The 111,768-nt window shown below is 71.8% G+C and carries 104 protein-coding genes and 3 pseudogenes (2 of these 107 running past the window's edge); 58 read left to right on the top strand and 49 right to left on the bottom strand.

Annotation, left to right across the window (positions count from 1 at the left end):
• The 5 genes from clpB to ACFY0F_RS06095 all read left to right on the top strand — a co-directional run.
• Positions 1 to 1,667, top strand: partial view of an ATP-dependent chaperone ClpB gene (gene clpB, locus ACFY0F_RS06115; protein ID WP_388789654.1) — the 3' portion only. It extends 973 nt beyond the left edge of the window; only the last 1,667 of its 2,640 coding nucleotides appear in the window; its start codon lies beyond the left edge, outside the window; it ends in the stop codon at positions 1,665 to 1,667.
• Positions 1,664 to 2,110, top strand: coding sequence for a thioredoxin (trxA, locus tag ACFY0F_RS06110; protein ID WP_388789651.1), 447 nt, complete (start codon positions 1,664 to 1,666; stop codon positions 2,108 to 2,110). Before clpB ends, trxA begins: the two co-directional genes overlap by 4 nt.
• A gap of 5 nt (positions 2,111 to 2,115) precedes the next feature.
• Positions 2,116 to 2,379 (top strand): UBP-type zinc finger domain-containing protein, encoded by a 264-nt coding sequence (locus ACFY0F_RS06105; RefSeq protein WP_388789647.1) that lies wholly within the window; start codon positions 2,116 to 2,118, stop codon positions 2,377 to 2,379.
• Positions 2,379 to 4,193 carry an FAD-dependent oxidoreductase gene (locus ACFY0F_RS06100; RefSeq protein WP_388789644.1) on the top strand — a complete coding sequence of 605 codons (1,815 nt, stop codon included), beginning with the start codon at positions 2,379 to 2,381 and terminating at the stop codon, positions 4,191 to 4,193. Before ACFY0F_RS06105 ends, ACFY0F_RS06100 begins: the two co-directional genes overlap by 1 nt.
• A gap of 343 nt (positions 4,194 to 4,536) precedes the next feature.
• Complete coding sequence (locus tag ACFY0F_RS06095; protein ID WP_388789642.1) at positions 4,537 to 4,674, top strand: hypothetical protein; 138 nt, start codon at positions 4,537 to 4,539, stop codon at positions 4,672 to 4,674.
• 26 nt (positions 4,675 to 4,700) lie between these two features.
• On the opposite strand, the gene ACFY0F_RS06090 is transcribed toward ACFY0F_RS06095, so the two are convergent.
• Positions 4,701 to 5,627, bottom strand: a complete 927-nt coding sequence (locus ACFY0F_RS06090; protein WP_388789639.1) for an MBL fold metallo-hydrolase — start codon at positions 5,625 to 5,627, stop codon at positions 4,701 to 4,703.
• Positions 5,624 to 5,893: a hypothetical protein gene (locus tag ACFY0F_RS06085; RefSeq protein ID WP_388789637.1), complete on the bottom strand. Its 270-nt coding sequence runs from the start codon at positions 5,891 to 5,893 to the stop codon at positions 5,624 to 5,626. The genes ACFY0F_RS06090 and ACFY0F_RS06085 overlap by 4 nt, the downstream gene beginning before the upstream one ends.
• Before the next feature lie 379 nt (positions 5,894 to 6,272).
• On the opposite strand from ACFY0F_RS06085, the gene ACFY0F_RS06080 reads away from it, so the two are divergent.
• From ACFY0F_RS06080 to ACFY0F_RS06070, 3 genes are all read left to right on the top strand, one after another.
• Positions 6,273 to 6,482 carry a hypothetical protein gene (locus tag ACFY0F_RS06080; protein WP_388789634.1) on the top strand — a complete coding sequence of 70 codons (210 nt, stop codon included), beginning with the start codon at positions 6,273 to 6,275 and terminating at the stop codon, positions 6,480 to 6,482.
• Positions 6,469 to 7,860 (top strand): amidase, encoded by a 1,392-nt coding sequence (locus ACFY0F_RS06075; protein WP_388789631.1) that lies wholly within the window; start codon positions 6,469 to 6,471, stop codon positions 7,858 to 7,860. The genes ACFY0F_RS06080 and ACFY0F_RS06075 overlap by 14 nt, the downstream gene beginning before the upstream one ends.
• Positions 7,861 to 8,241: 381 nt before the next feature.
• Positions 8,242 to 8,805, top strand: coding sequence for a TetR/AcrR family transcriptional regulator (locus ACFY0F_RS06070; protein ID WP_388789628.1), 564 nt, complete (start codon positions 8,242 to 8,244; stop codon positions 8,803 to 8,805).
• A 113-nt stretch (positions 8,806 to 8,918) separates the two neighbouring features.
• On the opposite strand, the gene ACFY0F_RS06065 is transcribed toward ACFY0F_RS06070, so the two are convergent.
• Complete coding sequence (locus tag ACFY0F_RS06065) at positions 8,919 to 10,277, bottom strand: hypothetical protein (RefSeq protein WP_388789625.1); 1,359 nt, start codon at positions 10,275 to 10,277, stop codon at positions 8,919 to 8,921.
• Positions 10,278 to 10,473: 196 nt separating this feature from the next.
• Between ACFY0F_RS06065 and ACFY0F_RS06060 the strand changes: the two genes are divergently transcribed.
• The 4 genes from ACFY0F_RS06060 (at position 10,474) to ACFY0F_RS06045 (ending at position 13,830) form a co-directional block, all read left to right on the top strand.
• Positions 10,474 to 11,610: a molybdopterin-dependent oxidoreductase gene (locus ACFY0F_RS06060; RefSeq protein ID WP_388789623.1), complete on the top strand. Its 1,137-nt coding sequence runs from the start codon at positions 10,474 to 10,476 to the stop codon at positions 11,608 to 11,610.
• Between the two features lie 2 nt (positions 11,611 to 11,612).
• Complete coding sequence (locus ACFY0F_RS06055) at positions 11,613 to 12,023, top strand: hypothetical protein (RefSeq protein WP_388791293.1); 411 nt, start codon at positions 11,613 to 11,615, stop codon at positions 12,021 to 12,023.
• A gap of 80 nt (positions 12,024 to 12,103) precedes the next feature.
• Entirely contained in the window at positions 12,104 to 12,724 is a 621-nt protein-coding gene (locus ACFY0F_RS06050; protein ID WP_388789620.1) for a hypothetical protein, read from the top strand.
• Positions 12,725 to 12,777: 53 nt separating this feature from the next.
• Positions 12,778 to 13,830, top strand: a complete 1,053-nt coding sequence (locus ACFY0F_RS06045; protein WP_388789618.1) for an NAD-dependent epimerase/dehydratase family protein — start codon at positions 12,778 to 12,780, stop codon at positions 13,828 to 13,830.
• An 89-nt stretch (positions 13,831 to 13,919) separates the two neighbouring features.
• Here the strand turns inward: ACFY0F_RS06045 and ACFY0F_RS06040 are convergent, their stop codons facing one another.
• Together ACFY0F_RS06040 and ACFY0F_RS06035 are read right to left on the bottom strand one after the other, a co-directional pair.
• The gene (locus tag ACFY0F_RS06040; RefSeq protein ID WP_388789615.1) at positions 13,920 to 15,032 is read right to left on the bottom strand and encodes a sensor histidine kinase; all 1,113 of its coding nucleotides are present in this window, start codon (positions 15,030 to 15,032) and stop codon (positions 13,920 to 13,922) included.
• Positions 15,022 to 15,744 carry a response regulator transcription factor gene (locus tag ACFY0F_RS06035; protein WP_388789613.1) on the bottom strand — a complete coding sequence of 241 codons (723 nt, stop codon included), beginning with the start codon at positions 15,742 to 15,744 and terminating at the stop codon, positions 15,022 to 15,024. Before ACFY0F_RS06035 ends, ACFY0F_RS06040 begins: the two co-directional genes overlap by 11 nt.
• 139 nt (positions 15,745 to 15,883) lie before the next feature.
• Between ACFY0F_RS06035 and ACFY0F_RS06030 the strand changes: the two genes are divergently transcribed.
• From ACFY0F_RS06030 to ACFY0F_RS06015, 4 genes are read left to right on the top strand one after another with little or no spacing between them, the layout of a single operon-like run.
• Positions 15,884 to 16,609 (top strand): glycosyltransferase family 2 protein, encoded by a 726-nt coding sequence (locus ACFY0F_RS06030; protein WP_388789610.1) that lies wholly within the window; start codon positions 15,884 to 15,886, stop codon positions 16,607 to 16,609.
• Entirely contained in the window at positions 16,606 to 17,250 is a 645-nt protein-coding gene (locus ACFY0F_RS06025) for a DUF2064 domain-containing protein (RefSeq protein ID WP_388789607.1), read from the top strand. The genes ACFY0F_RS06030 and ACFY0F_RS06025 overlap by 4 nt, the downstream gene beginning before the upstream one ends.
• A complete protein-coding gene (locus tag ACFY0F_RS06020; protein WP_388789604.1) occupies positions 17,247 to 18,101 on the top strand; it encodes a methyltransferase domain-containing protein in 855 nt (284 codons plus the stop codon). Before ACFY0F_RS06025 ends, ACFY0F_RS06020 begins: the two co-directional genes overlap by 4 nt.
• Positions 18,102 to 18,104: 3 nt before the next feature.
• Positions 18,105 to 18,242, top strand: coding sequence for a hypothetical protein (locus tag ACFY0F_RS06015; protein ID WP_388789601.1), 138 nt, complete (start codon positions 18,105 to 18,107; stop codon positions 18,240 to 18,242).
• 761 nt (positions 18,243 to 19,003) lie between these two features.
• On the opposite strand, the gene ACFY0F_RS06010 is transcribed toward ACFY0F_RS06015, so the two are convergent.
• Complete coding sequence (locus ACFY0F_RS06010; protein WP_388789599.1) at positions 19,004 to 19,771, bottom strand: hypothetical protein; 768 nt, start codon at positions 19,769 to 19,771, stop codon at positions 19,004 to 19,006.
• Positions 19,772 to 19,945: 174 nt separating this feature from the next.
• On the bottom strand, positions 19,946 to 20,497 hold the full coding sequence (locus ACFY0F_RS06005; RefSeq protein ID WP_388789597.1) for a hypothetical protein: 552 nt from the start codon (positions 20,495 to 20,497) through the stop codon (positions 19,946 to 19,948).
• 152 nt (positions 20,498 to 20,649) lie between these two features.
• Between ACFY0F_RS06005 and ACFY0F_RS06000 the strand changes: the two genes are divergently transcribed.
• Positions 20,650 to 22,641, top strand: coding sequence for a WD40 repeat domain-containing protein (locus ACFY0F_RS06000; protein WP_388789594.1), 1,992 nt, complete (start codon positions 20,650 to 20,652; stop codon positions 22,639 to 22,641).
• 367 nt (positions 22,642 to 23,008) lie between these two features.
• Here the strand turns inward: ACFY0F_RS06000 and ACFY0F_RS05995 are convergent, their stop codons facing one another.
• Entirely contained in the window at positions 23,009 to 23,143 is a 135-nt protein-coding gene (locus ACFY0F_RS05995) for a hypothetical protein (protein WP_388789592.1), read from the bottom strand.
• Between the two features lie 206 nt (positions 23,144 to 23,349).
• The gene (locus ACFY0F_RS05990; protein ID WP_388789589.1) at positions 23,350 to 24,369 is read right to left on the bottom strand and encodes a DNA-directed RNA polymerase subunit alpha; all 1,020 of its coding nucleotides are present in this window, start codon (positions 24,367 to 24,369) and stop codon (positions 23,350 to 23,352) included.
• Between the two features lie 969 nt (positions 24,370 to 25,338).
• Here ACFY0F_RS05990 and panD point away from each other — a divergent pair.
• Positions 25,339 to 25,758, top strand: a complete 420-nt coding sequence (gene panD, locus ACFY0F_RS05985) for an aspartate 1-decarboxylase (protein ID WP_388789587.1) — start codon at positions 25,339 to 25,341, stop codon at positions 25,756 to 25,758.
• 23 nt (positions 25,759 to 25,781) lie between these two features.
• Positions 25,782 to 26,126, top strand: a complete 345-nt coding sequence (locus ACFY0F_RS05980) for a GNAT family N-acetyltransferase (protein ID WP_388789584.1) — start codon at positions 25,782 to 25,784, stop codon at positions 26,124 to 26,126.
• 493 nt (positions 26,127 to 26,619) lie between these two features.
• Here the strand turns inward: ACFY0F_RS05980 and gndA are convergent, their stop codons facing one another.
• Entirely contained in the window at positions 26,620 to 28,059 is a 1,440-nt protein-coding gene (gndA, locus tag ACFY0F_RS05975; protein WP_388789581.1) for an NADP-dependent phosphogluconate dehydrogenase, read from the bottom strand.
• A gap of 295 nt (positions 28,060 to 28,354) precedes the next feature.
• On the opposite strand from gndA, the gene ACFY0F_RS05970 reads away from it, so the two are divergent.
• Complete coding sequence (locus ACFY0F_RS05970; protein ID WP_388789579.1) at positions 28,355 to 29,545, top strand: transglycosylase family protein; 1,191 nt, start codon at positions 28,355 to 28,357, stop codon at positions 29,543 to 29,545.
• On the opposite strand, the gene ACFY0F_RS05965 is transcribed toward ACFY0F_RS05970, so the two are convergent.
• Positions 29,535 to 30,821: a DMT family transporter gene (locus ACFY0F_RS05965; protein ID WP_388789577.1), complete on the bottom strand. Its 1,287-nt coding sequence runs from the start codon at positions 30,819 to 30,821 to the stop codon at positions 29,535 to 29,537. The genes ACFY0F_RS05970 and ACFY0F_RS05965 overlap by 11 nt on opposite strands.
• Before the next feature lie 230 nt (positions 30,822 to 31,051).
• On the opposite strand from ACFY0F_RS05965, the gene ACFY0F_RS05960 reads away from it, so the two are divergent.
• Genes ACFY0F_RS05960 through glgC form a run of 3 tightly spaced genes read left to right on the top strand, consistent with a single transcriptional unit; the run spans position 31,052 to position 34,284 of the window.
• Positions 31,052 to 31,822: a (2Fe-2S)-binding protein gene (locus ACFY0F_RS05960; RefSeq protein ID WP_388791291.1), complete on the top strand. Its 771-nt coding sequence runs from the start codon at positions 31,052 to 31,054 to the stop codon at positions 31,820 to 31,822.
• A gap of 38 nt (positions 31,823 to 31,860) precedes the next feature.
• The gene (glgA, locus tag ACFY0F_RS05955; RefSeq protein WP_388789574.1) at positions 31,861 to 33,012 is read left to right on the top strand and encodes a glycogen synthase; all 1,152 of its coding nucleotides are present in this window, start codon (positions 31,861 to 31,863) and stop codon (positions 33,010 to 33,012) included.
• A 51-nt stretch (positions 33,013 to 33,063) separates the two neighbouring features.
• A complete protein-coding gene (gene glgC, locus ACFY0F_RS05950) occupies positions 33,064 to 34,284 on the top strand; it encodes a glucose-1-phosphate adenylyltransferase (protein ID WP_388789571.1) in 1,221 nt (406 codons plus the stop codon).
• Positions 34,285 to 34,319: 35 nt separating this feature from the next.
• Here glgC and ACFY0F_RS05945 read toward each other — a convergent pair whose 3' ends face one another.
• Positions 34,320 to 34,697, bottom strand: a complete 378-nt coding sequence (locus ACFY0F_RS05945) for a hypothetical protein (RefSeq protein WP_388789568.1) — start codon at positions 34,695 to 34,697, stop codon at positions 34,320 to 34,322.
• A 171-nt stretch (positions 34,698 to 34,868) separates the two neighbouring features.
• Between ACFY0F_RS05945 and ACFY0F_RS05940 the strand changes: the two genes are divergently transcribed.
• The 3 genes from ACFY0F_RS05940 (at position 34,869) to ACFY0F_RS05930 (ending at position 40,416) form a co-directional block, all read left to right on the top strand.
• Complete coding sequence (locus ACFY0F_RS05940; protein WP_388789565.1) at positions 34,869 to 37,190, top strand: GH92 family glycosyl hydrolase; 2,322 nt, start codon at positions 34,869 to 34,871, stop codon at positions 37,188 to 37,190.
• 148 nt (positions 37,191 to 37,338) lie between these two features.
• Positions 37,339 to 38,673: a wax ester/triacylglycerol synthase family O-acyltransferase gene (locus ACFY0F_RS05935; protein WP_388789562.1), complete on the top strand. Its 1,335-nt coding sequence runs from the start codon at positions 37,339 to 37,341 to the stop codon at positions 38,671 to 38,673.
• Positions 38,674 to 38,916: 243 nt separating this feature from the next.
• Complete coding sequence (locus ACFY0F_RS05930) at positions 38,917 to 40,416, top strand: SDR family NAD(P)-dependent oxidoreductase (protein WP_388789559.1); 1,500 nt, start codon at positions 38,917 to 38,919, stop codon at positions 40,414 to 40,416.
• A 239-nt stretch (positions 40,417 to 40,655) separates the two neighbouring features.
• On the opposite strand, the gene ACFY0F_RS05925 is transcribed toward ACFY0F_RS05930, so the two are convergent.
• Positions 40,656 to 41,063, bottom strand: coding sequence for a hypothetical protein (locus tag ACFY0F_RS05925; RefSeq protein ID WP_388789556.1), 408 nt, complete (start codon positions 41,061 to 41,063; stop codon positions 40,656 to 40,658).
• A 483-nt stretch (positions 41,064 to 41,546) separates the two neighbouring features.
• Between ACFY0F_RS05925 and ACFY0F_RS05920 the strand changes: the two genes are divergently transcribed.
• The gene (locus ACFY0F_RS05920; protein WP_388789553.1) at positions 41,547 to 41,720 is read left to right on the top strand and encodes a hypothetical protein; all 174 of its coding nucleotides are present in this window, start codon (positions 41,547 to 41,549) and stop codon (positions 41,718 to 41,720) included.
• 91 nt (positions 41,721 to 41,811) lie between these two features.
• Here the strand turns inward: ACFY0F_RS05920 and ACFY0F_RS05915 are convergent, their stop codons facing one another.
• Together ACFY0F_RS05915 and ACFY0F_RS05910 are read right to left on the bottom strand one after the other, a co-directional pair.
• Complete coding sequence (locus ACFY0F_RS05915; protein WP_388789550.1) at positions 41,812 to 43,182, bottom strand: amidase; 1,371 nt, start codon at positions 43,180 to 43,182, stop codon at positions 41,812 to 41,814.
• 106 nt (positions 43,183 to 43,288) lie between these two features.
• Entirely contained in the window at positions 43,289 to 44,668 is a 1,380-nt protein-coding gene (locus tag ACFY0F_RS05910) for a hypothetical protein (protein WP_388789548.1), read from the bottom strand.
• Positions 44,669 to 44,780: 112 nt separating this feature from the next.
• On the opposite strand from ACFY0F_RS05910, the gene ACFY0F_RS05905 reads away from it, so the two are divergent.
• Positions 44,781 to 46,004: a molybdopterin-dependent oxidoreductase gene (locus ACFY0F_RS05905; protein WP_388789545.1), complete on the top strand. Its 1,224-nt coding sequence runs from the start codon at positions 44,781 to 44,783 to the stop codon at positions 46,002 to 46,004.
• Positions 46,005 to 46,332: 328 nt separating this feature from the next.
• Here ACFY0F_RS05905 and ACFY0F_RS05900 read toward each other — a convergent pair whose 3' ends face one another.
• From ACFY0F_RS05900 to ACFY0F_RS05890, 3 genes are read right to left on the bottom strand one after another with little or no spacing between them, the layout of a single operon-like run.
• A complete protein-coding gene (locus ACFY0F_RS05900; protein ID WP_388789542.1) occupies positions 46,333 to 47,190 on the bottom strand; it encodes a class I SAM-dependent methyltransferase in 858 nt (285 codons plus the stop codon).
• Positions 47,187 to 47,804, bottom strand: a complete 618-nt coding sequence (locus tag ACFY0F_RS05895; protein WP_388789541.1) for a DUF2064 domain-containing protein — start codon at positions 47,802 to 47,804, stop codon at positions 47,187 to 47,189. The genes ACFY0F_RS05900 and ACFY0F_RS05895 overlap by 4 nt, the downstream gene beginning before the upstream one ends.
• Entirely contained in the window at positions 47,801 to 48,520 is a 720-nt protein-coding gene (locus ACFY0F_RS05890; protein WP_388789537.1) for a glycosyltransferase family 2 protein, read from the bottom strand. The genes ACFY0F_RS05895 and ACFY0F_RS05890 overlap by 4 nt, the downstream gene beginning before the upstream one ends.
• Before the next feature lie 115 nt (positions 48,521 to 48,635).
• Between ACFY0F_RS05890 and ACFY0F_RS05885 the strand changes: the two genes are divergently transcribed.
• Both ACFY0F_RS05885 and ACFY0F_RS05880 read left to right on the top strand, forming a co-directional pair.
• Positions 48,636 to 49,385 (top strand): response regulator transcription factor, encoded by a 750-nt coding sequence (locus ACFY0F_RS05885; RefSeq protein WP_388789534.1) that lies wholly within the window; start codon positions 48,636 to 48,638, stop codon positions 49,383 to 49,385.
• Positions 49,386 to 49,388: 3 nt separating this feature from the next.
• Positions 49,389 to 50,501 carry a sensor histidine kinase gene (locus tag ACFY0F_RS05880; RefSeq protein ID WP_388789532.1) on the top strand — a complete coding sequence of 371 codons (1,113 nt, stop codon included), beginning with the start codon at positions 49,389 to 49,391 and terminating at the stop codon, positions 50,499 to 50,501.
• A gap of 140 nt (positions 50,502 to 50,641) precedes the next feature.
• On the opposite strand, the gene ACFY0F_RS05875 is transcribed toward ACFY0F_RS05880, so the two are convergent.
• From ACFY0F_RS05875 to ACFY0F_RS05850, 6 genes and pseudogenes are all read right to left on the bottom strand, one after another.
• Entirely contained in the window at positions 50,642 to 52,990 is a 2,349-nt protein-coding gene (locus ACFY0F_RS05875; protein WP_388789529.1) for an ABC transporter permease, read from the bottom strand.
• Positions 52,987 to 53,679: an ABC transporter ATP-binding protein gene (locus ACFY0F_RS05870; RefSeq protein ID WP_388789526.1), complete on the bottom strand. Its 693-nt coding sequence runs from the start codon at positions 53,677 to 53,679 to the stop codon at positions 52,987 to 52,989. Before ACFY0F_RS05870 ends, ACFY0F_RS05875 begins: the two co-directional genes overlap by 4 nt.
• Complete coding sequence (locus tag ACFY0F_RS05865) at positions 53,676 to 54,200, bottom strand: PadR family transcriptional regulator (RefSeq protein WP_388789524.1); 525 nt, start codon at positions 54,198 to 54,200, stop codon at positions 53,676 to 53,678. Before ACFY0F_RS05865 ends, ACFY0F_RS05870 begins: the two co-directional genes overlap by 4 nt.
• A gap of 287 nt (positions 54,201 to 54,487) precedes the next feature.
• Positions 54,488 to 54,703: pseudogene (locus ACFY0F_RS05860) on the bottom strand (hypothetical protein); the annotation flags it as partial.
• Between the two features lie 120 nt (positions 54,704 to 54,823).
• Positions 54,824 to 55,402 carry a hypothetical protein gene (locus ACFY0F_RS05855; RefSeq protein ID WP_388789521.1) on the bottom strand — a complete coding sequence of 193 codons (579 nt, stop codon included), beginning with the start codon at positions 55,400 to 55,402 and terminating at the stop codon, positions 54,824 to 54,826.
• A gap of 89 nt (positions 55,403 to 55,491) precedes the next feature.
• Complete coding sequence (locus ACFY0F_RS05850; RefSeq protein WP_388789518.1) at positions 55,492 to 56,193, bottom strand: FadR/GntR family transcriptional regulator; 702 nt, start codon at positions 56,191 to 56,193, stop codon at positions 55,492 to 55,494.
• Between the two features lie 243 nt (positions 56,194 to 56,436).
• On the opposite strand from ACFY0F_RS05850, the gene ACFY0F_RS05845 reads away from it, so the two are divergent.
• From ACFY0F_RS05845 to ACFY0F_RS05805, 9 genes are all read left to right on the top strand, one after another.
• A complete protein-coding gene (locus ACFY0F_RS05845; protein WP_388789516.1) occupies positions 56,437 to 57,507 on the top strand; it encodes a sugar ABC transporter substrate-binding protein in 1,071 nt (356 codons plus the stop codon).
• Positions 57,504 to 58,994 carry a sugar ABC transporter ATP-binding protein gene (locus tag ACFY0F_RS05840; protein WP_388789513.1) on the top strand — a complete coding sequence of 497 codons (1,491 nt, stop codon included), beginning with the start codon at positions 57,504 to 57,506 and terminating at the stop codon, positions 58,992 to 58,994. Before ACFY0F_RS05845 ends, ACFY0F_RS05840 begins: the two co-directional genes overlap by 4 nt.
• Positions 58,987 to 60,015: an ABC transporter permease gene (locus ACFY0F_RS05835; RefSeq protein ID WP_388789510.1), complete on the top strand. Its 1,029-nt coding sequence runs from the start codon at positions 58,987 to 58,989 to the stop codon at positions 60,013 to 60,015. The genes ACFY0F_RS05840 and ACFY0F_RS05835 overlap by 8 nt, the downstream gene beginning before the upstream one ends.
• Before the next feature lie 38 nt (positions 60,016 to 60,053).
• The gene (locus tag ACFY0F_RS05830; RefSeq protein WP_388789508.1) at positions 60,054 to 61,394 is read left to right on the top strand and encodes an L-fuconate dehydratase; all 1,341 of its coding nucleotides are present in this window, start codon (positions 60,054 to 60,056) and stop codon (positions 61,392 to 61,394) included.
• Positions 61,391 to 62,155, top strand: coding sequence for an SDR family NAD(P)-dependent oxidoreductase (locus ACFY0F_RS05825; protein WP_388789505.1), 765 nt, complete (start codon positions 61,391 to 61,393; stop codon positions 62,153 to 62,155). The genes ACFY0F_RS05830 and ACFY0F_RS05825 overlap by 4 nt, the downstream gene beginning before the upstream one ends.
• Entirely contained in the window at positions 62,152 to 63,120 is a 969-nt protein-coding gene (locus ACFY0F_RS05820; RefSeq protein ID WP_388789503.1) for an aldo/keto reductase, read from the top strand. Before ACFY0F_RS05825 ends, ACFY0F_RS05820 begins: the two co-directional genes overlap by 4 nt.
• Positions 63,117 to 63,467, top strand: a complete 351-nt coding sequence (locus ACFY0F_RS05815; protein ID WP_388789500.1) for an L-rhamnose mutarotase — start codon at positions 63,117 to 63,119, stop codon at positions 63,465 to 63,467. Before ACFY0F_RS05820 ends, ACFY0F_RS05815 begins: the two co-directional genes overlap by 4 nt.
• Positions 63,464 to 64,303 (top strand): amidohydrolase family protein, encoded by an 840-nt coding sequence (locus ACFY0F_RS05810; RefSeq protein ID WP_388789497.1) that lies wholly within the window; start codon positions 63,464 to 63,466, stop codon positions 64,301 to 64,303. The genes ACFY0F_RS05815 and ACFY0F_RS05810 overlap by 4 nt, the downstream gene beginning before the upstream one ends.
• Before the next feature lie 181 nt (positions 64,304 to 64,484).
• Complete coding sequence (locus tag ACFY0F_RS05805; RefSeq protein ID WP_388789495.1) at positions 64,485 to 65,651, top strand: alpha/beta hydrolase; 1,167 nt, start codon at positions 64,485 to 64,487, stop codon at positions 65,649 to 65,651.
• 4 nt (positions 65,652 to 65,655) lie between these two features.
• Here ACFY0F_RS05805 and ACFY0F_RS05800 read toward each other — a convergent pair whose 3' ends face one another.
• A complete protein-coding gene (locus tag ACFY0F_RS05800) occupies positions 65,656 to 67,077 on the bottom strand; it encodes a lipase maturation factor family protein (protein ID WP_388789492.1) in 1,422 nt (473 codons plus the stop codon).
• A gap of 138 nt (positions 67,078 to 67,215) precedes the next feature.
• On the opposite strand from ACFY0F_RS05800, the gene ACFY0F_RS05795 reads away from it, so the two are divergent.
• Positions 67,216 to 69,291 carry a SpoIIE family protein phosphatase gene (locus ACFY0F_RS05795; protein ID WP_388789489.1) on the top strand — a complete coding sequence of 692 codons (2,076 nt, stop codon included), beginning with the start codon at positions 67,216 to 67,218 and terminating at the stop codon, positions 69,289 to 69,291.
• A gap of 31 nt (positions 69,292 to 69,322) precedes the next feature.
• A complete protein-coding gene (locus ACFY0F_RS05790) occupies positions 69,323 to 70,186 on the top strand; it encodes an Fpg/Nei family DNA glycosylase (protein ID WP_388789486.1) in 864 nt (287 codons plus the stop codon).
• A gap of 15 nt (positions 70,187 to 70,201) precedes the next feature.
• Here ACFY0F_RS05790 and ACFY0F_RS05785 read toward each other — a convergent pair whose 3' ends face one another.
• From ACFY0F_RS05785 to ACFY0F_RS05775, 3 genes are all read right to left on the bottom strand, one after another.
• On the bottom strand, positions 70,202 to 70,867 hold the full coding sequence (locus ACFY0F_RS05785; protein WP_388789483.1) for a zf-HC2 domain-containing protein: 666 nt from the start codon (positions 70,865 to 70,867) through the stop codon (positions 70,202 to 70,204).
• 152 nt (positions 70,868 to 71,019) lie between these two features.
• Positions 71,020 to 71,535: a hypothetical protein gene (locus ACFY0F_RS05780; protein WP_388789480.1), complete on the bottom strand. Its 516-nt coding sequence runs from the start codon at positions 71,533 to 71,535 to the stop codon at positions 71,020 to 71,022.
• Between the two features lie 140 nt (positions 71,536 to 71,675).
• The gene (locus tag ACFY0F_RS05775; protein ID WP_388789477.1) at positions 71,676 to 72,224 is read right to left on the bottom strand and encodes a sigma-70 family RNA polymerase sigma factor; all 549 of its coding nucleotides are present in this window, start codon (positions 72,222 to 72,224) and stop codon (positions 71,676 to 71,678) included.
• A 212-nt stretch (positions 72,225 to 72,436) separates the two neighbouring features.
• Between ACFY0F_RS05775 and ACFY0F_RS05770 the strand changes: the two genes are divergently transcribed.
• A complete protein-coding gene (locus ACFY0F_RS05770) occupies positions 72,437 to 73,591 on the top strand; it encodes a CapA family protein (protein WP_388789474.1) in 1,155 nt (384 codons plus the stop codon).
• A gap of 315 nt (positions 73,592 to 73,906) precedes the next feature.
• Here ACFY0F_RS05770 and ACFY0F_RS05765 read toward each other — a convergent pair whose 3' ends face one another.
• Positions 73,907 to 75,319: an amino acid permease gene (locus ACFY0F_RS05765; RefSeq protein ID WP_388789472.1), complete on the bottom strand. Its 1,413-nt coding sequence runs from the start codon at positions 75,317 to 75,319 to the stop codon at positions 73,907 to 73,909.
• A 130-nt stretch (positions 75,320 to 75,449) separates the two neighbouring features.
• The gene (locus ACFY0F_RS05760; protein WP_388789469.1) at positions 75,450 to 75,911 is read right to left on the bottom strand and encodes a universal stress protein; all 462 of its coding nucleotides are present in this window, start codon (positions 75,909 to 75,911) and stop codon (positions 75,450 to 75,452) included.
• 168 nt (positions 75,912 to 76,079) lie between these two features.
• Between ACFY0F_RS05760 and ACFY0F_RS05755 the strand changes: the two genes are divergently transcribed.
• Complete coding sequence (locus ACFY0F_RS05755; protein ID WP_388789466.1) at positions 76,080 to 76,922, top strand: polysaccharide deacetylase family protein; 843 nt, start codon at positions 76,080 to 76,082, stop codon at positions 76,920 to 76,922.
• 15 nt (positions 76,923 to 76,937) lie between these two features.
• Here the strand turns inward: ACFY0F_RS05755 and ACFY0F_RS05750 are convergent, their stop codons facing one another.
• Positions 76,938 to 77,609, bottom strand: a complete 672-nt coding sequence (locus ACFY0F_RS05750; protein WP_388789463.1) for a class F sortase — start codon at positions 77,607 to 77,609, stop codon at positions 76,938 to 76,940.
• An 889-nt stretch (positions 77,610 to 78,498) separates the two neighbouring features.
• On the opposite strand from ACFY0F_RS05750, the gene ACFY0F_RS05745 reads away from it, so the two are divergent.
• Positions 78,499 to 78,987 carry a hypothetical protein gene (locus tag ACFY0F_RS05745; protein ID WP_388791289.1) on the top strand — a complete coding sequence of 163 codons (489 nt, stop codon included), beginning with the start codon at positions 78,499 to 78,501 and terminating at the stop codon, positions 78,985 to 78,987.
• 93 nt (positions 78,988 to 79,080) lie between these two features.
• Here ACFY0F_RS05745 and ACFY0F_RS05740 read toward each other — a convergent pair whose 3' ends face one another.
• Positions 79,081 to 79,845, bottom strand: a complete 765-nt coding sequence (locus tag ACFY0F_RS05740) for a DUF4239 domain-containing protein (RefSeq protein ID WP_388789461.1) — start codon at positions 79,843 to 79,845, stop codon at positions 79,081 to 79,083.
• Positions 79,846 to 79,869: 24 nt separating this feature from the next.
• On the bottom strand, positions 79,870 to 79,998 hold the full coding sequence (locus tag ACFY0F_RS05735; RefSeq protein WP_388789458.1) for a hypothetical protein: 129 nt from the start codon (positions 79,996 to 79,998) through the stop codon (positions 79,870 to 79,872).
• 793 nt (positions 79,999 to 80,791) lie between these two features.
• Here ACFY0F_RS05735 and ACFY0F_RS05730 point away from each other — a divergent pair.
• The 4 genes and pseudogenes from ACFY0F_RS05730 (at position 80,792) to ACFY0F_RS05715 (ending at position 85,472) form a co-directional block, all read left to right on the top strand.
• Complete coding sequence (locus ACFY0F_RS05730; protein WP_388789455.1) at positions 80,792 to 81,787, top strand: SCO0930 family lipoprotein; 996 nt, start codon at positions 80,792 to 80,794, stop codon at positions 81,785 to 81,787.
• A 233-nt stretch (positions 81,788 to 82,020) separates the two neighbouring features.
• Positions 82,021 to 82,833, top strand: coding sequence for an SAM-dependent methyltransferase (locus ACFY0F_RS05725; protein WP_388789453.1), 813 nt, complete (start codon positions 82,021 to 82,023; stop codon positions 82,831 to 82,833).
• Positions 82,830 to 84,974 carry a putative bifunctional diguanylate cyclase/phosphodiesterase gene (locus ACFY0F_RS05720; RefSeq protein ID WP_388789449.1) on the top strand — a complete coding sequence of 715 codons (2,145 nt, stop codon included), beginning with the start codon at positions 82,830 to 82,832 and terminating at the stop codon, positions 84,972 to 84,974. The genes ACFY0F_RS05725 and ACFY0F_RS05720 overlap by 4 nt, the downstream gene beginning before the upstream one ends.
• Positions 84,975 to 85,058: 84 nt before the next feature.
• A pseudogene (locus ACFY0F_RS05715) lies at positions 85,059 to 85,472 on the top strand (DUF4440 domain-containing protein).
• A 53-nt stretch (positions 85,473 to 85,525) separates the two neighbouring features.
• On the opposite strand, the gene ACFY0F_RS05710 reads toward ACFY0F_RS05715, so the two are convergent.
• A complete protein-coding gene (locus ACFY0F_RS05710; RefSeq protein WP_388789447.1) occupies positions 85,526 to 86,032 on the bottom strand; it encodes a hypothetical protein in 507 nt (168 codons plus the stop codon).
• A 237-nt stretch (positions 86,033 to 86,269) separates the two neighbouring features.
• Here ACFY0F_RS05710 and ACFY0F_RS05705 point away from each other — a divergent pair.
• Positions 86,270 to 87,111: pseudogene (locus tag ACFY0F_RS05705) on the top strand (transposase).
• A gap of 491 nt (positions 87,112 to 87,602) precedes the next feature.
• Positions 87,603 to 88,223 (top strand): hypothetical protein, encoded by a 621-nt coding sequence (locus tag ACFY0F_RS05700; RefSeq protein WP_388789444.1) that lies wholly within the window; start codon positions 87,603 to 87,605, stop codon positions 88,221 to 88,223.
• Here ACFY0F_RS05700 and ACFY0F_RS05695 read toward each other — a convergent pair.
• The 3 genes from ACFY0F_RS05695 to ACFY0F_RS05685 form a co-directional block, all read right to left on the bottom strand.
• A complete protein-coding gene (locus ACFY0F_RS05695; RefSeq protein ID WP_388789442.1) occupies positions 88,213 to 89,880 on the bottom strand; it encodes a hypothetical protein in 1,668 nt (555 codons plus the stop codon). The two genes, ACFY0F_RS05700 and ACFY0F_RS05695, sit on opposite strands and share 11 nt — an antisense overlap.
• A gap of 101 nt (positions 89,881 to 89,981) precedes the next feature.
• Entirely contained in the window at positions 89,982 to 90,359 is a 378-nt protein-coding gene (locus ACFY0F_RS05690; RefSeq protein ID WP_388789439.1) for a hypothetical protein, read from the bottom strand.
• A 646-nt stretch (positions 90,360 to 91,005) separates the two neighbouring features.
• Entirely contained in the window at positions 91,006 to 91,890 is an 885-nt protein-coding gene (locus ACFY0F_RS05685; RefSeq protein ID WP_388789437.1) for a LysR family transcriptional regulator, read from the bottom strand.
• An 84-nt stretch (positions 91,891 to 91,974) separates the two neighbouring features.
• On the opposite strand from ACFY0F_RS05685, the gene ACFY0F_RS05680 reads away from it, so the two are divergent.
• The 5 genes from ACFY0F_RS05680 (at position 91,975) to ACFY0F_RS05660 (ending at position 97,123) form a co-directional block, all read left to right on the top strand.
• Complete coding sequence (locus ACFY0F_RS05680; protein WP_388789434.1) at positions 91,975 to 92,682, top strand: succinate dehydrogenase; 708 nt, start codon at positions 91,975 to 91,977, stop codon at positions 92,680 to 92,682.
• Position 92,683: 1 nt separating this feature from the next.
• Positions 92,684 to 94,624 (top strand): fumarate reductase/succinate dehydrogenase flavoprotein subunit, encoded by a 1,941-nt coding sequence (locus ACFY0F_RS05675; RefSeq protein WP_388789432.1) that lies wholly within the window; start codon positions 92,684 to 92,686, stop codon positions 94,622 to 94,624.
• A complete protein-coding gene (locus ACFY0F_RS05670) occupies positions 94,621 to 95,370 on the top strand; it encodes a succinate dehydrogenase/fumarate reductase iron-sulfur subunit (RefSeq protein ID WP_388789430.1) in 750 nt (249 codons plus the stop codon). The genes ACFY0F_RS05675 and ACFY0F_RS05670 overlap by 4 nt, the downstream gene beginning before the upstream one ends.
• 158 nt (positions 95,371 to 95,528) lie before the next feature.
• Positions 95,529 to 96,299: a GNAT family N-acetyltransferase gene (locus tag ACFY0F_RS05665; RefSeq protein ID WP_388789427.1), complete on the top strand. Its 771-nt coding sequence runs from the start codon at positions 95,529 to 95,531 to the stop codon at positions 96,297 to 96,299.
• Positions 96,299 to 97,123: a lysophospholipid acyltransferase family protein gene (locus ACFY0F_RS05660; protein WP_388789425.1), complete on the top strand. Its 825-nt coding sequence runs from the start codon at positions 96,299 to 96,301 to the stop codon at positions 97,121 to 97,123. Before ACFY0F_RS05665 ends, ACFY0F_RS05660 begins: the two co-directional genes overlap by 1 nt.
• Before the next feature lie 3 nt (positions 97,124 to 97,126).
• Here ACFY0F_RS05660 and ACFY0F_RS05655 read toward each other — a convergent pair whose 3' ends face one another.
• On the bottom strand, positions 97,127 to 99,466 hold the full coding sequence (locus tag ACFY0F_RS05655; RefSeq protein ID WP_388789422.1) for an ATP-binding cassette domain-containing protein: 2,340 nt from the start codon (positions 99,464 to 99,466) through the stop codon (positions 97,127 to 97,129).
• 5 nt (positions 99,467 to 99,471) lie between these two features.
• Positions 99,472 to 100,464, bottom strand: a complete 993-nt coding sequence (locus tag ACFY0F_RS05650) for an LLM class flavin-dependent oxidoreductase (RefSeq protein ID WP_388789420.1) — start codon at positions 100,462 to 100,464, stop codon at positions 99,472 to 99,474.
• Positions 100,465 to 100,805: 341 nt separating this feature from the next.
• Between ACFY0F_RS05650 and ACFY0F_RS05645 the strand changes: the two genes are divergently transcribed.
• Entirely contained in the window at positions 100,806 to 102,518 is a 1,713-nt protein-coding gene (locus ACFY0F_RS05645) for a hydrogenase maturation protein (RefSeq protein WP_388789417.1), read from the top strand.
• On the top strand, positions 102,515 to 103,039 hold the full coding sequence (locus ACFY0F_RS05640; protein WP_388789415.1) for a hydrogenase maturation protease: 525 nt from the start codon (positions 102,515 to 102,517) through the stop codon (positions 103,037 to 103,039). The genes ACFY0F_RS05645 and ACFY0F_RS05640 overlap by 4 nt, the downstream gene beginning before the upstream one ends.
• A gap of 41 nt (positions 103,040 to 103,080) precedes the next feature.
• Here ACFY0F_RS05640 and ACFY0F_RS05635 read toward each other — a convergent pair whose 3' ends face one another.
• The 8 genes from ACFY0F_RS05635 to ACFY0F_RS05600 form a co-directional block, all read right to left on the bottom strand.
• The gene (locus ACFY0F_RS05635; protein WP_388789412.1) at positions 103,081 to 103,239 is read right to left on the bottom strand and encodes a hypothetical protein; all 159 of its coding nucleotides are present in this window, start codon (positions 103,237 to 103,239) and stop codon (positions 103,081 to 103,083) included.
• 20 nt (positions 103,240 to 103,259) lie between these two features.
• Complete coding sequence (locus ACFY0F_RS05630) at positions 103,260 to 103,466, bottom strand: hypothetical protein (protein ID WP_388789409.1); 207 nt, start codon at positions 103,464 to 103,466, stop codon at positions 103,260 to 103,262.
• 12 nt (positions 103,467 to 103,478) lie between these two features.
• Complete coding sequence (locus ACFY0F_RS05625; RefSeq protein WP_388789407.1) at positions 103,479 to 104,093, bottom strand: DUF5947 family protein; 615 nt, start codon at positions 104,091 to 104,093, stop codon at positions 103,479 to 103,481.
• Entirely contained in the window at positions 104,090 to 104,635 is a 546-nt protein-coding gene (locus ACFY0F_RS05620; RefSeq protein ID WP_388789404.1) for a NifU family protein, read from the bottom strand. The genes ACFY0F_RS05625 and ACFY0F_RS05620 overlap by 4 nt, the downstream gene beginning before the upstream one ends.
• The gene (locus tag ACFY0F_RS05615; protein WP_388789402.1) at positions 104,628 to 106,424 is read right to left on the bottom strand and encodes a nickel-dependent hydrogenase large subunit; all 1,797 of its coding nucleotides are present in this window, start codon (positions 106,422 to 106,424) and stop codon (positions 104,628 to 104,630) included. Before ACFY0F_RS05615 ends, ACFY0F_RS05620 begins: the two co-directional genes overlap by 8 nt.
• Before the next feature lie 70 nt (positions 106,425 to 106,494).
• On the bottom strand, positions 106,495 to 107,586 hold the full coding sequence (locus ACFY0F_RS05610) for a hydrogenase expression protein HypE (RefSeq protein ID WP_388789399.1): 1,092 nt from the start codon (positions 107,584 to 107,586) through the stop codon (positions 106,495 to 106,497).
• Positions 107,583 to 108,128, bottom strand: coding sequence for a hemerythrin domain-containing protein (locus tag ACFY0F_RS05605; RefSeq protein ID WP_388789396.1), 546 nt, complete (start codon positions 108,126 to 108,128; stop codon positions 107,583 to 107,585). The genes ACFY0F_RS05610 and ACFY0F_RS05605 overlap by 4 nt, the downstream gene beginning before the upstream one ends.
• Entirely contained in the window at positions 108,115 to 109,629 is a 1,515-nt protein-coding gene (locus ACFY0F_RS05600; RefSeq protein ID WP_388789393.1) for a hypothetical protein, read from the bottom strand. The genes ACFY0F_RS05605 and ACFY0F_RS05600 overlap by 14 nt, the downstream gene beginning before the upstream one ends.
• Positions 109,630 to 110,241: 612 nt before the next feature.
• Between ACFY0F_RS05600 and ACFY0F_RS05595 the strand changes: the two genes are divergently transcribed.
• Positions 110,242 to 110,733: an HAD family acid phosphatase gene (locus ACFY0F_RS05595; protein WP_388789391.1), complete on the top strand. Its 492-nt coding sequence runs from the start codon at positions 110,242 to 110,244 to the stop codon at positions 110,731 to 110,733.
• A gap of 14 nt (positions 110,734 to 110,747) precedes the next feature.
• Here the strand turns inward: ACFY0F_RS05595 and ACFY0F_RS05590 are convergent, their stop codons facing one another.
• Both ACFY0F_RS05590 and egtD read right to left on the bottom strand, forming a co-directional pair.
• Positions 110,748 to 110,963: a dodecin gene (locus tag ACFY0F_RS05590; protein ID WP_388789388.1), complete on the bottom strand. Its 216-nt coding sequence runs from the start codon at positions 110,961 to 110,963 to the stop codon at positions 110,748 to 110,750.
• Positions 110,964 to 111,071: 108 nt separating this feature from the next.
• A protein-coding gene (gene egtD, locus ACFY0F_RS05585) for an L-histidine N(alpha)-methyltransferase (protein ID WP_388789385.1) crosses the window boundary here: on the bottom strand, positions 111,072 to 111,768 show its 3' portion. The gene runs 266 nt beyond the window's last position; the window shows 697 of its 963 coding nt (coding positions 267–963); the start codon falls outside the window, past its right edge; its stop codon occupies positions 111,072 to 111,074.

Genomic DNA, 111,768 nt, shown 5'->3' with positions numbered 1-111,768 from the left:
GCAAGCACATCGAGAAGGACGCCGCACTGGAACGCCGCTTCCAGCAGGTCCTGGTCGACGAGCCGAGCGTGGAGGACACCATCTCCATCCTGCGCGGACTGCGCGAACGCCTGGAGGTCTTCCACGGCGTGAAGATCCAGGACACCGCACTGGTCTCCGCGGCCACCCTCAGCCACCGCTACATCACCGACCGGTTCCTGCCCGACAAGGCCATCGACCTCGTCGACGAGGCGTGCGCCCGGCTGCGTACCGAGATCGACTCGATGCCCGCCGAACTCGACGAGATCACCCGCCGCGTCACCCGCCTGGAGATCGAGGAGGCGGCCCTGTCCAAGGAGACCGACGCCGCCAGCAAAACCCGCCTGGAGGAACTGCGCAGGGAACTGGCCGACCTGCGCGGCGAGGCCGACGCCAAACGCGCCCAGTGGGAGGCCGAACGGCAGGCGATTCGCCGTGTGCAGGAACTGCGCCAGGAACTGGAGCAGGTCCGCCACGAGGCGGAGGAGGCCGAACGCGCCTACGACCTCAACCGCGCCGCCGAGCTCCGCTACGGCCGCCTCCAGGACCTGGAGCGCCGGCTGAAGGCCGAGGAAGAGCAACTGGCCACCAAACAAGGGCAGAACCGGCTGCTGCGCGAGGTCGTCACCGAGGAGGAGATCGCCGAGATCGTCGCAGCCTGGACCGGCATCCCCGTCGCCCGTCTCCAGGAGGGCGAACGCGAGAAGCTGCTGCGCCTCGACGAGATCCTGCGCGAGCGCGTCATCGGCCAGGACGAGGCCGTCAAACTCGTCGCCGACGCCATCATCCGCGCCCGCTCCGGCATCCGCGACCCCCGCCGCCCCATCGGCTCGTTCATCTTCCTCGGCCCCACCGGCGTCGGGAAGACCGAGCTGGCCAAGACCCTCGCGGCGGCCCTGTTCGACTCCGAGGAGAACATGGTCCGCCTCGACATGAGTGAGTACCAGGAGCGGCACACCGTCAGCCGGCTCATGGGCGCACCGCCCGGATACGTCGGCTACGAGGAAGGCGGCCAGCTCACCGAGGCCGTACGCCGCAAGCCGTACTCGGTCGTGCTGTTCGACGAGATCGAGAAGGCGCACACCGATGTCTTCAACACCCTGCTTCAGATCCTCGACGACGGCCGCATCACCGATGCCCAGGGCCGCACCGTCGACTTCCGCAACACCGTGATCATCATGACGTCCAACATCGGCTCCGTGCACCTCCTCGACGGCGTCACCGCCGAGGGCGAGATCAAGCCGGACGCCCGCGCCCTGGTGATGGGCGAGCTGCGCGGGCACTTCCGCCCGGAGTTCCTCAACCGCGTCGACGACATCGTGCTGTTCAAGCCGCTCGGCGAGCGGCAGATCGAGCGGATCGTGGAGCTGCAGTTCGACGAGCTGCGCCGCCGGCTCGCCGAACGCCGCATCACCGTAGAACTCACCGAAGCGGCCCGGGAGTTGATCGCTCACCAGGGCTACGACCCGGTGTACGGGGCCCGGCCGCTGCGCCGCTACATCTCCCACGAGGTCGAGACGATGGTCGGGCGCGCCCTGCTGCGCGGTGACGTCCAGGACGGCGCGACGGTCCGTGTCGACGCCCAGGCCGGGGAACTGGTGGTCACCTACGACCACCCCGAGGACGTGAAAGGAGCGCGGGCGGCATGAGCACGATGCAGGCGACGACCGTCAGATGTCCGAACTGCGGGCGCACCAACCGGGTGCCCGTGGCCGCGGAGGGCCGCCCCAAGTGCGGCCACTGCAAGCAGCCCCTCCCGTGGATGGTGGACGCGGGCGACGACGACTTCACCGAGGTCGCCGAGCGGGCCGACGTCCCCGTCGTGGTCGACCTGTGGGCCACCTGGTGCGGCCCCTGCCGCATGGTCAGCCCCGCACTGGAGAAGGTCGCCACCGATCTCGCCGGCCGAATCAAACTCGTCAAGGTCGACGTCGACAAGAACCCGCGACTGTCGCAGCGTTTCGAGGTCCAGGCCGTACCGACACTGCTGATCCTCGACCAGGGCGAGACAGTCGCCCGGCAGGCGGGGGCGGCGCCCGCCCCCGCTCTGCGCCAATGGGTGGAACAGTCGATCACCGCCCGGAAAGGGTGATCCGGATGACTCTGCATGCAGACCCCCACCTCGCGCTTGTCCGGCCGGTCCAGCCGCTGACCCCAGAAGGGTGTCAGGAGTGTCTGCTGCTCGGCTCCCCGTGGGTCCACCTGAGGCTCTGCCTGACCTGCGGGCACGTCGGCTGCTGCGACTCCTCGCCGAACAAGCACGCGCGCAGGCACGCGGCTGCCGACGCCCATCCGGTCGTGCGGTCGTTCCAGCCCGGCGAGGACTGGCGCTGGTGCTACGTTCACGAGGCGTTCGTCTGATGTCCGGCGACCGGTCGCCATCGGGCGAAGAACCCGTGCCGGAGACAACGGACGAGGCCGCCTTCTGGGAGACCCCGGACATCTACGGCGCGTATCCGCGCCTCACGGAGGAGCAGATAGCACGTCTGGCGGAGCACGGCCAACGCCGGAACATGGCTGCGAACGACGTGCTGATCCGGGAGGGCGAGCGCTGCGAGACGTTCCTCGTCGTCCTCAGCGGTACCGTCGCCGTCGTCGAGGACTACGGCACCCCCGAGGAGCACGTGCTGCGCGTGCACGGCCCTGGTCGTTTCATCGGCGAACTCGGCCTGCTGCACGGACAAGTGGCCTTCTACACCGCGGTCGCCCGGGAGCCGGGCGAGGTCCTCGTCGTCTCCTTGGGCCAGTTGCGCCACCTCGTGTCCCAGGACCCCGCCATCGGGGACGTCGTGCTGCGCGCCTGTCTGTGCCGTCGCGCGCTGCTCGTCGGACAGGGCGCCGGCTTCCGCATCATCGGCTCGCGCTACTCGCCCGACACCAGACGGCTGCGCGAGTTCGCCGTCCGCAACCGGCTGCCGCACCGCTGGATCGACCTGGAGACCGACGAGGAGGCCGAGGAGCTGCTGCGCCGCTTCGGCGTCGGCCCGGCGGAGACACCACTCGTCATCTGGCGGGACACCACCCTGTTGCGCAACCCCAGCAACGCGGAACTGGCCCGGCTCATCGGCCTGCCGTCACTACCCGCGGCAAACCGTCACGGCGACGTCCTCATCGTAGGCTCCGGGCCCGCCGGCCTCGCTGCCGCGGTGTACGCCGCCTCCGAGGGCCTGAGCACCACGGTCGTGGAGGCGATGGCCACCGGCGGTCAGGCCGGCACGTCGTCCCGCATCGAGAATCTGCTCGGCTTCCCCTCCGGCATCTCCGGCGCCGAACTCACCGAACGCGCCGTGCTCCAGGCCGACAAATTCGGCGCAAGGGTCAGCCTTCCGCTGGAGGCGACCGGTCTCCATCCCAAGGACGACGACCACTACGTCGTGGCGTTCGCCGACGGCAGCGAGATCGCCGCCCGCGCCGTCGTCCTGGCCATGGGCGCCCGCTACCGCCGGCTCCAGGTGCCCGGCATCGAACGCCTGGAGGGCACGAGCGTGCACTACTCGGCGACCGTCTACGAGGCCCAGCAGTGCCGCACCGACCCGGTGGCCGTCGTCGGCGGAGGCAACTCGGCGGGCCAGGCGGTGCTGTTCCTCGCCGGGTACGCGCCGAAGGTGCACCTGCTGGTCCGAGGAGCCGGCCTTGAGGCCAACATGTCCCGCTACCTGGTCGACCAGGTAGAGCGCCATCCGCGGGTGGAGGTCATGCTGCACACCGAAGTCACCGAGGTCGTCGGCCAGGAAGTGCTGGAGGAGCTCGACGTGGTCGACAACCGCACGGGCGGGCACCGCCGGCTCGCGGTACGGAGCCTGTTCGTCTTCACCGGCGCCGAACCTCACACCGAGTGGCTCGCCGACGTCATCGCCCTCGACTCCCGCGGCTTCGTCCTCACCGGGCCGGAGGCCCAGGAAGCCTGCGCCCACCCCGAGATGTGGCACGGCCGCGGGCGTTCGAACATGACCCTGGAGACCAGCCTGCCCGGAATCTTCGCGGTAGGGGACGTCCGTAGCGGCTCGGTGAAGCGGGTGGCCTCCGCGGCCGGTGAGGGCGCGATGGCCATCCACTTCGTGCACCGGCACCTGGGGCACTCGGCCGTACCCGGCACCACGGGCACGTCCGCTGTCGCGGGCCACTCGGACGTCTCCCCACGCATACGTCACAAGGAGTCCGCATGGCTCGCATGACGAAGGGCGGACGATGAGATCACGAGGCGGTCTGCGGGAAAGGCCCGTCTGGGCACCCACCCCTCTCAGTCCCCTGGTCGAGTTCGACGGCCTGCTGCACGGCTACCCGACCAGCTCGTTCATCCTGCCCCATGACATGCCCCCATTCACGACCTGCTGCGCCGGCAGCTGCGGGAGAAGCGGAAACGATTAGCCGACCCGAGCCTGGTGGTCCTGGACACGCAGAGCATCGATGCCTCCGTCGGAGTCCCGGCCACGACAACGGGCCGGGATGCTGCGAAGAAGGTGCCGGGCAGGAAGAGATGCCTGGCCGTGGTTCTGTCACTCGTTGGTGGCTGTTGTATTGACATTCAGCGTGGCCTACCGCGTGGTGATGCGCGCGGGCGACGGTCGAGCCACCGGCGACCTGCTCGACGCCTGCCCGGCCGAGCCGAGGTACGGCGAAGACGCGCCACTCGACAAGCGGACAACGCTCCCCTGATGGACACCGCCCGGACCGTCGCCGGGTCAGTGCGAGCCGGCGGGGACGGGCGAGAGTCGGTAGCCGCCCTGATCGGAAACGACGCGGCCGGCTGTGGGCGGTGCGAAGTGGGTGCCCAGGACGAGGGTGTCCGTGTCGGCGAGTGAGGCGATCAGCTGTAGGCGCGAGATCTCGGACTGCTCTGGGTCGATGTCGACGCAGGCGCCGATGGCCGGGTGGGCGAGCTGGACGGGGTGGTGGACGCAGTCGCCGGTGATCAGTGCCGTCCGGCCGTGGCTGGTCAGCTCGACGGCGACATGGCCGGGGGTGTGGCCGGGGGTGGGGAGCAGGCGCAGGCCGGGGGCGACGTCGATGCCCTCGGCGGGGACGTCGACGAGGTCGAGCAGTCCCGCCTCCTCGACCGGGATCACGGAGTCGCGGAACATCTGCTCGCGTGCCTCGTCCATGTCGTACCCGGCCCAGAACTCCCGCTCGGTGCGGGAGGTCAGGTAACGGGCGTGGGGGAAGGTGGGCACCCAATCACCGTCCACCTCCCGTGTGTTCCAGCCGACGTGGTCGGCGTGCAGGTGGGTGAGGATCACCAGGTCGACCGAGTCCGGGGGGAATCCGGCGACGGTCAGGCGCTGCAGGTAGTCGGTATCCAGGCCATGCCAGGCGGGATTGGCCCGCTCCTTGCCGTTGCCGATGCCGGTGTCGACCAGGATGCGCAGCCCGCCGAGGGTGAACGCGAAGCTGTGGCTGTCGATGCGGAGGGTGCCCTCGTCGTCGGCGAAGTGGGGACGCAGCCAGTCCTGCGCGGCGACGAGGTCCGGGGTGGCGTCGGGCAGCAGCCACGGTCCGGTGGCGGGCGGCAGGAGAACCTCGTCGATGCGGTGGACGGTGACGTCGCCCACGGTCCAGGAGGGGGCGGCGGTCAGGTCGGTGGCCGGGTGGTTGTGGTGGGCAGTGCTCATGATCGTTCTGTCCTCCGGGTCTCGTTACGGAAGGTCGTTGTGCGCGTGGTGGACTGTCCTGACCCTTGGCACGGTGAGTGCGGCCAGGGCCGCGACGGCGAGCAGGTGGCGGCGATGGCATAGGCATGGGCGCCGGTGCGCAGCCCGTAGTGCTGGGTGGCGGCACCCGCGGCGATGGCGGGCAGGCTCATGGAGAGGTAGCTGAGGACGTGGTAGGCGGCCAGGGTCACGGCACGGTCCTGCGCGTCGAGGGAGGCGAGTGTCATGCGCAGCGTTCCGCAGGGCGTCGGCGGCCATGCCCGCCACCGGGGCGATGCTGTTGGTCAGGGCGGACCGGCCCGGACGCCGGGGGTTTTCCAGGTCGAGGAGGGCCGGGCCCGCGGCGCTGGCGGCCGCGCCGGTGGTCGCCCCCTGCAGGACGCGGGCGGCGGTGGCCGCCACCGCCAACCACGGTGATGGCGAGCGCGGACAGGCGCCAGGCGTCCTGGTAATGGGGGTACAGCGGGGTGGACATGGGACTCCTCATGCACTAAAAGCAATGGGTTTGCTTTAAGGGACCGTAGACCCTACGGTGAGCTAACGCAAATGCTTAGCTTTTGTAGCTGAAGTGGGCGCTTCGCCGCTTCGGCCCGAGAAGAGGGATCCATGTCCGCCGTAAAACTCACCCCGCCGGAAGCGGCCCGCTGGGCCGCCCGCGCCGGGCTCCCGCTGCCTGCCGACCGCCATGCCGCGGTCGCGGCCACCGCCCACCACATCCACTCCGTCGTCGCGGTTCTGCGGGAGCTGGACTTCGGGGACACCCCGCCCGCCCCCGCCTACCGCGCGGAACAGGAGAAGCCCGATGCAACCGTATGAACTGTCCCTGACCGCAGCCGCCGACGCGATCGAGGCTCGGGAGTTGTCCCCCGTCGAGCTGGCGGACTCCGTGCTTCAGCGCATCGCGCATATGGAGCCACGCCTTCGGGCCTACGTCACCGTCACCGCCGAGCGCACCCGCACTGCCGCGCGTGCAGCCGAACACGACATCGCGGCCGGCCGCTACCTCGGTCCGCTGCACGGCATCCCCATGGGCGTCAAAGATCTGATCGACGTCGCGGGCGCGGCGACAACGGCCAGCTCCCGGGTCCGCGGCGATCACCGCGCGCAGACCGACAGCACGGTCGCCGCGCGCCTGGCGGAGGCCGGTGCGGTCCTGCTGGGCAAGACGCACACGCACGAGTTCGCCTATGGTCTGACCACCCCACAGACCCACAACGCCTGGGACACAGGCCGGGTTGCCGGCGGATCCAGCGGCGGGTCCGCCGTTGCCGTCGCCGCGGGCATGGCCACCTTCGCCCTGGGCACCGACACCGGCGGATCCATCAGGGTGCCCGCCGCGCTCAACGGGGTCGTCGGCCTCAAGCCGACCTACGGGCTCGTCCCCCGGCACGGTGTCACGTCTCTGTCCTGGTCACTGGACCACGTCGGCCCGATCACCCGCACGGTCGAGGACGCGGCCCTGGTCCTGGCCGCCCTGGCCGGGCACGACCCCCGCGACCCCGCCTCCCTGACCACACCCGCCACGGACTACCGGCCGGATGCGGGCACGGACCTGACGGGGCTGCGGGTCGGCGTGCCGCGCACCTACTACTTCGACCAGGTCGCCCCCGAGGTCGAAGCCGCCGTCCGGCGTGCCATCGACCAACTTCAGGCGCTCGGCGCACGCCTCGTCGAGGTGGAGATCCCCATGACGCGCTACATCCAGGCCACGCAGTGGGGTCTGATGGTGCCCGAGGCCACCGCCTACCACGAGGCGACCCTGCGCACGGTCCCCGAGCTCTACCAGGACGACGTCCGCGTCCTCCTCGAGGCCGGCGAACTGATGCCCGCCGGAGACTACCTGCGCGCCCAACGCTCCCGCACCCTCATGCGGCAGGAATGGGCCCGCATGCTCACGGAGGTCGATGTGATCGCCGCCCCCACCGTCCCGGCGACCGCCGTCAGGGCCGGCCAGGAGACGATCACCTGGGCCGACGGCACCGTCGAGGGCGTCTCCGACGCCTACGTGCGCCTGTCGTCCCCCGCCAACATCACCGGAGTACCGTCCCTGTCCATGCCGGTCGGCCACGACACGGCGGGGTTGCCGATCGGCATGCAGCTGCTCGGGCGACCGCTCCAGGAGAGTGTGCTCCTACGGGTCGGCCACGCCTACGAGCAGACCCAGCCCGCCCACGACCTCGCACACGCGGCGTGAACGAAGGATGGGACCCGGCAGCATCGCAGGGGCAGGGCGAGTGCCCGACGGCTGTGCCGCAGCCGTCGGGCACTCACCCGCCCTCGACGACACAGCCTGCGCGGGCGTTCCCCGAAAGTGCCCGAGCGGTGACGGCGCCGAGGCTGATGGAGCGGACAGACCGCACCGCGCATCCCGCAGCGCGGAAGGACGACCAGCCCAGCGCCTGGACGACGTCTTTTGTGAGCACGAGGGGACGGATCACGCCCGCGCCATGAAGGTCTCCTCCCTGCGGGCGTGCACCGAGGCGGCGCTGAACCACACGACTGGCAGCGAGAGAGGCCGTCGAACGGTGGCCCAGCGGGTCACTAGACGCAATCATTTCGCTTTAAGGTGGGTTCCATGAGCAGGCAGATGGTACGCCCCGGTGGGCGCAGCGCCCGGGTCCAGGCATCGGTGCACGCCGCCGTGCGCGAACTCGCCTCGGAGGTGGGCCGCGACGCCCTGACGGTACCGATGATCGCCCAGCGCGCGGGCGTGACACCGTCGACGATCTACCGCCGCTGGGGGGATCTGCAGGAGCTGTTGTCGGACGTGGCGGTCGAGCGCCTGCGGCCCGAGACCGCGCCCGGGGACCACGGTGCCCTGCGGGCCGACCTGACGGCCTGGGCCGAGCAGTTCCTCGACGAGATGTCCTCTCCCACTGGCCGCGCCTACATCCGTGACGCCCTGCTCGGCGACCCGGACGGCAGCAACGCCGGCCAGTGCTCGGCCTACGCCGCCGAACAGATCGACGTCATCCTCACCCGTGCGACAGAACGCGGGGAGAAGACGCCGGACGTCGAGACGGTCATCGACGGCGTCGTCGCCCCGCTGATGTACCGCATCCTCTTCCGCCCGGACGGACTCGACGCCGCGTACCCGCGTCGGCTCGTGACAGCGGTCCTCGGCCCGACCGGCCGATAACCCGGCGCTCTCCTCGGGTGGTGTGGCCGGTCTGGAAGCCGGATCGCGTCAGCGCGGCGTCCGTACCGCCGAACCCGGACGTCTGCCGCAGATGACAGGGGTGGGACCACGGGTTACCAACCGGTGCGCAGCAGGTGGTTGATCACGAGGGCCAGTACGGCCTGGGCGGCGAGCCAGGCGCGGGGGCGGGGAAGGAGCGCGCAGGCGGGCAGCAGCCACATCGCGAACGGCAGCCAGATGCGTTCGGTCTCCGCCTTGCTCATACCCGACAGGTCGGCGATCAGCAGCGACAGCAGGGCGGAGGCCACCACGAGGGCGAGGCGTGCTTCGGCGACGGCGGGGAAGGTACCCGGTCGGGTGAGGGCCTCGCCGCGTTGCCGGGTCAGTACGCTGCCCGCGCGCGCCAGGCCCGCGGCCACGGAGAGACCGGTGATGAGAACGGCGCAGGCGAGGTTCGCCCACACCCAGTAGCCGTACGGCCGGACGCCGCCCGCCCCCTGGTAGTAGCGGGTGACCAGCAGGTGGTAGGCCTCCCACCAGTTGAAACCGGCGGCGGTGAACACAGCGGGGAAGACGGCCAGTCCGGCGCAGAGCGGCATCAGCAGGAGGGGCCGCTCCCGTATCCGGTGACGGCCGATCAGCAGCACCGTCGCGGCCGTGAGAGCGAAGAGCGTCAGACCGTAGGAGAGGTAGCAGGTGAGGCCGAACAGCAGCCCGGAAGCCGCCGCCCACCAGGCCGACCCGCGGGTGACCGCCAAGGACAGCAGGGCGACGGCCCACGCGACGACAGCTGCGAAGTACGCGTCGGCCGAGGTGCCCATCCACACTGCGGCCGGCGCCAGTACCAGGAACGGGGCCGCCCGCCTCGCCAGTTCCTCGGTGGCCAGTGCCCGGACCGCGATCAGGACCGCCACGCCCGCCGTGGCGCCGGTGGTGATGCACCAGGCCCCGGCCCAGCCACCGCCGTGCAGCCCGATCCGGTCCAGGAGGACGAAGGTCAGCGTCGCGGCGGGCGGATGTCCCGCGACGTGCGCGGGCCAGTTGTCGGGGGAGTGGAGCAGGATGTGGTGCGTGAAGTCCCGCAGTGTCGCCGGGATGTCGTGGAAGCGGTCGATGACCCGCAGGTACTCGTAGCGGGTGGTGAGGCGTACGGCGACGCCCGTGTGCCAGCCGTCGATCAGCGCCAGTGACCAGATCCAGGCCATGGAGGCGGCCCAGGCGGTCCAGGGCAAGGCACGCCAGGGCAGACGGGCTGCCACAGAGGGCCCGGACGCCACTGTGGCCGCCGCCACCAGTAGGGCCGCCGGGGTTCCCGGTCCCGTGTGTGGTGCCCAGGAGCCGAGCAGTGGCGGCCAGTTGACACGCAGTGTGTGGTGGGTGTGCTCGATGTGGCGGCCGACGAGTACCGCCGTCAGGACGAGCAGGGCGGCGGCCGTGGCGGCGTACAGGTCACGGGAGAGGATGCGTCTCACACGGGAACGCTAGATCGCCGGAAAGGACGACGCCGTGGTCGGCGGTGTGGGCGTCAGCGGATCGTAAGCAATTCGACGAGTGTGTCTGCCTGCGCCGCTGTGCGCGGGTTGGCGCGGGCACCGTCGACAAGACGTCCGTGTTCCGTAAGGGGCTGAGGCGTTCCATGGAGGACCGCCCTTCGGTGGGATGGGCGCCATGAGATCGCGCTTCTTCCCGCCCGTGTTCAAGGGCAGGCTGCACGACGCCCGCACGGCGACCTCGATCGGGCGGTGGCTGGGGCTCGCCTTCGCGGTGTGCTTCGTCACCGGACTGATCAGCCACTGCATGCAGCATCCCCCGGGGTGGCTGACCGGCGGCCTGCCGAGCCGACCGGTTTGGGGTTACCGCTTCACCCAGGGACTGCACGTGGCATCCGGTATCGCGGCCGTTCCGCTGCTGCTGGCCAAGTTGTGGACGGTCTATCCGAGGTTGTTCGAGTGGCCGCCTGTTCGCTCGGTGCGCCACGGCCTGGAGCGGCTGTCGGTGGCCCTGCTGGTGGCGGCGGCCGTCTTCGAGGTGGCCACCGGTCTGCTCAACACCGCCCAGTGGTATCCGTGGCCCTTCTCTTTCGTCCCGGTGCACTATGCGGTCGCCTGGCTGGTCGCCGGATCACTGGCGCTGCACATCGCGGTCAAGGCACCGGAGATCCGCGACCACTGGAGCAGGCGGTCGCCGGGCACGCTCGCGCTGCCGGTCGAGGAAGGGGCCGACCGGCGCTCACTGCTCGCCGCGGTGGCGGCCGCGGTCGGTGCCGTCACCCTGACCACGGTCGGGCAGTCCTTCACCCCGCTGAAGGACCTCATCCTGCTCGCACCGCGCCACCCGGACCACGGCTCGCAGGGCCTGCCGGTCAACCGGACGGCCGCCGCGGCCGGAGTGGGCGTGATTCACGACGAGCGCTACCGCCTGACAGTCGACGGACCGCGTCCCTACACACTGACCCTCGATGAGCTGCGCGCCCTGCCGCAGCACGAGGCCGAGCTGCCCATCGCCTGCGTGGAGGGCTGGAGCAAGTCGGCTCACTGGACGGGCGTACGGATCATGGATCTGCTGGAACGGGCGGGCGCCCCCGCACACGCCCGCGTACGGGTGGTGTCGCTGCAGACCCGCGGGGGCTACCGGGTCTCCGAGATGGGCCATGAGCACGCCCGTGACCCGCTGACGCTGCTCGCACTCCGCCTGAACGGTGAGGAACTCACACCCGACCACGGATACCCGGTACGTCTGATCGCCCCGAACCGGCCGGGCGCGCTGCAGACCAAGTGGGTCGGCCGACTGGAGGCGTTGTCATGAGGATGAGCGTGCTGCGGGTCATGACGGGCGCCGCCGGTCTCGCCCTGCTCGGCGTCGGGCTGTCCCTGCTGCTGGATGTCCGGGACCTGACGGATGTGCTGGTGTGGCTGGGCGGGGCCGTGGTGCTGCACGACGTACTGATCGCGCCACTGGTGCTGCTCGTAGGGCTGGGGCTGGGGCCGGTGTGCGGTGGCGTACGCGGGCCGGTGCGCGGGGCCCTGCTGGTCGCGGGGGCGCTGACCGCGGTCGCCCTGCCGCCGCTGCTGCGCCCGGGGCCGCGTGGCAACGCCTCGGTGCTGCCGCTGGACTATCCGCGCAACTGGCTGCTCGCGTTGGTGGCCGTCGCGACGGTCACAGCTCTGCTGGTGACCGCACAGAGGGTGCGGCGAAGCCGACGACGTCCGCCTGCCTGAGCGACCGGCCTTGATTACGGGTGTCTTACGCGCCGGTGGGAGAGCCGGTGCCCGGCCCGGTGGGTTCGTACGGTGGCGCGATGCGAACCCTTCGTACGACACTCCTCGTGACCGCGCCGCCGTTGCTCCTCGCTGTGGCGGGCCTGGTCCACCCGCGCCATCTGACGGGGGCGACGGCCGGCCACTGGGCGGGCCTGCACATTGTCCTGTTGCCTGCCTTTCCCCTCCTGTCCCTCGGTCTGCTGGTGCCGCTGTGGGGCAGGCCCGGGCGTGATGCCGACGGTGTGCTCACGGTGCTGGCGTGGACCGGGTGCCTGGGCTACGCCGCCTACTACTCGGGGCTGGACGCGGTGGCCGGCATCTCCGCCGGGACCGTGGCCGGTCTCGGCGTGCACGGGGTGGTCGGGCACCTGTTCGCGACCGGCGACGAACTGGGCAGGGCCGGGGTGTACGCGTTGACGGTCGCCGCCGTCGCCACCTGCGTGGTGCTCGTGCGGCGCAACGGAGCCCGGGTGCTGCCCGGGGCCGTGGTGGTGCTGGGGGCCTGCTGGTCCTTCCTCGACAGTCACATCTTCTGGCCCCGCGGTGTGTTCACCATGCTCGGATTCGCCGCCGGCTTCGCACTGCTGACCGTGGCGGCGTCCCGCGGCGATCACGTACCGCCGGTACGGCCGACCGGCCGAAGGCTTACGAAGTCCTGACGTCGGCTCACCAAAAGGCCCTCCGGCGCCTGAGCGGCCGTACGGTCGGAGACATGTTGATCCTGGTCACCGGAGGCGCGGGCTTCATCGGCTCGCACATCGTCTCCGCTCTTACCGCCGCCGGGCACGAGGTACGCGTGCTCGACGCGCTGCTGCCCGCGGCCCATCGCACCACCCCGCCGATCCCGGCGGGCGTCGACTGGCGGCACGCCGACGTCCGTGACGCGGAAGCGGTCGCGGACGCACTCAGGGGTGTGGACGCCGTGTGCCACCAGGCCGCGATGGTCGGGCTCGGAAAGGACTTCGCCGACGCCCCCGACTACGTCGGCTGCAACGACCTGGGCACGGCCGTGCTGCTGGCCGGCATGGCGGAAACCGGCGTCCGCAGCCTGGTGTTGGCGAGTTCGATGGTGGTCTACGGCGAGGGCAGGTACGAGTGCTCACGCCACGGCGTCGTCAGGCCGGCGCCGCGCCGGGTGAGCGAGCTGGAGTCGGGGCGCTTCGAACCTCCCTGCCCGAGATGCGGTGAGCCGCTCGCCGCGGGGCTGGTGGACGAGGACGCACCGGCCGACCCCCGCAACGTCTACGCGGCGACCAAACTCGCCCAGGAGCACCTCGCCGCGGCGTGGGCGCGGGCGACCGGTGGGCGGGCGGCGGCACTGCGGTACCACAACGTGTACGGGCCCGGCATGCCGCGCGACACCCCGTACGCGGGCGTCGCCTCGTTGTTCCGGTCCGCACTCGAGCGGGGGGAGGCGCCGCGCGTGTTCGAGGACGGCGGTCAGCGACGGGACTTCGTCCACGTCCGTGACGTCGCCGGGGCCAACCTCGTGGCGCTGGACGGCCTGCCCCGTCTGCCGGAGGGCGGCCTGCGGGCGTACAACGTCGGCAGCGGAGAGCCGCACACGGTGGGGGAGATGGCCGCCGTCCTGGCCGCCGCCCACGGCGGACCGTCCCCGGTCGTCACGGGCGACTACCGGCTCGGCGACGTCCGCCACATCACCGCCTCCTCGCGCAGGCTGCGCGAGGAACACGGCTGGGTGCCGGAGGTCGCCTTCACGGAAGGGGTGACCGAATTCGCCGGGGCACCACTGCGGGCCGGCTGAACCCGTTCCTACGCTGCTCGAGCCCCCCGCGTGGAGCGAGGAGCCGGTGGTCACCTCGCTCTCGCCCACCCGCTCGCATGGGCCGGGACTCAGGCGGCCGCCGGCAGGCGGACCTCGAAGCGGCAGCCGCCGGGGACGTTGCGGACCGCGGCGTGACCGCGATGCGCCTCGACGATGCCGCGCACGATGGCGAGACCGAGGCCCGCTCCGGCGGGCGGGGTTCGGGCGTCCGTGCCCCGCCAGCCGGTGTCGAAGACGCGGGGCAGGTCCTCGGCAGGGATGCCACCGCAGCCGTCGGTCACCGAAAGGACGACGCTGTCGGCCTCCCGGCGTGCGGAGACGGCGACCGTGCCGTCGGTGGGCGTGCGGCGGATGGCATTGACCAGCAGGTTGGCCAGAACGCGGGACATCTCGCGGCCGTCGACCTCCACGGGCACGGGCTCGACCCCGTCCCCGACGAGGCGTACGCCCTGTTCCCTGGCCAGCGCGTACGCTCCGGCGATGGCGTCGCCGACGAGGTCGTACACCGACATCCGGGCGACGTTCAGGGCGAGGACGCCGGCCTGGATGCGGGAGAGCTCGAAGAGGTCGCTGACCATCTCGCCGAGCCGTCTCACCTCGGTCCGGATCCTGGCGTGGTAGACACCGGGATCGGCGACCATGCCGTCTTCCAGGGCCTCCGCCATGGCCTGCAGCCCGGCCAGCGGCGTGCGCAGGTCGTGAGAGATCCACGCGACCAGTTCCCGCCGAGAGTCCTCCAGGGCCCGCTCCCGCTCCCGCGACTGAGCGAGCTTTGCGCTCGTGGCGGCCAACTCGCGGCTGAGTTGGGCGAGTTCGGCCGTGGGGGCGGCGGAGGGCGGGGTGAACGTTCCGTCGTCGCCGAGGGCGCGGGTGGCTTCCGCCAGGGCTCGGCTGCCTTTGACGACGCTACGGCCCAGGACGAGTGCCACCACCAGCGAGACGACGGCCGCGATGGAGCAGACCATCGTCACGACCCACAGGTCGTGGTGGGAGAGCAGCATCGCCCAGGACACGAGCATGGTTCCGGCGAGCATCGCGGCGACCGTGACGGCGGCGACCACGGCCAGCGACAGGGCGACGGACCGGTTGCGCAGCAGTCTGAGCGCTGCGGTGCCGAGCAGTCCGGCGGCGGCGGCGCCGATCGCCGCATACAGCACGATCAGGAAGGTGTCACGCAGCATCGTCGGCTCCCTCCGCAGCAGGTGCGTCGAAGCGGTAGCCCACGCCCCACACGGTGCTGATCAGCCGCGGCCGAGCCGGGTCGTCCTCGATCTTCTCGCGCAGCCGCCGCACATGGACGGTGACGGTGGACAGGTCACCGAACTCCCACCCCCACACGCGGTGCATCAGTTCCTCGCGGCTGGTGGCCCGCCCAGGGTTGCGCAGGAAGAACTCGAGCAAGTCGAACTCCCGGATCGTCAGAGCGAGTTCGACCCCGCGGCGGGTGACGCGGCGGCCCCTGGGGTCCAGGGCGAGCGGTCCCGTCCGCAAGTCCGCCGCGGCCGGCGCGGTCCGTACGGCGGCCGCCACCGCTCCCGCACGGCGCAGCACCGACTCCACCCTCAGGACCAGTTCCCGAGGGCTGAAGGGCTTGGTGACATAGTCGTCCGCCCCGACCTCCAGGCCGAGGATGCGGTCCTCCTCGTCTCCGCGAGCGGTCAGCATGATCACGGGCAGGGGGCCGGTCTCGCGGATGCGGCGGCAGACCTCCAGCCCGTCCATGCCGGGCAGCATCAGGTCCAGCACCACCAGGTCGGGAGGTTGCGCGGTGGCCACGGCCACGGCGGCGGGGCCGTCGGCCGCCACATCGACGGCGAAGCCCGCCCGGCCCAGGTATCCGGCGACGACCTCGGAGACGGTCGGGTCGTCGTCCACGACGAGTACGCGTTTCACATCGACGAGTCTCGCACCGGGGATCGGGTGTCACCGGCATGGGCGGTGGACGTCAGTGATCCGTAAGGACTGCCGACGTCAGCGATTCGTAAGGTCGCCAAGTCCCTTATGTGCCTTTTGGGTTCGTAAGGTGAGTCGGGTGATCGAGACACCCCTCCCTTCTCCCGTCCGGGTCGACGTGGTGCTGCCGTGCCTGGACGAGGCCCAGGCCCTGCCCTGGGTACTGGACCGTATTCCGCAGGGCTGGCGCGCGATCGTGGTCGACAACGGCTCCACCGACGGCTCGGCGGACATCGCCCGTGAGCTGGGCGCCCAAGTGGTGCACGAGCCGCGCCGCGGGTTCGGCGCGGCCTGCCATGCGGGCCTGACCGCCGCCACGGCCGACGTCGTCTGCTTCTGCGACTGCGACGCCTCCCTGGACCCCGCCCTGCTGCCCGGCCTTGCAGCGCCCGTACTCGACGGCTCCGCCGACCTCGTGCTGGGCCGGAGGCGGCCCACCACGCCCACAGCCTGGCCGGCGCACGCCAGGCTGGCCAACCTGGAACTGAGCCGCCTGATCCGCCGGCGAACCGGCCTGCGCCTGCGTGACCTCGGCCCGATGCGCGCCGCCCGCCGTGAGGGACTGCTCGCCCTCGCCCTGACCGACCGGCGTTCCGGCTACCCGCTGCAGATGGTGGTCCGCGCGGCCGACGCCGGCTGGCGCGTGCAGGAAACGGACGTGCCCTACCACCCGCGCACCGGACGCTCGAAGGTCACCGGCACCTGGCGGGGCACCTGGCATGCGGTACGCGACATGCGCGCCGTACTCGATGAGCGGCCCATCCGTACGACCGCGGTCGCGAGCGCCCAGGGAGGCGGACGATGAACGCCCCGGCGTGGACGACGCTGCTGGTGATCGCCAAGGAACCCGTGCCCGGGCGGGTCAAGACCCGGCTCACCCCGCCGTACACGCCCCAGGAGGCGGCCACCCTGGCGGAGGCAGCTCTCACCGACACCCTGCACACCGTGCTGAAGACGCCCGCGCGCCGCCGAGTGCTCGTCCTCGACGGCGCCCACGGCCCCTGGCTGCCGTCCGGCTTCGACGTCGTACCCCAGGCCCACGGCGGCCTGGACGAGCGGATCGCGGCCGCCTTCACCCACTGCGACGACGGTCCGGCGCTCCTGGTGGGTATGGATACCCCGCAGTTGACCCCGGACCTCCTCGCCCAGCCGGCCCGGGACGATGCCGACGCCTGGTTCGGCCCGGCGGCCGACGGCGGCTTCTGGGCGCTGGGCCTCACCGACCCGGCACGGGCCGGGGACCTGGTCCGCGGCGTGCCGATGTCGACGGACCGCACGGGCCTGATCCAGCGGCGCCGCCTCGCCGACGCAGGACTGCTCGTGCACGACCTCCCGGAACTGCGCGACGTGGACACCGAGACCGACGCCGCCACGGTGGCCGCCTGCTGTCCGCCCGGTTCCCGCTTCGCCGCCACCGTGGCCTCGTACACGGAGGCCGCGCGATGAGCGGAACGGCAACCGGTACCGACTCCGCCGTGACCGAGCTCGCGACGCCGGACGCGGCAGTACCTCGGCCGCAATCCCGGGCGGCGCGCACTGCCTGGGTTCCCGCGCCTACGCATCCTTCTGACCGGATCCGTCCCGCGGAGCCGGGCGAGGCGTGGACCGACGACCCCTACGCCGCCGCGGTACGCACCGGCCGTGGCCCGCTGTACCTGCGCCGTCTGCCGGACACCGCGCAGGAGCCGCAGAGGCTGCCACTGGACATCGAGCGCTGGTGTTCCCCTCCGGACGCCGGTGACAAGAGCGTGCTGCGCCGCTGCACGGGCCCGGTCCTGGATGTCGGCTGCGGACCGGGACGCCTGGTGTCCGCTCTTTCCGTGCTCGGGGTACCGGCGTTGGGCGTGGACATCAGTCCGGCTGCCGTCGCCCGTACCCGCCGCCAGGGCGGTGCCGCCGTACGCAGGTCCGCGTACGACCGCTTGCCGGGCGAGGGCCGTTGGAGCACCGCCTTGCTGATGGACGGCAACGTGGGCATCGGCGGTGACCCGGTCGCCCTGCTCGGCCGCATGACCGAGCTGGTCGCCCCCGGCGGCTGCCTGCTGGCCGAAGCGGCGCCGCAGGACGTGGACGACCGGTTCACCGCACGCGTCGAGGACGCCCGGGGCAGATACGGCCGGCCCTTTCCCTGGGCGCGCTTGGGCCCAACGGCGTTGCTGTACGCGGCGGACGCGACCGGCTGGATCCTGACGGGGCGATGGACGGTCGGCGGACGCCCCTTCGTGGAGCTCCGCCGCCCGAAGCCGGAGCGCGACGACACGGGCCACATGGCCGCACGAAGGGGCGGCGACGGATGAGCGATGCCCGAGAGGGAGTACTCGATGCCGGGAGACGGCCGGACCGGCGAGCACGATGGAGAACTCCCCGCGGGCGAGCAGCGTGCCGCCGACCGCCGGCGGCCTTTGCTGGAGATCCTGGTGCGCCGGGCGGCCCAGTAGCCGGTGGCGATCTTCATGGTGTGACGGCGGCGAGGGCGAGCGCCGGGAGCGGGACCGGGGGATGCCGTGAGAGAAGCGCCGACGGCCGCGATGGAGCAGACCATCGTTCTGGACCAGACGACGGGGCGTCTGGAGTCGCTCTGTCGCCGTGCCGGCGAGGCCGAGCTGCTCACACGGATGACCGGGGCCGACGAAGCCACCGGGCTCCCATGATCCTGCGGGCGACGGGGCAGCTGTGGACACGGCCACGGCGGGAGACCGACAGGCTGCTCGAACTCGCCGGGGAAGGACTTTCCCTCCCTTGCGCAAGCGCGGCTGGCGGGCAGCCGTCGCGGTCGGCCTGCGCGCCCACGCCCAGCTCCTCGGCGGGGACCCGGCAGGCTGTCTGGGCACCCTCGTCGAGGAGGGCGGCCCGCGGCTGCAGCGGCTGCTGACGGCCTGGCAGCCCTCTCTTCATCTACCGCAAGCTCGACATCCCCTCCCGGTCGGCACTGCCGCGCGCACTCGGCCGAGTGGTCCACCGGCCGACGGTCCGACCGGTCGCTCTGGTCCCACTCCGTCGTCGGCGGCCCCGCGGTCTCGTTCCGCAGCCGCGAACACCGGTGGTCGGTCCGCCGCGAGACCGCGCGGGCCCTACGCGCCGCGGCCTTGTGGCACAGGTGATCACCATGACACGTGCTGACGAGCCTCCTCGTGCCCGCTCTGGCCCACGGCCCGCTCGCCGCCCGGTCCGACAGCCAGGCCGTTCGCTTCGCTGTCGGTCAGGAACGCAGCTCGGGCAGCAGCGCCTGGGCTGTCTCGGCCATGGCCGGCCAAGCCGCAGTGACCTGTTGACTCGCCAGGGGTTTCAGGCTCTGGACCTGGATCTCGCACTCCAGGTTGCTGTCCCGGACCAGTAGCCGAAGGTCGCTGAGGAACGGTGCGGCCTCCTTGACGTTCTCGTAGCGGAAAGCCGCCTGCCCAAGACCTCGCTCCTGCACCACCGGACCTCGGGCCTCCTGCGGCGCCGAGGACAGCCGGTACTTGTACTGCTTGATCGCTGCGGCGACGTCCTTCCACGCGGTGCAGTAGACGGTCGAACGGCCATCCACCTTCGTGCCGGCCGTTCTGAAGCCCTGCAGGCAGGCGGCGCCGCTGCCGATCGCCGGATCGGAGCCGGTCCGCTCACCCTTCGTCGGACCGGCCGTCGGCGCGACGGCGGCAGTCAGCGGGCCGAAGTCGACCTTCGGGCAGAGGTCCGTCGGCGGACGGTAGTCGCCCGGCCCGTTCGTCGGTCCGGCATCCGCCGCCGGCGTTGCTCCGGCATGGCCCGATGTCTTCCCGTCCCCGCTGCTGCACCCGACCAGTGAGCCAAGGACGAGCAGCGCGCTGGTGCCCCATCTCGCCGCACGCATGCCGCTGCCCGTAAGCCTCACGATGTCCTGGGCCGCTCGCCGCCCTTGGGACAACCCCATGTTCTCTCCCCTCGGCGCTGGCCCGTCTGCGGCCAACGGAATCACCACCATCGCAAAGCGCAGTCCCGGATCCATCGGGGGAACACGGAATGCTCTACGTAGAGAACGGGACAGGACTCGCCGGCTGGTCCCGGCCGACGACGGTCAGCGCCTCCAGCAAGGCGCTGCCGGGGCACGTGCGCGTAGCTGGGCGGACAGGCTGGTGGTCTCGTTGTGCCGGCGCAGGCAGGCGTGCGGGGTCCGGATGGTTCAATACCACCTTGCTTTCCGCGTCGCCCGGTGGCCTTCCGCGTCCGCTGCGCTGACCGCCGGCGCATCCCCGATCGTGCGCCGTACTCCCGCCGCCAGGCCGTTGACGGAGTGAGCGTCAGGCGGCGGACTGCTCACGCAGGTTAGTCTCTGCGCGCGCATCACCGCGTCCTGCATCCGGGGACCCCAGACGTCGGGATCCTCGTAGAACTCCGTGATCCGCACCGCCCCCTGGCCGGGGGCGCTTGCCGAGCAGACGTATTTGGCCGGGGCGCCGCCGGACGGCGGGTGCACGACCAGGCCTTCTTCGAACAGGTGCAGCCGCTGGGCGGCCCGCTTCCGGCTGAAGTCGGGGAAGCGGCGTATGGAGAACCAGTAGTACAGCAGTCCGGGGACCAGGAAGAACGCCATGCGCATGAGGCAGTTGAAGACATGAGCGGCGAACACCACCCGACGCAGCCGCTGCGGCGCGAACACGCCCTGGAGAGGCCCCAGCCGATGACGGGCGGCCAGGTCGGCGACCTCGGGCGACGCGGGGGTGAGTGGAGTCATGAGGACGAGCCTCCGAGCCGCGGCCACACGTGACAACCGTGGGTCTACGTACATTGGTCACGCATCTTCCGCGCCGGTCGCCGGCCGTGGTGGTCGCCGGGATGGGACGTGGGGCCGGGGCGGTGTCGGTGGGGCCGGTTACCGTACCGCTCATGTCTGATGCTCTTCAGGATCACGGCGCACGAGAACTCACCCTGGTGTGGGAAAGGCCGGCGGCTCGGGTGCGGCCTTCGGCGACGTTGCGTGCGTTCAAGGATGGTCTGGGTGTGGCGGTCGCCGTGCCCGTCGGGGACGACTGTGTCCTGCTGGCCGCGTCAGGCGCTGACGAAGAAGACGACGTGGTGCGGCTGTGGGACCCGGTGACTGGTGAGCAGGTGGGCGACCCTCTGCAGGAGAACTCGAAACAGGGTGGGCTTGTCGTGGCGATGGTGGCCCTGCCGTTCGTCGGCGGGCACACCCGGCTCGCCACGGCGCACTACGACGAGGACGACGACCGGCATGTGGTGCACCTGTGGGACACGGTCACGGGCGAGCAGGTCGGTGGGCCGCTGCCCGGCCCGGGAAGCGCAGCGGATCTGGCCGCCGTACCCACGCCGGACGGGGGGAACCTGCTGGCCATCACCCCCTACGACGAGGAAGAGGTGTGGCTGTGGGACGCGGCCACGGCCGAGCGGGCCGTCGGTCCGCTGAGCGCCCCCGCGGATGCGGACGGCCCCGGCGCGATGACGGCGGTGACGCTCGCCGACGGTCGCACGCTGCTGGCCACCGCGCATGGTCACGGGGAAGGCGCCGTGCTGTGCCTGTGGGACCCGGTGTCGGGCGAGTTGGTTCGGACACTGGTGTGCCCGCACGAGGGTGAGGGCCGGCCGAGCGGACTGGCGGCGGTGCGGCTGCCCGACGGAGGCAACGTGCTGGCCCTGTCCGTCAATGACGACGACCACGAGACGGTGCGGCTGTGGGACGTCGCGACCGGTGCTCCGGCGGGCGGGCCGTTCACCGGTCGCGGGCTGCGTCCCGTCCCCATGGCCGACGGGACGACGCTGCTGTCGATCGGGTCGGGACTGTGGGATCCGGCATCCGGGCGCCGCATCGGTGACCTGGGGAGGAACCGTGTCCCCGCCGCAGCGGCAGCGGTCCCGTTGCCGGGTGGACCCACCTTGCTCGCAGGCGAAGTGCCCGGTGGCGCGGTCTGGTTGTGGGATCCCACCGCAGTGGAGACACCGACCGAGCAGGCGGAAGTCGGCTGGGACGGCGTGGTGGCACTTACGACGGTCCCCGACGGGCGAACGCTGCTCGCCACCCGCAGCGACACCACTGTCTGGCTGTGGGACCTGCGCACCGGCGAAGCCGCCGGGCAGCTTCACACCGGCGATTCGGACGCCCTCACGGCGATGGCGGCCGCTCCCCTGCCGGACGGGCGCACCGTTCTCGTCACCAGCCACAGGAGCGGCGCCCTGCGGTCATGGGATGTGGCGACGGGCGGGCCGGTCGGTTCGCTGCCACCAGGCCGCACCAGCGCGATCCGCACCATGGTGCCGATCGCGTCGCCCGACGGGCGGATACTCATGGCCACCGGTAGTCACTCGGGCATCATCCGTCTCCGCGACCCCGAGACCTGCGAAACCGCTAGTGACGTTTTCAACCGGCCCGACCGACCACCGCTGATACTGGCCTGCGTTCCGATGCCGGACGGACGCGTTCTTTTGGCAAGCAGCGAAGCCACCCCGGCCCGGGGCGGCAGCAGGGCGGTCCGGCTGTGGGACCCGGCCACGGGGCTACCGGTCGGCGCCCCCTTCGAACACCACAGGTACGTGACGCACCTCGCGGCGATGACCTTGGCGGACGACCGGACTCTCCTGGCAGTTCGGGACTTCGACGACTCGATCCGCATCTGGGACGCCGTCAGCCGCCGGCTCGTGGGCGAACTCACCGGCGGGCCGATGGCAGTGATCGCCCCGTCCGGCGGCGGGCACGGCCTACTGGCCGTCGCCAGGCGGGGCGCGATCGACCTCTGGGATCCCCTGACCTGCCGGTGGGTGGGCTCCCGTGTTGTGGAGCGACCGATCACGGCCCTGGCCGGTGTCGCGTCGCACCTGGTCGTCGGATGTGCCGACGGTCTTGGCGTCCTCGCCCTCCTCGGCTGAGACGTGCGAAGGCCCGCTGCAGCTGAACAGCTCTGTGTCCCAGGGACCATGCAGCGGGGCTGGCGGTGTGCGGGGAACGGCGAGTGCAGCTACAGCGCCGCGGTACGGGCGAGACTCTTGGACTCCGGGGCCTGCCAGGCTCCCTGCTCGCCTCCCACGCGCATCATGAAGTCCCGGAGGTGGACCATGGGTTCGTCCGTGCCGTGCGGGGTGGGTTCCTTCAGGCTGGAGTACGCCGCCAGGATCTCCAGCAGATCACACTTGGTGGCTTCGGAACGCTGGTACTCGGTGCCGTAGGCCAGGCTGACGCGGGCCGGTCAGCCAGAGCCCAGGGCGTGTACTTCATCGACGGGCTCTTCAGCCAGGGCTATGGCCGCTCCGGGGTGCCGTAGCGTGCCGCCGCTGCGGCGATCAGCGGCAGCAATGAGCCGGGGCGATGCCGCGGGATGCGCTGGCGGTATTCGTCCTCCGTCACCAGCCGGTCGTAGAGGTATACAGCCATCCCGCCATGATCCTCGCCGCGAAGGGATCCTTCGAGGAATTTGTCCTCAGTTGGTGCAGAACGGGGTTGTCCCACGACCCGGGTCACTTTGGCATGGATGATCGCGGGTCAGCCCGCGCGGGCGCGGACCCGGTCGAGGCCGCCCAGCGGGCGGCGTGGAGGCTCTCCTGTCCCCGCGCGCAGTGTCGCTCTGTCCGGCGCAGCGTTCAGTACTGCTCGGTCTCCACAAAACCCGTGTCCACGTCGTCGGAGCCGAAGGCGTCCGCAGCGGAGGTCGGGTTGAATCCGGGCGGGCTGTCCTTGAGACCGAGGCCCATGCCGGCGAGCTTTTCCTTGACCTCGTCGATGGACTTCGCACCGAAGTTGCGGATGTCGAGGAGGTCGGCCTCGGAGCGGGCCACGAGCTCACCCACGGAGTGGACGCCCTCGCGCTTGAGGCAGTTGTACGAACGGACGGTGAGGTCGAGCTCCTCGATCGGCAGCGCCAGATCGGCGGCGAGGGCGGCGTCCACCGGGGACGGGCCCATGTCGATGCCCTCGGCTTCGACATTGAGTTCGCGGGCGAGACCGAACAGCTCGACCAGGGTCTTACCGGCGGAGGCCATGGCGTCACGCGGACGCATGGCCTGCTTGGTCTCGACGTCGACGATCAGCTTGTCGAAGTCGGTGCGCTGCTCGACACGCGTGGCCTCGACCTTGTACGTGACCTTGAGCACCGGCGAGTAGATCGAGTCGACCGGGATACGGCCGATCTCCTGACCCACCTGCTTGTTCTGCACGGTGGAGACGTAGCCGCGGCCACGCTCGACCGTGAGTTCCATCTCCAGCTTGCCCTTGCCGTTGAGCGTGGCGAGGACGAGGTCGGGGTTGTGCACCTCGACACCGGCCGGGGGCGCGATGTCGGCGGCGGTGACCAGACCCGGGCCCTGCTTGCGCAGGTACATCACGACCGGCTCGTCGTGCTCCGAGGAGACGACCAGCTGCTTGATGTTGAGGATCAGGTCGGTGATGTCCTCCTTGACGCCCGGCACGGTGGTGAACTCGTGCAGAACGCCGTCGATGCGGATGCTGGTGACAGCCGCACCGGGGATGGAGGAGAGAAGGGTGCGGCGGAGGGAGTTGCCGAGGGTGTAGCCGAAGCCCGGCTCCAGCGGCTCGATCACGAACCGGGAGCGGAACTCGTCGACGACCTCTTCGGTCAGGGAAGGACGCTGAGCAATGAGCACGGGGTGTTGCCTCCAGTGGTTTGGCGCCCGCTATATGACGCCGTAGACACCACGAAGGGTACGGGGCGATACGGGCTGATCGGCCTACGAAGAGGCCCGACCGTCCGACTCCAACCCAGCGAGGAGATCTCGAGACCCCCTTCCGCCAGCCGGTGCTGGTGACGAGGGGGACGTCGGAGTCGGTGGTGAGGTGGTCCGGGGTCGCGTCGGCCATGGGGAGCAGTTCGGGGGTCCGGCCGGATGCTGTGAGGCTGGTGGCGGCGGCGGTGGCGAACTCCTCGGCGTTGCCGGTTGCCGTCCGGCAGCGGGTGGATCACCCCATTCCGGACGACACCCGCGCGCTCGGCGCCTTCGTGCTCGTATGTCGAGTCTGGCCGCGCTCGTGCTCGGTCGGGCTCGGCGTGACTGCTGCCCCTTGGCAACCGCCATGCGCGTACCGCCCTGGCCGGTGTTCGGCCGGCGTGCTTCCTCAGGAGCGGACGCCGCCCCGGTCCGTAGGCGGTGTGCCGTGGGTTCGCCAGGGACGGCCCAGGAATACCAGCGCGAGTGCGGCGCAGAGCATGGCGCTCAGCATGATGACCGCCATCGGCACGGGGGCTGTCGGTGCCGAACACGCCGACGAGCGGGGAGGCAAGGGCTCCGAGCAGGAACTCCACCCCGCCGAGCAGTGCCTAGGCGGCTCCGGACGGCACCCCGCAACGGGGTGCCGCCCTCCCGCGTGTCCTGAAGGTCCGCGCCGACCTCAGTACGCGCTTGCCCACGCTGATCCACCGTCTGCGCGGGGCAGCATGGAGAGTGATGCGGCTCCCGAACACCCCTGAGCAAGCGTCAGGAAAGTCAGCAAACGGTCAGCGTGAGTCCTCGAACACCCGGCGACAGCTGACCACACCTGGGAAACGTTGTAGCCTCCGAACATCGCCCTTGACCTGCGGAAGCAGGCAGGGAGCAGGACGAATCGGGAGTTTCCTCATGCTTCGTACAATGTTCAAGTCCAAGATCCACCGCGCCACCGTCACCCAGGCCGACCTGCACTACGTGGGATCGGTGACCATCGACGCCGACCTGCTGGACGCCGCCGATCTGCTGCCCGGTGAGCTCGTGCACATCGTCGACATCACCAACGGTGCCCGTCTGGAGACGTACGTCATCGAGGGGGAGCGCGGGTCCGGGGTCGTCGGCATCAACGGGGCCGCCGCGCATCTCGTCCAGCCCGGTGATCTGGTGATCATCATCAGCTACGCTCAGGTGACCGACGCCGAGGCGCGGGCGCTGGAGCCGCGGATCGTGCACGTCGACCGCGACAACCGGATCGTGGCCCTCGGCGCCGATCCGTCCGAGCCGGTGCCGGGGTCGGACCAGCAGCGCAGCCCGCAGGCCGTGCCGGCCTGACCGACGCCATCAGGAGCGTGGCCATGAGCGACATCGAGATCCGCGACGACCGGGCGGCGGGGCGCCTCGAGGCGGTGGCCGGTGGGGAAGTCGTCGGGCACGTCGAGTACTTCGTCCTCGACAGCCCCGCGCGGGCGCTCGTGCCTGTCCATACGATCGTGGAACCGGCCCATGAGGGGAAGGGCATCGCCGGCTCCCTCGCCCGGGAGCTGTACGCGAGCGCCGAGCGCGAGGGTGTCACGGTGGCGCCGCTCTGCCCGTACGTCGTCAAGTGGGCCGAGCGGCACCCCGATGTCGCTCCGACGCCCGACCCGCGACTGCTGGACGCGGCGAAGGCCTGGCTGGTGGCACATCCGGGCCGGTTCTGAGGAGGAGGGGGCCGCGGGAGATCCGCCCGGCCCTGCGCCGTCCCCCCGGCGGGTGAGTGCGGGAGCGGCCGTCGGGTAGGCGGGGGAGTAGTCCAGAGCCCACGTCGAGTGACTGGCCGGAGGACACGATGACGAACCCGTATCCCGACCCGGTCCCGCCCGGACCGACGCCCGGCCCGGACCCGCAGCACCCGGAGCCGACCCCGAACCCGGTACCGCCCCCGGAGCCGCCGCCCGCACCCGGGCCGCCCCCGGCCCCCGGGCCGGACCCGGTTCCGCAGCCGCCGCCCGAGCCGGGCGGTCCGCCGGAGCCGTCGCCGTCGCCGTCGCCGATCCCGCCGGGCCCGGAGCCGGTCCCGAACCCCGAGCCCGGACCGCCGCTGACCTGATCCGGCGCAGCGCGAACGCCGGTGGGCGGCCACCCGGGCCGCCCACCGCTCCGTACGTCCTCCTGCCGGTGGACCTACGCAGACCTATACAGACCTGCACAGACCTACGCGGACACCTCCGAGCGGTCCCCGCCCCACAGCGTGTGGAACGCGCCGTCCTGGTCGACCCGCCGGTAGGTGTGCGCACCGAAGAAGTCGCGCTGCCCCTGGGTGAGCGCGGCCGGCAGACGCTCGGCCCGCAGCGCGTCGTAGTAGGCGAGGGCCGCGGCGAAGCCCGGCGTCGGCACGCCCTGCCGGGTCGCGGCGACGAGCACCTCGCGCCAGTCGTCCTGGGCCGCCGCGATCTCCTGCGCGAACGTCTCGTCCGACAGCAGGCTCGGCAGGTCCGGCCGGGCGTCGTACGCGGCGCGGATGCGGTCCAGGAACGCCGCGCGGATGATGCAGCCGCCCCGCCAGATCGCGGAGACCGCGCCCAGGTCGATGTTCCAGTCGTACTCCCCGCGCGCCGCGTCGATCTCGTGGAAGCCCTGCGTGTACGACACGATCTTCGACGCGTACAGCGCCTGCTCCACGCGGTCCGCGAAGGCCGCCGCCTCGGACTCGGACAGCGGGGTCGCCGTCGGGCCGGCCAGACCCCGCGAGGCCTCCCGGAGGGCGGCGTGACCGGAGAGGGAGCGGGCGAAGACCGCCTCCGCGATGCCGGAGACCGGGACACCGAGGTCGAGCGCGATCTGCACGGTCCAGCGGCCGGTGCCCTTCTGCTCGGCCTGGTCGACCACGACGTCCACGAACGGCTTGCCGGTGGCCGCGTCCACGTGGGACAGCACCTCGGCCGTGATCTCGATCAGGTACGAGTCCAGGCGTCCCGTGTTCCAGGTACGGAAGATCTCCGCGATCTGCGCGGGGGAGTAGCCGGCGACATCGCGCAGCAGCTGGTACGCCTCGCCGATCAGCTGCATGTCGGCGTACTCGATGCCGTTGTGCACCATCTTCACGAAGTGGCCGGCGCCGTCCGGGCCGACGTGCGTGACGCAGGGCGCGCCGTCCGCCGCCTTCGCCGAGATCTTCTCCAGCATCGGGCCCAGCGAGTCGTACGACTCCTTCGGGCCGCCCGGCATGATGCTCGGCCCGTTCAGCGCGCCCTCCTCTCCGCCGGAGACGCCCATGCCGACGAAGTGGATGCCCTGCTCGCGCAGCGCCTTCTCCCGGCGGCGGGTGTCCGCGAAGTGCGCGTTGCCACCGTCGATGATCATGTCACCGGGCTCCAGGAGCGGGGCGAACTCCTCGATCACGGCGTCCGTGGGGCCGCCGGCCTTGACCATGATGACCAGTCGGCGCGGTCGTTCCAGTGCCGCCACGAACTCCTTGGCGGTCTCGGCCGCGATGAAGTCGCCCTCGTGTCCGAACTCCTCCACCAGGGCGTGCGTGCGTGACGCCGTCCGGTTGTGCAGTGCGACCGTGTAGCCGTTGCGCGCGAAGTTCCGGGCGAGGTTGCGGCCCATGACCGCCAGTCCCGTCACGCCGATCTGGGCTGAAGTGCTCATACCGCCTGCTCCCTAACTGCGTCGTGAGTACGGCCCCGCCAGTATTGCCCGGCAGCGCTGCTGCGCCCATCCTGACGTGCCGCTTCGGCGAGCGCACATCCGACCCGCCAGGCTTGATTACGCGCGGAAGGCGCCTTTCGCCTCAGTAAAGATCCGGCCGATCGTACGGAGGCGGCGCAACGAAGGTTTATTCCCGGCCACTTGGGTACGGCAGGCGGCCGATTGCTGTCTTGTCATGGCCTGTTCGCAGCGCTTACTTTTGCCGCTCCTGACGCATGGCTAGGGGGCTTGAGACATGGCCGTACGCGGCCGGCACCGCCGGTATCAGCCGAACAGGATCAACCGCGCATCGCTCACCGTCACGGCGGGCGGCGCAGGCCTCGCGCTCCCCCTCGTCGCCGCCGGCAGCGCCGACGCGGCCGACGCGGCCACCTGGAACAAGGTCGCCGCCTGCGAGTCCAGCGGCAACTGGAGCATCAACACGGGCAACGGCTACTACGGCGGACTGCAGTTCACCCAGTCCACCTGGGAGGCCTACGGAGGCACCGCGTACGCGGCCCGCGCCGACCTCGCCACCCCGCACCAGCAGATGGCCGTCGCCGAGAAGGTGCTCGACGGTCAGGGGCCGGGGGCCTGGCCGGTGTGCTCGGCGCACGCGGGGCTCACCCGGGGTGGCGCCGGTCCGGAGGTCCACACGGCGAGCACGGCCACCCGGCCCGCCAAGAACTCCGCCAAGAGCTCGGCCGAGACGGCGGCCAGGACCTCCGCCCGGGACGTCCAGCCGCACACCACGCCCCAGTCCCGGGCGGGCCGGGCCGAGATGTACACGGTGGTGCACGGCGACACGCTCTCCGGGATCGCCGAGGAACGGCACGTCCAGGGCGGCTGGCACCGGCTCTACGCGGGCAACCGCGCGACGATCGGGGCCGATCCCGACCTGATCGTCCCGGGACAGCGGCTGAACCTGCACGCCACGGTGTCCCCGGCCGCCGACACCCGTACTCCGGCCAAGCCCGCGCAGAAGAAGGCGCCCGCGAAGAAGGCGCCCACGCACCACAGCCACCCCACCTCCACCAGCGGCCACTCGCTCGTCGCTCCCGTCAACGCCGCCACGGGCGAGCCCTATCACGCCACGGGCTCGCACTGGTCGAAGGGCTACCACACCGGCGTCGACTTCCCCGTGCCCACCGGCACCTCCGTCAAGGCGGTCGCGGCCGGTCACGTGGTCGCCGCCGGCTGGGGCGGCTCGTTCGGCTACCAGGTGGTGATCCGGCACGCCGACGGCCGCTACACCCAGTACGCCCACCTGTCGGCGATCTCCGTGAGGGCCGGACAGACGGTCGGCGAAGGGCAGCGCATAGGGCGCTCCGGCGCCACCGGAAACGTCACGGGCCCGCATCTGCACTTCGAGGTGCGGACGGGGCCCGGCTTCGGCTCGGACATCGACCCGGTCGCCTATCTCCGGGCCGGCGGCGTCAGGATCTGACCCGCGAGGGGTGCCCGCCTGCCCGGGCCGGGAGCATGACCAGGCCCGTGCAGGCGTCCCTGACCAGGATTTCGATGTCGTCCGGCACGGTGCCGGCCAGGTCCGCCTCCGTCAGGACGGTGTCCGCGCGGGCCGCTTCCTCCAGGACGGACTCGGCGAGGGCCACGTCCGCACGCACGGCGTCCGCCTCGGCCTGCCGGGCCACGGCCGCCCCGTGCAGGGCCGCCGTGTCCACGACCGCCCCGCCCAGGGCCGCCCCGTGCAGGATCTCCCCGACGAGGGTCTCCTCGCGCAGGGTCGACGCGGCGCGCTGCCGGGGCAACGCGACGGTCCGCTCCCCGACGGACGGCACCTGCTCGGCCGCCCCGAGCGTCGCCCCGACCGGTGTCCCGGTCGACGACTCCCGTCCGGCAGCGGCCTGCGGTGCCGTCTCCGCGGTGGCCGGCGCGTGCTCCAACCGCTCCGTCGTCAGCAGGATCAGACCGCCGGCCGCGACCACGCCGCAGCTCAGCGCGAGGACGGTGCCCGTGATGCCGTACCGGAAGGTCTCGCCGAACATCGTGATGCCGACCACGGCGGCGAGCACCGGGTTGACCACCGTCAGCGTGGCGAGCGGCGCCGCCAGACCGGCGCCCCGGTAGGAGGCCTGCGAGAGCAGCACCCCGGCGACGGCGAAGACGGCGATCGCCCCGAGGGAGGGCAGGTCCGCCGCCGAGACCCCGCCGTCCCAGTCGACCGCGACGGTCTTGGTGAACACGGACGACATGCCGAAGGCTATGCCGGACCCGGTGGCCAGCAGCACCCCGCGCACCGCGGGGCGCCGGTGCGCGGCCCGGCCCGCGATCATCAGCGCGACGACCGCCCCACCGGTGACCAGCGCGACACCGACCCGTTGGGCCGGGTCGAGCGGCCGGCCGTCGGAGGTGCCGACGAGAGAGAGCAGACCGGCCAGGCCCGCCGTGGCCATGACGGCGCCGCGCCAAGCGGTCGCCCCGGCCCTGCGTCCGACGAACAGGGCGGCCATGGGCAGTGCGAACACGATGGTCAGCGCGCCCAGCGGCTGCACCAGGCTGAGCGGGCCGTAGGCCAGCGCCACCACGTGCAGCACCCCGCCGAGACCGTTCAGCGCGAGCGACGCCCACCAGCTCGGCCGGCGCAGCGGCGCGTAATGCCCGTCGGGGGAGGACAGCGCGACCTGCTCCTGCACGATCGCCCCGCCCGCGTACGCGACGGCGGAGACGAACGACAGCAGCACGGACAACGCTAGGGCGTTCATCAGCGGCTCTTCTGCGTGGGGCGGGGGCCCGTGGCCCGGCGCGGCGAACGGTCGGCTTCCATGCACAACACTCTGCCCCTGCCCGGGTGTTCCCGTCGTCGTCCCTGAGCACCTAATGAGTCCTACTGCCGATGGAGTACAAGGGGGCCGCCATCCTCCCCAAGGTGGGCGACGAAGGGCCTAGGACCCCCTCCACCGGGGCCGAACCGGGCCTGGTACCACTCTCCTTCATGGACCTCGACACCGGCCTCGCCGCGCTCCGCCCGCTCGGCGGCTTCTTCGTCCTGCGCACGGCGGTGACCGCGGCGAACGCGGCGAACGCGGTCAACACGGCCCCGCCCGGCCCGCTGCCGACGCTCGCGCAGGCCTACGCGGGCACGCCGGCGGACGCCAGGCGAAACGCCCTCACCGCCCGGGTCGAGACCGTCGCCCGCCGTCTTCGCAGCCACGAGCCGCGGGTCTCCGCGTCGATCGCACACCAGGGGCTCGCGGCACGCCTGTGGTCCGCGGCCCTCGGCTGCGCCGCCCTGTACGGCCGCCTGCCCGACCTGGATCCCGCCCTGCTGCTCTGGGACCGCGACGCCCCCGCCCCCGACGACCTGTGGCTGACCGAGGTACGCCCGTTGCCCGCGGACCCCGGCACGGTCGCGGACACGGTACTGCACGGTCACCTCGTCCCCCTAGGGGCCACCCTGAGGGCCCGCTACGGGGTCGCGACGGGCCTGCTGTGGGGCAACGCGGGCTCCGCGCTGGCCGGTGCGGCCCGTGAACTCGACCGGTGGGCACGGGCGAACGGCCGTGACGACGTGGCCGGCCGGTGCCGTGCCCTCACCTCGGCGCTCTTCGCCCACCCCCTGCTGAGCGCCACCGGCACCCGCACCGGGACCGCCTTCCGGCGCCGCAGCTGCTGCCTCTACTACCGCGTCCCGGGCGGCGGTGTCTGCGGGGACTGTTGTTTCCCACGACCGCCGCGCCCTTCCCCAAGAGCCACATCTTTGTGACCATGGGGGTCCGGCCAGGTGAGACCAGGGAGTTGCCGGTGCGAGTGGGACTGCTGACCCGGGAGTACCCCCCGGACGTGTACGGCGGAGCGGGGGTCCACGTCGAGTTCCTCGCCCGGGAGCTGCGCCCCCTGGTGGACCTCGAGGTGCACTGCTGGGGCGAGGGCCGCGGGGACGGGGTCGTACGCCACCGGCCGTGGTCCGCGCTCGACGGGGCCAACGACGCGCTGCGCACCTTCTCCGTGGACCTCGCCATCGCCGCCGGTCTCGAGGGCCGCGAACTCGTCCACTCCCACACCTGGTACGCCAACCTAGCGGGCCATGTCGCCAAGCTCCTCCACGGCGTCCCGCACGTGGTGACCGCCCACTCGCTGGAGCCGCTGCGCCCCTGGAAGGCCGAGCAACTCGGCGGCGGATACGCCCTTTCCGGGTGGGCGGAGCGCACCGCGCTGGAGGCCGCGGACGCGGTGATCGCCGTGTCGGGCGCCATGCGCGAGGACATCCTCGGCTGCTACCCGGCCCTGGACCCGGACCGGGTGCACGTCGTGCACAACGGCATCGACACCGGCCTCTACCGGCCGGATCCCGGCACCGACGTGCTGCGCCGCGTCGGCCTCGACCCCGACCGGCCCTACGTGCTGTTCGTCGGCCGCATCACCCGCCAGAAGGGCGTGCCCCACCTGCTGCGCGCGGTACGCGACATCGACCCGGCCGCACAGGTCGTGCTGTGCGCCGGCGCCCCGGACACGCCGGAGATCGACCGCGAGTTCCGCGACCTGTTCGAGGAGCTGAGCCGGGTCCGCGCGGGCGTGCACTGGATACCGCAGATGCTGCCGCGCACGGAAGTGATCCAACTCCTCACGCACGCCGCCGTCTTCGTCTGCCCGTCGGTGTACGAACCCCTCGGCATCGTCAACCTGGAGGCCATGGCCTGCGGCACCCCCGTCGTGGCCTCCCGGGTCGGCGGCATCCCCGAGGTGGTGGAGGACGGGGTGACCGGCCTCCTCGTGACGGCCGACGACGACTTCGAGGCGGGCCTCGCCCACGCCCTGGACACCGTCCTCGGCGACCCGGAGGCGGCCCGGCGGATGGGAGCGGCCGGACGGGAGCGCGCGGTCGGTGAGTTCGGCTGGGACGCGGTGGCCCGCCGGACGGCCCGGCTCTACGAGGAGATCGTCAAGCAGGCTTAGCCGTCCCGCCCCGGGGCAGGCATGGTGTCAACCACGGTGAGGAGAGCGACCATGCGTCGTGGCGGACCTTCGGTGCTGGGAATCGTACTGGCGGGCGGAGAGGGCAAACGCCTGATGCCGCTGACCGCCGACCGCGCGAAACCCGCGGTCACCTTCGGCGGCGCCTACCGGCTCGTCGACTTCGTACTGTCCAACCTCGTCAACGGCGACATCCTGCGCATCTGTGTCCTGACCCAGTACAAGTCGCACTCGCTGGACCGGCACATCACCACGACCTGGCGGATGTCCAGCCTGCTCGGCAACTACGTCACCCCGGTCCCGGCGCAGCAGCGGCTCGGCCCGCGCTGGTATCTGGGCAGCGCGGACGCCATCCTGCAGTCGCTCAACCTCGTGCACGACGAACAGCCCGACTACGTGGCGGTCTTCGGCGCCGACCACGTCTACCGCATGGACCCCCGCCAGATGCTCCGGCAGCACATCGAGGGCGGCGCGGGCGTCACGGTGGCCGGGATCCGCGTCCCGCGCTCGGAATCCTCCTCCTTCGGCGTGATCACTCCGGGTTCCGACGGCCGGATCGTGGAACGTTTCCTGGAGAAACCCGCCGACCCTCCGGGCCTCGCGGACGACCCGGAGTGCGTCTTCGCCTCGATGGGCAACTACATCTTCACCACCAAGGCGCTGATCGAGGCCCTCCAGCGGGACGCCGAGGACCCGAACTCGGTGCACGACATGGGCGGCTCGATCCTGCCCCAGCTCACCGAACGGGGCGAGGCCCAGCTGTACGACTTCAGCGAGAACCACGTACCCGGCGAGACCATCCGGGACCAGGGCTACTGGCGGGACGTCGGCACCCTCGACGCGTACTACGACGCCCACATGGACCTGATCGCCGAGCGCCCCGCCTTCAACCTCTACAACCGCGACTGGCCCCTCTACACCCACTCGTACCAGCTCTCGCCCGCCCGCTTCAACGCCGGCGGCATCGCGAGCGAGTCCATCATCAGCGCGGGCTGCCTGATCCGCGGCCAGGTGAGCCGATCCGTGCTGTCACCGGGCGTCCGGGTCGACCCCGGTGCGGTCGTCCAGGGATCCGTACTGCACGACAACGTCCACATAGGCCGGGGCGCGATCGTGCGCGGGGCCGTACTCGACAAGAACGTGGAGGTGCCGCCCGGCGCGACGATCGGCGTCAACCCGGAGCGGGACGCGGAGTTGTACACCGTGTCCAAGGGCGGGGTGATCGCGCTCGGCAAGGGGCAGATCGTGTCCTAGGAACTGCTGCGGCACCGGAACCCGGCCACCGGTCCTCAGCCGGTCAGCGGCGGAAAGTGGGCCATGGTCACCTCGCTGGTGCGGCGCAGGTCGTCGGCCGGGCTGAACTGGAGGTACTCGCTGCCCGGCTCGGTGTGCACGGGCACGTGCCCGGGCGGGGCGTAGAAGGCCTCGCCGCCGCGGTAGACCTCGTCGTGGTCCGCATAGCGGAAGACGAGTTCGCCCTTGAAGACGTAACCCCAGTGCGGGCACTGGCAGCGGTCGTCGGGGAGCCCTTTGAGCAGGGGTGTGTGGTCGACGTCCGCGCGGAACGTCAGGAAGTCCACCGTGTAGGGCTCGAGGTCCTCGGAGTGGTCGACCACGGAGCCGTAGTCGCCGCCCTGGGTGGCCGTGTGCCGGGAAACCTTCGGCATAGTCCCCGCCCCCTTTCGTCGCTAAGGCGGCCGTGCCCCCTCCGCCGAGGGCGCCGCCTCCATTGTTCGCGCGCGACGCGTTTCGCGCGATCCGCGCGGCCTCCCCGGCTTCGCGGCCTTCGACCAGCAGGATGCGGACAACGATGTCCGACTTGCGAAAGGTCGTCCCACATGAGAGGGACCCGGCGCCCGCGGCTGTGCCTGGCCGGGGTCATGGCGGCGTCCGCGCTGCTCACCGCACCCGCCGCACGGGCCGCAGAGCCGTCCGACGGCCACCTCACCGACCTGGTCAACCCCTTCATCGGGACCCAGAACGAGGGCAACACCTTCCCCGGCGCGGCCGTGCCCTTCGGCATGGTGCAGCTCTCGCCCGACACCGGGCACAGCACCGGTTACGACTACTCCCAGGACCGCATCCGCGGCTTCTCGCTGGTCCACCTCTCGGGTGTCGGCTGCCGGATCGGCGGCGACCTGCCCGTACTGCCGACCACGGGTGAGGTCACCCGGACCGACTACGCCCGGTACGCGGCCCGTTTCCGCCACCAGGACGAGTCGGCGAGCCCCGGGTACTACCGGGTCGGCCTCGACTCCGGGATCGAGGCCGAGCTCACGGCCACCGCGCGCACCGGGGTGCAGCGCTACACGTTTCCCGCCACCGACCACGCCAACGTCCTGCTCAACGCGGCGCAGGCGCTGCACAAGCCGGTCACCAGCACGGTGGAGGTCCTCGACGACCGGACCGTGCGCACCGCGATCACCGGCCACGGCTTCTGCCGGGACACCGGCCCGTACACCGTGTACACCGTCACCCGCTTCTCCCGGCCCTTCACCGCGTACGGCACCTGGGACGGTGCCGAGGTCACCGCGGGCTCCCGGACCGGGCGCGGCGGCGCCTACGTACGCTTCGACACCACCCGGGACCGCACCGTCGAGGCGACCACCGCCCTGTCGTACGTCGACGCGCGCGGCGCCGAGGTCAACCTGCGCGCCGAGGGCGGACGTTCCTTCGACACCGTCCGCGAGCGGGCCCGGCGGGCCTGGGAGCGCCGTCTGGACGCCGTCCGGGTCCGGGGCGGTGACGCGACCCCGCGCCGCACCTTCTACTCGTCGCTGTACCGCTCGTTCCTCGCACCCAACGTCGGCAGCGACGCCGACGGCCGCTACACCGGCTGGGACCGGCGGATCCACCGGGCCAGGGGCTTCACGTACTACCAGAACTGGTCGCTGTGGGACACCTACCGCACCCAGTGCCAGCTCCTCGCCCTGCTCGCGCCCCGCGAGGCCCGGGACATGGCGCTCTCGGTGATCAGGGTCGACGAGGACGGCGGCTGGCTGCCCAAATGGGGCTACGGCCCGGTCGAGACCAACATCATGACCGGTGACCCGGTGACCCCGTTCCTGACCACCGCCTACCAGCTGGGCCTGCTCAGGGGGTACGAGGAACGCGCCTACCGGGCGCTGCGCAAGAACGCCGACGGCGTGCCGCCCGCCGACTACCCGGGCGTCGGCCGGGAGGCGAACGCGGAGTACGTCCGGAACGGGTTCGCGCCGTACATCAAGGACCGCCCGCGCACCAAGGCGGGCGACTCCGACTACCACCAGGGCGCCTCCGTCACCCTGGAGTACGCCCTGTCCGACGCGATGCTCGCCCAGATGGCCCGTGGGCTCGGCCACAACGAGGACGCGGCCCGCTACGCCGCCCGGTCCCGCAACTACCGCAACGTCCTCGACCCCTCGACCGGCTTCTTCCGGGCCCGCGACGCCTCCGGTGCCTTCACCGGTCCGGCCGACCCGGCCCGCAGCGTGGGCTTCCACGAGGGCACCGCCTGGCAGTACCAGTGGCTGGTGCCACAGGACCTGCCCGGCATGATCGGCCTGATCGGCGGCGAGCGCGTGGCGAACGAGCGGCTCGACCTGTTCTTCGCCTACGACAGGCTGCTGGGCGATCCGGCCGGCACCGCCCGCCAGGTGTGGGTGCATGGCGATCCGTACGCCTACTACAACGCGGCCGTCTACAACCCGCAGAACGAACCCGATCTCATCGCCCCGTACACGTACCTGTCGACCGGGCAGCCCTGGAAGACCACCGACGTGGTGCACGCCGCGCTGACCCTGTTCACGGACGCGCCGACCGGTATGACCGGCAACGACGACCTCGGCACGATGTCGGCCTGGCACGTGCTGTCCTCGATCGGGATCTTCCCGGTGCAGCCCGGTTACGGCACGTGGGGCCTGTCGACGCCCGTCTTCGACCGGGTCGACCTCCACCTGGACCGCCGGTACTGGCCCGGCGGCACCCTGACGGTCACCGCGCCGGGCACCTCGGCCACCGACCGCTACGTACAGGCGGTCCGCAGGGACGCGGTGACCCACGACCGGACCTACCTGACGACCCGTGAGCTGCGGTCCCTGCGCTCGCTCTCGTTCACGGTCGGCCCGCGCCCGTCGGAGTGGGGCACGTCACCCAAGGCGGCGCCTCCCGCCCTGAAGTGACCTCGCCTGTCACACGTGTCCCGCCCCTTTCGGAGGGGCGGGACTTAATCTGCTGTTAACTGAGCGTAGCCTGATCGTACTTGACCGTAATCGCCGGTCAGGGATTGACTCAGACTCACCCCGTCCGTCGTCGATGAGAGGCAAGCCATTGACTTCCGACCCGCTCGCTCCTCTCGATCTGGCGTTCTGGAACATCGAGTCCGCCCGGCACCCGATGCACCTGGGCGCACTCGGCGTCTTCTCGGCGCACTCGCCCACCGCGGGCGCCCACGCGGCGGATCTGCTCGCCGCGCGCGCCGCCGCCGTGCCCGGCCTCAGGATGCGGATCCGGGACGTGTGGCAGCCGCTCGGCTCGTTCGGCGGGGCGGCCCGGGAGGCGGACCCCGGCTTCGACCCGCTCAACCACGTCCGGCTGCACGCCCCGACCGGCGACTTCCACGCCGTCGCCGGCCGGCTCATGGAGCGCCCGCTGGAGCGCTCCCGGGCGCCGTGGGAGGCCCATGTGCTGCCCGGGGAGGACGGGGTCTCCTTCGCGGTGCTGTTCAAGTTCCACCACGCGCTGGCCGACGGCCTCAAAGCGCTGACGCTGGCCGCCGCCGTGCTGGACCCGATGGACATGCCGGAACGCCGCCCCCGCCCCGTGGAGCCGCCGCGCGGGCTGCTGGCAGACCTGCGCCGGCTGCCCGTCCGGCTGCCCGGGGTGCTGCGCGGTGTGCTGTCCGACGCGGGCCGGGCCCTGGACATCGGCGCCTCCGTCGCCCTGTCCGCCCTGGGGGTGAGCTCCTCGGCGGCGCTGGCCTCCGGCTCCAGCGGCACCCGGCGCACCGCGGGGGTCGTCCTGGACATCGACGACGTGCACCGGGTGCGCAAGGCCGTCGGCGGCACCGTCAACGACGTCCTCATCGCCGTCGTCGCGGGCGCCCTGCGCCGCTGGCTCGACGAGCGCGGCGACGGCAGCGAGGGGGTGGCGCCGCGTGCGCTGATCCCGGTGTCCCGGCGCCGCCCGCGCGCCGCGCACCCACAGGGCAACCGGCTCTCCGGTTACCTGATACGGCTTCCGGTCGGCGACCCCGACCCGCTCGCCCGCCTCGCCCGGGTACGTACGGCGATGGACCGCAACAAGGACGCCGGCCCCAACCGGGGTGCGGGCGCCGTCGCACTGCTCGCCGACCACGTGCCCGCGCTCGGCCACCGGCTCGGCGGGCCGCTGGTCGGGCAGGCCGCCCGGCTGTGGTTCGACATCCTGGTCACCAGCGTGCCGCTGCCCGGCCTCGGCCTCCGGCTCGGCGGTCATCCGCTGGCCGCGGTCTACCCCTTCGCCCCGCTCGCCCCCGGCCAGTCCCTCGCGGTGGCGGTGTCGACCTACCGGGGCCGGGTCCACTACGGGCTCGTGGCTGACGCCGAAGCCGTACCGGACCTGGACCGGCTCGCCCGGGCGGTGACGGACGAGGTGGAGACGCTGATCTCGGTCTGCGACCCCTGACGCGGCGGGCGGCCGGGGCCGCCCGCCGCCCTGAGCGCCCATGCCCGTCGCGGCGGCGGGGAGGGGGCTGGGGGCTGCGCCCTCAGCCCCCCTTCGGCCTGAACGGCCTCGTCCTCGAACGCCGGACGGGCTGAGCGATGCGGAGCGGTTTGGCGGTGGGGGGTCGCGCTGCCGTAAAATCCCCCGTTCGAAAGCGGGCGCGAGTCGGAGCGCTGCGCGGGTGACCAGGGAAACGGCAGCGCGATGACGGTGACTGAGGACGGCTCGGCGTCCATGGGCATGGACGAGGTGGTCTACGGACCCGGGATCGACCCCGAGCGGCTCGCCGTGTGCCTCAGCGTGCTCGAGGAGCTCGACAAGCTGGAGGTCGACCACCCCGACGCCATCGCGGTGCGCCGGGCCACGGCCGGCATCTACCGCACGGTCAAGCAGCGCCGCCGCCAGGAGCGCCGGGCCGCCAAGACCGCGCACGACAAGGCGGTCACCGAGGCCACCGCGACCGGCTCCGCCCAGCGCATCGACGACGAGACCGAGGGCATCCTGCCGTCCTCGGTCACCGAGGAGGGCAAGATCGCGGGGATACTCCAGCGCCCCCGCTCCTGCTACACCTGCAAGACCCGCTACGTCGAGGTCGACTACTTCTACCACCAGCTCTGCCCGGACTGCGCCCGGACGAACCGGGTCAAGCGTGACGTCCGGGCCGACCTCACCGGCAAGCGCGCGCTGCTCACCGGCGGCCGCGCCAAGATCGGCATGTACATCGCGCTGCGGCTGCTGCGCGACGGCGCCCACACCACGATCACGACCCGCTTCCCCAAGGACGCCATCCGCCGCTTCAAGGCCATGGACGACTCGGCGGACTGGCTGCACCGGCTGGAGGTCGTCGGGATCGACCTGCGCGACCCGGCGCAGGCCGTGGCCCTCGCCGAGCAGGTCGCCGGGGCGGGTCCGCTCGACATCCTGATCAACAACGCGACACAGACCGTGCGCCGCCTGCCCTCCGCGTACGCGGCCCTGGTCGAGGGCGAGAGCGCCCCGCTGCCCGCCGGGGAACTCCCCGCCCACCACGTCATCGGCGCCTTCGGCTCCGGCGCCGTCGACGGCATCGCCGCACTGCCCCTCGGCACCAGCGGCCTGGACGCGCAGAAGGTCGCCGACCTCGCGCTCGTCGCGGGCAACGCCAGCGTCGCCCGGCACCTCGACGGCACCGCCATCGACGCGGGCGGCCTCGTCCCCGACGTCGTCGAGACCAACACCTGGGTGCAGACCATCGACCAGATCTCACCGGTCGAGCTGCTGGAGACCCAGCTGTGCAACTACACCTCGCCGTTCATCCTGATCAGCGCCCTGCGCCCGGCGATGGCGGACGCCGCGAAGAAGGCCGCCAGCGGTCGTGCGTACGTCGTCAACGTCTCGGCGATGGAAGGCGTCTTCGGCCGCGGTTACAAGGGTGCCGGGCATCCGAACACCAACGCCGCCAAGGCGGCCATGAACATGGTCACGCGGACCAGCGCCCAGGAGATGTTCCAGACCGACGGCATCCTCATGACCTCCGTCGACACCGGCTGGATCACCGACGAGCGTCCGCACTACGACAAGCTCCGCCTCGCCGAGGCCGGCTTCCACGCGCCCCTCGACCTCGTCGACGGCGCGGCCCGCGTCTACGACCCGATCGTGCGCGGCGAGGCCGGCGAGGACCTGTACGGCGTCTTCCTGAAGGACTACGAGCCCGGCAAGTGGTGAGACGCCCCCGAAGGCGACCCCGAACAGGCCCCAACGGGCGTTAACCGCTGGCCTGTTCGGCCGGCGGCTCCTACCGTGGACCGTGAAGCACCGAAGTGCCCGGTGCGCAGGTGACGCGTTCTTCGTGGTTCGACTCCACACAGGTCCACCACCCGGGCCTGTGGCCCCTCCGGGGGGTAATCGACGCGCCACCGACCCGACCTCGGGCACCCGGTGCCTTCCAACGGGCCCGCGGGCCGTCAGTCGACCGCCCCCAGGCGGGAGTTGCGCGCCGCCACCAGTTCCAGGACCGTGCGCCAGTCCTCCAGGACGCCGGCGTCGAAAGCGAGGAGCGCCCCCTCTTCGGCGGCCTGGCGCAGGCGCAGCAGATCGTCGTCGGCGGCGGAACCGTCGTCGCCCGGCTGTCCGCGCACGAGCCGGTGGACGCGTTCGCCCAGCAGCGGCCGCACCGCACGTGCCGCGGCCCGCGCCTGCCCGGCCCGGTCGGCGGGGCCGAGCAGGCGTCCGATGCCCGAGACCAGTCCGGCCACCTGGAGTTCCTTGTCGGCCGGCCGGGCGCGGCGCAACAGGGCGGCGGTGCGCAGCGCGGGGTCGTAGGGGCAGGCGTACAGCAGATCCATCAGCTCCTCGACGCTGCGCAGCTCCATGCGTCAGTCCTCCCGCGAGACAGCCGTTGCCGTCCGTCAGCGAATCATGGCCGGCTTTCGACTCGGCCAACGGCACTTGAACTGCGAAGCTTCCCGGTCGGGACGGAAACGAGGACTCGAAACTGCGTTCGTCGACGTGGGTCGATCGGGTGTATCCCGCAGTGCGCTTATAGGGCATTGAGGGATATAAAGGCCGGTGGGTCGCAGAATGACGCGCGAAAGTTACAGCTTGTTTGCACTCCCTATCGAGCGGGCCTCTGCTCATTTGGTTAACCTGAGGTGGACGGGCAGCAGCACGGGTACCAACCCACACCCACGGTCCGTCCCGGGGCGAGCCGGTGCACATCGGCCCGCCCACGTACGAGTTACCGGCGCCACCGCGTCCGAGCTGGCCTTCCCATCCATCCCGAGCGGGCGTCAGGCGGCGGATCGCAGACCGACCGGAACGCCCCCGAGGGTGACCCGACACATAAGGAGTGCGCGGTGACACCGGAGAAGACGAATCGCGATCAGCGCCCCAAGGAACGCATGGAGCGTGCGGGCCGTGGGCCCACGCAGCTCGGCAGCCTCGACGTGTGGGCCCGGTCCGCCCCGATCCGCCTCGCGGGTTACGAGGACGACCTCGCCGAGGACCACATCCTGCCGAGCGTGGACTGACCCTCACGGGTCGGACCGTCGCGATCGCCGAAGGCATGGGCGTGTCGGACTCACGCCCATGCCGATCGAACAAGCCGCGGCCGACGTGGCTTCACACTCCTCCGCCGCTCCTCGGGATCTGGTCGAGCGGCGCAGTCCGCCGCCACGGGCGCAGTTCCTCCAGTTGCCCCGCGACCTCCAGCAGCACCGCCTCCGACCCCGGACGGGCGACCAGTTGCACGGCGCGCGGGGTCCCGGAGGGCAGCGTGCCGAAGGGGACGGACATCGCGGGCCAGCCCGTGAGGTTCCACGTCGGAGTCATCGGCGAGTAGTTCGTGTTGAGCAGGAGATTGCGCAGCCAGCCCCGTTCGTGCCAGGGCCCGGCCTCGGGCGAGCGGCGGGCGAGGGCGGGCATGAGCAGTACGTCGTGCTCGGCGAAGAACGGCTCCAGGCGGCGGCGCAGCCGCTCCCGGGCTTCGCCGGTGCGGACCGCGCCGACGAAGCGGCGGCCCACCGCCGCGTGCACCCGGGTCCGCCGGGCCAGCCGCGCCGGGTCCAGGCCCTCGGCGTCCACCGCGGTGCCCGCCGTCCAGTGCCGCAGCGCGGTGACGCCCAGCGACGCCGGATACGGCGGCTCGGCACGCCGGAGCCGGTGCCCCGCCCCGGCCAGCAGCCCCGCCGCCTCCCGGACCGCGCTCGTGTACGGCTTGCCGACGCGCACGCCGAGCAGCGGGCTGCGCAGGGAGACGGCGACAGTGAGCGGGGCGGGGTCCACCCGGCGGCCGAACTCCGCGTCCGCGAGGACCGACAGCACCAGCCGCAGGTCCTCGACCGTGGTCGCCAGCGGCCCGTTTTCCGACATGCCGAACCAGTCGCCGTTGCCGATGCCCGCCGGCACCACCCCGTGCCCGGGCTTCAACGTCACCAGGCCGCAGTTCGCCGCAGGGATGCGCAGACTTCCCATGCCGTCGTTGCCGAGGGCGACCGGTACCAGGCCGGCGGCCACCGCGGCCGCGCTGCCGCCCGAGGAACCCCCGGCGGTGCGCGAGAGGTCCCACGGGTTGCGCGCGGTGCCGTGCACGCCCTCCGTCGTACCGAAGACACACAGCTCCGGCACGTTCGTCAGCCCCACGACCACCGCGCCCGCCGCCCGCAGCCGCGCCACGGTGACATGGTCGTCGGCCGCGGGCGCCGAAGAGGTCGCGGCCGAGCCGTTCCGGTTCGCCTCGCCGCGTACGGACAGGTTGTCCTTGACCGCCACCGGAACACCGGCGAGCGGCAGATCCGCCAGACCGGCCCGGCTCGCCACTTCGTCCGCCTCGGCGAGTGCCGCCTCGGCCCGCACCGTCCGGAACGCGCCGGTACGGGCGTCGAGCCGCTCGATCCGGGCGAGGTACTCGGCCACCACCTCGCGGGGTGTGGCCCGCTTCTCGCGTACGGCGGCGGCGATCTCGGCGGCGGTCCGGCCGACCCAGCTGGTCACGGGCTCTCCTGGGGAAGACACACGGGCGCGTACCGGTCGGTACGTACGGTACGTAGGCAGAACTGTGCCCGCTCGCCCGCCCCGCGTCGAGAGGTCCGGGCCGGGGTCACCAGCCGGTCAGCAGCAGATGGTTGACCAGCAGGGCCAGGACCGCCTGGGCGGCGAGCCACGCCCGGGGCCGGTTGAGGAGCGCGCAGGCCGGCAGCAGCCACATCGCGAACGGCAGCCAGATACGTTCCGTCTCCGCCTTGCTCATGCCGGACAGATCGGCGACGAGGAGGGCCAGCAGGGCGGCGAAGACGAGCAGGGCCAGGCGCGCCTCGGCGGCGGTCACCGGGGGAGTACCGGCCGGCGGGACCTTCCCGGGAGGCCCGAACAGAGCGCGGGGCGTGCGGGCGAGCCGGCCGCCGGCCCGGCCCAGGCCGGCCACCGTGGCCAGGCCGGTGATCACCACCGTGCAGGCGAGGTTCGCCCAGACCCAGTAGCCGTAGGGCCGGGTGCCGCCCACCCCCTGGTAGTAGCGCGTGACCAGCAGGCGGTAGGCCTCCCACCAGTCGAACCCGGCGAGGGTGAAGGCGGCGGGCACCACCACCAGGCCGGCGAGCAGCGCCACGGGCAGCACAGGACGCTCGCGCACCCGGTGCCGGCCGAGGAACAGCACCGCCGCCGCGATCACCGCGAAGAGGGTGAGCCCGTAGGACAGGTAGCAGGTGAGCCCGAACAGGAGCCCGGAGCCCGCCGCCCACCACACCGACCGCCCGGTCACCGCCAGGGCGAGCAGGGCCACGGCCCAGGAGGCGACGGCCGCGAAGTACGCGTCGGCCGAGGCACCCATCCACACCGCGGCCGGGGCCAGTACCAGGAACGGCGCCGCCCGCCGTGCCACGCCGTCCCCGGCGAGGGAACGCACCGCGACCAGGACCGCCACGCAGGCCGTGGCACCGACGGTGATGCACCAGGCCCCCGCCCAGCCGCCGCCGCCCAGCCCGATCCGGTCGAGCAGGACGAACGTGAGCGTCGCGGCCGGCGGATGCCCGGCCACGTGGGCGGGCCAGGGGTCGGGAGTGCCCCAGACGATGTGGCGGGTGAAGTCACGCAGGGCAGCCGGGGCGTCCTGGAAGCGGCCGACGGCCCGGAGGTACTCGGTGCGGGTGGCCAGCCGGCCCGCGACACCCCGCTGCCAGCCGTCGACCAGCGCGAGGGACCAGATCCAGGCCATGGCCGCCCCCCAGGCCGCGGCCAGCAGCGCTCCCGGGCGCAGCCGTGCCGCCAGCCGCGGCCCGTACACCACCACGGCGACCGCCACCAGGACGGCGGCCGGGGTGCCCGGTCCGGTGTGCGGGTCCCAGGAGGCGTACAGCGGGGGCCAGTGGACGAACAGCGTGTGGCGGCTGTCCTGGATTCGGCGGCCGACCAGGACGGCGGTCAGCACGAGCAGGACGGCGGCCGCGACGGCGTACCGGTCGCGCGGGTGAGTGCGGGTCACACCGGAACGCTAGGGCGCCCGGCGGGCGGCGGGCAGGTGCGCGCGGCGGACGTCAGCGTTTCGTCACCGGTCACGGGCCCCGCACGGGGGCCCACCGGCCTACGGTCGGAACATGAGCGATCCACGGCTCCCCACCTCACCCGGCTTCTGGCGCAGCCCGCTGCGCGGCCCCTGGTTCACCTCGGTGCTCGGCCTGGTCCTGCTCGTCGGCATCACCGTGCTGTTCGTGACGGGCCTGATGTCGTACGCCGCCTACAACCCCGGGCTCTCACCGGTCAACGACAAGACCCCGGACAAGGGGATCCTCGGCTTCTACCTCTTCGCCTGGCCGACGAACCCGTACTGGCTGTACCGGCTCACCCAGGGCGTCCACGTCACCCTGGGCATCACCCTGATCCCGGTGCTGCTGGCCAAGCTGTGGTCGGTCGTGCCGCGCCTCTTCGCCCTCCCGCCGGCCCGTTCGCTCACCCACGCGCTGGAGCGGATCTCCCTGCTGCTGCTGGTCGGGGGCGGCCTGTTCGAGTTCACCACCGGTGTGCTCAACGTCCAGCTCGACTACGTCTTCCCCGGCAGCTTCTACCCGCTGCACTTCTACGGCGCCTGGGTCTTCTTCGCCGCGTTCGTCGCGCACGCCGTGCTGAAGCTGCCCACGGCGGTGCGGCACGTGCGCCGCGCGCGGGAGGAAGGGGACCTGGTCGCGCCCCGGCCCGACGCCCCCACCGTCTCCAGGCGCGGCGCGCTGTGGCTGGTCGGCGGCGGCTCGCTGCTGCTGTTCCTGACGACCGCCGGACGCAGCTTCGACGGACCGCTGCGCCGGACCGCACTGCTCACCCCGCACGGCGGCGCCGAACCCGGCAGCGGCCCCGGCGGGTTCCAGATCAACAAGACGGCCCGCTATGCGGGCATCGACACGGCGGAGACCGGTGAGGAGGCGTGGCGGCTGGTGGTCACCGGCCGCACCGGCACCGTCCGGCTCACCCGCGCCGACCTGCTGCGCCTGCCGCTGCACAGCTCCGCGCTGCCGATCGCCTGCGTCGAGGGCTGGTCCACCTCCGACCAGTGGTGGCGGGGCGTGCGCCTGCGCGACCTCGCCGCGCTGGCCGGGTACGACGACCCGCCCGACGTCCTCGTCGAGTCCCTCCAGCGGCACGGCGCCTTCCGCCGGGCCGCCCTGCGCGCCAACCAGGTCGCCGACCCGCGCTCCCTGCTCGCCCTGTACGTCAACGGCGAGGACCTCACCCCCGACCACGGCTACCCCGCGCGGATCATCGTGCCCGCGGCACCCGGTGTGCTCAACACCAAATGGGTGGCCCGGATGACCTTCGGAGACCTGTGATGCGCAGACCCGTGACGCCCCGCCGGATCCCGCTCGGCAGCCCCCTGCAACTGGCGCTGCTCGTCTGCTCCTTCGCCCTCGCCGGATACGCGGGCCTGCGGCTCCTCGCGGGTGACTGGTTCGGCGTGGCGCTGTGGTTCGTGGGGGCGGCGCTGCTGCACGACCTGGTGCTGCTGCCGCTGTACGCGGCGGCCGACCGCGTCCTCGTACGCGCGCTCGGCGCGGCCGGCCGGCGCGACTGGGCACTGTACGTCCGGGTGCCCGCCGCGCTGTCCGGGCTGCTGCTCCTGGTGTGGTTCCCGCTGGTCAGCGGCCAGGTGAACGAGCGCTACCGGTCGGCGGCGGGGCTCTCGGCGAGCGGCTTCGCGGCCCGCTGGCTGCTGATCACCGCCGTGCTGTTCGGCGGCTCGGCGCTGCTGCTGGCCCTGCGGCCGGCGCGGTTGCGCAGGGCGACGAAGCGGCGGGGACCCGCGGCCCACTGATCCTCGGCACGCCAGCCCGCGCGGGCCGCGTGCCGCAGCAGGGCGGGCGTGCCGAGCCGCGCCCAGGGGAACGGGCGGGCGGCCGGACCGGGCACGGCGGTCGCGTCCACGACCTGGACCCGGGCGCGTTCGTCCACGTCGACCGGCGCGGTCTCGGCGACCAGCAGTCCGCCGGGCACGAGGAGCCGGGCCAGCCGGTCCAGCAGCGCGGCCGGATCCCCGCCGATGCCGATGTTGCCGTCCAGCAGCAGCACGGTGCCCCAGCCGCCCTCACCCGGCAGCGGCTCGAACACCGAGCGGCACAGCGCCGCCCCGCCCCGCCGGACCGTGCCGGCCACGGCCGCCTCACTGACGTCGATACCGAGGGCGTGCCGCCCCTGTGCCGCGAGGGCCGCGACCAGCCGTCCCGGACCGCAGCCCACGTCGAGCACGGCGCCCTCGCACCGGGCCAGCACCTCCAGATCCGCGGCGTCGGCCCGGGCGCACCAGCGCTCCACCTCCAGTGGCAGCAGCCAGCCGTCCGTGCGCCGCAGGAACAGGGGGCCGCGGCCGGAGCGCAGGGCGGCGGCGTAGGAGTCGTCGGTGGACCAGGCCTGGGCGGGGACGCGGGGACCGCCGTCCGGCCCGGCGGGGCCCGGGACCGCCGCGTGCGGACGGTCGCCCGGCAGAGGGGCCGGGCGGGTGAGCTCGTGGGCTGTGCTCATCGGCCCGCCGCCTGGGTGAGACCGGCGAGCTTGGCCGCGAAACGGCCGTGCGGTGCGCGGGCCGCGACCGCGTGCGCGTCGGCGGCGGTGTCGACGTCCCGCAGCCGGGGCAGATCGCGCACCCTGAGGCCCGCGGCGACCAGCCGGTCCCGCTGCACGGCGCCCGTCACCGGCGTCGACATGGGCACGCCCCGCAGCAGCCGGGGATCGGGTGCCGCCAGACCGAGGGCCCAGAAGCCGCCGTCCTCGGCCGGCCCGAACCACGCGTCGCAGTCGTCGAAGCCGACGTCGAGCAGCTCCGGCGTCACCTGGGGGGTGTCCATGCCGATGAGCAGCGCGGGCCCGTCGCATCCGGCGAAAGCCGCGGCCAGGCGTTCGTCCAGCCCGCCCGGGCACTGCGGTACGACGTCGAAGCCGGGCGGCAGCCAGGGGCCGGGCTTTCCGTCGAGGACGAGCACCCGGCGCCCGGCCGGTGCCGCGGCCACGCTGTGCAGGGTGTCCGCGAGGGCCGCCTCGGCCAGCTCGGCAGCCTGCCGCGGGGTGAACGGCGGGGTCAGGCGGGTCTTCACCCGGCCCGGCCGCGGTTCCTTGGCGATGACGAGCAGGGTGATCAACGGGCGCTGCCTCCTCGGACGGGTGCCTGGGCGGGTGCCTCGGCCAGGACGCGGCTCATGTCGCGTACCGCCTGCCAGGTGCCGCGCCAGGTGCCGGTCACCTTCGAGGCGCCGGTGCGCGGCCGGTAGGGGACGTCGTGCTCGGTGATGCGCCAGCCCGCGTCGGCGGCGCGCACCACCATCTGCAGCGGGTAGCCGCTGCGCCGGTCGGTGAGGTCCAGGGCCAGCAGGTCCTCGCGGCGGGCGGCGCGCAGCGGACCGAGGTCCTTCAGGCGCAGCCCCGTGCGACGGCGCAGCATCCGGGCGAGCGCGAGGTTCCCGGCCCGGGCGTGCGCGGGCCAGGCACCCCGGCCCTGGGGGCGCCGCCGGCCCAGCACCAGATCGGCCCGGCCGTCACGCACCTCCCGTACGAACGGAACCAGCAGTGCCGGGTCGAGCGAGGCGTCGCAGTCGCAGAAGCACACGATGCCGGCGTCGGCGGCGGCGAGCCCCGCATGGCAGGCGGCGCCGAACCCGCGGCGCGGCTCGTGCACGACGGTCGCGCCGAGCGCGCGGGCGATGTCGGCGGAGCCGTCGGTGGAGCCGTTGTCCACGACGAGCGCGCGCCAGCCGGGCGGGATGCGGGCCAGGACCCAGGGCAGTGCTTCGGCCTCGTTGAGACAGGGGAGCACCACGTCGACCCCGGTGGGTGTGGGAGTGGTCGTCACGGCTCTCACCCTACGAACGCGAAACGGGCATATCGGGCTTCGGCTCCTTACGAAACGCGGACGTCACCGCCCCCGCGGCGCCCGCCGGCGGCGCGGGTGGGGGAGGCGGTGCGAGGCTGGACGCATGCAGCAGCCGTACGAGTTCACGCAGGCCGGAACCCCTGCCGACCCCGCGCCGCCCGACTGCGCCCGGGTCCTGGTCGTCGACGACGACCCCACCGTCGCCGAGGTGGTCGCCGGCTACCTGGGTCGCGCCGGGTACACCGTGGACCGGGCCGACGACGGCCCCACCGCGCTCATCCGGGCCACCGCGCACCGCCCGGACCTCGTGGTGCTGGACCTGATGCTGCCCGGCATGGACGGCCTGGAGGTGTGCCGCCGGCTGCGCGCCCGCGGGCCGGTGCCGGTCATCATGCTCACCGCCCGCGGTGACGAGGACGACCGCATCCTCGGCCTCGAGGTGGGTGCCGACGACTACGTCACCAAGCCGTTCAGCCCCCGCGAACTCGTACTGCGGGTGGAGTCGGTGCTGCGCCGCACCCGGCCCGCCGTCCAGCCGCACACGCTGACCTCGGCCGGTCTGACCATCGACCCCGCCGCCCGCCGGGCCACCAAGGACGGAGCCGAACTCGCCCTGACCCTGCGCGAGTTCGACCTCCTGGCGTTCCTCCTGCGGAATCCGGGCCGGGCCTTCGCACGGGAGGACCTGATGCGTGAGGTGTGGGGCTGGGACTTCGGCGACCTGTCGACGGTCACCGTCCATGTCCGCCGGCTGCGCGGCAAGGTCGAGGACGACCCGGCGCGGCCCCGTCTGATCCAGACCGTGTGGGGTGTGGGCTACCGCTTCGACCCCCGTGGCCGGGAGGCGGGCTGACCCATGCGCGACACCCTCCTCATCGCCCTGTACGCCTTCCTCGCCGCGGCCGCCACCGGACTGCTCGGCGCGGCCGTGCTCCGGCTGATCCGGCGCCGGTCGCTGACCGCCTCGCTCGGCGTGGTGGCGGCGGTCGGCGTGTTCGCGATGCTCGCGGGCACCATGGCCGTGGCACAGGCGATGTTCCTGTCCGCGCACGACCTGAGCGTGGTGACGACCGTCGTCGCGATGGCCGCCGTGGTGTCCCTGGCCACGGCCGTGCTGCTGGGCCGCTGGGTGGTCGCGCGTAGCCGTGAACTCGCCCTCGCCGCCCGCTCCTTCGGCGACCGCGGCGACTTCGCGGCGCCCGTCCACCCGGCCACCGCCGAACTGGACGCGCTCAGCCGTGAACTGGCCGCCACCAGCGCCCGGCTCGCCGAGTCCCGGGAGCGGGAGCGGGCCCTGGAGTCGTCCCGGCGTGAGCTCGTCGCCTGGATCTCGCACGACCTGCGCACCCCGCTCGCCGGGCTGCGGGCCATGTCGGAGGCGCTGGAGGACGGGGTGGCCGCCGACCCGGCCCGTTACCTCACCCAGATCCGCACCGAGGTCGAGCGGCTCAACGACATGGTGGGCGACCTCTTCGAACTGTCCCGCATCCACGCGGGGGCGCTCGCGCTGAGCCCCAGCCGGATCTCCGTGTACGACCTCGTCGGCGACGCCCTGGCCGGCGCCGATCCGCTCGCGCGCGAGCACGGCGTACGCCTCGTCGGCGACCGGGTCGAGGCCGTACCGGTCGAGGTGGACGGCAAGGAGATGAGCCGGGTCCTCGGCAACCTGCTGGTGAACGCGATCCGCCGGACCCCGGCCGACGGCACCGTGGCCGTCGCCGCCGAACGTTCGCCCCAGGGCGTGGTGCTCTCCGTCACCGACGGCTGCGGGGGCATCCCCGAGGAGGACCTGTCCCGGGTCTTCGACACCGGCTGGCGCGGCACCCACGCCCGCACACCCCCCGCCGGCGCGGGCCTCGGCCTCGCCATCGTGCGCGGCATCGTCGAGGCCCACCAGGGCCGGGCCACCGTCCACAACATCCCGGGCGGCTGCCGCTTCGAGGTGACGCTTCCGGCCGCCGGGGCATGAGCCGCGCCCTAAGCCGGGCCGGGGGCCGCTTCCGCCAACTCCGCCGGGACGGTGATCGTGCTGATGCGACCGGGCTTGCCTGCGTGCAGGAGTGGGCTCCTCCTGTCAGGAGGAGCCCACTTCGGGAGACGGGTGAGGGGTTATTCCGTGCGCAGGCCTTCCGGGCGCATCAGCCGCAGCAGCGGCGGCAGGCTGAGCAGCGTGACCACGCCGACCACGGCCGCGCCCACGCCGGTCATGGTCAGGACGCTCGCCCAGTCCATGGCCACCGGTGTACGGGTCATCTTCAGCAGCACCGAGCCCAGGGTGACCCCCACCGTTGTGGCCAGTACGAGGCCGAGCCCGACCGGGAGGGCCGTCTGCCACAGCACCGACAGGGTCAGCGTGCGGCGCCGGGTACCGAAGGCGACCAGCGCGGAGAGCAGCTTCCTGCGCTCGCGCAGCTGCTCCAGCTGGGAGACCAGCAGACTCGCGCCGATCAGTGCCAGCACGAAGGCGGAGCCGACGAACAGGCCGGTGCGGATGGAGGCGTACTTGGCGTCCTCCTGGGTCGCCGACCAGGCGTAGGTGTGCGCCAGGGGGTCGATCCCGGCGACGGCGTTGCGTACGTACTCCCGTGAGTCCGGCACCGACGGGTCCAGGCGCAGGTAGACCCCGTCCGAGAACAACGCGGGTGCGGCCTCGGCGGGCAGGGCGGCGGGGGTGACCAGCAGGCTGTTGGCGTCCTGCAGTGAGTCCTTGCGCGCGTCCACCACCCGCACGTTCGCCGGAACGGTCCAGGGCGCCTCGATGCCGCGTTCGCCGGCGTCGCCGTACGACGGGTCGATGTAGAGCCGCCGGCCGGGCTTCACCAGGGCGATTTCGTCGGCGTTGCTGGGGGAGGTGTAGTGGCTCCTCGTTCGCGTTACGAACACGTCGCCGTCCTTGCAGGAGGGCAGTGTGGCGAGCTCGCGCAGGGCGGTGCAGTTGCCCACGGTCAGGCCGCTGCTGTCCTTCGGGTCGCGACGCGCGTCCCCGTACTGCGCGCCGGCCAGGGCCACTGCTGCCCTTACCCCCTTGAGGCCGGTGAATTGGTGCTCGACACCGGACAGCGGCTTGCGGTCGCTGAATTCGACCTGTATCTGGACCCGGCTGGGGTCCTCGCCGGTGGCCTTGGTGTACTGGCTCTGCGTTCCCGTGAACAGCATCTGCAGGGCGATGGCTCCGGCCACGGCGACGGCGATGCCGTTGACCATGCGTGCGGCGGTTCCGCTGCTCAACTGCAACCGCCGCACCGCGAGCTGCCAGGACAGCGCGCCCTTGCCGAGGCGGACGACGACCGCCTCCACGACCCAGGGGAGCAGGGCGGTGATGCCGATCAGGAGCAGCAGGACGCCGCCGATGACGAGGTACTGGTTGAAGTCGCCGTTCTCGTGGCCCTTACCGATCATCGGATAGAGCATCGCGAGGCCGGCCGGCGGCGGCAGCAGCCGCCACCACAGCCGGCGGCGGCGCTGCGTGGCCGCGCGCACCACGCCGAGCGGTTCCACCACCACCCCGCGCATCGCGAGCAGCGTGGCGAGTACGGCGGCGACCGGGATCGCCACCGCGACCAGCGCGGCGAGCACCGGGGAGGGATCGAGGTAACTGGGCCAGACGCTCACGCCCAGCACCTCGGTAGAGCCCAGCGTCTGACGGCCGAGGAGGAAGAAACCGGTGCCGACGACCAGGCCGAGCAGGGCTCCGGCGAGTGCTTCGCCCGCCGCTATCCGCCGGGTCATGTGGCTGTCCGAGCCGACCAGGCGCAGCGCAGCCAGCCGGCGGTCGCGGCGCTCGCCGCCGAAGCGGACGGCGGCGGCGATGAACACGGCGACCGGGGTCAGCAGCACCACGAACACGACCAGGACCATGAGCAGCAGCACCGGGTCGGTCTTGCCGGGTGTCACGTCCGGCTTGCCGTACCCGGTCAGCCGGTGCACCGGGGAGAAGGCCGCGAGTTTCAGCCCCGAGGCGCCCGCGTAGTAGGCCAGTTCGTGGGAGCCGATGAGTCCGCTCTCGCCGATCGTGCCGGTGATCCTGTAGGGCAGCCGCTCCCGCAGCAGCTTGGCGCCGTCCGAGGCGAGCAGGTCCTTGAGCGCGGGGGAGACCACCATCTCGCCCTTGCCCGGGAAGCTCTCGACCCCCGGCGGCAGCGGCGCCCGCTTGCCCTCGGGCTCGACGAGCCGGCCGCGGATGTCGTCGTCGTGCCAGGTGGTGTCGGTGTCGGCGATCAGGAAGGTGTTGTCGGCCTTCGGCGGGGCCTTGTCGGAGTACGTGTAGTCGAAGCGGGCGTCCTCCACCTTCTGGCGGGCGGCGAACACGTTGGGCAGGGCGGTGCACAGCAGGAGCAGCGCCACGCCGAGCCCGACGCCGACGCCGGTGAGCGTCATCCGTACCCAGCCCTCGCGTCCGCCGGTGACGGCGAAGCGTGCCCCCATGGCCATGTCTCTGGCCCACTGACGAGGACTCATGCGGCGCGCTCCATGTCCCGGGACTTGCCGTCGCGGACGACGATCTCGCGGTCGGAGTAGGCGGCCACGCGTGCCTCGTGGGTGACGAGGACGACGGCGGCGTTGGTCGAGCGGGCCGCTTCGGTCAGCAGTTCCATGACGCGTTCGCCGTTGAAGGAGTCGAGCGCACCGGTGGGTTCGTCGGCGAACAGCAGGCGCGGTCCGGTGACCAGCGCGCGGGCCACGGCGACGCGCTGGCCCTGGCCGCCGGAGACCTCGCCGGGCCGCTTGGCCACGAGGTCGTCGACCTCCAGGCGCTCCATCCAGGTGAGCGCGGTGCGCTCGGCCTGCTTGCGGGGCGTGCCGTTCAGCCGCAGTGGCAGCGCCACGTTCTCCACGCAGGTCAGCTCGGGCACCAGTTGACCGAACTGGAAGACGAACCCGAACTCGCTGCGCCTGAGCGCACTGCGCTGGGCGTCGCTCATCGTGGCGAGTTCCCGCCCGTCGTAGAGGATCGAGCCGGAGTCGGGCGGCACGATCCCCGCGAGGCAGTGCAGCAGCGTGGACTTGCCGGACCCTGAGGGGCCCATGACGGCGACGACCTCGCCGGGGTGTATGGAGAACTCGGCGCCGTCCAGCGCGTGGGTCGGGCCGTACGCCTTGCGCAGGTCGTGCGCGACGAGCAGGGCACCGGGGAGAGAAGTCGTCATCGGGTCACGGCCTCACGGAGTTTGTCGAGTCGGGCGGCGGTCAGCTCCAGCCAGCGCAGGTCGGCCTCGAGGTGGAAGAGGGCGTGGTCGCAGATCAGCTGGTCCGCGAGGTCGCCCCTGCGCTTGCGGTCGGTCAGGATCCGCATGCCGCGTAGGTGCTCGGAACGCTGGGTGTCGAGGATGTCGGCGGCGTTGCGGTGGGTGAGCAGCGCGAGCACGACCTTGGTGTACAGGGTCGACTGGAGGTACGGCTCGGGCTGCTCCGGCGTCGCCAGCCACCGCTCCACGTCGGTGATGCCGGCGTCGGTGATCGCGTACCGCTTGCGCTCGGGCCCGTCGCCCGCCTCGATCCCGTCGACCTCGACCAGGCCGTTCTTCAGCAGCCGGGACATCGTCGAATAGACCTGGCCGTAGTGCAGCGGCCGGTCGTGACCGAACTTCTCGTCGAAGGCCCGCTTCAGGTCGTAGCCGTGGCGCGGGCCGGACTCCAGGAGTCCCAGAAGGGTGTGACCGATGGACATGACCAGAACTCTACACGCCGTGTATACGCACCATGTATACACGGCATGTATAGCCGAGGACGCAGGTCGTGACGGGATACGACAGCGCAGGTGAGGAAGCCGGGAATGCCGATCATCACGGTTCGGAAACAGCTTCCCGCATGCCTTCCTCGAAGGGGTTGTCCGGCTTCCAGCCGAGTTCCGCCCGCAGCCGGGTGGAGTCTGCCGTGAGCACCACCCGGGGGGTCCGCCTCCAGCGCGGCCACGTTGGCCGTGGCCACGTCCCGCACGTGTACGAAGTCCTGCCGCTGGTCGCCGCCCTCGTGCACCCGCGGGGCATCGCCCCGTCGGCACCGAACAGAAGAAGCAGGCCACGCCCGCGTACGGGGTGTCCCTGAGCACCCCGGGCCCGTACATGTCGTGGTAGCGGCAACGACACCGCCGACCAGGCCGGGGAGAGAGGTCCGCGCCGCAGAGCGGGCAGGCGGACTCGGAGCGGCCGGCGTCCAGGTCGGCGACGGCACGCGGGCCCGGCCGCACCACCCCGTGCCGGGGGGCGCTTGCGACCAGGTCAGGTCCCGGGCGGCACCCGGCAGCAGGAACGGGGCTGCCGCGTCACCACTGCGTATCGGCCGGACGCCGGGTCAGGAGGTCAGGCCTCCCCGGCGGGTGTCCACGCGCGCCCACTCCTCGTCCCACTGCCGCAGTCGGCGCCGTTCCAGGCCCGCACGGGCCAGTCGGCCGCCGCCGAACACGGCGGCGGCCGTGCCGGTCGCGACGAGGGTGCCCGTCCACGCCGACCGGAACCCCGCCTCGCCGGGCGACAGGGGCTTCGCGGTGACCCGCCCCCGCTGGTCCGTCCACACCGTGACCCGGGTGTCCGACGCCGTGCCGGGACGTACCTTGGTCCGGCCCGAGTGGACCGCGCCGTCCGGGGTCGTCCAGCGGACGCCGGCCCAGACCCGGCCGTCGTCGCTCCGCGCCGACGTGGCCGAGGGCACCTGCCCCACGAGCACGGCCTCGACCGGACGCCGCTCGGTCCACTGCCGGTCGAGTCCCCGCGCCACGGCGTCCGCGGTGACCAGCCCGGTGAGCACACTGCCCACCACGGCGAGCAGCCATGTGACCAGTACGATCCAGGCCTCGACGACGTCGCTGGCGCGCTTCAGCGGGTTGCGGCGCCACCGCCACGTCCACGGGCTGTCGCTTCGGTTCCTGGCCATGGCCACACCCCCTCGTGCGTGCCGGGCCCGTCCCTCCCAGTGTCCGCCCGCCCGCGCCGCCGGGCACCCCGGAACATGGGCACCGGCGCTCACCGGCCCAGTTGTGCCCGCAGCCACTCCTCCACCTCGCCCACGTGCGCGGCCGCCGCCGCCCTCGCGGCCTCCGGGTCGCGGGCGGCCAGGGCGCGGTGGATGGCGGCGTGCTCGCGGCGGGTGCGGGCGAAGGCGCCCTCCTCCTGGTAGCCGCGCCAGACGCGGGCCCGGAAGGTGCGGGAGGACAGCCCGTCCAGGATGGCGGCCATGGTCTCGTTGCCCGCGGCCGTCGCGATCTCGCGGTGGAAGGCCAGATCGTGGGCGAGGATCTCCTCCGGGTCGTCGGTGGCGTTCATCGCCTTCAGGTGCTTCTCGACCTCCGCCAGCTGGTCCGGCGTGATGCGGGCCGCCGCCAGGGCGGTCGCCGTGGACTCCAGGACCCGGCGCACCTCCAGCAGTTCCACCAGCCGCGGGCCCCGGGACAGGTCGGCGACCACCCCGAAGGTCTCCAGCAGGTCACCGGCCTGGAGCTGCGTGACGTAGATACCGGAACCGTGCCGGGCCTCCAGCACCCCGAGCACCGTCAGCGCGCGGATCGCCTCGCGCATCGAGCTGCGGGAGATGCCCAGTTGGACCGCGAGGTCGCGTTCGGTGGGCAGCCGCTGGCCCGGCTCCAGGCGGCCCTCGCCGATCATCATCTTGATCTGCTCGATGGCGCGCTGCGTCACCGTGCCCTTCTGCGGGGCCGTCTCCTCCACGCCGTTCCTCCAGTCACCGGATGCGCCGCAGTCTAGCCACCCGGTTGGTCGGACCACTACAGCGCGGAAACGGGAAAATCTGCCGTCGCAGGGTGTTCTTCCGGGGAAGTGGTCTGATAAGTATGCGGACGTCTGCTCGAAGTCGTTCAACCTCGCAGTCGCTTGAAGGTCGCGCGGAAGTCACGCGAAGCCGCTTGGAAGTCGCTCGGAGTCGTACGAAGTCGCTCAACGAGGAGCCGCAGGATGCCCGGCAGAACAGTGTGGAAACGAAGCAGGTCCCGGATCGCCGGCGTGGTGGCCACAGCCGTCGGCGCCTCACTCGCGCTCGCCGCGTGCGGCAGCACCAAGGACACCGGCGCGGCCAGTACCGGGGGCGGCGGCACCGGCAAGGTCGGGGTGGTCCTGCCCCTGCTGACCTCGCCGTTCTGGCAGTCGTACAACGACTACGTGCCGAAGATGGCCACGTCCGAAGGCGTCGACGCGCTCAAGACGGTCAACTCCAACAGCGACCCCTCGCAGCAGATCACCGACATCAACAACGAGCTCAACCAGGGCGTCAAGGGCCTCGTGGTCGCCCCGCTCGACAGCGCCGCCATCCAGGCCGGCCTCGACCAGGCCGAGCGCAAGGGCGTACCGGTGGTCGCCGTGGACGTCGCGCCCGACAAGGGCAAGGTCGCCATGGTCGTGCGCGCCGACAACGTCGCCTACGGCGAGAAGGCCTGCGAATACCTCGGCGCGCACGTCACCAGCGGCAAGGTCGTGCAGATCATGGGCGACCTCGCCTCGGTCAACGGCCGGGACCGCTCCGAGGCGTTCCGCTCCTGCGTGAAGAAGAAGTATCCGAAGCTGAGGGTCCTGGAGATCCCGGCCAAGTGGGAGTCGGACACCGCCGCGTCGAAGCTCGACACCCTCCTCAACGCCAACCCCGACATCAAGGGCATCTACCTGCAGGCCGGCGGCGTCTACCTCGCGCCCACCCTGCAGACCCTGAAGTCCAAGAGCATGCTGCAGACGGCCGGCCAGAAGGGCCACATCGTCATCGTCTCCAACGACGGCATCCCGCAGGAGTTCGACGCCATCCGCAAGGGTCAGATAGACGCCACCGTCTCCCAGCCGGCCGACACCTACGCCAAGTACGGCATGTACTACATCAAGGCCGCGATGGAGGGGAAGACCTTCAAGCCCGGCCCGACCGACCACGACTCCACCATCGTCAAGCTGCCGAGCGGCATCCTCGAGGACCAGCTCCCCGCGCCGCTGGTCACCAAGGACAACGTCGACGACCCCAAGCTGTGGGGCAACACGGTCAAATGAGTACGCCACTTGTTGAGGCACGGGACGTCGTCAAGCGGTACGGTCCCACCACCGCCCTCGCCGACGGCCGGCTCACGGTGCTGCCCGGCGAGTCCCACGCCCTCGTCGGCCGCAACGGCGCCGGCAAGTCCACCCTGGTCGGCGTCCTCACCGGCCTGCAGGCCCCGGACGAGGGCACGGTCCGCTTCGACGGCGAGCCGGCGCCCCCGCTCGCCGACCGGGACGCCTGGCGCCGCAAGGTCGCCTGCGTCTACCAGAAGCCGACGGTCGTACCGGAGCTGACGGTCGCCGAGAACCTCTACATCAACCGGCAGCCGCTCACCCGCCGTTTCATCAGCTGGCGCCGACTCAGGGCCGAGGCCGCGCAGCTCCTCGACACCTGGGACGTGCGCGTCGACCCCGAGGCCCGCACCGCCGACCTCAAGGTCGAGGACCGCCAGATGGTCGAGATCGCCCGCGCGTTGAGCTTCGGCGCCCGGTTCATCGTCCTCGACGAACCCACCGCCCAGCTCGACAACCGCGAGATCGAGCGGCTGTTCGCCCGCATGCGCGCCCTGCAGGACTCCGGCGTCACCTTCCTGTTCATCTCCCACCACCTGCAGGAGGTGTACGAGGTCTGCCAGACCGTCACGGTGCTGCGCGACGCCCGCTGGATCGTCACCGCGCCCGTCGCCGAACTGCCCAGGCCGGCGCTGGTGGAGGCGATGGCGGGGGAGACGGTCGAGGGGCACCGCTCGGCGCGCGTCACGGTGGCCGACGAGTCCCCGGTCGTGCTCGACGTGCGCGGGCTGACCGCCGAGACGTACGACGCCGTCGACCTCACCGTCCGCCGCGGCGAGGTCGTCGGACTGGCCGGCTCCAGCGGCAGCGGCAAGACCGAACTCGCCGAAACCCTCGCCGGACTGCGCACGCCGACGGCCGGGACCGCACGGCTGGAGGACCGGGAGCTGCCCTTCGGCGACGTACGGGCCACGCTGAAGGCCGGCGTCGGCTGCGTGCCCCGCGACCGGCACGACCAGGGACTGGTGGCCGGCATGACCATCGGCGACAACACCACCCTCGGCGTACTGGACCGGCTCGGCCGCTACGGCTTCGTCGCCCCCGACCGCAAACGCGGTTTCGCCACCGACCTCATCGAACGCCTCGACATCCACGCCGAGGGCCCCGACCAGCCGGTCTCCGACCTGTCCGGCGGCAACGCCCAGAAGGTCGTCATGGCCCGCGCCCTCGCCCGCGACCCCCGTCTGCTCGTCCTGATCAACCCCACCGCGGGCGTCGACGTGAAGTCCAAGGAGTCCCTGCTGGCCCGGGTGGACGGCGCCCGGGACGACGGCACCGCCGTCCTCGTCGTCTCCGACGAACTCGACGACCTGCGCCGCTGTGACCGCGTCCTCGTCCTCTTCCACGGCCGCGTCGTCGCCGAGCACCCGGCCGGCTGGCACGACCACGAGCTGATCGCCTCCATCGAAGGAGTGGACCATGGCTGAAACCAAGGCAGCTCCGCCGCTCGCCCCCCTGAAGGCCCCCGACCCGCGGGCCACCAAGGCCGTCCTGCTCCGCCGGGCCCGTGAACTCGCCCTCGTTCCAGCCCTGTTGCTGCTCATGGTGCTCGGCGCGATGGTCAACGACTCGTTCCTCACCGAGCGCAACCTGATCTCGATCCTCGGCGCCTGTGCCGCACTCGCCATGGTGGTGCTCGCCGAGTCCCTGGTACTGATCACCGGCAAGTTCGACCTGTCCCTGGAGTCGGTCGTCGGTATCGCGCCGGCCGTGGGCGCCCTCCTCGTGCTGCCGTCCGCGCAGTCCGGCTGGGGCACCGAACTCCCGGCCCCCCTCGCCCTGTTGGCGGTGCTGGTCGTCGGCGCGGCGGTCGGCGCCTTCAACGGCGTCCTCGTCGTCAAGTTCAAACTCAACGCGTTCATCGTGACGCTGGCCATGCTGATCGTGCTGCGCGGCCTGCTGGTCGGCGCGACCAAGGGCAAGACGCTCTTCGGTATGCCGGACAGCTTCTACTCCCTGGCCACCACCACCTTCCTCACCGTCCCGCTGTCGGTGTGGGTGGCCGCCGCGGCCTTCGCGGTCACCGGGTTCCTGCTGAAGTACCACCGCGTCGGCCGCGCCCTGTACGCCATCGGCGGCAACGCGGAGGCGGCCCGCGCGGCAGGCATCCGGGTGGAGCGCGTGATGCTGGGCGTCTTCGTCGTCGCCGGGGTCCTCGCCTCGGTCGGCGGGATCATGCAGACCGGCTACGTCGGCGCGATCAGCGCCAACCAGGGCAACAACATGATCTTCACCGTGTTCGCCGCCGCGGTGATCGGCGGGATCAGTCTGGACGGCGGCAAGGGCACCATGTTCGGCGCGCTGACCGGTGTGCTGTTGCTGGGCGTCGTACAGAACCTGCTCACCCTCGCCCAGGTGCCGTCCTTCTGGATCCAGGCCATCTACGGCGGGATCATCCTCGTCGCCCTCATGATCGCCCGCGTGACGACGGGCCGGGCGCAGGACTGACGCACGCGTCCGCATCACCCCTGACGGAAAGGTCTGCTGTGTCCCCGAGCCCCGCCCGCGTCATCGCGGTCGACACCTACGACATCCGCTTCCCCACCTCGCGCGAGCTGGACGGCTCCGACGCGATGAACCCCGACCCGGACTACTCGGCGGCCTATGTGGCGCTGCGCACCGACGCGGCCGACGGGCACGAGGGACACGGGTTCACCTTCACCATCGGGCGGGGCAACGATGTCCAGGTCGCCGCGATCGACGCGCTGCGGGACCATGTCCTCGGCCGCCCGGTCCAGGAGATGTGCGACGACCCCGGATCCCTCTTCAGGGACCTGATCGGCGACAGCCAGCTGCGCTGGCTCGGGCCGGAGAAGGGAGTGATGCACATGGCCATCGGGGCGGTGGTCAACGCCGTCTGGGACCTCGCCGCCAAACGTGCCGGCCGGCCGCTGTGGCAACTGCTCGCCGACGCCGAACCGGAGTGGCTCGTCGGGCAGATCGACTTCCGTTACATCACCGACGCCCTCACCCCCGAGGAGGCCCTGGACCTGCTGCGCCGGGGCCGCGAGGGCGGCGCCGAGCGCCGGGCCCGACTCCTGGAACGCGGCTACCCTGCGTACACCACCTCCGCCGGCTGGCTCGGCTACGACGACGCCAAGCTCACCCGGCTCGCCGCCCAGGCGGTCGCGGACGGCTTCACCCAGATCAAGCTCAAGGTGGGCGCGGATCTGGAGGACGACGTACGCCGCTGCCGGGTCGCCCGCTCGGTCGTCGGACCGGACGTCCGCCTCGCGGTCGACGCCAACCAGCGCTGGGACGTGGCGGAGGCGATCCGCTGGACCAAGGCCCTCGCCGACTTCGACCCGTACTGGATCGAGGAGCCCACCAGCCCGGACGACGTCCTCGGCCACGCGGCGATCCGTGCCGCCGTGGCCCCGGTCAAGGTCGCCACCGGCGAGCACGTGCAGAACCGGATCGTCTTCAAGCAACTGCTCCAGGCCGGCTCCCTCGACATCCTGCAGATCGACGCGGCCCGGGTCGGCGGCGTCAACGAGAACCTCGCCATCCTGCTGCTCGCGGCCAAGTTCGGCGTCCCCGTCTGCCCGCACGCGGGCGGCGTCGGCCTGTGCGAACTCGTCCAGCACCTGTCGATGTTCGACTACCTGGCTCTCTCCGGCACCACCGAGGACCGGGTCATCGAGTACGTCGACCACCTGCACGAACACTTCCTCGCCCCGGTGGTGATCCGCGACGGTCACTACACGGCACCCACCGCGCCGGGCTTCTCCGCGACCATGCGGCCCGAGTCCATCGCGCGGTTCACGTTCCCCGGCGGCGGCTTCTGGGCCGCCGACCCCGAGACGCGGAAAGGCAAGGCTGCATGAGCGACTTCGAGGGCCTGACGGCCCTGGTGACCGGCGGTGCTTCCGGAATCGGACGGGCCACCGCCGAACTCCTCGCCGAGCGCGGCGCCCGGGTGGCGGTGCTCGACCTGGACCCCTCGTCCGTCGACAAGCCGCTGCTCGCCTTCCGCGCCGACGTCACCGACGACGCCTCCGTACGCGCGGCCGTCGCGGCGGCGGCCGAGGACCTCGGCGGACACGGCGTCATCGACGTCCTGGTCAACAACGCGGGCATCGGCGCGCAGGGCACCGTCGAGGACAACGACGACGAGGAGTGGCGCCGCGTCTTCGACGTCAACGTCCTCGGCATGGTCCGCGCCGCCCGCGCCGCCCTGCCGCACCTCAGGCGCTCCCGGCACGCGGCGATCGTCAACACCTGCTCCATCGCGGCCACCGCCGGCCTGCCGCAACGCGCCCTGTACAGCGCGACCAAGGGCGCCGTGTACTCCCTCACCCTGGCGATGGCCGCCGACCACGTCCGTGAGGGCATCCGCGTCAACTGCGTCAACCCCGGCACCGCGGACACCCCGTGGGTCGGCCGGCTGCTCGACGCCGCCCCCGACCCGGCCGCCGAACGCGCCGCCCTGGAGGCCCGCCAGCCCTCCGGCCGCCTGGTGTCGGCCGCCGAGGTCGCGGGCGCCATCGCCTACCTGGCGAGCCCCCTGTCCGGCGCCACCACCGGCACCTCCCTCGCCGTCGACGGCGGCATGCAGGGCCTGCGCCTGAGGCCGGTGGGCCAGTGAGGACGCTCGGCCGCAGCGACGTACGGGTCAGCCCGCTCGCCTTCGGCGCCGCCGGGATCGGCAACCTGTACACCGGGATCGACGACGAGCAGGCGCACGAAACGGTGCGCACGGCCTGGCAGCACGGCGTCCGCTACTTCGACACCGCCCCGCACTACGGTCTCGGCCTGTCCGAACGCCGCCTCGGCACGGTCCTGCGGGACTATCCGCGCGCCGAGTACGCGGTCTCCACGAAGGTGGGCCGCCGCCTCGAGCCCACGGACGCGGGCGGCGACGACCTCGCGCACGGCTTCGCCGTCCCCGCCACCCACCGCCGCGTCTGGGACTTCAGCGCGGACGGGGTACGGCGCACCCTGGAGGCCAGCCTGGAGCGGCTCGGCCTGGACCGCGTCGACGTCGTCTACCTCCACGACCCCGACGACCACGCCGAGCAGGCCTTCCGCGAGGGCTACCCCGCCCTGGAGAAGCTCCGCTCCGAAGGCGTGGTCGGCGCGATCGGTGCCGGCATGAACCAGGCGGAGATGCTCACCCGGTTCATCCGCGACACGGACGTCGACGCCGTGCTCTGCGCGGGCCGGTACACGCTCCTCGACCAGAGCGCGGCCACCGAACTGCTGCCCGCCGCCGTCGAACGGGGCGTGTCGGTGGTCGTCGGCGGAGCCTTCAACTCCGGTCTGCTGGCGGATCCGCGACCGGACGCGACGTACAACTACACCCGGGCCCCGGGCGAGTTGCTGGAGCGCGCCCGCCGCCTGCAGTCCGTCGCGGACCGGCACGGCACCACCCTGCGGGCCGCCGCGCTCGCCTTCTGCGCCGCGCACCCGGCGGTCGGATGCGTTCTGGTCGGCGCGCGCTCGGCGCACGAGGTCCGTGACTGCGCCGAGCAGTTCGACGCGCAGATCCCGGCCGCCTTCTGGCGGGAACTGCGGGACACCGGTCTGCTGCCCCCCGGGGAGCCCTCATGAGAGTCGCCCTGCACACCAAGGTCCGCGCCGACCGCGTCACCGAGTACGAGGCCGCCCACCGGGAGGTCCCGGCCGAACTCACCGACGCCATCCGCGCCGCCGGCGCCACCTCCTGGACGAACTGGCGGTGGGGGTCCCCCCGCGTGAGCGAAGTCGAGCGTGGGGGAGGCACCGACCTCTTCCACGTCCTGGAGTGCGAGGACTACGCGCGCCTGCTCGCCGAACTGGAGGCACTGCCGGTCAACGTCGCCTGGCAGGCCCGGATGGCCGAACTGCTGGACGTCGTCCACGACTACTCGGGGGACGGCGCGGACGCCGGCCTGCCCGTCGTGTGGGAGCTGCCATGACGGTGGACGCCCACCACCATGTGTGGGACCTCTCGGTGCGCGACCAGGAATGGATCACCGGCCCCGCACTCCGCCCGCTGCGCCGCGACTTCTCCACGGCGGACCTGGAACCGCAGGCCCGGGCGGCGGGCGTCGACCGCACCGTCCTGGTCCAGACGATCACCGTCGCGCAGGAGACCCCGGAGTTCCTCGCCCTGGCCGAGACGCACGAGCTGATCGCGGGGGTCGTCGGCTGGACCGACCTGACCCGTCCCGACGTGGCCGAGGAACTGGCCCGTCTGCGGGAACTGCCCGGCGGCCGCTACCTGAAGGGCATCCGCCACCAGGTCCAGTCGGAACCCGACCCGGAGTGGCTGCTGCGTCCGGACGTGCGCCGCGGTCTGCTGGCCGTCGCCGACGCCGGTCTGGTGTACGACCTGATCGTCCAGGCCCACCAGCTCCCGGCCTGCGTCAAGGCGGCCGAGTCCCTCCCCGGGCTCACCTTCGTACTGGACCACCTGGGCAAGCCGCCCATCGCCTCCGGTGACCACGTGCCCTGGGCGACGGCGCTCAGGGCGCTCGCCGCGCTCCCCAACACCGTCGCCAAACTCTCCGGCCTGGTCACCGAGGCCGACTTCGCCTCCTGGACCACCGCGGACCTTCGCCCGTACACGGACGTGGCGCTGTCCGCGTTCGGCCCCGACCGTCTGATGTTCGGCTCGGACTGGCCGGTGTGCACCCTCGCCGCCTCGTACGCGCGGGTGGCCGAGACCGCGGAGCTGCTGCTGGACGAGCTGGGCGACGAGGAGCGGGGCGCGGTGTTCGAGCGGACCGCGGCACGCGTGTACCGCCTCTGAGGAGTGCCCGTCCACCCGGGACGTCGCGTCGCGCAGCGTGGCGGCCCGGACGCACCCCGTACCTCGGTTCACCCGAATGGAGCAACCCCGGTGGGCGGCGCACCGAGGTCGGCAAACGCTGAGGTCAGAGGGCCCCTGGGCGCTCCGGCCCGGGGCCGAGCCGATGGATCGGAGAGTGACCATGGCTTCCACCCCCGCGCAAGACCTCCGGGTACCGCACGTCTCGACGATCCCCGCCAACGCCGGCCAGCATGTCCAGCTCTTCGTGCGCGAGTACGACGGAACCAAGCCGTCCCACGACCCCGAACCCGTGCTGATGCTGCACGGCCGAAGCGCGCCGGCCCTCGCCGGGTTCGACCTCCAGTACCGCCACTACAGCTGGGCCCAGGACCTCGCCGCCGCGGGCTACGACGTGTTCGTCATGGACCTCCAGGGCAACGGCCGTTCCCCGCGGCCGGAGATGGACAACCCGTGCAACACCAACCCCGCGCAGCAGCAGTACCTGGTGCCCAACCCGCTGGCGGCGACCTGCCCGCCGGCCTACGCCCACCAGCTGGGCAACTCGCAGAGCGAATGGGACGAGTTGCGCACCGTCGTTGAGTTCGTCAAGCGGCGGCGGGACGTCTCCCAGGTGGCGTTCATCGGCTGGTCGGCGGCCTCGTTCGTGATGGGCCCGTACACCCTCCAGTACCCGGAGGACGTGCGCAGCCTGATGCTGCTGGCGCCGATCTTCCCGCCCAACGGCCGGGCGAGCCGCCCCGGGACCGACTTCGGCGCACCCGAGCCGCTGCCGGTCTCCTCCCCGGCCGCACAGTTCGGCTACCCGATGAACATCTCCCGCAAGACCGACCTCAGGACCGCGTGGGACAACGAGCTGCACTGCCCCGACCAACGGGAGCCCGGCATGGACGAGGTGGTCTGGTCGGCCATCCTGGACAACGACGCCGTGGGCAGGACCTGGGGCCAGATCTCCGGCGGTGTGCCCGAGGGCATCGCACGGTTCCGCAACAGCTACTGGTGGGGCTGGAACAACGCCACCGTGCCCCTCGACGGCACGCTCGGCACCCTGCTGCCCGTCTTCATCGTCTACGGGGAGTTCGACACCCAGGCGAACCACCCGTCGTCCAATCCGCTCACCGACTTCTCGGTGCCGGCGCTCTACCAGGCTGTTCCCGGTGCCGACAAGCTCATGGTCCGGGTGTCGTGCGCCGGGCACCAGATGCCGTGGGAGACGCGCGCGAAGACCCTGCAGCACATGTCCCGCGAGTGGCTGAAGCACTCCGCCCTCGACGGCCTCAAGAACGGCAGTTACGTCCTCGACATGAACGACCGGTACACACCCGCCTGACCGCTCAGGACCGCTGGACCGCGCCCGCCAGCCGCGTCGGCGGCAGGTACTCCCGCACCGGGGTCCGCTCCCAGCACGCGCCCGTCTCCCGCAGCTCCCGCCAGCTCGTGTAGCGGTAGCGGAAGAGACGGGCGCGGACGTGGCGCGGCGGCTCGTCGGGCGGGAAGGGGGAGCGGCGCAGCAGCCTGAGGGTGTCCGGGTCGTTCTCCAGCAGGCGTTCCACCAGGCCGCCGAACCACGCGCCGGCATAGCCGGGCGACAGCGCGGCGAACCACATCAGCCAGTCCAGGCGCAGATGGTAGGGCGCGAACTGCCGCGGCCAGCGCCGGGGGTCGCCGGGCTTGCCCTTGAACTCGTACTCCCGCCAGTCCGAGTCCTCGCGGGGCACGGCGTCGAGCGTGCCCTCCACCACCACCTCGTACCGGATCCGGCTGACGCTGCCGAACGCGCCGTAGGTGTTGACCAGGTGGAGCGGGTCGAAGGAGCGGTTCATCACCTGGCTGCGGGAGACCATGTTCACCACCGGGTGGTAGCTCAGGAACACCAGCAGCGCGGCGACGGCGAGGACCACCACCTCGTACCACAGGGGCGCCGGGGGCAGGGCCGGGGCGTGCGCGGGGAAGCGGACCGCCGGCAGGGCCACCACGATGGTGATCCAGTTCAACCAGGCGAAGTTGCCGGAGAGCACCAGCCACAGCTGGGTGACGATCATCAGGGCGGCGGCGGCCGTGGCGACCGGCTGCGGGGCGAACAGCAGCACCGGGACCACCAGCTGGGTGAAGTGGTTCGCGGCCACCTCCACCCGGTGCAGCGGCGTCGGCAGGTGATGGAAGAACCAGCTCAGCGGGCCCGGCATCGGCTGGGTCTCGTGGTGGTAGTCCAGGCAGGTCAGCTTGCGCCAGCACGCGTCCCCGCGCATCTTGATCAAACCGGCGCCGAACTCCACCCGGAACAGCACCCAGCGCAGCAGGAACAGCACCACGACCGGCGGCGCGACCTCGTCGTTACCGAGGAACACGGCCAGGAAACCGACCTCCAGCAGCAGCGACTCCCAGCCGAACGCGTACCAGGTCTGACCCACGTTGACGATCGACAGGTACAGCGCCCACGGGAGAAGCCACAGCAGCATCCCCGCCCACAGCGGCAGCCAGGAGTCCGCGCCCGCCAGCAGCGCCGCCGAGACGGCGCAGCCCGTCCAGGCGCAGCCGGCGAACAGGCGGTCCGAGTAGCGCAGCTGGAACAGGCTGGGCGCGCGCCGAAACGGCACCCGCTCGACGAACCGGGGGATCGGCAGCATGCCGCGTTCGCCCAGCAGGGCCCGGAACTGGACGGCCGCCCCGAGGAACGCGACGAGGTACAGGGCGGCCAGGGCACGCTGGAAGACCAGCCGGCTGAGCCAGTAGTCGGGTGCGGTGAACCAGTTCACGGCCGTGTACTCCCTGCCCCAGTGACGCCTCGGATGCCGTCACTCCGGGTACCGCGTGCCTCCGGCCGGGTAACCCCTCCGGGAGCGGACCGCCGTACACCACTCGAAGAATCCGGCGATTCCTGGCAAGGTGGCCCCATGGCAGATCGGGGCGCGGGCGCCCTGTCGCTCCCGGACGAACGGACCGCCCGTCCGGATCCCGTACTGGCGCTCAACCGCATGGGCACCTTCGACTGGGACCTGGACACCGGTCTGTTCCACATGGACGCGCAGGCGTACGAGGTCTTCGACCTCCTCCCGGAGGAGTACGACGGCCGTCCCGAGTCCCTCGCCCTCCGGGTGCCCCCGCCGGAGGCCAGCCGCCTGGACGCCGTGGTGTCCCAGGCCATCAAGGACGGCAGCGAGAACTACGGCGCGTACTTCCGGCTCCGCTGCCGCGACGGCACCCGCCGCTGGACGCACACGCAGGGCTACATCCGGCGCGACGAGACCGGCCGCCCGCGCCGGGTCATCGGCATCGTCCGGGACGCCACGCGGGAGCTCCAGGAGAGCGCGGCCCGCAGCCTGCGCGCCGCCCAGGACGAGGCGGTCCGGCGGCAGACCGGCGTGGTGCAGGTGACCACCGCGGCCCTCTCGCACGCCCGCAGCGTCCAGGACGTCATCGACGTCCTCAAGGACAGCCACGGTGTCCGGCACCTCGGCGCGACGAGCCTGGTCATGGGGCTGGTGGAGGCCGGCCGGATCCGGATGGTCGCCGAGGGACCGGAGGACGGGATCGTCCCCGGCACCCGGATCACCCGGATCGACGAGCCGTACCCCATGAGCGAGGTCGTACGGACCCTCCTCCCGCGTTTCATCGAGTCACCGGAGGAGTTCGCCGAGGGCTACCCGATCCTCTGGCCGCACATCACCGACCTGAGGATCACCTCCGCCGCCTATCTGCCCCTGATCGCCCAGGCCCGCCCGATCGGCGCCATGGGCCTGCTCTACAACGACCGGCGCGGCTTCTCCGACGAGGAGCGCGCCGTCCTCGTCGCCCTCGGCAGCAGCATCGCCCAGAGCCTGCAGCGGGCCATGCTCTACGAGGAGGAGAAGGACCTCGCCCAGGGCCTGCAGCAGGCGATGCTGCCCCGGACCATCCCCAGCGTGCCCGGGGCGGACGTGGCGGTCCGCTACCGTTCGGCGTCGCTCGGCCGGGACATCGGCGGCGACTGGTACGACCTGATACCGCTGCCCGGAGGCCGGGTCGGCGCGGTCATCGGCGACGTCCAGGGGCACGACACGCACGCGGCGGCCGTCATGGGCCAGCTCCGCATCGTGCTGCGCGCGTACGCCGCCGAGGGACACACCCCGGCCACCGTGATGGCCCGGGCCTCCGTGTTCCTGCACGAACTCGACACCGACCGCTCCGCCACCTGCCTGTACGCGGAGGCCGACCTGACCACCGGTGTGGTCCAGGTGGTCCGGGCCGGCCACATAGACCCGCTGATCCGGCACACCGACGCGTCGTGCCGCCGGATCTCCGTCGAGGGCGGCCTGCCGCTGGGCCTGTCCGCCGAGTTCGGCCGTCTGGAGTACCCGGTGTCCACGGTCGAGCTCGATCCGGGCCAGACACTGGTGCTGTGCACCGACGGCCTCGTCGAACAGCCCGGCGCCGACCTCGACGACGGGCTGCGCGCCCTGACCGCGCTCATCGAGTCGGGTCCGGACGAGGTGCGCGACCTCGCCGACCGGCTCATCGACGTGGCCGAGGAACGCGGCGGCGACGACGACGTGGCCCTGCTCCTGCTGCGCCGCCGCGGCTGGGACACCGCGCGCACCGGCGGCCGGCTCCAGCAGCACGTGGCCTCCGGCGACCCCGAGGCGCTGCGGCTCGCCCGGCACATGATCCGCGCCACGGTCCGCGCCTGGGGCGCCGCCGAACGCGCCGACGAGATCGAGCTGGTCGCCGACGAGCTGATCACCAACGTGCTGCTGCACACCGAAGGCTCCGCGGTCGTCACCCTGAGGTCCCTGTGCGGCGCCGACCGCCGGGTGCGTGTCGAGGTCGAGGACTCCTCCAGCGCCCTGCCCCGCCGCCGGGACGCGGATGTGTCCGGCGTGACCGGCCGGGGGCTGGTCCTGGTCGACCGGCTCACGGACCTCTGGGGGGTGGAGGCCCGGGGCGGGGGCAAGTGCGTGTGGTGCGAGTTCGTGGTGCCGGAGCCGACCTGACCGTGCCGGGCCGGGATGGCACTCTGGACGTATGCCGGAACTGCCCGAGGTCGAGGCGCTGAAGGACTTCCTGGCCGAGCACCTGGTCGGCCACGAGGTGATGCGGGTGCTGCCGGTGGCCGTCAGTGTCCTGAAGACGTACGACCCCCCGCCGGCCGCCCTGGAGGGCCATGAGGTCACCGCCGTGCACCGGCACGGCAAGTTCCTCGACGTCGTGACACGGGACGGCCCCCGCCTGGTCACCCATCTGGCCCGCGCGGGCTGGCTGCAGTGGAAGGACCGGCTGCCCGACGGCCCGCCCCGCCCCGGCAAGGGTCCCCTCGCCCTGCGGGTGGCCCTGGAGACCGGTGAGGGCTTCGACCTGACCGAGGCCGGTACGCAGAAGCGCCTCGCGGTGTACGTCGTCCACGATCCGCGGGAGGTCCCCGGCATCGCCCGCCTGGGCCCCGACCCGCTCGCCGACGACTTCGACGCCGCCCGGCTCGGCGCGCTGCTGGAGGGCGAGCGGCGTCGGCTGAAGGGGGCTCTGCGCGACCAGGGCCTGATCGCGGGCGTGGGCAACGCCTACAGCGACGAGATCCTGCACGCGGCCCGGATGTCCCCGTTCAAGGTGGCCGCCTCCCTCACCCCGGAGGAGGTCCGCACGCTCCACGCGGCCCTGCGCACCACCCTCACCGAGGCGGTCGAACGCTCCCGGGGCCTGGCCGCCGGGCGGCTGAAGGCGGAGAAGAAGAGCGGGCTCAGGGTCCACGGACGCGCCGGCGAGCCCTGCCCGGTCTGCGGCGACACCATCCGCGAGGTCTCCTTCAGCGACTCGTCGCTCCAGTACTGCCCCACCTGCCAGACGGGCGGCAGGCCACTGGCGGACCGGAGGATGTCACGGCTGCTGAAGTAGCTCCCGCCGCAGCCCCTAGCCGGCGTCGAGGCTGACCAGCCGCTCGCCTGCCGCGGTGCGGACCTCGTACCGGACGACCTGGTCCGTGTGCATCGAGGAGCCGCCCGCGACGGTGGTCATGCCGGAGTCGTGGCCGCGTACGGTCCAGCTGGTCACCACCTGTTCCGAGCCGTCGCGGCCGATGGCGACGAGACGGCAGGAACGGGGTCCGGCACCGTCCTTGATCTCCAGCACCAGGTCGCTGCCGTGCTCGTCGTCCTTGGTGGTGACCTGCGCCCATACACCCGAGTGCGCGTCGGTCGCCGCCATGACCTGCACCTTGGGGTCGCCGGAGCCGCTCGTGTGCGAGGCGTACATGGCGATCCCGGGGCCGGCCACGGCGAACACCACCGAGGCGGCCAGACCGAACAGCAGGCGCCGGCGGCCGGCCCGGCGCCGGGAGGCCACCGCGTCCAGCAGGCCGTCCAGCAGCCGGGGCCCGGGCTGCGCCACGGGTTGCACGAAGCGCGGCGTCGCGCGCCGGTACAACATCAACTGGCGTGCCGTGGGCCCGAATTCGGTCACGTGTGCCGTGCACTGCGGGCACTCCATGAGGTGGTCCTCGAAGCGGAAAGCCTCCGCCTCGTCGAGCACGCCGAGCGCGTAGGCGCCGACGTCGCGATGCCGTTCCAGGGACCTCATGCCGAATCCTCATGCCGATGGGTGCGGGTGGGGTGACTCCTTGCTCCCACCCGTACGCATCGGACAGTCGAATCACTCAAGGCGCGCACAGAATCGTAACCAACGGATTCGTAACGGCGACGCCCGCGGATTGGTCCGGGTTCGAAAAAACTTCAGAAGAGATGGATGGCGAGGTGCCCGAGGGGCAGTCCCAGCCGCCAGGCGGGCGTCCAGACCTTCGGTCCGTCGTCCTCGCCGATCACCGGTCCGCCGCCCGGCACCGCGTCCAGGTCGGGCGCGAGCAGCTCGGTCTCCTCCAGCCACCGCCAGGCGTCCGCGGCCAGTGCCAGGTCGGGCGACGGTGTGTCCGCCTTCGCCGTCTCGGCGGCGAGCTCGGCCATCCGCTCGCCCACCCAGTCCTGCCACGGCTGGTCGTAGGCCGTCAGCGACAGCCAGGTCTCGAGCTGGGTGACGACCCGGATGCCGGAGAGTTCGCCGTCGGTGTCGGACAGGAAGATGGTCAGCGCCAGCGCGTCCCGGCCCGCCCGGAACTCGAAGGACGTCGGCGGCATCAGGTCGCCGGTGCGCAGCAGCTCGTCGGCGATGTACTCGGCGTACAGCCATGCCATGGGAACGGCCAGGTCACCGCCGCCGGCGCCGTCCGCGCTCTCTTGGCCTGTGTGCAGCATCCCTTCCTGCCTTCCTCCGGTCCGTGCGGTACGCGCGTGCGTCGCCCGGACCCCCAGTCCGGAACACGGATGAAGACAGCTGATTGCTCAACCGGGGTCCTCAGCAAGGCGCTTTGCGAACACTTTGCCCCGAGGATGTTTCATCGCAGGTCGGCCGCGTAGCCGGGGAGTACCCGGCGGAGGGCACGCAGCGCGTAATAGGCGCGCGACTTCACGGTACCGGGCGGAATCCCCAGCGTTTCGGCGGCCTCCGCAACACTCGCCCCTTGGAAGTACACGAGCACCAGGACTTCACGGTGCTCGGGAGTGAGTGTCTTCACAGCCTCCCGCACATCGAGCGTCGCGGCCGCCCGTTCGGCGTGGTCGCCGATCACCCGGGCGTTCTCCAGGACCGCGTCACCCACCTCGGCAGGCCTGGCCTGCCGCGCGCGGCGGGCGTCGATGGCGAGCCGCCGGCCCACGGTCAGCAGCCAGGGCCGCACGGAGGCGAATTCGTCGGCGCGCAGGGCCTCGGGATGCTGCCAGGCGCGTACCAGCGTCTCCTGCACGAGGTCCTCGGCGCGCTGCCGGTCCCCGTCGCACAGCCTCAGCAGCAGTGCGAAGAGCGGTCGGCCGTGCTCGCGCTGGAGCGCGGCGAGCTCGTGCTCGGCGGTCGTCGTCCCGGTGGGCAGGGTGGTTCCGGCCGTCATGGCCGTATGGCATCGCAGGGCGGAGCGCGGGGACAGGGGGCGTACGGGGATCTGCGACGGACGGTCGATCGCGTCGACGAACGGTTCGACGAACGGTCCGCCCCGCTTCAGTCACGACACCGGAAGGGTCAATGAGGGTGCGGTAGCCGTTTGCGACGCCATCCAGCTTCGTACCTATTTGTAAGTAAATGCGACAACTGTGGGGTGAGCTGATGATCGCACGCAGGCAGCAGGTGGCCTGGGCCCTGACCGCGCTTCTCGCCGGCGGCGCCGCCTGTCAGGCCCAGGCACGGCACGAGCCCGGCCGGCCGGGACGGCCGGCGCCGCCCGCGGCCGCGCGCGGATTCACCCTGGTGGCCTCCGGCGACATCGTGCCCCACGGTTCCGTCCTCGACCGCGCCGGCTTCGACGCCGGCGGCGACGGCCGTGACTTCCGTCCCATGCTGGCCGGCGCGCAAGGCGCCGTGTCGACGGCCGACGTGGCGCTCTGCCAGCTGGAGACCATCCACGGCGCGGACCCCGGCCACGCCGGACAGCGGGCGTCCGAGGCACCGCCGGAGCTGGCCGCGGGTCTCGTCGCCACCGGCTACGACAGCTGCTCCACCGCCTCGGACCACGCCCTGGACAACGGCCCGGCCGGCGTCCGGCGCAGCCTGGACGCCATGGACGCGGCGGGCCTCGGACACGCCGGGACCGCGCGCACCGATGCCGAGGCGCGCACCCCCACGATCCTGCGCGCCGGCCCGGCCAAGGTCGCGCACCTGGCGTACACCGACATCGGCGACGGCACCGGGCTGCCGCCCGGACAGCCTTGGGCGGTCGACCTGATCGACGAGGACCGCGTCCTCGCCGACGCCCGCGCCGCCCGGCGGGCCGGAGCCGATGTGGTCGTCGTCTGTCTGCACTGGGGCACCGAGGGGCGGGAGGCCCCCGACCGGCGGCAGCTCACCCTCGCCAGACGGCTCACCGCCGCACGTACGAACGGCCGCCCCGACATCGACCTCCTCCTCGGCAGCGGCACCCATGTCCCGCAGGCGTACGAGAAGGTCAACGGAACCTGGGTGGTGTACGGCACGGGTGATCAGGTCACCGGCGAGGCGTCCGACGACAAGGGCGCCCGGGACCTGCACGCCGACGAGTCCACCCTGGCCCGCTTCACCTTCGGCCCGCCCACCCGCCCCGGCGGCCGCTGGGAGGTGACCGGCGCCGAGTTCGTCCCGCAGATGTACGACCTCGACGCCGGCCGGGTGGTCGACCTCGGCCAGGCGATCGCGGGCGGCGCGGACCTAACCGGCGTACGCGACGCGATCCGGGACACGGTGCTCAGCAGGGGCGCGGCCAAGGACGGGCTGATGATGGGGGACTAGGGCCTGTCCGGCGGATCAGGTCGCAGGGCACGGGCCGTGCCTCATCGGCGCTGGTGAGCGGGGCGAATGGGGGTGCCCCCGCGCGAGCTCATTCGAGCGTGGGGGAGCGTCCGGCTGCAAGGCGGAGGAGGGCGTCGACGCGATGGGGGTCCCCCCGCGCGAGCTCGTTCGAGCGTGGGGGAGTCGGCAACCGACGACAACGCCGGTGGGGGCACCGCCCGCTCGAGCGAAGCCGAGAGTGGGGGAGGGCGTGCCGAGCCCCGCGTCTGCGGCATGATCCGCCGGACAGGCCCTGGATGCCGGGGAACCAGCCGACTAGCGCCCCGCGAGCTCCGACCGCTTGTACGAGTAGCCGAAGTAGATCACGCAGCCGATCAGGAACCACACGGCGAACCGCACCCACGTCTGCCACTGCAGGAACGTGATGAGCCAGAGGGAGAAGACGACCCCCAACGCCGGAATGACCGGCATCCACGGGGTGCGGAAGCCCCGCGGCAGGTCCGGCTGCCGGTAGCGCAACACGATCACCGCGGTGCACACCACGACGAACGCCAGCAGGATGCCGATGTTGGTCAGCTCGGCCGCCTCCGCGATCGGGATGAACCCGGCGATGGCGGCCGACGCGACCCCGACGATCCAGGTCACCCGGGTCGGCACATGCCGCGTCGGATGCGTCTTGGCGAACCACTCGGGCAGGAGTCCGTCGCGGGACATCGCGAACCAGACCCGGGTCACGCCCAGCATGAACGTGAACATGACGGTCAGGATGCCGATGATGGCACCCACCGCGATCACGTTCGCGAGCCCGCCCAGCCCGACCGACTTGAACGCCGTGGAGAAGCCGCTCTCCGGGTCGATGTGCTTGTAGTTCTGCATGCCGGTCAGTACCAGGCAGGCCGCCACGTACAGGATCATCGAGATCACCAGCGAGTAGATGATCGCCTTCGGCATGTGCTTCTGGGCGTCCTTGGACTCCTCGGCCGCCGTCGACATGGCGTCGTACCCGAAGACGGCGAAGAACACGGTCGCCGCACCGGTGAACGCCCCGCTGACCCCGAAGGGGAAGAACGGGTGGTAGTTCGCGGTGTTGATGTGGAACACGCCGACCGCGATCACCAGCAGGACCACCAGGACCTTCAGGGCGACCACGAACGTCTCGAAACGGGCGGCGCTGCGGATGCCGAGGTTCAGCAGCCAGGCGATCAGCAGGCACAGGATCGCCGCGAACAGGTCGACCCGGTGCCCGCTCCCGGTGCCGGGCGCACCCAGCATCCAGGCGGGCAGGTTCGCGCCCAACTGTTCGACCAGGAAGCTGAAGTACCCGGAGATGCCGATCGCGACCACCGCCACGATCGCGGTGTACTCCAGCAGCAGGTCCCAGCCGATGAACCACCCCGGGAACTCACCGAGCACCGCGTAGCCGTAGGTGTAGGCCGACCCCGCCTTCGGGATCAGCCCCGCGAACTCGGCGTAGGACAGTGCGGCGCACGCGCTGGCGAGGCCGGCGATGAGGAAGGAGACCACAACCGCGGGCCCCGCCGCGCCGTTGGCCACCGTGCCGGCCAGGGTGAAGATGCCCGCACCGATGATGCCGCCCACGCCGATCGCGGTGAGCTGCCCCAGTCCGAGCGTTTTCTCGAGGCGGGGACCCTCGACGTGCTCGGTCTCCTCGATGTGTTCGATGGGTTTGCGGCGGAGAATGCCCTCACCCGTGCGCAGCCTGGCCATGCGCCTCACCTCTTCGCCGATCGTAACGGCTGACCACGGATCATGCTGGCTCAGCGCCCGGGCTCGCCCCTCACGGCGGCCGACGGAGGACCGGCGGCCTCGACAAGACGGCTACCCCCTGCCCCCGGAACTACGGCACCACCGTCACCGGCCACCGTCCCGCCTTCACCAGCCGGATGGCCACCGAGCCGACGATGCGGTGGCCGGCCTGTTCCGAAGCGCCCACCACCACGGCGTCCGCCTTGAGGTCGTCCGCCGCCTTCACCAGGCCGTTGAAGGGGTCGCCGCGGAAGGTGTGGAACTCCCAGCGGATGTCGTACAGGCCCTTGAGGCGCTCCGCCGCGTCCCGGATATGGGCGACCAGGCCCTGGGCGATCTCGTCGGTGGTGTCCGCCACCGGGGCCCCCAGGGCCGCGCTCGCCGACATCACCGGCTGGACGTACACGACCGCGAGCAGGGCGTGCTGCCGCCGGGCGAGACCACCCGCGTAGGCGGCGGCCCGGAGGGAGGGCTCGGAGCCGTCCACGCCGACGACTATGACCTTCGGTCCGTCGGTGCCCCGTTCGAACTGATGGGAGCGCTGTTCCGTCACGGCCGTCAGGCTATCGGAACCCCCAACTCCGCCGACTGCCCGCACCGGACGACCGGATGCCGCCCGGTCCCGCGTACGGCCGCGCGCGGCTACGCCGGGCGGGTGCAATCGTGCCGCCGCACCGGTGTCGTTCTGGTGTGCCAACGTCGGCCGGGCGACTGATGAGTCATGACGAAGGACCAGTTGCTCACGCGCCGCCGGGCCCTGCTCGCCGGTGCCGCCGCCGTGGGGGCCGCCGGGACGGCCGGACTGTTCATGGCCCGGACGGGCGGCGGAGAACCCGTACGCGGTGGTGCCGCGCCCGCCGGCGGTCCGCAGGCGCGCGCCGCGCTCAGGCCGTCCGCCTACCGTCTGCAGCCCCTGACCGGATACGGGCCACCGCGCGCCCGGCCCAGACCGCTCGCGGTGCGCAGCGAGCCCATCATGGAGTTCCCGGTACGCGGCCGGACCATGGTGCTGACCTTCGACGACGGACCGGACCCCCGTTACACCCCGGACATCCTGGACACCCTGGCGCGCTACGGCGTCCGCGCGATGTTCTTCCTGTGCGGGGAGATGGCCGTCGACAACAAGGAGCTGCTGGCCAGGATGGCCGACGAGGGGCACCTGGTCGGCAACCACACCTGGACCCACCCGCTGCTCACCCAGCTCGGCCGGGCGGAGATCCGCGACGAGATGGAGCGCACCAGCGACGTCATCGAGGACGGCTACGGCGAACGCCCCCAGTGGTTCCGCGCCCCCTACGGGGCCTGGAACCGGGCGGCCTTCCAGCTGGGAGCCGAGATGGGCATGGAGCCGCTCGCCTGGACGGTCGACAGCCTCGACTGGACGACCCCCGGCACCGACACCATCGTCGACCGCATCGAGACCGGCGCCGGCCCCGGTGTCGTCGTCCTCTCGCACGACGCCGGGGGCGACCGCTCACAGAGCGTCAAGGCGCTGCGCAGGTACCTGCCCTACCTTCTCGACTCCGGCTACCACCTCACCGTCCCGCGCCGGCGCACCGGTTGACCGCGCGGACAGGGCTCAGTGGACCTCGACCAGACGGGCGAAGACGACGACGTTGCCGTCGTAGCCGTTCTGCTTGGAGAAACCTCCGCCGCAGGTGATGACCCGCAGTTCCGGTGTGCCCTTCGAGGCGTAGACGCGGTCGCCGGGGAAGTCCTTCTTCGCGAAGACCTCCACGCCGTAGATCTCGAACACGGCGATCTTCCCGTCGTGGCGTACGACCTCGACCCTGTTGCCCTTCTTCAGCGCCCCGAGTCCGTAGAACACGGCGGGGCCCTGGTTGTTGTCGACGTGGCCCACGATGACGGCGGTGCCCTTCTCCCCGGGGGAGACCGCACCGGTGAACGAGCCGGCCAGGTTGGGATTCTCCGGGGGCGGCGCGGCGACCCAGCCGTCCGAGTCCAGGCCGACCGGCACGACGGGGGCGTCCACCTGGATCGCGGGGATCCGGACCCGGTCGACCACGGAGAAGGGCAGCGGCGCGGGGGCGGCCGGGAAGGCGCCGGCGCTGACTCCGCTGTCCGCGGCCGCGGCCGACGCGGGCTGCGGCGGGCCTGTGTCGAACTCTCCCGAGCCGTTGCGGATGAGTGCCAGACCGGTCAGCAGGACGAGCGCTATCACGCCCCAGGGGGCGCGTCTCTTCCGCCGCTCCTCCTCTTCGGCCAGTGCGGCCGGGTCGGACGCAGACATTCGCCATCCCCTTTCGACACGGCCGTCACCACGTCCCTCGCGCATGGGAAAACGCTAAGTCCCCCGCGCACCGGCGGCGACGGGGCGACCGGCGAACGGGTGGCCCGAACGGATTCACCGTGCGCCATCCGAGTTGCCGTTCCCAGGAAATTTCTGATGGCCCATGACCTGCAGAATCATCCGATTGTGCGCTCTTCTCCAGGGGGGTTGTCCCACCCGGACGGACCATTCTCGACATGCGGGCGTGTTCCGGTCGTCCGAGGGTCTACATAGGAGGTGCTTTCTCGCCGATCGTCCGGGGACGGAACCCGGAGCGCCTCCCGCGGAGGATCACATGCGCAACTCTCGTGCCACGGTGGCCGTGTGCACCGCGGTCGCCGTCATCGGGCTCGCCGCCCCCGTGGCCGTCGCGGACGGCATGGGCAACGGGGGCGGACCGAGCAGCACCGACCTGGGTGGAGTGAGTGGTGTCGGTGGAGTAGGTGGTGTGGGCGGGGTGGGCGGCGTGGGGGGCGTGGTCGTCGTCCCGGGCGTGGGCAACAACAACTTCCCGGGGAACAACAACTTCCAGGGCAACAACCACTTCCAGGGCAACAACAACGAGGGAAACAACCACTTCCAGGGCAACAACAACGAGGGAAACAACCACTTCCGGGGCAACAACAACGAGGGCAACCACCACTTCCACGGCAACAACAACTTCCCGGGAAACAATCAGTTCCGGGGCAACAACAACTTCCCGGGCAACGGGAACTTCCCCGGCAACGGGAACTTCCCGGGGAACGGCAACAACTTCCCGGGGAACGGCAACAACTTCCCGGGGAACGGGAACTTCCCCGGTAACGGCAACAACTTCCCGGGGAACGGCAACATCCCCGGCAACGGCAACATCCCCGGCAACGGGAACTTCCCCGGCAACGGCAACTTCCCCGGCAACGGCAACGGCAACGGGAACGGGAACGGCAAGGAGAACGACAACAACCTGGGCATGCGCAACATCGTCGCCACGCCCGGCGTCGTCGCCCCGGGCGGCCGTCTCACCGTCACGGTGGAAGGGTGCAACGGCGGCACCGTGTCGTCGCGGGCCTTCGCCACCGCCCCGCTGACCCCGCTCGGCAACGGCCTCTCCAGAGGCATCGTGACGAGCCATCGAGACACCCGACCCGGCACCTTCGACGTCACCGTCAACTGCAACGGCCGCACCCTGACGCGTCCGGGAGCCTTCACGGTCCTCGGCGGGGTGCTGGGCGGTGTCGGCGGCAGCAGCTCCTCCGGGGCGACACCGGCCGACGTCGCCATCGGCGGCGGACTGCTGGCCGCGGCAGCGATCGGCGGCGGCGTTGTCTGGCTGCGCCGGCGGCGCGAGAAGCGGATCTGACCCGGCGCTCCCGGCGCTCCCCCGCGGGCCGGGAGCCGGCCGGGCGGGCCGGTACCCCGGCTCCTCGGGAGTCAGGGGAGCCGGCCCGCCCGGTCACCGCCCGACGTGCGGGAAGAGGTTCAGGAACGGCTCCGCGGATGCCGTGATGCCCCGGCTGTAGGGCGCGTCGAAGTCCCAGATCAGGAAGAGCAGGAAGGCGATCAGCGCGGAGAACAGCCCGGCCAGGACCAGCTCGCGTGGCGTACGCCTGATCTGCAGCGCGAAGACCATGCCGATGGTGACCACGGCACCGGTCAGCAGCCCGAACCAGACCACGCCCGGCATGGTCGCCCCGGTCGAGTCGGCCCGGGCGTTGCGCGCCTGGTCGGCGGCGGCCACCTGGTCGAGGAGCGGCTGATAGGCCTGTGCCTGGAAGTCCGTCTTCGGCTGGTAGTCCGTGACGTCCTCGCGGACACGCTGCAACAGCTCGGTGCCGCGCTCGGTGACGCGGCCGTGGTCGGCCATGGTCTTCCACTCGGTGTCGACGACGTGTCCGACATAGGCGTTGACATCGGCCCGAACACGGTCACGGACATCGGGTGGGTAGACCCGGACCCGCTCGGAGATCTCGTGCAGTGCCTGGGCCTCCGCCTGCACATGGTCCTGGGCGGTGCTGCGCGCCTCCCACACTCCCGCGATGGCCAGGCCCAGGACGATGGCGTACACGACGCCGATCCACATCGTCATGTACTCGATGACGTCCGGCGTCTCGCTGGGGTCCTCGTCCTGCGGTGCCCTGCGGTGCCGTACGAGGGTGATGACGACCACCACGGTGCACGCGGCCAGCATCGCGAGAACGAGAACAAGCCATTCCGACAACGGATCCTCCAGGGTCTCGGCGCGTCAGCGCGGGCGCAGCGCGGCGACGGCGACCACCGCGGGCGCGGTGATGAGCAGGACGTAGGTGACGGGGGACGTGCCGCCGTGCGACGGGTGGTGGGGTGGCTGCGGTCGGTACCGCGGATAGCTCACCGGGGCCGGCGAGGGGCGCGGCGTGGGCTTGGGCCGCGCGGCCGGCTTCGGTGGCGGCGGGGTCGGAGGTGGAGGTGGGGGCGGAGGCGGCGGGAGCAGGTGCGCCGGACTGGGCGCGGGCTTCGGTGGAGGCGGCGCCGGGGCCGGAGGTGGGGGCGGCTTCGGCTTGGGCTTCGGGGTGTGCTTCGGCGGGGGAGGCGGCGGTGGCGGCTTGGTCGGTGTGGGCGTCGGAGTCGGTGTGGGTGTCGGCGTCGGTGTGGGAGTGGGTGTCGGCGTCGGGCAGGGCGGGGGAGTGGGCTCCGGGCAGGCAGGGGGCGTCGGCCAGGAGTCTCCGGCGACCGCCACGGCCTGAACGCCGTCCGGGCCCGTCGAGGCGGACGCACAGGCGTCCGCCGCCGCGGTGCCGGCCGGACAGCCCACGAGGCTCCACGTCACCGCCGCCAGAGCCAACGCCCTCGCGGCACGCGTGAGTCGGGTCGGTTCGGGTCCATGCACGACGGAGATCATGAGGCGTCGCGAGGCCCCTTACGCCGGAGAGGGGACGGATTGCCCCGAAGGGAGGAGAAACGCCGCCGGATGGTTTGGCCGCTTCAGATGGCCGGCGCAACCGAAGCGCACGCGTGTACGGGACCCGACGGGGGAGTTGCGGACAGGAGACGGGCCGAGGACGCCACGGTCTTCCGAAAGAAATTTGTGCGCCCGTTGAACACTTCCGCCCCTCCCCTCCGTACCCAGTGTCGTGCGGCGGCGCAGCAGGCGCTGCAATATTCCAGGCGATTATGGGGAGTTAGCGATGAAGACCTCCTGGCGGAGCGCCTCACTGGCGGCGACAGCCGTGTCGATGCTGGCGCTGACGACGGCGTGCGGTCAGGGCAATTCCACCACCCCGTCGTCGGCGGCCCAGAACGTCGGCGCCACGGCACCCGCGACGTCGGCCGGCGTCGGTGCGACGAGCGGCGGAACCGGCACCGGTACGGGCGCGGGCACGGGTACCGGCGCGGGCAACGGCTACGGTGCCGACGGCCAGCAGAGCAGCGCCTCCCCGAGCCCGGCGGAGCCCGCGGGCAAGCTGACCGTGGCCAGCAACCCCGACCTCGGCAAGGTGCTGACCGACGGTGCGGGGCTCACCCTCTACCGCTTCGACAAGGACACCGCCAACCCCCCGAAGTCCAACTGCGAAGGCGACTGCGCCACCACGTGGCCGCCGGTGCCCGCGGACGACGCCGAGGCCGGCTCCGGCATCGACAAGGCGCTGCTGGGCGAGGTCACCCGCCCCGACGGCACCAAGCAGCTCACCATCGGCGGCTGGCCGGCCTACCGCTACGCCAAGGACGTCAACGCCGGTGACGTCAACGGCCAGGGCGTGGGCGGCAAGTGGTTCGCGCTGGCCCCCGACGGCAAGAAGGCCACCCTCTCGAGCCTGCCCGGACTGTCGGTCCGCAAGGATGCCAAGCTCGGCGACATCATCGTCGACAAGAACGGCATGACGGTCTACCGCTTCATCAAGGACAAGGCGTGGCCGAAGCCCGTCTCGAACTGCACCGGGGCCTGCCTCGAGAAGTGGCCGGCCGTCGCCGAGGTCGACGTCAACGACACCAAGGGCGTCGAGAAGAAGGGCCTGATGGGCTTCGCCCGCACCGACAACGGCCAGAAGCAGATGACGGTCGACTGCTGGCCGATCTACACCTTCTCCGGTGACAAGAAGGCCGGGGACACCAACGGTCAGGGCGTGGGCGGCACCTGGTACGCCGTGTCGCCCACCGGCAAGCTGGTCGGCGCGTCCAAGTAGAGGTCACCTCCCCAGGGTTGTCCGACAGACGCACGGCCACCCGTCCGCCCCCTCCGCACCGCACGGAGGGGGCGGACCCGTGTGTCGGGGCCGTCACAGCACGGCACCGCACCGGTACTCTCCGCAGGCCGTGACCGGGAACGGATGGTCAATTTCCGTTTCTGCTCGCTCCATTGGCGGGCGATCAGTAGCCTCAGCTCGAACACCGGATCGTCACATCCTTGGAGAGATACATGGAACGTCCCGCCTGGGCTCCACGGAGCATCGACATCTCGGTGCCGAGCGTCGCGCGCATCTACGACTACTACCTGGGCGGTTCGTACAACTTCGAGGTCGACCGGGAAGCCGCGCGCAGGGCCCTGGAGTTCATGCCGGGACTCCCCAAGATCATGCAGGCGAACCGGGCGTTCATGCGCCGGGCCGTGCGCTTCGCCGCCGCCGAGGGCATCACCCAGTTCATCGACATCGGCTCCGGCATACCCACCTTCGGCAACGTCCACGAGGTGGCGCAGGAGGCCGCCCCGGGCGCGCGGGTGGTGTACGTCGACCACGATCCGGTGGCGGTGGCCCACACCGAGGCGGTGCTGGCCGGCAACGACCACGCGGACGTGGTCGCCGCCGACCTCCGCAAGCCTCAGGAGATCCTGGCCAGCCCCCAGGTCGAGGCCCTGATCGACCTGAACCGGCCAGTGGCCCTGCTCCTCGTTGCCATACTGCACTTCGTGGAAGACTCGGACGACCCCTACGATGCGGTGGCCCGGCTGAGCGCGGCGCTCGCGCCCGGCAGCCTGCTCATCCTCACCCATGCCTCGTACGAGGGAATACCGGTTCCCGCGGAGCGGGCCGAGGGGGCGGTGGACGTGTACAAGGGCATCCGCAATCCGCTGATCATGCGCTCGCGCGAGGAGATCGCGCGGTTCTTCGGGGGGTACGAGATGGTGGAACCGGGACTGGTGCCGATGCCGCTCTGGCGGCCTCAGACACCGCCGGAGGAGGAGGATCCGTACGCCTTCTCCGGATACGCCGGCGTGGGACGTACGGCGTGAGCGCGGAACCGGACGGGCCGGAGGACAGACTCCGCCGGTTCGCGACGATCTGGAGCCGGGCGCTCTTCCCGGTGACCTCGACGTCGCTGACCCGGCCGGAGTTCGAGGAACGACTGCTGCCGCTCGCCCGCCGGCTGAGCGAGCTGCTGCGGGCCCGCAACTTCGACGCGGAGGAGGCCCGGGCGGTCGGTGCCGCGCTGATCCGCGCGCACTGCACCGACCCCGAGACGCTCAGCCGCACCCTGGACTGCGTGGACGCCTACCTGGTGCTGTACTGCGGTACGGACGGTCCGCAGGACGAGCTCAGGATGCGCTCCTCGCGGCTGCAGCACGCGATGGCCGCCGGGTTCGCGCAGGCGCTCAAGGAGCGGACCCTGGCCGAGCAGGAGGCCATAGCCCAGGCGGCGCTCAGGGCACAGGGCGTGGTGGCGCAGGCGCTGCACGCCAGCGAGGCTCGCTTCCGCGCGGTCTTCGAGGGCGCCGCCATAGGGATCGGCATCGCCGACCTGGAGGGCAACATCCTGCAGGTCAACACCGCGCTGCTGCGCATGTTCGGCGGCTCCGAGCAGGCGGTGCGGGCCCGCAAAGTCCTGGAGTGGACCCACCCGGAGGACGCGCCCCACGTCTGGCGGCTCTACGAGGAACTCGTGCTCGGCGAGCGCGAGCACTACCACGTGGAGAAGCCGTTCTACCGCCCCGACGGCACCGTCCTGTGGACCAACCTGACGGTCTCCCTGCTGCGCGACCCCGACGGCAACCCCCAGTACCAGCTCGCCCTCATGGAGGACACCACCGAGCGGCGGCTGCTCAACCTCCGCCTGCGCTACGAGGCCACGCACGACGCGCTGACCGGCCTGCCCAACCGCACGCTGTTCTTCGAACGCCTGGAGAAGGCGCTGAACGCGGGTGACGGACAGCGGTTCGGGCTGTGCTACCTCGACCTGGACGGGTTCAAGACCATCAACGACAGCCTCGGCCACGCCGCCGGCGACCGGCTGCTGGTGGAGGTCGCCGACCGGCTGCAGTCCTGCGCGACCGCGCCCGGCGAGATGGTCGCCCGGCTCGGCGGCGACGAGTTCGTGGCCCTGACCACCGGGCCGGACACCGAGCGGGGCGTCGACGAGCTCGCCGAGCGGATCATGCACGCGCTGGTCACCCCGGTCAGCATCGACGGCCGCGATCTGCTGGTGCGCGGCAGCATCGGCATCGTCGAGGGCCCGGCGGGGGAGCGAACCCCGGCGGAGGTGCTGCGCAGCGCCGACATCACCATGTACCGGGCCAAGTCGGCCGGCGGCAACCGCTCCGAGCTCGCCGACCCGGAGGCCGACGCCCGCGCCATCACCCGGCACGGACTCACCACGGCCCTGCCGACGGCCCTGGACCGGGGCGAGTTCTTCATCGAGTACCAGCCGCTGGTGCACCTCGGCGACGGCAGTGTGCGCGGCGCGGAGGCGCTGGTGCGCTGGCTGCACCCGCAGCACGGCGTGCTCGGCCCGGACCGCTTCATTCCGCTCGCCGAGCACACCGGGCTGATCGTGCCGCTCGGCCGCTGGGTCATGGAGGAGTCCGTCCGGCAGGCCCGCGACTGGCGGGAACGCCATGGTGACGGGACGGCCGCCGGGCCGCTGCGGATCAACGTCAACCTCTCGCCGTGCCAGCTGACCCACCCCGGCCTGGTGCAGGACACGGTGGACATCCTCGAGCAGGTCGGCATCGCCCCCGACGCGCTCTGCCTGGAGGTCACCGAGTCCGCCCTGATCGGCGCCGACGACGACCTGCTCAAACCGCTGCGCCGACTGCACGAGATGGGCGTCGACATCGCCCTGGACGACTTTGGCACGGGCTACTCCAACCTCGCCAACCTGCGCCGTCTGCCGGTGAGCATCCTCAAACTGGACCGCTCCTTCACCCAGGGCATGCAGCGGTTCCCGGCCGACCCGGTCGACCTGAAGATCGTCGAGGGGATCGTGTCCCTCGCCCACAGCCTCGACCTCGCGGTCACGGTCGAGGGCGTGGAAACCGGCGCCCAGGCCGAACAACTCCGCATCCTCGGCTGCGACACCGCCCAGGGCTGGTACTACGCCCGCCCGGGCCCGCCGGAAAGGCTGCACGAGCTGGCGCTGGTCGACGCGACGGGCTGAGGACTGTACCCGGTTACTGGAGCCCGGTTCCGTTCGCGACCATGTGCGGATGAGTCATGAGTCATGGGTCATGGGTCATGAGTCATGAGTCATGAGTCGGACGACGTGGCCGAGGCGATCGCGGGCGAACTGCGGCTGATGGACCCAGGCGTGAGGAGCTCCGCCGAAGGCGCCCGCTGCTCGACCCCGAGTTAGTGGAGGTGGGCGCCTCGGGCCGGCGCAACACGTACGGGCAGCGCAGTCGGCGGTCCCCGCTACGAGCCATCGGAGATCACCGGCGTACTGCTGGCCCCCGGCCTGGTGCACCTCACCTTCGAGACCCTCTTCGACGGTCAGCTTGCTCGCCATAGTTGCCTCTGGCGCAAGCGCGACGAGGACACGGGCTGTCGCATGTACTACCACCAGGGCACGCCGGTCCCCCCCCGGCTCGACCAGGGCGCGTATCGAGTCCTGATCAATCCGCGGGAATCACCCTCGCGGCGGGGCCTGAACCGGTAGATCTTCTTGCGTGACGTGGCCGTGTGGGATGCCCCTGCGGCCGGTGCTCCTCGTCAGGCGGGGACGGCAGTGGTGTCGAAGGTCAGGTGGACAGCCTGATCGTGGAGGGCGGCGGTGCTGACGACCGCAACGGTCTCGTCTCCGATCGCGGCGAGGGTGGCGGTGTAGCCGCCGTACGTGACCGCCTGCGCATTCACCTCCGTTCCGTCAACGACGAGCCGGCCTGTTCCGACGGTGAGTACGTTGGGCAGCCAGCTCGGTCCGTCAGGCGAAGAGTTGAAGAGGAACTCACTCAGGAGCGCGTCGGGCTTCAGGGTTGAGAACACGCGGACGTGGTCAGGCAGGCGCCGCTGGGTGGTGACCTGCACCAGCATGGTGTGCTCCTCGTAATATCCGAGGTCGAGCCGCTGGAGGAAGCCGTCGACGGACCCCTGGCCCACCAGGCGGCGCCATCCGGGCTGGGGTCGTACGAGGACGGCCACTGGGCGGCTGAACGCCCGGAGTGTCTCCAGCCAGATGCGATGGTCGGGGCGGCCCGGGTGGGCGGCGCTGTGGAACATGACAGCCCCCTTTGAACGGTCGCAGCCGCGGGCGCGGTGCCTTCATCGTGGCATCGCCCCCGCGTTCGCGGGCCGGAATAACGACGGACCCGATCATGGAGAACACCGCGGCGGGGCGAAGGAAAGGTGCGTGCCGCGCGCGGGACCCGAAGCGTCCGCAGCAAGGGTGCGTATCGGGTCGTGATCGATCTGCGGGAATCGCCCTCGCGGCGGGCCTGAACCGGTAGATCTTCTTGCGTGACACGAGTTCAACTGACGGACAGTGAATGGGAGTCCATCGGGCCGTACCTGCCGATCGGTGAGTACGGCCCGTATCCCGAGCGGCTGCGGCAGCAGTTCGAGGGTGTGATCTGGCGGTTCAGGACCGGCGGACAGTGGCGGGAGATGCCGCAGGAGTTCGGTGCCTGGCCAACCGTCCACAACCGCTTCCGGCAGTGACGCGACGCCGGTGTCTTCGCGGCCCTGCTGGAGGGCCTGATCGCGGAAGCGGCGAAGCGGGGTGAGGTGGATCTGTCCCTGGTCAGCATCGACTCCACCACCGCGCGCGCTCACCACGACGCCGCCGGGATGCACGTGGACCAGGACGTGCTCACCGCCCTGGAGAAGGCCGCGGCCGAGGAGGAGAAGGCCAGGCCAAAAGGGGCGGCTCCGAAGAACGAAACGGGCAGGAAGCCGAAGCAGATCCGGAGCGGGAGGAGCGACGACGCACCCGGCGCCGACGCAGACTCCGTCTGAAGGCCGCCCTCCTGGGACGCTCCAGGGGCGGGCAGACCAGCAAGGTCCACCTCGCCGCTGACCGCAAGTGCCGCCCGCTGGCATTCGTCCTGACCGCGGGCCAGGCCGCAGACAGTCCGCAGTTCATCCCCGTGCTCAACAAGATACGGGTCCGCGGGCCCCTCGGCCGCCCCCGCACCCTGCTCGACGAATGGGCCCACATCCGGCCCTACACCTCAGACACCGAGCGACAGGCCGCATTCCCGGACTGGCTGGACTGGTACAACTACCACCGACCCCACATCGGAATCAGCGGCCACACCCCAGCCAGCCGCGTCACCAACCTGTCCGGACAGCACACCTAGTGCCGCGTCAGGCGATGTTCGCCCGTGCCGATGACTTCACGTAGGCGCTCATCCGTGGCGTGGCGGACCCGCCAGACGATGTAGCGAGAATTCCGGCAGTTACTGCGATGGCCCTCCGGAACGGGGGACGTCACAGATTGCAGCGACGTTCGCCCGACAGCTACTCGCGGGGGTGACGGCTCATGACGAGCAACAGCCGATCCGGCCGTCTGATGGCACCACCTGAACCGCGGATACGCGGTCCGTTCGACTGAGGTCACAACCCACCCGGCCCGGAGGACGACCAGTATCACCACCAACGACACTGAGCTGAAGGACGATACAGCCGGTGACGGCGTGCAAAGTCGCCGCCTCACGCCCCCGGCACGCGCCAATGCGCGAAGGTTTGCAACCATCCGCCATGGCCGATGAAAAGCACACCTCCACTAAATTCGAGGATCTGATGTGATGAACCACGCCCGACACCGGTAAACCTCTGGGAAGGTACTGCAATGCGTCTGTTCGCCGATCATTTCTCGGGTCCGCCGTCCGCTGAGCGATTCGCGGGGCAGCTGTGGTTGCGGGAGCGGCCCGGTGCACTCAACGAGATCGAATGGCGACTACGTCCTGGTTTGCCGGCCTTGGTTCTTTACCACGCCAGAATCACGTCTTCCATGTCCCTGTTACTGGCCTGCTGCGGCAATGCTTTCGACTCGACATTGACCGTGATGCGGGAGGGCGCCGACGAGCAGTTGGCCATGGAGTTGGTGAAGCACTGGACGTCCTTCGCGCACATGGTGGTCAATGGGCAGAGAGGTGATCTCTCCGATCTCGGGATCACGTTGGTCACCGACCCCGTTGACGGTGTGAAGGGCGGCTGTGTTGCCACGATCGTGAGCCCGCGCGCGAGCGAGAGCGAGCTGAAAGACGCCCTGGCCCGGGTGATCAGGGGAGCGACCTCCGCGATCGGGGAAGGGGTCGAGGCAGCTGAGCGTTCACCCCGCATCCATAGCCTGCTGACCCGGCAGTCGGATCACGCGGTGCTGGACGACCGGCTGGAGGCCATCGCCGCGACCGGGTTTCGTTTCGGTGACACCAGGTCCTTGCTCGATCTGGACTGGCCTACAGAATGAACATGGGCCTTCCGTCGCGGACAGTGAAGAGGGGGTTGCCGAGCTTGTCGAAGCCGGTGCGGCGGATCAGGTCCATCGTTTCGTCGAACGTCTCGGCGACGCCGTGAAGGTCGCGGTCCTCCTCGAACAACCGGCGCGCGGTGTCCAGGTCTGGCAGCGCGCCGGTGGACATCACCAGGCCGCCCCAGGCCAGCGCGCGGACGTAGCGGATGCGGTCGAACACACCGGCCAGCCCGGCAGGCGTGAGGAGCGTGACGGACTTGGCCACCGCATCGAGGTCGGGAGCGCGCTGCTCCATCGCCGCGGTGAGTACCCCGGCCGCCAGGTGGGTGAACACCTCGGTGGCGACGGTGGCGCGATCCCGCGCGATCTCCAGCGGATAGATCACGCCGGACGCCTGCCTGGCGACGTCGCGCAGCAGCGTGAGCAGTTCCTGAGCCTCACCCTCCGCCCGGGACAGGGCGGCCCGCGTACTGTGGAAGGAGTGCCGCCAGTCCTCGCTCGCGTCGTCTGAGAACCAGTACACGGGCGTGTCGTCGCCTATCGACAGCTCGATGGCGGCGCAGCCATTGTAGGCGTCGATGGAGACGTTGACGTGCCCGTCGACCACCGTCCCGATGGGCAGTCCGAACGCGTACGTGCCGGTCATGACCACCTGTTCGCCGTCCTTGACTGTGTACCGGTCGCGCTCGCCGACGGCGACCGTGACCGGGTGACGGCCGAGTGACAGCACCGTGCGCTGGAACATCAGCGCGATGTTCCGGACGAGGTCCTCGTCCGAAGCGCGTTCAAGCGTCTCGTCGTGCAGCGCGATGAGCCGGTCCGCACCCAGGTCGGCGGTGGCGTCGTCGACCTCCCATCGCCGGTTGCAGTGGCGCGCCCACGCGTCGAACTCCGTGTACATCTTCCGGTCCCGGTTGCTCGCGAGGAACTCGTCGAGGTTCGCGGCGTGGTCCGCGCGGCCGAAGTCGATCACCCGCCGCACGAAGTACTCGATCATCTGGTCGACCGCATGTTGGCTGTCGTCCTCGTCGAGCAGATGGGCGATCAACCCGAGGTCGGTGTACAAGTATTCGATAGCGTAGGAGAAGAACAGCTCGGGGTCGCCAAGGCGGGCGTCGACGCCCATGCTGGCGCTCCACAGCGCCTTCACCAGGAGATAGCCGGGCAGATAGCCGCCACCCTCGGGGTCGGTCGACTGGATGAGGACATCGAGGCGGCGGGTCACGACCTGCTGCTGTCGACGCGTCGAACCGAGGACGAAGTCGAGCATGTTGCGGGTCACCGCGTCCCGGTGCTCCTCCGGTTCGAAGGATGCGATCACGCCGGGGCTGAAGTAGTCGGCGACCCGGGCCAACACCGGGCACAGCCGGGGCAGCGTGCCGTGCGACGACAGGTCGAACTCGGCAAACAGTGCCAGTCCCTCGGCGAGCGGGCGCTGGAGCGCGATGAAGGCCTCGTACCGCATCATGGCACCGGTGATCCGGCGCGCGAGATCCTTGTCCCGACCCCCACCGCGGTAAGCCGCGGCATCGGTCAGCGCGCGCTGGTGCAGCAGGCTGACCGCCATGCCGACAGCGTTCATGAAGCACCAGTGGTGGGTCGCCTCGTGCAGGAAAGCCGGCAGGCAGTCGGGCGAGATGTGCCGTTGGATCACGCCCTGGACGTGCTTGCCTGCCCGGAAGGACGAGATGGCGGTCTCATTGGTGATGGGGTTGATGAAGCTGCGCCCGCTCAGCGCCGACGCGAAGTGCTCGCTCAGTTCTCGTCACCGACCATCTTGTTCCAAGGGATTCCGGTGGCGGAGCCGAGTTCCTTCGCCAACGCGGAGTCGATGGGCTCGCTTGACGTGTCCCGCCACTTCACGGTCCTCCGCTCAACCCGGCCATCGGGATGCTCGATCTCGACAACCTGCTCGAACGACTTGCCCCGGTGGCGGTACACCAGGTAGCTGACCATCCCCTTGAGCGCGATGGCGGAAGCGACCAACTCAACAGTCACCATGCCGAGATCGCCGAAGCTTCCCTCTGGCACGGGATCGTTGCGGAATACGATCGCCTCGCGGTCGACGAACTCGCCCAGCTCAAGGGCATCGGACCTGGACAATCCTGGTAAGCGGATCTTGCTTGCTGACACGGAAGTCTCCCAACAACGCACGGCGGGGCGGCATCGTACCGCGCGCGGTGGCGTTGCCGTATCGCGTCAGAACGGATTGGAAGGGCTCGTTCGAGCTGTCGGCATTCCGCGCGCACAACCACCTGGCCACTGTGATTCGCGGCCGGGTCAAGGGTGAATTCGCGCAGGTGGTGGCCTAGTTCGGGGCGGCGCGGATGGAAGGGATGCCCACGTGGGTACTGGGAGGCAAGAGCGAGTTCATTTGACTCAGGCGCACCACGCGGCACCCGTCGTGCACAAACTTCCGATTGTCATTCGAGTGCCTGACGTGGGTGGGCGGGTTGGGTGACATGTGAGCCTGGCGGGACGATGTTCCGCCGTCGGAAATCGCCACCCCGCCGGAGATCCGCCTCGGCGCACGCGGCGGCCGGCCATGCGGGTGGCGGTGTGACTCTTGAGCCGCGGCTGTCCAGCTCGTTGCGGGGGGCGCTCCCTGAGACCGCGAAGTCGTCTACTCCTGCATCAAGCCACGCTCGCCCCGTCGATCACGTCGCGAAGCCGTTCGGCGACGGTGCGCTTGTGCCGCCAGATGATGTAGCGGCGAATCATGCTGCCTTGCCCTTTGGCGGCTGGCGTGGTCGGAGCCGCTGCCTCATGCGGCACCGGCTCACCGCTCGAGCAGCATCCGCTGCAACTCCCGAGCCGCCCGAGGCGGAGCCACATCGCTGCGGTGCGCCAGCGCGATCGTCCGGGCCAGCCCCGGCCGCCCCAACGGAGTGACCCGTAGCTCCCGCCGGGACTTTGTCGCGACCATGCGCGGTACCACCGCAACCCCCAGCCCCGCCCGTACGAATCCCAGGACGGCGTCCATCTCGCCCCCCTCCACCGCGAAGTCCGGCTCGAACCCCGCGGAGCGGCACGCGGCCACGGTCAGCTCCCGCAGGTCGTAGCCGTGCCGGAACATCACCAGCCGCTCACCCTCCAGGTCGGCGATGCGCACCTGCCGGCCGCCCCGGCCCGGTGCCGGCGCCTCCGGTGACGACACGACCACCAGGTCCTCGCGCAGCAGCTCCACCGTGGTCAGGGCGGGCGACGGCGTCGGCAGCGGGAGCACGACCAGGGCGAGGTCCAGCGCGCCGCGCGCGAGTTCCCGTACCAGGTCGTGGGAGCCGCCCTCCTCCACCAGCAGCCGGATGCCGGGATAGCGGTCGTGGAAGGCGCGCAGCACGTCCGGCAGCAGACCGGTGCACAGGCTCGGTGTGGCGCCGAGCCGGACCCGGCCGCCGCGCAGCTGCACCAGCTCCTGCACTTCGTGCCGGGCGGTGTCCGCGTCGGCCAGGATCCGCCGGGCCAGCGGCAGCAGCGCCTCGCCCGCGTCCGTCAGCGTGATGTTGCCCCGCGCCCGCTGGAACAGGTCCGCCCCGAGCTCCCGCTCCAGTGCCTTGATCTGCTGCGAGAGCGAGGGCTGTGACACGTGGACCAGATCGGCGGCGCGGGTGAAGTGCCGGGTCTCGGCGACCGCGACGAAGTACTGGAGCTGCTGGAACTGCACACAGCCAGCATAGTCTGCGCCTATCGAAACGAGCCGGAGCATGTCTTGGACCGATGGGGCCGTCCGGCCCTAGCGTCTTGAGCCATGGCTCTGGCAACGCGGACGGACCGACGGCCGTCCATGGCGCGCACCGTGTGGGACTCCACCGTCGGCAAGAAGACGGTGATGGCCGTCAGCGGCGTGATCATGCTGCTGTACCTGGGGGCCCATGTGATCGGCAACCTGAAGATCTTCTTCGGGCCCGAGGAGTTCAACCACTACGCGCACTGGCTGCGCACCGTCGGTGAGCCCTTCATGCACTACGAGTGGACGCTGTGGCTGATCCGCGTCGTGCTGATCGCCGCCGTCGTCGCACACGCCGTCTGCGCGTACCAGCTCAGCCGCCGCGACCTCAGGGCGCGCCCCAGCAAGTACGTGCACACGAGGCCCCGGGCGAGCTACGCGACGCGCACCATGCGCTGGGGCGGGATCATCCTCGGGCTGTTCATCGTCTGGCACATCCTGGACCTGACCACCGGCACCGTGCACTCCGGAGGCTTCCAGGCGGGCCACCCGTACCAGAACGTGGTGGACACCTTCTCCACCTGGTACGGCAACGTCATCTACATCGTCGCGATGCTGGCGCTCGGCCTGCACATCCGGCACGGCTTCTGGAGCGCCGCCCAGACCCTCGGCGTCGGCAGCCGCAGCCGCGACCGGGCCCTGAAGACCGTCGCCGACGTCCTCGCGCTGCTGCTCACGGCCGGCTTCGTCGCCGTACCCGTGGGCGTCATGACCGGAGTGGTGAGCTGACATGACCTACACCGATTACGTCACCGGCGAACCCGTCGCCGACACCAGGGCGCCGTCCGGACCGGTCGGCGAGCGCTGGGACAAGCGCCGCTTCGAGGCCAAACTGGTCAACCCCGCGAACCGCCGCAAGCACACGGTCATCGTGGTGGGCACCGGCCTCGCGGGCGGCTCCGCGGGTGCCACGCTCGCCGAACAGGGCTACCGCGTCGTCCAGTTCTGCTACCAGGACTCCCCGCGCCGCGCCCACTCGATCGCCGCGCAAGGGGGTATCAACGCGGCGAAGAACTACCGCAACGACGGCGACTCGATCCACCGCCTGTTCTACGACACCGTCAAGGGCGGCGACTTCCGGGCGCGGGAGTCCAACGTCCACCGCCTCGCGCAGATCTCGGTGGAGATCATCGACCAGTGCGTGGCACAGGGCGTGCCCTTCGCCCGCGAGTACGGCGGTCTGCTCGACACCCGCTCCTTCGGCGGCGTCCAGGTCTCGCGCACCTTCTACGCCCGCGGCCAGACGGGCCAGCAACTGCTGCTCGGCGCCTACCAGGCACTGTCCAGGCAGATCGCCGCGGGCAACGTCGAGATGCACCCGCGCACCGAGATGCTCGACCTGATCGTCGTCGACGGGCGGGCCCGGGGCATCGTGGCCCGTGACCTGATCACCGGAAAGATCTCCACGTACTTCGCGGACGCCGTCGTCCTCGCGACCGGCGGCTACGGCAACGTCTTCTACCTGTCGACGAACGCCATGAACTCCAACGCCACCGCGATCTGGCGGGCCCACCGGCGCGGCGCCTACTTCGCCAACCCGTGCTTCACGCAGATCCACCCCACCTGCATCCCCCGCACCGGCGACCACCAGTCCAAGCTCACCCTGATGAGCGAGTCGCTGCGCAACGACGGCCGGATCTGGGTGCCCAGGGCCAAGGGCGACAGCCGGCCGCCGGGCGAGATCCCCGAGGACGAGCGCGACTACTACCTGGAGCGCCTCTACCCGTCCTTCGGCAACCTGGTCCCGCGTGACATCGCCTCCCGCGCCGCGAAGAACGTCTGCGACGAGGGCAGGGGAGTGGGCCCCGGCGGACAGGGCGTCTACCTCGACTTCGCCGACGCCATCGAGCGCATGGGCCGAAAGGCGGTCGAGGCCAGGTACGGCAACCTCTTCGACATGTACCAGCGGATCACCGACGAGGATCCGTACGAGGTGCCGATGCGGATCTACCCCGCCGTGCACTACACGATGGGCGGCCTGTGGGTCGACTACGACCTGCAGACCACGATCCCCGGGCTGTTCGCGATCGGCGAGGCCAACTTCTCCGACCACGGCGCCAACCGGCTCGGCGCGTCCGCGCTGATGCAGGGCCTCGCCGACGGCTACTTCGTGCTCCCGGCGACGATCAACGACTACCTGGCCCGCAACCCGCACCAGGAGACGGTGACCGCCGGACACCCCGTCGTGCAGGAGGCGCTCGCCGAGACCGAGGACCGCCTCAATCTGCTCCTGGCCGTGGACGGCGACCGCACCCCCGACTCCTTCCACCGCGAACTCGGCGAACTCATGTGGGAGTTCTGCGGCATGGCCCGCACCGACGCGGGACTGCGCAAGGCCCTGGAGCGGATCCCGCAGATCCGCGAGGAATTCTGGCGCCGGATCAAGGTGCCCGGCACCGGCGAGGAGTTCAACCAGTCGCTGGAGAAGGCCAACCGGATCGTCGACTACCTGGAGCTCGCCGAGCTGATGTGCCTCGACGCCCTGCACCGCACCGAGTCCTGCGGCGGCCACTTCCGCGAGGAGTCCCAGACCCCCGACGGCGAGGCCGCCCGCAAGGACGACGAGTTCTCCTACGCGGCCGCCTGGGAGTTCACGGGCGAAGCCCCGATCCTGCACCGAGAAGACCTGGTCTTCGAGTACGTCCACCCCACCCAGCGGAGCTACGCATGAAGCTCACCCTGCGCGTCTGGCGGCAGCGCGACGCCCACGCCGAAGGCGCCATGTCCACGTACGAGGTGGACGGCATCTCCTGCGACATGTCCTTCCTGGAGATGCTCGACACCCTCAACGAGGAGCTCATCCTCAAGGGCGAGGACCCGGTCGCCTTCGACCACGACTGCCGCGAGGGCATCTGCGGCGCCTGCTCCCTCGTCATCAACGGCGAGGCGCACGGCCCCGAACGCACCACCACCTGCCAGCTGCACATGCGGTCCTTCCAGGACGGCGACACGATCGACATCGAACCGTGGCGGGCCGCGGCCTTCCCGGTGATCAAGGATCTGGTCGTGGACCGGTCGGCCTTCGACCGGATCATCCAGGCCGGCGGTTACATCACCGCACCGACCGGTGCCGCGCCGGAGGCGCACGCCACGCCGGTGCCCAAGCCGGACGCCGACTTCGCGTTCGAACACGCGGAGTGCATCGGCTGCGGGGCGTGCGTGGCCGCGTGCCCGAACGGGGCGGCGATGCTGTTCACCTCCGCCAAGATCAACCACCTGAACGTGCTGCCGCAGGGCGCGCCCGAGCGGGAGACGCGGGTGCTCGACATGGTGGCCCAGATGGACGAAGAGGGCTTCGGCGGCTGCACCCTGGCGGGAGAGTGCGCCACCGCCTGCCCCAAGGGCATTCCCCTGATGTCCATCACCGGCATGAACAAGGAATGGCTGCGGGCCACCCGGAAGGCGGCGAAGCGGTAGCGCCGGTTCACGACGTGCGGCGTTCAACAGCCGCACATCCGCTCTCCCGGCCGCGGTCACGCGGGCGCCACCGGTGTCGGAAGAACTTGAGGGGCGGGCCGCGTCCGAGCGGTCCGCCCGCCGTCCTCGCCGACCCGGCCCGTCACCAGGAGACAGCCATGACCGGCGCCATCACGCTCGATCGCGCTCCGCAGCCCGCCGCACCCGTCCGCTACACCGTGACCCTGGCCCGTGACGAGGCCGACGTGCGGGCCGCGCAGCGGCTGCGCCACGACGTCTTCGCCGGGGAGATGGGCGCCCTGCTGGCCGGCCCGCAGCCCGGTCTCGACATCGACGCCTTCGACGCCTACTGCGACCACCTGCTCGTGCACGACACCCTGACCGGGCAGGTCGTCGGCACCTACCGGCTGCTGCCGCCGGAGCGGGCGGCCGTCGCCGGCCGGCTGTACTCCGAGGGCGAGTTCGACCTCGCCCCGCTGGACGGCATCCGGCCCGGCCTGGTCGAGGTCGGCCGGTCCTGCGTGCACCCCGACCACCGCGACGGCGCGGTGATCGGCCTGATCTGGGCCGGCATCGCCCGCTACATGGTCGACCGGGGCCACGAGTGGCTGGCCGGCTGCTGCTCGATCCCGCTGACCGACGGCGGCACCCTCGCCTCAGCCACCTGGGACCGGGTACGTGCCAAGCACATGGCTCCGGAGGAGTTCCGGGTACGGCCGCTGCTGCCGTGGGTGCCGAACGAGCCGGCCCCGGCCTCCCGCCTGGAACTCCCGGCCCTGCTGCGCGGCTACCTCCGCCTCGGCGCCTGGGTGTGCGGGGAACCCGCGCACGATCCGGACTTCGGGGTCGCCGACCTGTACGTGCTGCTGTCGATGCGCCGGGTCAACCCGCGCTACCTGCGGCACTTCCTCTCCCTCGTCCCCGCCTGATGAGCGTCTGGCTGCCCGGCGCGCCCTGCACCCCGGGGGCGTGCGTCGAGCGGGTGGGGTCCGCGAAGGCCGTACCGCGTGCCGTGCTGCGGCTGGCGGGGGTCACCGCCCTGCTGCTGGCCGGGATCGCGCTGGTCCCGCTCGCCGGGAGGATCCCCGCCGAGTGGGTCAGGCGGTGGTGCCGGGCGGTCGTCCGGGCCGCCGGAGTGCGGCTGCGGATCACCGGTGCCGCCGCGCCCACGGGCGGGGTGCTGCTCGTCGCCAACCACATCTCCTGGCTGGACATCCCGCTGCTGGCCGCCGTGCGCCCGGCACGCATGCTCGCCAAGACGGAGATACGGCGCTGGCCGGTGGCGGGCCCGCTGGTGGCCCGGGCCGGCGCCCTGTTCATCGAGCGGGACCGGCTGCGCGCCCTGCCGGACACGGTCGCCCGCATCGCCCGGGCACTCCAGGCCGGGGCGGCCGTCGTGGCCTTCCCCGAGGGGAGCACCTGGTGCGGGCGCGCCCAGGGCCGCTTCCACCGGGCCGTGTTCCAGGCGGCCATCGACGCGGGCGTACCGGTCCAGCCGGTCCGCGTCGGCTACCGCCTCGCAGGCGGGCCGGCCACCACCACTCCGGCCTTCGTCGGCGAGGACACCCTGCTCGCCTCGGTGTGGCGGGTGGTGTCGGCACGCGGTCTGGTCGCCGAGGTGGAGGTGCGCCCGGTCATCGAACCGGGCAGCCATCCCGACCGCCGCTCACTGGCCCGTGCCGCCCAGCCACTGGCCGCCGAGCCCGCCTGGACCCACGCGGCCCTGGTACGCGGGATCGCCGAAGCCGCCTGAGAATCAGCGGGCACCCGTCAGCTCGCGGGCCAGATACGGGGCCGTCGCGCTGCCCGCCGCCCGTGCCACCTCCGCCGGGGTGCCCGCCGCCACGATCCGCCCGCCCGCGTCGCCGCCGCCCGGACCCAGGTCGATCACCCGGTCGGCGTCCGCGACCACGCTCATGTCGTGCTCGACGACCACCACGGTGTGCCCGGCGTCGACCAGCCCGTGCAACTGGCGCATCAGCACCTCGACGTCGGCCGGATGCAGCCCGGTGGTCGGCTCGTCCAGCAGGTACAGGGTGTGGCCGCGGCGGCCGCGCTGCAGTTCTCCGGCGAGCTTGATGCGCTGGGCCTCCCCGCCGGACAGCTCCGTCGCGGGCTGCCCCAGACGCAGGTAGCCGAGGCCCACGTCGAGCAGGGTGCGCAGGCTGCGGTCCGCCGCCGGGACGTCCGCGAAGAACTCCGCCGCGCCCTCCACCGTCAGGTCGAGCACCTGGGCGATGTTCCGTCCCCGGTACGCGACCTGAAGCGTCTCGGGGTTGTAGCGCGCCCCGCCGCAGTCCGGGCACGGCGCGTACGTGCTCGGCAGGAACAGCAGTTCCACGCTCACGAAGCCCTCGCCCTGGCAGGTCTCGCAGCGTCCTCCCGGCACGTTGAAGGAGAACCGGCCGACGCCGTAGCGCCGCTTCCGGGCCTCGTCGGTGGCGGCGAAGACCTTCCGCACCACGTCGAACAGACCGGTGTAGGTGGCCAGGTTCGAGCGCGGGGTGCGACCGATCGGCTTCTGGTCGACGCAGACGAGCCGTCCGACGCCGGGGAGTTCCTCGGTGATCGCGCCGATCAGGGTGGACTTCCCGGAGCCGGACACGCCGGTGACGGCGGTGAACGCGCCGAGCGGGAACTCGGCGGTCACACCGCGCAGGTTGTGCCGGGTCACCGGGCCGACCTCCAGCCAGCCGCGCGCGGCGCGCGCCCGGCGCTCGGGTGCGGGGGCCTCGCGGAAGAGGAAACGGGCGGTCGCCGACTCCTCGACCGAGGCCAGGTCCGCGACCGGGCCGCTGTGCAGCACCTGTCCACCGTGCTCGCCCGCGCGCGGGCCGACGTCCACCAGCCAGTCGGCACCGCGGACCACGTCGAGATGGTGCTCCACGACGAACACCGAGTTGCCGGCCCGCTTCAGCCGGGCCAGCACCGTCAGCAGGGCCTCGGTGTCCGCGGGATGCAGTCCCGCCGACGGCTCGTCCAGGACGTACACCACTCCGAACAGCCCGGAGCGCAGCTGGGTGGCGAGCCGCAGCCGCTGCAGCTCGCCTGCCGACAGGGTCGGTGTGGACCGGTCGAGACTCAGATAGCCGAGGCCCAGCTCGACGACCGGAGCGATCCGCGCTTTCAGGTCCTCGGTGAGGACCCGGGCGGTCTCGGAGGCGCCGGTGAGCAGGCCGGCCAGCTCCGTCAGCGGCAGCGCGGCGAGCTGGGCGATCGTGCGGCCCGCGAAGGTCACGGCCAGGGCCTCGGGCCGCAGCCTGCTGCCGCCGCAGGCCGGGCACGGTGCGCTGGTCAGGAAGCGTTCCGCCTTGGCCCGCAGGGTCGGGCTCTTCGAGTCGGAGAAGGTCTTCATCACATACCGGCGGGCGCTCATGTACGTGCCCTGGTAGGGCCGCTGGATCCGGTCCGCGTCCCGCACCGGGTGCACGGTCACCACCGGCTGCTCGTCCGTGAACAGGATCCACTCCCGCTGGTCGGCGGGCAGTTCACGCCAGGGCCGGTCCACGTCGTACCCGAGCGCGTCGAGGATGTCCCGCAGGTTCTTGCCCTGCCAGGCACCCGGCCAGGCGGCGATCGCACCCTCCCGGACCGACAGCGCCGGATCGGGGACCAGCAGCTCCTCGCTGGTCCGGTGCACCCGGCCCAGCCCGTGGCACTGAGGGCAGGCGCCGGCCGCCGTGTTGGGGGAGAAGGCGTCGGAGTCGAGCCGCTCGGCGCCCGGCGGATAGCTGCCGGCGCGTGAGAACAGCATGCGCAGGGAGTTGGAGAGGTTCGTGACCGTGCCGACGGAGGAGCGGGAGGTCGGCGCCGCGCGACGCTGCTGGAGGGAGACCGCGGGCGGCAGCCCGGTGATCTCCCCGACCTTCGGTGCCCCGACCTGGTGGATCAGCCTGCGGGCGTAGGGGGCCACCGACTCGAAGTAGCGCCGCTGGGCCTCGGCGTAGATCGTGCCGAAGGCCAGCGAGGACTTCCCCGAGCCCGACACACCCGTGAACACGGCCACCACGTCCCGCGGAACGTCGACGTCCACCCCCTTGAGGTTGTGCTCTCGGGCGCCGCGGACACGGACATACGGATCATGAGGGCTGTGCATCCGGGCTACTTTACGACCCGGGCGAGCCGCCGGTAGGAGTCGAGCAGGGCCGCGCGGTCGTACGTGCTGGTGGTGACCAGGACCTCCTGCGCGCCCGTCTCCTTCACGAGCGTCTCCAGTGCGTCGGCGACCTGCTCCTCGGTCCCCGCGACGTGCCCGCCGAGCCCGGCCTCGTAGAAGCCGCGTTCCTTCGCGGTCATCACGCGGGCTTCGACGTCCTCGGCCGGGACGAGGGGCGGGAAGGTGCCGTGCGTGCGGGCGTACGCCATCGACCAGGCCTCCGGGACCAGCAGCCGCCGGGCCTCCTCGGGCGTGGCGGCCACCGCGACCGTGCCGGAGACCACCACGTACGGTTCGTCCGCCCAGCCGGAGGGTCGGAAGCGGGCCCGGTAGTGGTCGAGGCCGCGCAGCATCTTCTCGCGGTTCCTCAGGTCGCCGATCACCATGGGCAGCCCGGCACGCGCCGCGACCTCGGCGCCTTCGCCCATGGCGAGCACGAAGGGCGGCACCATCAGCCCCTCCGCCGGGCGGGCGTGCGCACCCGTGGGGGAGGTCCCCGCGAACCAGCCCAACAGCTCGTCGAGCTGCGCCGCGAAGTCCTCGGCATCGCCCCTGTCGCGGCCGAGCGCACGGCGCACCCCGTCGGTGAAGCCCACCGAGCGGCCCAGCCCCATGTCGATCCGCCCCGGGAACAGCGCCTCCAACACCCCGAACTGCTCGGCGACGACCAGGGGCTGGTGGTTGGGCAGCATCACCCCGCCCGTGCCGACCCGGATCGTACGTGTCGCGGCGGCCACCGCGGCGGCCAGCACCGTCGGCGCCGACCCGGCGACGCCGGGCACCCCGTGGTGCTCGGAGACCCAGAACCGGTGGTAGCCGAGCGCCTCCACCGCCCGGGCCAGCGCGACGGTGTCACGCAGCGCTTCGGAGGGCGGGTGTCCCTCGCGGGTGCGGGAGCGGTCGAGGACGGAGAAACGCACGCTACGTGGAAGGGACACGTAGTGCCGACGTCGTGGGCGGGGCCGTTATTCCACGCGGCGAGCTGCGGCCACACACACCCCGCCATCCGCCACCGCGGTGGCGCGAACCGGGTGACGCCCGGCCACGGCCCGGTACCGGAGACCTGGAACCGGTGGCGAACGCGCGCGTCGGCTCCGGGGCAGGTGTGGTCGTGCCGCCGTGCCCGGCGGGAGGGTGCCCGTTCGCGAGAGGTGATCCGGACCGCGAACCCGCCCGCTTCCTCCGACGGAGCCCGGCGCGCATCCGTCCGGAGGAACTTGCCCCACCGTGCCGCCCCGGTCCTTCCCGGGTCATGCCCCGGGGACGATGCTGGGGCCGTATGGACATCCTCCTCGTCGCCAGCGCCTTCAACAGCCTGTGCCAGCGCGTCCACGCCGAACTCGCCGACCGGGGGCACCGCACGGAGGTGGTGCTCGCCTCGCACGGCGACGACGCGGTCCGCGCCGCCGTCCGGGACACCGCACCCGAGCTGATCGTCGCGCCGATGCTCAGGACGGCCCTGCCCGAGGACGTGTGGCGGAAGCACACCTGCCTGATCGTGCACCCCGGCCCGCCCGGCGACCGGGGCCCGTCGTCGCTGGACTGGGCGGTGGCCGAGGGCGCCGAGCGGTGGGCGGTGACCGTGCTCCAGGCCGAGGCAGGCATGGACGCCGGTGACATCTGGGCGTCGGTGCCGTTCACCGTGGAGCCCGTCGGCAAGAGCGACCTGTACCGGGGGGAGGTCTCCGACGCCGCGCTGACCGCCGTCCTGCTGGCGGTGGAACGCTACGCCGGCGGCTCCCACAAGCCCCGCCCGCAGAGCGACCCCGGGATCTCCGTCACCTGGCGGGACTTCTTCCGGCAGGAGCGGCGGCACATCGACTGGCGGTACGACGACACCGCCACCGTGCTGCGCAAGCTGCGCGGCGCCGACTCCCAGCCGGGCGTCCTCGACGAACTCCTCGGCCAGCAGGTCTTCCTGCACGGCGGCCACCCCGAGGACGAGCTGCGCGGCCGCCCCGGCGAGCTGCTCGCCACCCGCGACGGCGCGGTGTGCCGGGCCACCCGGGACGGTGCGGTGTGGATCCCGGAACTCCGCCCCCGCCGCGGCTCCGGCGACCCCGCGCCCTTCCGGCGCCCGGCGGCCGACGTCCTCGGCGACCGGCTGCCCGACGTACCGGAGGTGCCCGCCCCCCTGGAACCGCCCCCGGGCCGGCGCACCTGGAGCGACATCCGCTACCGCCGGCAGGGCGACGTCGGCCTCCTGGCCTTCTCGTTCCCGGGCGGCGCGATGAGCACCTCCCAGTGCCGCCGCCTGCTCACCGCCTACCGGCACGCCCTGACCCGGCCCACCTCCGTCCTCGTCCTCGGCGGCGTGCGCGACTTCTTCTCCAACGGCATCCACCTGGGCGTCATCGAGGCCGCCGCCGACCCGGCGGAGGAGTCCTGGGCCAATCTGAACGCCATGAACGACCTGGTCGAGGCGGTGCTGCGGACCACCGACCGGCTGGTGGTCGCCGCGCTCGGCGGCAACGCCGCGGCGGGCGGCGTGATGCTGGCGCTGGCGGCCGACGAGGTCTGGTGCCGCTCCGGCGCCGTCCTCAACCCGCACTACCGGCGGATGGGCCTGTACGGCTCGGAGTACTGGACGTACAGCCTGCCCCGGCGCGTCGGCGAGGCGACGGCCGAGCGGCTGACCCGCGAGGCGCTGCCGGTGAGCGCCGCCGCCGCGGTCCGGCTTGGCCTGGCCGACCGGCTGGTGGCCGCCGCCCCGGGCGCGTTCCCCGGCGAAGTGACCCGGCTCGCCGCCCGCCTCGCCGGATCGACCGGTGTGCGGGAGCGGATCGCGGCCAAGGCGGAAGCACGCTCCCGCGACGAGGAACGGCGGCCCCTCGCCGCCTACCGGCAGGAGGAACTCGCCTGTATGCACCGCGTCTTCTTCGACCCCGGGGCGCCGTACCACGCGCTGCGCTCGGCGTTCGTCCGGAAGGCGCCGGGCGGTTCGCCCCGGCCGCTGGCGCCCGCCCCGGGCCCGCTGGCGGAGGCCCGATGACAGCGCCCCGCCTGCTGGTCGCCGGGATCGGCAACATCTTCCTCGGCGACGACGCCTTCGGCCCGGAGGTGATCAAAGCACTGACCCGGCGGCCCCTGCCCGCGGAAGTCCATGTGCGGGACTTCGGGATCCGGGGGATGGACCTCGCCTACCGCCTCACCGACGGCTGCGACGCCGCCGTGTTCGTCGACGCGGCGCCGCGCGGTCTGGCGCCCGGCACGCTGTCGCTGATCGAGCCCGAACTCCCGGACCTCGCGGATCCCGCCCGGCACGCTCCCGAGGCGCACGGCATGGACCCGGTGCAGGTGCTGGCCCTGGCCGCGCACCTCGGCCAGGGCCCGTTGCCCCGCGTCGTCGTCCTCGCCTGCGAGCCCCAGGTGGTGCCGGACGTGGACGACCCGGATGTCACCGTCGGTCTGAGCGCGCCGGTGCGCGACGCCGTCGAACGGGCCGTGCCGCTGCTCCACACGGTGGTGGGGCACCTGCTGGCCGACGCCGGCGCCGCGCTCGCGGCCGGGTGACCCAGGGGGTGTCGTTGATCCGAACGACACCCCCTCGGCGGTCAGCGGCGGTGCCGGATGCCGGAGCTGGAACCGGCCATGCGCCAGATCTTCATCTCGCGCCTCAGGCCGGGCAGCTCCCACAGCAGCAGGCCCAGCACCGCGCTCCCGAGGAGCACCGCCTCAGCCGTCAGTACGCGTTTGGCCGTCATCGTTGCCATCTGTCGCTCCCTGCCGCCGCTCAGCCCGGCGAAATGTTCGGCATGATCTTCATGATCGTGTCGTGCTTCTTCCAGTGGATGCCGGTGGACCGGCGCGCGTCGGCGGTGCCGTCCTCGTGGTGCCCGGTCTGGTGCTGGTACGGGCCCCTGTTGCCCTGGTGCAGGCCCAGGACGTGGGTGGGCGTGTCAGGCTTCGCCTGTGGTCTTCCGACCCGGATGCTCCCCATGGGGTGACCTCCTCACGGTCGTGCGGCCGGTGTCCCCGGCCGCGTGGCGGCCAGCTCTGCGAAGAACCGTTCCAGTGCCGGCCAAATCGTCTCTCCACCGGACATTCCCCGCCACTCCTGGCGTACCACCCCGACGACGCGGAAGCAGTCGTCGACCGGCACGATCCAGTGGTGGGCGAGGCCCCGGGCGGTGTTCACCAGCAGTGCCTCCACCTCGGGCACCAGGGTCGCCAGCTGCGGACAACCGGCGACGACCTTCCGCCAGGCCTCCGCGTCCACCTCCCAGCGGGTGGCGCCCGCCGGGCTCGGGTAGTGCGCGAGGACCGTGCCGTCCGCCCGGGGGACGAAGAAGGCCAGTCCGACGGGCACGCCCAGCGGCCCGGTGTCCACCGGGGGCAGCCGGAGCCGGCGCAGCGGGATCAGCCGGTAGCGCCCGTCGCTCTCGTCGCCCTCGGTGAACAGCAGCGCGCAGGGCCGGCAGGCGCACAGCACCTCCTCCCGCGTGCCGTCGTGGAGGTGGCGGTGCTCGTCCGGCACCGGAGCCGCGCACAGGTCGCACAGCTCCTCGGCGGCCGTCCGCCGCTCGGCGGCCGAACGGATGACCCGGGCCAGCGCACCGCCGGTCACGGTGCCCCCTGCGGCTGCCGGACCCGGTGGGTCAGCGTGTCCAGCGGTACGAACGCGGGGGCGGGCGCGTCCTGCACCTGCTCCACCGCCTGCAGCTCGGGCGCCACCCCGAGCACCGCCTCCCGGACCGCCTCCAGGACCCCCGCGGACGACGAGCCGCAGCCCTTGACCGCCAGACGGACCCGGACCACCGCGTCCTCGATGCCGGCCAGTTCCAGGTCGCCGCCCCGTTCGCGCAGCTCCGCGGCGATCCGCTCCACGGCCCGGGTCACCCGGGCCTGCACCGGCTCCGGATGGACGCCGTGCAGCACCATCAGATGGCCCAGCAGCTCGTCCTCGGCCAGCGCCCCGGCCAGCGCGGCGTCCGCGCGGTCCAGGATCCTGGCCAGGGCCTCGCCGTAGACCTCGGTGAGCGCCCGTACCGCCTCGACGCCCTCCCGGGCGGTCGGGCCCGGGGTGCCCTCCAGGCGCTCCAGCAGACCGTCCAGGCGGGCCAGCCGCGCGGTCAGCGACGCCTCGTCGAGGCGGGTGCCGTCAGCCATGGGCGGCGGCTCCGTACGTCGGCGAATGCAGCGTGGTCAGGGTCTTCCCCTTGCCCACGTACATGTGCACACCGCACGGCAGACAGGGGTCGAAGCTGCGCACGGTGCGCATGATGTCGACGCCCTTGAAGTCGTCCGGTCCGTTCTCCTCGAAGATCGGCTGGCCCTGCACGGCGTCCTCGTACGGGCCGGGGGTGCCGTAGATGTCCCGCGGGCTGGCGTTCCACGGGGTGGGCGGGTACGGGTGGTAGTTGGCGATCTTCTTGTCCTTGATCACCAGGTGGTGGGAGAGGACACCGCGCACCGCCTCGTGGAAGCCGCAGCCGATCGCCTCGTCCGGCACCTCGAAGTTCTCGAAGACCTTGGTGTCGCCGGCCCGGATCAGCCCCATGGCCTCCTCCACGAACTGCAGGGCCATGGCGGCGGCGTAGGCGATGAAGTACGGCCGGGCGCGGTCCCGTTCGATGGTGTTGCTCCACTTGGGGATGTGCCACTCCAGCGTGGTCTCCGGCAGGCTCTCGCCCTTGGGCAGCGAGATCCGCACACTGTGGCCGGTGGCCTTGATGTACGGGGTGTCCACCAGACCGCTCAGCGCGGTCGACCACAGCCGGGCGAGCGGACCGCCGCCGGTGTCCAGGGCGAGGTGGTCGCCGGTCCTCTTGTCGAACCAGCGCGGGCTCATCACCCAGCTGTACTTGTCGGCGAAGTCGCGTTTCTGCGGCACCGGGACGGTGGTCTGGTTCCACGGGTGGCGCATGTCGACCGGGTTGCCCAGCGGGTCGCGGGTGACGAACGGCTGCTCGTTGACCCAGTCCTCGTAGTAGGAGCTGCCCAGCATGATGCGGATGCCGAGGTTGATGTCGATGAGGTTGTTGGTGACCAGCTTCCCGTCGACGATGACGCCCGGGGTGACGTACATCGCCTTGCCCCACTCGTTCATCGTCTCGTAGCGGTAGTCGACGACGTCCGGGTCCTGCCACGCGCCCCAGCAGCCCAGCAGGATGCGCCGCTTGCCGACCTCCTCGTAGCCGGGCAGCGCCTCGTAGAAGAAGTCGAAGACGTCGTCGTTCATGGCGACGGCCTTCTTCACGAAGTCGATGACGTGCATCAGCCGGCTGAGGTAGTCGGTGAAGGTGGTCGGCTGCGGCATCGTGCCGACACCACCGGGGTACAGCGTCGACGGGTGGACGTGCCGCCCCTCCATCAGGCAGAACATCTCCCGGGTCACCCGGCTGACCTTCAGCGCCTCCTTGTAGACCTCGCCCTCGAAGGGGTTGAAGGCCTTCATGATGTCGGCGATGGTCCGGTAGCCGTGGATCTCGCCGCGGGGCGCGTCGGTGCGCTCGGCACGGGCCAGCAGACCGGGGTTGGTGGCCTTGACCATGGCCTCGCAGAAGTCCACGAACACCAGGTTGTCCTGGAAGATCGTGTGGTCGAACATGTACTCGGCCGCTTCACCGAGGTTGGTGATGTAGTCGGCCAGCCGCGGCGGTTTGACGCCGTACGCCATCTGCTGGGCGTAGTTCGAGCAGGTGGTGTGGTTGTCGCCGCAGATCCCGCAGATGCGCGAGGTGATGAAGCCGGCGTCGCGCGGGTCCTTGCCCTTCATGAACACCGAGTAGCCGCGGAACAGCGACGAGGTGCTGTGGCATTCGACGACTTCCCGGTTGGCGAAGTCGATCTTCGTGTAGATGCCCAGGTTGCCGATGATCCGGGTGATCGGATCCCAGGACATGTCCACGAGCTGGGCGGGCTTGCGCCCCGTGGACCGGGCCTCGGTTGTCGTCATCTGACTTGCTGCCCCTTGCTGTTGGGTTTGCCGGTGAGTGGTGGATCCCCCCTCCCCCCGGGGTGCCGCGTCAGGCGCGCCAGTGCGGGTCGTAACCGCTGGTCAGCTTGCGCTTGTTGTGACGCCACTTGGGCTCTTGGTTCACGATGTCGTTGGTCAGACCGCGCAGCCGTCGCACGACCGCCCCGTACGGCTTGATGACCAGCGACGACAGGGTTCCGCCGGGCGGCTCGTCCATGAACGGCATGAACGCGTCGGGGAAGCCCGGCATCGTGCAGCCGATGCAGATGCCGCCGACGTTGGGGCAGCCGCCGATCCCGGCCATCCAGCCGCGCTTGGGCACGTTGCAGTTGACGACCGGGCCCCAGCAGCCGGTCTTCACCAGGCACTTGGGGGAGTTGTAGTCGCGGGCGAAGCTGGCCTGCTCGTAGTACGAGCCGCGGTCGCAGCCCTCGTGCACGGTCTTCCCGAACAGCCACTGCGGACGCAGCATGTGGTCCAGCGGGGGCGGGGGAGCGGAGCCGGCCGCGTGGTAGAGCACCCAGACCAGGGTCTCCATGAAGTTCTCCGGCTGGATGGGACAGCCGGGCACGTTGACCACCGGCAGGCCGCCCTGCGACTTGAAGTCCCAGCCGAGGTAGTCGGCGAGGCCCATGCTGCCGGTGGGGTTGCCGGCCATCGCGTGGATGCCGCCGTACGTGGCGCAGGTGCCGACGGCCACCACGGCCCAGGCCTTCTGGGCGAGTTGGTCGATCCACCAGTTCAGGGTGAGTGGCTCGCCGGTCTCCAGGTCGTTGCCGAACGACGTCCAGTAGCCGTCGCCCTTGATGATGTTCTGGTTGGGGATCGACCCCTCGATGACGAGGATGAACGGAGTGCCCAGCTCACCGCTCGCCGCCGCCCGGTACGGGGCGAGGAAGTCCTCGCCGCCCAGACTCGGGGACAGCACCTTGTTGACCAGGTTCACCTTCGGCAGGCCCGGGATCAGACCCAGTACCACGTCCTCGATGGAGGGCTGGCCGGCGGCCGTCATCGAGACGGTGTCGCCGTCGCAGCTCATGCCCTCGGAGATCCACAGGATGGTGATCTCGTCGAAGCCCTCGCGCGCTTCGGACCGGCTGGTGTCCTGGCTCACTTCGGTGGTGCCGCTTTGGGTGGTCATGTCCTGGGCCTCCGCTGCAATCGGTCCCTGAGTCGGTCGTACGCCGCGGCCATGGGCCCGGCGAAGGTGAGCGCGGGTGGTCGGTCCGGCGCATGGGGGTGGGGGCGGGTCGGCGCGCCCTGTGCGGCCTTCGCCAACAGCCGCCCGAGGTCGTCGAGTTCCTGCTGGGAGACGGCCGCGCGCAGCCGGGGCATGAGCACGTCCTCCTCCTCGCGTACGTGTTCCTCGATCTCGCGCCGCAGCCCGGCGACGAGTTCGTCGGTGCGCTGGTCCCCTTCGTCGAGCCGGTCCAGGGCGAGCAGCGTCTCCTTGACCGCCATGTGCTCGCCGAGGTGCTCGTCGATCTCGCGTCCGCCGTCGGCGAGGACCTGCTTCGCCAGCGGGTAGACGTACATCTCCTCCAGGGCGGCGTGCCGGGACAGTTCCCGCACGAGCAGTTCGACGACGCCCCTCCGCTGCCGGTCGGAGGCGGCGCAGCGGTAGTCGCGGAACAGTTGCTCCACCCTGCGGTGGTCGTGGACGAGCAGCTCAAGGGCGTCCATGCGGCGCTCCCTCGTGAGCGGCGGTGGTCAGCGGCTCCAGCTCGTGGGGGCGGAAGTAGAGGTACCGGCCGTACCAGGTGTTGAGCTCCGCCGCCGGGTCGTCGTCGAGCGTGACGGCCAGGTGCAGACTGCCGTCCACGTCATGGAAGACCGCCGCCACCCGCGCCGTCCGGCCGGCCAGGAACATGTCCTGGGCGTCGGCCCCCCGCCCGGCAGGCCGCAGCCGCACGGCACTGCCGGCCGCCACGGACACCCCGTCCACCAGGACACTGTCGGTCGTCGGCGACAGGCCCTCGTCACCGCCCTCCTGCCACCAGGGGGCCGGTCCGCGGGGGGCGGCGGCCGGTGGCGGGCCCGGCAGGGCGTCGGGGGTGCCGGGGGAGGCCTGGGCGGTCGCCGCGGCGCCGGTCACCGGCTTCAGGGAGCGGATCGCGCCGTGCAGGCGGGCGAACATCTCCGGCGGCATGGACTCGACCCGGTCCAGGATGTCCGCGGCCCGCTGGTCGGTGGCCCGGGCCTCGCGCTTCTCCTCGTCCGTCAGCAGCAGTGTGCGCAGACTGAGGATCTCGTCGATCTCGGCGGCGTCGTGCAGGTCGCCCGGGCTCTCCGGGGCCACCTGGGGGTGGTCCGGCAGAAGGATCGGCGCGGACAGGACCACGTCCCCGCGGCCCGGTTCGCCGCCGAGGACGGGGAACGTGTGCACGTTCCGGCACTCGCGTGCGTACCGTTCGTCGGCCTCGGACGGGTTGATCAGGGACCGGAACTCCACACCGTCGCCGCCGATCAGCGTGTGGGTGGCCATGAGCGCGTGCCGCAGGGCCTGGGTACGCGGCACCGTGGCGTCGGGCATGGACCCCGTGTTCTCGGTGCGCACCCGCAGCCGGTAGAGCGCGGTGCCGTCGCCGTCGTCCCGGAGCCGTTCGGCCCGGACCGTCGTCACCGCGTGCACCGGGTCACGGCGGCGGACCACCCGGCCCGCCCCGCCGGTGAGCCGTTCCGTCCCCGCACCGCCGGGCGACCCCACAGTCGTACGGTGGGCGCCCCGCAGGAGGTGGGACAGCGGTACGTCGATCTCCGCCTCGCGGGGCACCGCCTCGTCGAAGGTCAGATGGACGTCGGCTCCCACCTGGAGTTCCTCCACCGGCCGGTGACCACCGTCACCGGTGGACCGCTCCACCTGCTTGCGCTGCAGTTGCAGATAACGCACCGTCACCCGCAGCCGGGCGTCGCCGGACGCCCGCAGCAGACACTCGGTCTGCTGGTACCAGGAGTCCACCGAGCCGGAGACACCCGGCGCGACCGGCCCGTCCCGCTCGGCCCACTCCCGCGGGGTGAGGACGCCGAACTGCCAGCGCACCCGGTTCTTGGGGGACGACCGGCGATACGGATAGAGGAGGTAGCCCTCGTAGAGCACGGCGTCGGCGACCGTGCGCAGCCGCTGGAGCGCCTCGTCACGTGATGCGAGCGCAGCACATCCGCTCCGAGCGGTACCGTCCACCATCCTGTCTCCTGTCACGCCGGTCATCCCTTCCACCAGCGTCACATCGCTCACACCGCTCGGCCTCCCGTGAGCCACCGATATTGGGCCACTCGGGCGAGCACGCCGCGCGGACGCGCGTTCGGCGGGGGCGGGCGTGTCCGGCGACCGGTACGCACGTCCCTGGACCCACCGCCGCACCCGGCCCCGCGCGGCGCCCGGACGAACCGCAACTCCGGCGCGAGCGACGGCTCGGCGTCTCCGGTCCCGCCGGCAGCGGCCCACTGCGCGACCTCCGAGGGGCAGTCGTCGTCCGTCGCGAACCCGCCCCACGCCGGCCGGTCACCGGCCCGCGGTCCCTCGGCGGACGGTCGCACGACCAGTACGTCGGCCCGGTCGCAGGGCCCGAGACAGTCGGTCGTACGCACCGCGAACCCGTCCTCGGCCGCCGCGTCCCGCAGCCGCCGCAACTGGCCGGCGCGGTCGGTACCGGGGTGCTTTCCCGGGTTGCCCCAGTAGCAGCCGCGGCAGACGACGACGGTGCGGGACGGGCCCGGGACGGAACCAGGGACGGGCCGGGGCGCGGGAGGACGGCGCTGGAGGCCTCAGGCCTTCGCCGAGGCCTACGGTGGGCGTGTGACAGAGAGCAGCGAACGCCCGATCGCCGTGTTCGACCTCGACAACACCCTTGCCGACACCGCGCACCGGCAGCGGTTCCTGGAGGCGAAACCGCGGGACTGGGACGCCTTCTTCGCCGCCGCGTCCGCGGACCCGCCGCTGGACGAGGGCGTGGCGCTGGCCCGGGCGAGCGCCGAGGAATGCGAGATCGTCTATCTCACCGGGCGGCCCGAGCGCTGCCGGCGCGACACGCTGGACTGGCTCTCCGCGCAGGGCCTGCCGCAGGGGCGGGTCTTCATGCGGCGCGACGCCGACCGCAGACCCGCCCGGTACAGCAAGCTGGAGATCCTGCGCCGCCTGGCCCGCGACCGGGAGGTGCGGGTCCTCGTGGACGACGACGAGGTGGTGTGCGCGGACGCCGAGCGGGCCGGGTTCCGCGTCCTACGGGCCCGCTGGGCCGAGCGGTCGGCGGCACTGACGGACGCCCAGGAACGGGAGGGCCGGACCTGAGGAGACCGGACCGGTCAGTCCTCGTCCTCCAGACGGAAGCCGACCTTCAGCCCGACCTGCCAGTGCTCGATCTCGCCGTCCGAGATCGCGCCCCTGACCTGCGTCACCTCGAACCAGTCCAGGTTGCGCAGGGTCCGGCCGGCACGCGCGATGCCGTTGCGGATGGCCTGGTCGACACCCTCGGGGGAGCTGCCGACGATCTCGGTGACCCGGTAGACGTGGTCAGACATGGAATGCTCCTCTCCACCGTGACGGGTGTGTCACGCGTCACTCCACCGTGCCGTATGCGACGACGGAGCGCGAGGCGTCGAGGGGGCCCGCGCACGGGCCCCCTCCACTCATCGGGCCGTGCTCAGCGACAGCGCGAAGCGCCCCTGGGAGTCCGTCCACCAGTCGGTCAGCTCAAGTCCGGCAGAAGCCAGTTCGGCGGTGATGCCGTCCCGCCGGAACTTCGCCGACACCTCGGTGCGCAATTCCTCGCCCGCCGCGAAGTCGACCGCGAGGTCCAGCGCGGGAATCTTCACGGTCTGCGCCGCGCGGGAGCGCAGCCGCATCTCGATCCACTCCTTCCCCGCGTCCCACAGCGCCACGTGCTCGAAGGCCCCGGGATCGAAGTCGGCGCCCAGTTCACGGTTGACGACGGACAGCACGTTCTTGTTGAACTCGGCCGTCACCCCGGCCGCGTCGTCGTACGCCCGGACGAGCACCCCCTCGTCCTTGACCAGGTCGGTGCCCAGCAGCAGGGCGTCGCCCGGCGAGAGCAGTGCCCGCACCGAGGCGAGGAACGCGGCGCGTTCGGCGGGCAGCAGATTGCCCAGGGTGCCCCCCAGGAACGCCACCAGCCGGGGGCCGGGGGTGTCCGGGAGGGTGAGCGCGGCGGTGAAGTCCGCGATCAGGGCGTGCACGTCGAGCCCCGGCCGCTCCTCGACCAGGGCCTGGCCGGCCTGGGTCAGCGCGCTCTCGCTGACGTCGACCGGGACGTAGACACGCAGCTCCGTGAGCGCGTCGATCAGGTACCGGGTCTTCTCCGAGGAG

It is taken from the genome of Streptomyces sp. NPDC001544 (genome assembly GCF_042894285.1).
Lineage (GTDB): Bacteria > Actinomycetota > Actinomycetes > Streptomycetales > Streptomycetaceae > Streptomyces.
This window is presented reverse-complemented; position numbering and strand designations above follow the sequence as displayed.

What these genes read in the sequence shown, in the direction of transcription:
- trxA (WP_388789651.1), top strand. Translation starts at nt 1,664, where the DNA reads ATGAGCACGATGCAGGCGACGACCGTCAGATGTCCGAACTGCGGGCGC.
- ACFY0F_RS06105 (WP_388789647.1), top strand. Translation starts at nt 2,116, where the DNA reads ATGACTCTGCATGCAGACCCCCACCTCGCGCTTGTCCGGCCGGTCCAG.
- ACFY0F_RS06100 (WP_388789644.1), top strand. Translation starts at nt 2,379, where the DNA reads ATGTCCGGCGACCGGTCGCCATCGGGCGAAGAACCCGTGCCGGAGACA.
- ACFY0F_RS06090 (WP_388789639.1), bottom strand. Translation starts at nt 5,627, where the DNA reads ATGAGCACTGCCCACCACAACCACCCGGCCACCGACCTGACCGCCGCC.
- ACFY0F_RS06085 (WP_388789637.1), bottom strand. Translation starts at nt 5,893, where the DNA reads ATGACACTCGCCTCCCTCGACGCGCAGGACCGTGCCGTGACCCTGGCC.
- ACFY0F_RS06080 (WP_388789634.1), top strand. Translation starts at nt 6,273, where the DNA reads ATGTCCGCCGTAAAACTCACCCCGCCGGAAGCGGCCCGCTGGGCCGCC.
- ACFY0F_RS06075 (WP_388789631.1), top strand. Translation starts at nt 6,469, where the DNA reads ATGCAACCGTATGAACTGTCCCTGACCGCAGCCGCCGACGCGATCGAG.
- ACFY0F_RS06070 (WP_388789628.1), top strand. Translation starts at nt 8,242, where the DNA reads ATGAGCAGGCAGATGGTACGCCCCGGTGGGCGCAGCGCCCGGGTCCAG.
- ACFY0F_RS06060 (WP_388789623.1), top strand. Translation starts at nt 10,474, where the DNA reads ATGAGATCGCGCTTCTTCCCGCCCGTGTTCAAGGGCAGGCTGCACGAC.
- ACFY0F_RS06055 (WP_388791293.1), top strand. Translation starts at nt 11,613, where the DNA reads ATGAGCGTGCTGCGGGTCATGACGGGCGCCGCCGGTCTCGCCCTGCTC.
- ACFY0F_RS06050 (WP_388789620.1), top strand. Translation starts at nt 12,104, where the DNA reads ATGCGAACCCTTCGTACGACACTCCTCGTGACCGCGCCGCCGTTGCTC.
- ACFY0F_RS06045 (WP_388789618.1), top strand. Translation starts at nt 12,778, where the DNA reads ATGTTGATCCTGGTCACCGGAGGCGCGGGCTTCATCGGCTCGCACATC.
- ACFY0F_RS06040 (WP_388789615.1), bottom strand. Translation starts at nt 15,032, where the DNA reads ATGCTGCGTGACACCTTCCTGATCGTGCTGTATGCGGCGATCGGCGCC.
- ACFY0F_RS06025 (WP_388789607.1), top strand. Translation starts at nt 16,606, where the DNA reads ATGAACGCCCCGGCGTGGACGACGCTGCTGGTGATCGCCAAGGAACCC.
- ACFY0F_RS06020 (WP_388789604.1), top strand. Translation starts at nt 17,247, where the DNA reads ATGAGCGGAACGGCAACCGGTACCGACTCCGCCGTGACCGAGCTCGCG.
- ACFY0F_RS06015 (WP_388789601.1), top strand. Translation starts at nt 18,105, where the DNA reads ATGCCCGAGAGGGAGTACTCGATGCCGGGAGACGGCCGGACCGGCGAG.
- ACFY0F_RS06010 (WP_388789599.1), bottom strand. Translation starts at nt 19,771, where the DNA reads ATGGATCCGGGACTGCGCTTTGCGATGGTGGTGATTCCGTTGGCCGCA.
- ACFY0F_RS06005 (WP_388789597.1), bottom strand. Translation starts at nt 20,497, where the DNA reads ATGACTCCACTCACCCCCGCGTCGCCCGAGGTCGCCGACCTGGCCGCC.
- ACFY0F_RS06000 (WP_388789594.1), top strand. Translation starts at nt 20,650, where the DNA reads ATGTCTGATGCTCTTCAGGATCACGGCGCACGAGAACTCACCCTGGTG.
- ACFY0F_RS05995 (WP_388789592.1), bottom strand. Translation starts at nt 23,143, where the DNA reads ATGGCTGTATACCTCTACGACCGGCTGGTGACGGAGGACGAATACCGC.
- panD (WP_388789587.1), top strand. Translation starts at nt 25,339, where the DNA reads ATGCTTCGTACAATGTTCAAGTCCAAGATCCACCGCGCCACCGTCACC.
- ACFY0F_RS05980 (WP_388789584.1), top strand. Translation starts at nt 25,782, where the DNA reads ATGAGCGACATCGAGATCCGCGACGACCGGGCGGCGGGGCGCCTCGAG.
- gndA (WP_388789581.1), bottom strand. Translation starts at nt 28,059, where the DNA reads ATGAGCACTTCAGCCCAGATCGGCGTGACGGGACTGGCGGTCATGGGC.
- ACFY0F_RS05970 (WP_388789579.1), top strand. Translation starts at nt 28,355, where the DNA reads ATGGCCGTACGCGGCCGGCACCGCCGGTATCAGCCGAACAGGATCAAC.
- ACFY0F_RS05965 (WP_388789577.1), bottom strand. Translation starts at nt 30,821, where the DNA reads ATGAACGCCCTAGCGTTGTCCGTGCTGCTGTCGTTCGTCTCCGCCGTC.
- ACFY0F_RS05960 (WP_388791291.1), top strand. Translation starts at nt 31,052, where the DNA reads ATGGACCTCGACACCGGCCTCGCCGCGCTCCGCCCGCTCGGCGGCTTC.
- glgC (WP_388789571.1), top strand. Translation starts at nt 33,064, where the DNA reads ATGCGTCGTGGCGGACCTTCGGTGCTGGGAATCGTACTGGCGGGCGGA.
- ACFY0F_RS05945 (WP_388789568.1), bottom strand. Translation starts at nt 34,697, where the DNA reads ATGCCGAAGGTTTCCCGGCACACGGCCACCCAGGGCGGCGACTACGGC.
- ACFY0F_RS05940 (WP_388789565.1), top strand. Translation starts at nt 34,869, where the DNA reads ATGAGAGGGACCCGGCGCCCGCGGCTGTGCCTGGCCGGGGTCATGGCG.
- ACFY0F_RS05930 (WP_388789559.1), top strand. Translation starts at nt 38,917, where the DNA reads ATGACGGTGACTGAGGACGGCTCGGCGTCCATGGGCATGGACGAGGTG.
- ACFY0F_RS05925 (WP_388789556.1), bottom strand. Translation starts at nt 41,063, where the DNA reads ATGGAGCTGCGCAGCGTCGAGGAGCTGATGGATCTGCTGTACGCCTGC.
- ACFY0F_RS05905 (WP_388789545.1), top strand. Translation starts at nt 44,781, where the DNA reads ATGAGCGATCCACGGCTCCCCACCTCACCCGGCTTCTGGCGCAGCCCG.
- ACFY0F_RS05900 (WP_388789542.1), bottom strand. Translation starts at nt 47,190, where the DNA reads ATGAGCACAGCCCACGAGCTCACCCGCCCGGCCCCTCTGCCGGGCGAC.
- ACFY0F_RS05885 (WP_388789534.1), top strand. Translation starts at nt 48,636, where the DNA reads ATGCAGCAGCCGTACGAGTTCACGCAGGCCGGAACCCCTGCCGACCCC.
- ACFY0F_RS05880 (WP_388789532.1), top strand. Translation starts at nt 49,389, where the DNA reads ATGCGCGACACCCTCCTCATCGCCCTGTACGCCTTCCTCGCCGCGGCC.
- ACFY0F_RS05875 (WP_388789529.1), bottom strand. Translation starts at nt 52,990, where the DNA reads ATGAGTCCTCGTCAGTGGGCCAGAGACATGGCCATGGGGGCACGCTTC.
- ACFY0F_RS05870 (WP_388789526.1), bottom strand. Translation starts at nt 53,679, where the DNA reads ATGACGACTTCTCTCCCCGGTGCCCTGCTCGTCGCGCACGACCTGCGC.
- ACFY0F_RS05865 (WP_388789524.1), bottom strand. Translation starts at nt 54,200, where the DNA reads ATGTCCATCGGTCACACCCTTCTGGGACTCCTGGAGTCCGGCCCGCGC.
- ACFY0F_RS05855 (WP_388789521.1), bottom strand. Translation starts at nt 55,402, where the DNA reads ATGGCCAGGAACCGAAGCGACAGCCCGTGGACGTGGCGGTGGCGCCGC.
- ACFY0F_RS05845 (WP_388789516.1), top strand. Translation starts at nt 56,437, where the DNA reads ATGCCCGGCAGAACAGTGTGGAAACGAAGCAGGTCCCGGATCGCCGGC.
- ACFY0F_RS05840 (WP_388789513.1), top strand. Translation starts at nt 57,504, where the DNA reads ATGAGTACGCCACTTGTTGAGGCACGGGACGTCGTCAAGCGGTACGGT.
- ACFY0F_RS05835 (WP_388789510.1), top strand. Translation starts at nt 58,987, where the DNA reads ATGGCTGAAACCAAGGCAGCTCCGCCGCTCGCCCCCCTGAAGGCCCCC.
- ACFY0F_RS05825 (WP_388789505.1), top strand. Translation starts at nt 61,391, where the DNA reads ATGAGCGACTTCGAGGGCCTGACGGCCCTGGTGACCGGCGGTGCTTCC.
- ACFY0F_RS05815 (WP_388789500.1), top strand. Translation starts at nt 63,117, where the DNA reads ATGAGAGTCGCCCTGCACACCAAGGTCCGCGCCGACCGCGTCACCGAG.
- ACFY0F_RS05810 (WP_388789497.1), top strand. Translation starts at nt 63,464, where the DNA reads ATGACGGTGGACGCCCACCACCATGTGTGGGACCTCTCGGTGCGCGAC.
- ACFY0F_RS05805 (WP_388789495.1), top strand. Translation starts at nt 64,485, where the DNA reads ATGGCTTCCACCCCCGCGCAAGACCTCCGGGTACCGCACGTCTCGACG.
- ACFY0F_RS05795 (WP_388789489.1), top strand. Translation starts at nt 67,216, where the DNA reads ATGGCAGATCGGGGCGCGGGCGCCCTGTCGCTCCCGGACGAACGGACC.
- ACFY0F_RS05790 (WP_388789486.1), top strand. Translation starts at nt 69,323, where the DNA reads ATGCCGGAACTGCCCGAGGTCGAGGCGCTGAAGGACTTCCTGGCCGAG.
- ACFY0F_RS05785 (WP_388789483.1), bottom strand. Translation starts at nt 70,867, where the DNA reads ATGAGGTCCCTGGAACGGCATCGCGACGTCGGCGCCTACGCGCTCGGC.
- ACFY0F_RS05780 (WP_388789480.1), bottom strand. Translation starts at nt 71,535, where the DNA reads ATGCTGCACACAGGCCAAGAGAGCGCGGACGGCGCCGGCGGCGGTGAC.
- ACFY0F_RS05775 (WP_388789477.1), bottom strand. Translation starts at nt 72,224, where the DNA reads ATGACGGCCGGAACCACCCTGCCCACCGGGACGACGACCGCCGAGCAC.
- ACFY0F_RS05770 (WP_388789474.1), top strand. Translation starts at nt 72,437, where the DNA reads ATGATCGCACGCAGGCAGCAGGTGGCCTGGGCCCTGACCGCGCTTCTC.
- ACFY0F_RS05765 (WP_388789472.1), bottom strand. Translation starts at nt 75,319, where the DNA reads ATGGCCAGGCTGCGCACGGGTGAGGGCATTCTCCGCCGCAAACCCATC.
- ACFY0F_RS05755 (WP_388789466.1), top strand. Translation starts at nt 76,080, where the DNA reads ATGACGAAGGACCAGTTGCTCACGCGCCGCCGGGCCCTGCTCGCCGGT.
- ACFY0F_RS05750 (WP_388789463.1), bottom strand. Translation starts at nt 77,609, where the DNA reads ATGTCTGCGTCCGACCCGGCCGCACTGGCCGAAGAGGAGGAGCGGCGG.
- ACFY0F_RS05730 (WP_388789455.1), top strand. Translation starts at nt 80,792, where the DNA reads ATGAAGACCTCCTGGCGGAGCGCCTCACTGGCGGCGACAGCCGTGTCG.
- ACFY0F_RS05725 (WP_388789453.1), top strand. Translation starts at nt 82,021, where the DNA reads ATGGAACGTCCCGCCTGGGCTCCACGGAGCATCGACATCTCGGTGCCG.
- ACFY0F_RS05710 (WP_388789447.1), bottom strand. Translation starts at nt 86,032, where the DNA reads ATGTTCCACAGCGCCGCCCACCCGGGCCGCCCCGACCATCGCATCTGG.
- ACFY0F_RS05700 (WP_388789444.1), top strand. Translation starts at nt 87,603, where the DNA reads ATGCGTCTGTTCGCCGATCATTTCTCGGGTCCGCCGTCCGCTGAGCGA.
- ACFY0F_RS05680 (WP_388789434.1), top strand. Translation starts at nt 91,975, where the DNA reads ATGGCTCTGGCAACGCGGACGGACCGACGGCCGTCCATGGCGCGCACC.
- ACFY0F_RS05675 (WP_388789432.1), top strand. Translation starts at nt 92,684, where the DNA reads ATGACCTACACCGATTACGTCACCGGCGAACCCGTCGCCGACACCAGG.
- ACFY0F_RS05670 (WP_388789430.1), top strand. Translation starts at nt 94,621, where the DNA reads ATGAAGCTCACCCTGCGCGTCTGGCGGCAGCGCGACGCCCACGCCGAA.
- ACFY0F_RS05665 (WP_388789427.1), top strand. Translation starts at nt 95,529, where the DNA reads ATGACCGGCGCCATCACGCTCGATCGCGCTCCGCAGCCCGCCGCACCC.
- ACFY0F_RS05660 (WP_388789425.1), top strand. Translation starts at nt 96,299, where the DNA reads ATGAGCGTCTGGCTGCCCGGCGCGCCCTGCACCCCGGGGGCGTGCGTC.
- ACFY0F_RS05655 (WP_388789422.1), bottom strand. Translation starts at nt 99,466, where the DNA reads ATGCACAGCCCTCATGATCCGTATGTCCGTGTCCGCGGCGCCCGAGAG.
- ACFY0F_RS05645 (WP_388789417.1), top strand. Translation starts at nt 100,806, where the DNA reads ATGGACATCCTCCTCGTCGCCAGCGCCTTCAACAGCCTGTGCCAGCGC.
- ACFY0F_RS05640 (WP_388789415.1), top strand. Translation starts at nt 102,515, where the DNA reads ATGACAGCGCCCCGCCTGCTGGTCGCCGGGATCGGCAACATCTTCCTC.
- ACFY0F_RS05635 (WP_388789412.1), bottom strand. Translation starts at nt 103,239, where the DNA reads ATGGCAACGATGACGGCCAAACGCGTACTGACGGCTGAGGCGGTGCTC.
- ACFY0F_RS05630 (WP_388789409.1), bottom strand. Translation starts at nt 103,466, where the DNA reads ATGGGGAGCATCCGGGTCGGAAGACCACAGGCGAAGCCTGACACGCCC.
- ACFY0F_RS05620 (WP_388789404.1), bottom strand. Translation starts at nt 104,635, where the DNA reads ATGGCTGACGGCACCCGCCTCGACGAGGCGTCGCTGACCGCGCGGCTG.
- ACFY0F_RS05615 (WP_388789402.1), bottom strand. Translation starts at nt 106,424, where the DNA reads ATGACGACAACCGAGGCCCGGTCCACGGGGCGCAAGCCCGCCCAGCTC.
- ACFY0F_RS05610 (WP_388789399.1), bottom strand. Translation starts at nt 107,586, where the DNA reads ATGACCACCCAAAGCGGCACCACCGAAGTGAGCCAGGACACCAGCCGG.
- ACFY0F_RS05605 (WP_388789396.1), bottom strand. Translation starts at nt 108,128, where the DNA reads ATGGACGCCCTTGAGCTGCTCGTCCACGACCACCGCAGGGTGGAGCAA.
- ACFY0F_RS05600 (WP_388789393.1), bottom strand. Translation starts at nt 109,629, where the DNA reads ATGGTGGACGGTACCGCTCGGAGCGGATGTGCTGCGCTCGCATCACGT.
- ACFY0F_RS05590 (WP_388789388.1), bottom strand. Translation starts at nt 110,963, where the DNA reads ATGTCTGACCACGTCTACCGGGTCACCGAGATCGTCGGCAGCTCCCCC.